We start from the raw sequence: 115,343 nt of genomic DNA on the forward strand, positions 1-115,343 counted from the left end.
ATGCCGATAAACTGTTCGGCGGAAATATTGGAGGCGATCAGCGAGGCGCCGATGGCCCACCACGTCAAAGAACCTTCGGCCAAAAAATAGTCCTGCGTGGAAAGGCGGGCCGTTTTCTTTTTGCGGTACACCCACCACCCGTACAGGGCCACGATCAGGAAGTAAACAAGAAATACGACGTAGTCGCTGGTTTGCAGCATTTTCATAAGCAACAATCCTGGTTTAATCGGTTAGAAATTAGGAGCCCGCCAGGGGCCCCGGGATCAGGGGAATTCTAATGCAAACCTAGCCGGCCGCAGGAAGAAAGGAGTTCAAATATTGATGAAATAGGTTCAATTTTTCGGGGGCCTCACCCCCTGCCCCTCTCCGTGTGGAGAGGGGCAGGGGGTGAGGCCCCTACTTCGTCTTTAAATATTCCGAAGGCGACAAATGATATTTTTCCCGGAAGCAGGTACTGAAATATTTCGGGTTGCTGAAGCCCGCCAGGTAGGCCGCTTCGGAGATGTTGCTGCCGCCGGCATCGAGGTATTGCTTGGCACGCTGCAGGCGCATCTCCCGTACAAATTCCACCGGCGTCAGGTTGGTCAGGCTCTTGAACTTTTTGTAAAAGGTCGTACGGCTCATGCCCACCGTTTCCGCCACCGTCTCGATGTTGAATTCCGCGTCGGCCATTTTTTCCTCCACTACCCGGATCACGTCCTTCAAAAAAGCTTCATCCTTTGACGTCACCACGATGGGCTCGGGGCTCAGGGGCACGGTTTTCTTTTTCTCCACCAGCGCTTCAAAAAGGCTTTTCCGCTGGCGCAGCAGGTTGTCGATGCAGGCCAGCAGGAACTCGTTCTCAAAGGGCTTGGTGATGTAGTAGTCGGCCCCGTACTTCAGCCCCTCCACCTGGCTTTCCACGGCATACTTTGCCGACAGCAGCACCACGGGAATATGGCTGGTTTCCCGGTCGTTGCGCACCTTGTCGAGCAACTGGATGCCGTCCATCACGGGCATCATGATATCGCTGACGATCAGGTCGGGCATCAGCTCCCGGGCTTTCTGCCAGCCCTCGGCGCCGTTGGCGGCCGCCTCTACCCGGTAGACCTCGCCCAACTGCCCTTTTAAAAAGGAGCGCAGTTCGTCATTGTCTTCCACCAGCAGCACCATCGGGGTTTCCGCTCCTTTGGGCGCCTCGGCGTACCGGGGCTGCGGCAGCAGCTGCTCGCCGATGGTTTTGCCCGGGACGGGAGCGGCCGGCACCGGCGCCTCCACGAACGTCACCTGGGCAGGGTCGAAATGGTCGCGGCCCAGCGGCAGCTGCACGGATACGGCCAGGCCACCCTGTTCATTATTGGCGGCTTTTATGGTGCCGCCGTGCAGCGCCACCAGCTCCCGGGCCAGCGCCAGGCCGATGCCGGTGCCTTTGAGGTCGGTGCCGGCCCGCTGCTCGCCTTCGTAATAAAGCTCGAAGATCGCCTGCAGCTTGTCCGGCGCCACGCCCGGCCCCTGGTCGCTCACCTCGATCGTGAAATAGTTTTCGCCCGGAACGGGCCGAATGTTTATCGTAATGGTTTTGCCGTCGGGGGTGAACTTAAAGGCATTGCCCAGCAGGTTGTAGAGTACCGTTTCCAGCTTTTCGGCGTCTACCCAGGCCATCAGGCTTTTTTGCTCCGCGCTGATCTGCAGGCGGATCCGCTTGGTGCGGGCCGCCTCGGCAAAGTAGTCGGAGGTCATGCGCACCAGGGTCAGAACGTCCGTATAAGCCACCAGCAGGCGGGCCTTGTCGCTCTGCACCTTGCGCAGGTCGAGCAGCTGGTTGATGAAGCGCACCATGCGGTGGGCGTTCTTGCGCACCACCTCCACCAGGGCCGTTCCTTCGGGCGAGAACTTTTCCTTTCGCGCCAGTTGCTCCAGCGGGTTCAGGATAAGGGTGAGCGGGGTACGCAGCTCGTGGGAGACGTTGGTAAAAAAGCTCATTTTCAGGGCCGCCAGCTTTTGCTCCACGGCGATCTTCTGACGCAGCCCCAGCAGGGTCAGGGTGGTGCGGCGGATGGCGGCGATGAGCAGGCCCGCCACCACCAGGTACAGCAGGTAGGCCCACCAGGTGCGCCAGGGCGGCGGCTCGATGGTGATGGTCAGCCGCCGGTAGGGCGCCTGGCCGTAGAGGTCGGAGCTGAGGCTTTTGACCTCGAATACGTAGTGGCCCGGCGGCAGGTTGGTGTAGGTGGTGCGGCGCTGCTGCTTGTTGTGGTACCAGGTGGTGTCGAAGCCGATCAGGCGGTAGGCCATGGCCTGGCGGTCGCCGGAGCGCTGGTCCAGCAGGGCGTAGTCGATGGTAAGGATATCCTGGTCGTAGCGCAGGGTCAGCTCGGGCAGGTAGTTGATGTTGCCCGTCAAGACGGCCTCCTCCCCTGCCGGGCCGGCCTCTTCGTTGTTGATCTGCAGGGCGGTCAGGGCTATTTTGGCCGGCGGGCGGTGGGTGCCGATGCGGCCGGGATGGAAGGCCAGGTAGCCGCGGCTGGTGCCGAAAACAATGCGGCCGTCGGGACTGCGGCTGCAGGCGGCCTCGGAAAAGCCCACCCGGGGCAGGCCGTCGTAGGCGTCGTAATTCCGAAAAATGGTTTGTTCGGGCTGGAAGCGCGACAGGCCGTTCTCGGTGGCGATCCACAAATGACCGCGGTCGTCCTCGGTGCAGCTGAGCACGTAGTCGTTGGGCAGGCCGTCGCGGGTGGTGTAATTGCGGAAAACCAGCTCTTTCAGGGGCGCGCTGCCCAGGGCCCGGGCCAGGCCGCCGCCCGAAGTGGCCAGCCACATCCGGTTCTTCGCATCGCGGTAAATAAACTGGATATCGCTGTTGCCCAGGCTTTGGCGGTCGCCGGGGACCTTGCTGTAAGGCGCCAGGCGGAGGCCGGCGGGGGAACTGTTGCCGTCCACCACCAGCAGGCCGTCGGTGGTGCCGATCCAGATATTTCCCGAGCCGTCCAGGGCCATGTGGCGGATCTTGCGGAAAGCGTTTTGGGGATAATTTGCAAAAGCGGGGCCCGAATGGACAAACGTAAGGGAGTCGCCCGTGCCGGCAACCAGGTGCAGCCCTTCGTCGAAGGTGCCGACCCAGATGCGCCCCTGCCGGTCTTCCAGCAGGGCATAAATTTCATTGCCCTGCAGGCTGCGGGGATTTTTTTTATCTACTTCAAAATGCGCCAGGCGGTATTTTGTTGCTTCCGCATTGAGGGGCGTGGCCTTGTACAGGCCATGGGCCTTGGTGCCCAGCCAGAGGTTCCCCTGGCGATCCTGCAGGATCGAATACACTTGTCCCGGGCCGCCCTTGGGTTCGTTTACGAACAGGCCGCTGAGGGGCCGGCCGTCCTGGTACACGTAGAGCTTCCCGCTTTTGGCGCCCAGCCACAGGCGTCCCTTGCGGTCATAAGCCAGGCCCCGGATCTCGTTGTCTGCCTTCAGGGCGCCCCGCGCCTCCACCAGCTGCTGGTGGAATGCATCGCCCGGGAAGATCACTTTTACCAGCCCCCGTTCGTCGGTGGTGAGCCAAAGCACACCGGTGGTGTCGTAATACAGGCCGTGGATAACGTTGGAAAACGAGGCGCCGCCGGTAGCCGGCGGCCCGTGAAAGAGGGAGGCCATCGAAGCGGTACCCGTATTATAATACATCAGGCCGCCGCCTTTCATTTTCACCCAAACCAGGCCGTTGTTGTCTTCGAACACCCAGTAGCGGTTGCCGGCGAAATTGTCGGGATTGGTCCATTCGGACACAAATTGCCGGAAGGAGGCAGTGGCGGGATCGTAGCGGACAACGCCCTGGGTTTCGGGCTCCAGCCACAGGGTGCCGGAGCGGTCCTCGTAAATGGAGCGGAGGAGGCCGCCGGAGCGGTAGGCGGCGGTGGTCACCGCCTGGGTGGCCCCATCCACGGTCACCACCTCGCCGGCCATGGTGGTGGCGTACAGGCGGTTGCTTATCCGCGAACGGAACAGGGCGTTGAGGCGGCCCGTGGCAATGGGGCGGCGGGAAAATTTCCCCGAGCGCTTCTCCAGCGTCAGCAGCTGGCCGTCGGCCGTACCGAAATACAGGTAGGCTGCATCGCCAGCCACCACCGTTATTTCGATGCCCGCCGTGAGCTGGGGCTGCGGCTGGCTGCTGGCATAAACGCCGGAAGCCGACCGCACCAGGCAGCAAAGGCCGGCGGAAGTACCTATCCAGATGCGTGTTTCGGATTCCTTATAAAACAGGTTGATGGTATTGGAAGGAAGTCCATAGCCGCCCGGCAGGCCTTTTTTATAATGGGCAAAACGGCCCGGCTTCAGGTCGTCCTGGGGTACGGCATAGAGGCCATCGTCGACCGACTCGAGCCACACCAGGCCATCGCCCGCCGACACGACGCGGCGGAAGGCCACCGGGGTTTTGCCCGGGTTGATGACGGTAGAAAGGGGAATGAATTGTTCGGTTTGCTTGTCGAACCGGTAGATGGCCCGGTCGTAGGCCCGCAGCCAGAGGTGGTTCGACTGGTCCTCCACGATCTGGTCGATCCGGTCGTTGCGCAGCTGCGAGCGGTCGCCGGGAGAAGATTTGTAGGCAACGAAGGAGTGGCCGTCGAAGCGGTTGATGCCGTTCCAGGTGCCGAACCACATAAAGCCTTCCCGGTCCTTGAGCATGGAGGTCACGGCCTCATGCGACAGGCCGTCCTCGGCCGTATAATGCTCGATAATGCATTTGGGCTGGGCCTTCAAAGAAGCCACGGCCAGGAAAAAAGCGGCAAGCAAAAGCAAAAAGCGAAACATAATCGTAGGATATGCGGAAACGGGAAAAACCCGTTCCCGCAAGCAAGTTTAAGAAATTTCGGATTTCAGATTTCGGATTTCGGATCCCCTTGAGCGCAGAAGGAGTCTTTCTCCTTTGAAGGGTTCCGACATCCGAAATCCGACATCCGAAATCTATTGAGCTTTCTCTACCCGGAACCAGTCGAAGTCGGCATAGCCGGCATCGTTGATCTGGCGGTCCCGGGTGCAGAACAGGCCTACCTTGGCGCCGATCCAGCGGCCCACTTCGGCGGTGAACTCCTCCCCTGCCGCGGTAAAGTTATTGCCGTCGGTGCTGTAGCTGAAGCGGCATTTGCCGCCCTTGGTCACCGTCACCCGCAGGTAAACCGTGGCCGTGGCATCGCCTACCTTGGTCAGCAGCTGCTCCGCTTCGGGCTTGCCCTTGTCGGCATCCTTGCCCAGGCCGTAGGCCAGGAAAATGCCGTCCTTCGTCCGCTTCAGCGCCAGGTTGGCATAGCTGAGCCCCATAACGGCCAGGCCCGCTTTTTCGTTTTCGATCTTCGCATTGGGCGTAAAGGTCATCTTCGTAGTGGCCGTAAACTCGGGAGCCATGAACTTCTGCAGCAGCACGTTGGGGGCGTCCCAGAGGTTTTTGGTCTCGCCTGAGGCGAGATCGGGCAGCTTGTCGGAAAACAGGCGCAGGCTGCCTTTGGCGGTGTTCATAAACGACCAGGTGGCTTTGGGGTTGGCCATCCACTGCCATTGCAGGCCCAGGGAGGTGCCGTTGAACTCGTCGCTTTCCGCCGGGGTAGCGATGGGATACACCTTACCGCCCACGTTGGGCTTTTTATAAACCGTCACGGGCTCGCCCTTGCCGTCGCCGTCCTTGTCCACACCGATCACCGGCCAGTCCCCCACCCATTTCATGGGGTTGAGGTGCACGACGCGGCCGTAGGCTTCCTTATCCTGGAAGTGCAGGAACCAGTCCTCGCCGGTGGGGGTGTTTACCCAGGCGCCCTGGTGCGGACCGTTGACGGGCGAAGCGCCCTGGTCCATCACCACCTTGCGCTCGTAGGGACCATAGATATTTTTGGAACGCAGCACCAGCTGCCAGCCCGTGGGCACGCCGCCCGCCGGGGCGAAGATGTAGTAGTAGCCGTTGCGCTTGTAGAACTTGGGGCCCTCCAGGGTGGGATCCAGCTCATGGCCGTCGTAAACGAGTTTGCCTTCATCAATGGTTTTGGTGCCTTCGGCATTCATCTTTTTCACCACCACCACGCTTTTGATGCCGGCGCGGCTGCCCGCATAGGCGTGCACCAGGTAGGCCTGTCCATCGTCATCCCAGAGGGGGCAGGGATCGATCAGGCCCTTGCCGCCTTCCACCAGGATGGGGTCGCTCCACGGACCGGCGGGGTTTTTCGCTTTTACCAGGTAGATGCCGAAATCCGGGTCCGGGTAATAGATCAAAAACTCGCCGTTGCGGTAGCGGATGGAAGGCGCCCACACGCCCTCGCCGTGGCGGGGAAGGGAAAAATGCTCAAAAGGGGGCTGGCGCTTCAGGGCATGGCCGATTAGGGTCCAGTTCACCAGGTCCTTGGAGTGCAGGATCGGCAGGCCGGGTACGTCCTCGAAGGAAGAGGAGGTCAGGTAAAAATCGTCGCCGACGCGGACGGCATCGGGATCGGAATAATCGGCGTCGAGCACCGGGTTTTTATAGGTACCGTTCCCCTGGTCCGACACCCACACTTTGGAGATGTAGGGAGCGGCCGTACGGTTCGGTGTAAAATTTTTGGCGTTGCCGGATTGCGCCCCGGCGGCCCAGCCGATAAAGGCAGACAATGTTAGTAAGGAGATTCGTTTCATGCGCGGTTCAAACCTGTTTGAATAAGTTGATAAAAAAAGGAAGGGGTAGACACCCCTTCCGTGCCCGGTTATGGCCGGGCAATTGCTTGCTATATGAGTGTTTAACGAAAATAAACCGGTGATATCGGGGCACAAACGTAGCCAGAAGCCCGCAGGAAGGGGTTCAAAAATTGATGAAATAGGTTCAATTTCCGTGCGCCCAAATTTTCACCACTGAAAAATCATACTTTATACATTAAATTAATAACCACTTTTATAATCCGCTACTTAACCGCTTCCAGTTGCACCTTCCCCTCCTTCAGCCCTTTGCCGGTGACCGCCAGCTCGATGCTGCCCGGATCGGTGGTGGACTGCACCAGCACCACCAGCTTGCCGCTGAACAGCTTCATGGTGGGCAGGTGGAATGGTTCCAGGGAGGTGGCGTCGCCGTTGCAGGCCGCCCGGTAACTGCCCTTTCCTTTAACGCGGAACTGCAGCTGGTGCGTCGCCGTGGGACAAGGCACTCCATTCTTATCCACCACCGAAACGGTGACGAACGAAAGGTCCTCCCCGTCGGCGCTGATTTTCTGGCGGTCGGGCTGGAGCACAATTTTATAGGGTTGGCCGGCAGTGGTCACCTGTTGCTCCCCGGCCGGCTTGCCGTCCTTGCCGTAGGCTACCACCTTGAGGGTGCCGGGCTGGTACGCTACGTCCATCCACATCAGGCGGTAGCGGTTCTGGTGGGTAGTGGTGTCCTTGCGCTGCACGCCCAGGCTTTTGCCGTTGAGGAACAGCTCGGCGCTGTCGTAGCTGGTGTACACGAAAACCGGCGTGGTCTGTCCTTCCCGGCCGGGCCAGGTCCAGTGGGGCAGCAGGTGCAGGGTGGCGTCCTGCCGGTTCCAGCGGCTGCGGTACAGGTAGAAGCGGTCCTTGGGCAGGCCCGCCAGGTCGCTGATGCCGAAGTACGAGCTGCGCGACGGCCACTGATCATCATAAGGCGTCGGCTCGCCCAGGTAGTCGAAACCCGTCCACACGAACTCCCCGATCACCCAGGGCTTGTCGTCCTGCAGTACAAAGTCGTCATCGGGCAGGTTCGACCAGTTGCAGCACTCCATATCATAGGAGGAACACTGGCCGTCGGGGTACACCTTGTCCTTGGCCTTGACCACGGGGAACTTGTACACCCCGCGGGAGCTGACGGTGGAAGCCGTTTCGGACCCCAGGATAAAGCCCTGGGGAAAGGCCTTGTAGGCTTCTTCGTACAGGTGCACCCGGTAGTTCAGGCCCGGGATGTCGAGCAAGGCGCCGAATCCCGACTGCATGGTGGCTTTCACCTGGTCCATGCCCACGGTCACCGGGCGGGTGGGGTCTTCGCGGTGAAAGAGCTCCTGCAGCCACTTGGCCCGTTTCACGCCTTCCGCTCCCCACTGGTCCGGCACCTCATTGCCCGAGCTCCACATCACGATGCAGGGGTGGTTGCGGGTGGCGTGCACCAGGTTCACCACGTCCTTTTCGGCGTCGGTATTAAAAAAGCGGTTGTAGCCGTTCTTCACTTTGGGACGGGCCCATTCGTCAAAGCTTTCGGCCAGGAACATAAAGCCCATTTCATCGCACAATTCCAGCTGTTCGCGGGAGGGCATGTTGTGCGAGCTGCGGATGGCATCGCAGCCCATATCTTTTAAAATCCGCAGCTGGCGGCGCAGGGCGGCTATGTTGATGGCGGCACCCAGCGGACCGAGGTCGTGGTGCAGGCAGACGCCCTTGAACTTGCGCACCTGGCCGTTCAGGCGAAAGCCTTCGTTGGGCAGGTAGCTGATGGAGCGGATGCCGAAGCGGGTGCGCACCTCGTCGCGGAGGGCGCCACCGGCATACACTTTCGTCACGGCCACGTACAGGTTGGGCGTTTCGGGGCTCCACAGCTGGGGGCGGGCCACCGGCAGGTTCTGCTCGAACTCGCCGGCATAGGCCGTGCGGGCCGTATCGGCGGCCACGGTTTTCCCTTGTGCATCCACGATCTCCGTCACCAGCCGCAGGTGGGCGCCCGACACCTTCGTGCGCACCTTCACCTTGGCCAGCCCGGGGGTCACCAGGGGCGTGGTGATGTAGGTACCCCACTGCTCCACGCTTTCGGGGTTCTTCACCACCAGCCGCACCTTGCGGTACAGGCCGGCGCCGGGGTACCAGCGCGACGACAGCTCGCGGTTGGAAAGGTGCACCGCCAGCAGGTTCTCGCCTTCCGGCACCAGGGCATCCGTCACATCGAAATAGAAATAGTTGTAGCCGTAGTTCCACTCCCCCACTTTCTTCCCGTTCACAAACACTTTCGGTTCGCTCATGGCGCCCTCGAAAACGAGCAGCACTTTCTGTCCCGGCTTATAGTTGGGCAGGCGGAAGCGGTTGCGGTACCAGCCTTCGCCGGTAAAGGGCAGGGCGCCGGTACGGCCGGTTTTTTCAGAAGCCACTTTTTCGTTGTTCTGGACGATGGCTACTACCTGCTTGTCCACTTCCTTGTCAAAGGGGCCGTAGATGGCCCAGTCGTGGGGGATGGAAACCGTTTGCCAGTCCCTGTCGTTAAATTCTTTTTGATAGGCGTCCTCGCCGGGGCCCTTGCGAAACTTCCAGTTGGCCGTCAGTTCGGTTTCCGTGCGGTCCTGGGCGCCGGCAACGAAAACGGAAGCGCACAGCGCCAGGATAAAGCTGATGATCTTTCGGTTCGGCATGCAATTAATATATAGTCTGTAGTAAAATGGGTTTTCGGCGCACGAAGGTAACCGATCGGCCGGTGAAAATGATCCTGGCCGCCCTTGCTTTTCCCTCCGGCCTAGCGCACCAGCAGCACCGTTCCCTTGCGGCTTACGGGTCCGCAGCGGGTGGAGGCGGTGATCAGGTACACATAAACGCCATTCGAGGCTTCCCTGCCGTTGACCGTACCCGTCCAGCACTGGCGGTTGTCGGTGGTATAAAACACCCTTTGTCCCCAGCGGTTGAAGACCGAAAGCGAAAAGCCCGTGGTGGCGCCCCAGAAGGGCACGCCAAAGCAGTCGTTCTTCCCGTCGTTGTTGGGCGTAAAGGCCGTCGGTACCAGGTGACCGTTCGCCGCCTGTTCCGTTCCCACCTTTACCAGGATGCTGTCTTCCGAGGAACAGCCGTTGGCGGCGGTTACCCGTACCCGGTATAGGGTGGTAGCGGCGGGACGGGCCACGGGGTCGGGGACCAGGGCATTACTGAGCGAGGCTGCCGGCGTCCAGGCGTACCGTTGCCCGCCGGTGGCCCGCAGCCGGGCCGTACCCAGCAGGCAGTCGATGTCGTTGGAGCGGGAAAGGGTGACTGCCGGCGGCGCGTGCACCGTCAGCCGCAGCAGGGTCACCAGGGAGTCGCAGCCCGCCGCGCTGCGCACCGTATCGCGGTGCAGGCCGGGGGCATTTACAGCGGCTCCCGAGGGAAGGGTATACCACCCGCCGGCACAAATGGCGGCCGCCCGTTCCTGCACGGAAAGCACGATCAGCCGCAGGTCCACCTCCTGCACCAGGCTGTCGCAGCCGGAGGCATAGCGGACCGTGTCGCGGTACAGGCCCGGGTCCGCTACCACGGGTCCCCAGGGCAGGGTATAGCGCTGGTCCGGGCACATAAAGATGCGGGCGGCCGCAACGATCTTCGGCCGCACCGCCAGGTGCAGGGTGCGGAGGCTGTCGCAGCCGTTGGGCAGGGGAATCGCATCGGTATACGTGCCGCCGGCGGTATAGCCCATAAAGCTTTCTCCCTGGCAGATGGTGGCCGTGTAGGTGGAGAACCGGCGGGCGGAGCCCACTACCACACTGTCGCGGTACGAACAGTTGAACAGGCCCACCTGCAGCCAGTACAGGCCCGGCTGGGCAACCGTGAAATTATCTGCGGCGGAACCGTCCTGCCACTGGTAGGTGGCCGCTCCCCCGGGCTCCCGCAGTACTTGCTGCCGGCCCGGGCACAGCTCGAAATCGGGTCCCAGGAATCCTGCCGGCTGCTCCACCCGCACTTTTTTCAGGACCGTATCGTTCACGCAGGGCTTATAAACGATCAGCCGTACGTCGTAGGTGCCGTAGCCACTGAAGACATGCGTCACTTTTTCGCCCTTTACCACATTGAGGGCGCCGCTGGCCCGGTCGCCAAAATCCCATTTGAGGGAATCCACGTCAAAGGCGTCCGCCACCGCGAAGTCCGTTTCGGTAGTGGCGCAGTTGCGGACCACCGAAAAGTCCCGGATGTTGGTATAGCGGTACAGGCCCATGATCTCTTCGGGGCTGAGGGCGCGGTTGTATACCCGCACCTCGTCGAGGAACCCCTTGAAGTCGGGGTCGTTGGTGCACCAGGCCGACCGGCCGATAAAGTTGTTGCGCCGGGTAACGTTGGCGATGGGATTGCCCCTTTTCTCGGCCACCTTCACGCCGTTCACGTAAATGCGCATGATGTCGTCGTGGATGGTGGCGCAGTAGTATTCGATGCTGCCGTTGGTGATGACGTTGGGCGCCACCAGCCGGCCCACGCTGCGGTTCTGGCTGCCGTTGGCATCGATCCAGCTTTCGAGGGTGAGGTTGTTGCTGTTGCCTTCGCGGCCAAACCAGACCGGCTGCCCGCCGGCCTCGCCGGTTGCGTTGGAGAAGTCGAAAATGCGTTCGTAGTTCTTGATCTCATCGAAGCGGATCCAGGCGCAAACCGTAAAGCCTTCCGACCAGATGGGCCCCAGCTGCGGCAGCCGGATGTATTCGCCGCCGCGCTGGCCGCAGCCGTTGCTGCCCGGGTTCTGATTGAGCAGCAGGCCGTGGTCGCGCATGCCGCGGATGCATTGCGGGCTGCCGGAAACCGTTCCGTCGCGGCCGTTGCCGCTGAGGTCCCTGGCGGTGCAATCGCAGAAGGTGTAGTAGCCCACCAGGCCCTCGGTGGTGTTCTGTGCCCGGCCCGGAAGGCACAGCAGGCAACACAGGCAGAGGAAAAGTACCGTCAAAAAGCGGGAAACAGGCAGGCAGTTCGTTTGGGGCAGCATCGGGAGCAATCGGTTTTCAGGGGTGGCAGAAAACTGTAAAGATAAAAAAAGACCCTTGCAGGAATGCAGGGGTCGTTTGAAGCTGACGTTTGCGGTTAAAAACCAAAAGTAACAGAGGAATGAACAAGCCGAGCAAGGCTAAGGTTACGGTTATGTTACGAAATTATTTTTTCCGAATATATCCTGCCCTCGTTAGCGGGTGGCCAGCAGGGTGGTCACCTCGCCGATATCGATCCGTTGCAGGAACGGCTGCAGCTTCCGCGCCGACGTAAAGCAGCAGATCCTGACCACCTTCCCGCTCTGCCGGTCAAAATGCAGTTCGGCGTAATAGTCGTGCACCCCGTACAGGGCCACGAAGGCCGTCCGGCGCACCAGGAGCACATCGAGGTACACCCCCTGCCGCTCCAGGTACCGGCATTGAAACAGGAAGCTTTTGTTTTTGAGCTGGTGGATCTTTAGCATGTGGCGGCGGTTTTATTCCCGGTGCAGTCCCGGCCAAGGGCGGCGGATCAATAGGTGTCGGGGCGCGGAAAATACAGGTCGTAATTTTCTTCACAAGCCAGGGCAAACGCATCGTCTTCGTCCGAAGGAAGCTGCGGTTGTTCCCGCTCCAGTTGCCCCAGGGCGGCATAGAGTTCACGGATGGCGTCTTTCCCGGTGTAGCGTTTGGCTGGCAGGGGTTTCCTGATAAGGGTTTCCAGTCTGGGTTTCATGGTATTTATTAAATGAATCGTTGATAGCAGCAAAGGAAGCGGCGGCGTATTACCGCAACGTGAAGGGGTGGTTAAGGAATGTTTACGAAAAAGCCCCGTTCAGCCTGAGGCTGAACGGGGCTTTTTTTATAGCGCTGTCGATAAATATCCTATTGCATGCCCTGCATGGCGCCCTGCGTCCCTTCGGCTTCACCCTTGGTGTTCTTGCGCTTGAACAGCGACATGTCCATCTGGCCGAAACGGAAGGAGAAGTTCAGGCGGAACATCGGCACGTCGTTGAGGCGGTGGCGGTCCTGGATAAAGAACGCGCTCTGGCTGTACTGGTCGAACCGGCGGGTGCCGAAGATATCGCTCACGTTAAAGGTGACCGTGGCGGCATTGTTCTTCAAAAAGCTTTTGGACAAGGCCGCGTCCACGCCGTAGTTGGATTTGATATAGCCCTGGGCCGCACTCTGCGCGCCGCCGCCAAACGGACCGCCGCCACCCTGGCCGCCGCTATTCTGGTTCACCGGCAGGTTGGTTCGCGACTGGTAGGTGCCCGACAGCTGCGCCTTGAAGTTCCTGGGCAGCTTGAAGTTGTTGTTCATCTTGGCGAACCAGCTCCACATGGGATCCTGTGAAGCGCCGGCGATGTTGTCGGTATTGATCTTCGAGTTATACACATTGACGTTGGCGTTCATGTCCCACCACTTGGTCAGGGTGTTCTGCGAGGTCAGCTCCGCGCCCACCGAGCGGCTGGAGTTGGCGTTGATGTAGGTGCTCAGGGGCCGCTTGTCGCCCGACGCATCGGTCAGGGTATCGAGGTAGCGGGTGATGAGGTTGGTGGAATACTTGTAATAGACCGACGCCAGGAGGGTATTGCCCGGTTTGAGGGTCTTCGCATACGAGGCCTCCAGCGAGTTGGTGAATTCGGGCTTCAGGCCGGCATTGCCCTGGCTCCAGTTCAGCTGGTCGGTGGAGTCGATAAAGGGGATCACCTGCATGAAGAAGGGCCGGTTGATGCGCCGGGTATAGCTCAACTGCACCTCCTGCTGGTCCTGCAGCTTCTGGCTCAGGAAGATGGAGGGGAACAGGCTGATGGGATACTTGTTGGTAAAGGTCTGCTTCGTATCGGTCAGCTCGCCCTGGTAGTCCGAGCTTTCGGCCCGCAGCCCCACTTTATAGCCGAAGTTCTTGATGGTATTGCCAAAGGACAGGTAGGCGGCGTACACGTTGTCGGTGTTGCTATAATTGCTGGAAGCCGAGGCTTTGGGCTCGAACTGGCCGGTGGCCGCATTGTAAAAATAGTTGCCCTGGCTGTTTTCCTGGGTACGCAGCTGCGCCCGGGCGCCGGCCTCGAGCTTGGCGGACCCTTTCAGGGGGGTGACGTAATCGGTTTGCAGCGTCAGGAAGCTGTTGGTACCGTTGCCGAGGATCTGCTGGCGGATGTTGCCGGTCTGGGCGCCGCCCTTGCCGGCAAAGATGTCGGTCAGGTAGAGGGCGTTGCTTTCGTTGGTGCCGCTGAAGTAGTTCACGTCGGCGGTCAGCTCCTGCCCTTGTTTGGGAAAGAGGTATTTCATGCCGCCCTGGAAGCCGTAGGCGTTGAATTCGCGCTCGTTGCGGGCATTGCGTTCGCTGTAGCTGATATAAGGTCCGTTTTCATACGAGCTGTCGGTGTTCAGGTAGTCGGTAGGCTTGAAGCTGCCGTGCACCCGTACCGCGCCCAGCGAGATGGTGGTGCGGTTGGTGGCGAAATAGTCCACGCCCACGCGGCCGAAGATAAAGCCGCCGTTGTTGCGGGTGCGGCTGTCCTGGGCTACCAGCATGTTGGGGTTGGTCAGCAGGTTGCGGATGTCGGTGGAACCGGTGCTGCGGTTCCGCATCTGGTTGGCGAAAGAGTTCACGGTAAAGTTGAACTTGTTCTGCCGCAGGCTGAAGCTGCCACCGCCGTTGACGCCGCCGCGCTTGTCCACGCCGGCAGTGATATTGCCGTTGTAGCCGGTCTTTTTGTTCTTTTTCAGAATAATGTTCAGGATACCGGCATTGCCCCCGGAGGCGTCGTATTTGGCCGAGGGGTTGGTGATCACCTCCACGCTTTCGATGGCGTCGGCCGGGATCTGGTCGAGCGTCAGGGTAGTGGGGCGCCCGTCGATATAGAGCTGGGGCGAGGCGTTGCGCAGGGTGACGTTGCCGTCGATGTCCACGTTCACCGAGGGCACGTTCTTCATCACGTCCACGGCGGTACCGCCGGCGCTGACGATGTTCTGGTCCACGTTGAACACCTTTTTGTCAATATCCATGCGCATCCGGGTCGAGGAGGCGGTCACCACCACGCCGGCCAGCTGCTGCACATCGTTTTTAAGGGTGAGCTTGCCCAGGTCCTTTTCGAAGGAGGGCATGGCGCCTGCAGCGGGAGCGCCCGTTGTGGGAGCGCCGCCTGCCGGCCGCTGGGGCTGGAAGGAGACGGTCTGGTCGAGGGCCTGGTAGCCGGTGGCGGAGGCCTTTACTTTGAGGGCGCCGCGGATGGGCAGGTCTTCGATGTTGAAGTCGCCGTTGGACTGGGTGGTCACGCCTTTGAGCAGCACGTCCTTCATCTTGCGGGTGGCGGAGTCCAGCCGGCTCTGCAGCACCACGATGGAGGCGTCGCGGATGCCCTTGCCGGCGCTGTCCACGAGCTTGCCGTAGATGCGGCCGATGGAGGGCGCCGCCTGCATTTTGACGCCGGCGGGAGGGCCGCCGGGGGTTTGCGCCTGCAGGCCCTGTGCGGCGGTAAAAAGGGAGAGTACCAGTAAGAATTTCTTCATATAAGGGTGTTTGTACGTTCGAATAAGGCGCAAAACTAACCCGGCAGGGAATGAGGCCGGTGGTGAAGTAGACGAAGAACAAAAATGTGGCGACAAAAGGCGGAAGGAAAGGATTATAGGAAAGACCTCACCCCGGCCCCCGCAAGCGGGGGCCGGGGTGAGGTCTTTACCTCCTGTTGGCAAAAGCTTCCAGGGCTTCCTTGTAGTTCTCCCCTACCGGCAGCTCCATGTCGCCGACAAACACCCGGTTCTTTCGGATGGCGGTGATGGCCGCCTTGGAAACGATAAAGGATTTGTGGACGCGCAAAAAGGCCGAAGGCGGCAACAGCTCCTCCATGCCCTTCATGCTCATGCGGGTGAGCACCGGCCGCGTAGCGCTTTTGAGGTGGATCTTGATGTAATCCTTCAACCCCTCGATCCAAAGAATATCCGAAAGCACCAACTTCAGCAGGCTGTATTCGACATTGACGAAAATATAATCGGGGACAGCGCCCTCGCCGGCGGCCTTACTCCGGTCTTTCAGGTCAAACAGCTCTTTGGCCTTGTTGCAGGCCTGGATGAAACGGGCCAGGTCCACCGGCTTGACCAGGTAATCCACCACGCTCAGCTCGAAGCCTTCGAGGGCATACTTGCCATAAGCCGTCACCAGGATGAACATCGGTTTGTGCGGCAGGCTGCGGATGAACTGCAGGCCCGTCAGGCCGGGCATCTGGATGTCGAGGAATACGAGGTCCACCGGTTGCTCCTGCAAAAATCTCATGGCCTCGAGGGGATTGGAAAACCCTCCCAGCAGTTGCAAAAAAGGAACCTGGCGGATGTTGTCCTCCAGCAGCTCAAGCGCTAAAGGCTCGTCGTCAATGGCAATACAGCGGATCATGGCACCAATACGATTTGAAGTGAAACGATGAACCACATGCCCTGCCGCGTCAGCAGCAGGCTGTGGTTTTGTCCGTAGAGCAAAGCTAGCCTTCTTTGCACGTTGACCAGGCCGATACCGGAAGCGCTGTCCTTTATTTCCGTGGCGCCGGCCAGGAACTTGTTACGCACCGAAAACGTCAGCACGTTGTTTTCCGCTCGCAGCTCTATTTTGATCTCGGCATCCTCGATGAGGCCGGTGCCGTGCTTGAAGGCGTTCTCCACGAAGGGAATCAGCAGCATAGGCTCTATTTCGTACGAGCGGTCGATCTGGTCCATGGAGGTGCGTACCGTTACGTTCTGGCCAAAGCGCAGCTGCTGCAGGTCGATATAGCTTTGGAGGTATTCGATCTCTTTTTCCAGCGGCACCCTTTCGCCCGCCTCGTACAGCATGTAGCGCAGCAGGGCCGACAGCTGGATGAGCGAAGGCTCGAGGCGGTCCGACTTTTTGCGGGCCAGCGCCACCATGTTGTTGAGGATGTTGAAGAGGAAGTGCGGGCTTACCTGCGAACGCAGCAGCGACAGCTCGGTTTTGAGGGTCTCGGTTTCCCGCTCCTGCTCCCGTCGTTCGGCCTCCAGGCGGTCGCGGATCATGCGGTAGGCCGTGCTGGCCACAAGGATAAACAGGATAGATACAAAGTTGAAGGAAAAAAAGTTCCGCACCTGGAAGGGCATCCCCTCGGTAAACAGGGTAAACAGCCCCCAGTCGACCGTAAACAGCAGGGCGAACAGTGCCAGCAGGAAGAGCGCCAGGGCCCACCAGTTTTTCCGGTACACAAAGGCCGGCACCACCCGGTTCGCCGTGAGGTAAAACAAGCCGACCCACAAGAGGCGGTTGATGACGAATAAAGCGCCCAGTCCCCGGGAGTTCTGCTCGATCAGCTGGTGGGAAACCTGGAAGGTGGGCCGCAGGAAGAACGGCAGCGCAAACACCACTACCCAGAAGCAGGCATGCACCGCCACCAGGGCCCCTTTGCGGGTATATCCGGTCCATTTCATAACGGCAAATGTACCCGGGAAGCCACAACCCCAATGCCGGTTTGCGACCAACGCCACTTTTGTGTATAGGTAGCGGCCGGCAGCCTCCTGCCCTGCTCCTCCATTTTTTTGCCTTTATATTTTTTTTATTGACAAATATGCCGCTATATTTGTCCACATAATTAGTAGACTAATAACATCTACGGCTCCCGGGAAGTGCTGTTAACCGCCGGCAATGCTCCCGATCGAATCCCTAATAAAGTTGTAACCATGCACGCGAATACGCATTTTATTCCTGTAGACCAGGCGGTGGAATTTTCTTTTCGATCCTCCATCAATTTTTACTGTTAACGTTCCTGCCGATTGTTTGCCGGTACACAAAACTATTGTGGTGCGTTCGCCTGTCCCTAGGTGAAAAGCAACTGCAAAAGGCTCTGTTTTGGTCCTGTGTAACAGCCATCCCTAACTGCTCCCTGTACGTCGGCGGTTGACAAGCAGGTGCAGCAGTTAGCGGCTGTTGCCTTTTAAGGAATTCGTTAATTGGTTAATTAGGCCTTGCACTCAGGGTCTTCCCTCCTGATTCCCAATTAACTAATTAACCCATTCCAATCCCCCCTCCTCTTTTTTTTACCTGAATCATCATCTTCAAAATAGCTAGCAACCATGAACTGGTGGAAACCTTTTAGAATCCTTGTTCCGGCGCTTTGCCTGTCCGCGCTGGCCGTGGCCCCGGCTTATGGGCAGTACAGTCCGCTAAGACCCTTTACGGGAAAGATCGGCAAAACCCTGGAAGAGACCGAACAGGCCTGGCCCGAGCGGGTAAAAGCCCCGGCCGGCGCCCCCAACGTGGTATGGGTGCTGCTCGACGACGTGGGCTTCGGCGCCTCCTCGGCCTTCGGCGGGCTGGTACAAACCCCTGCCTTCGACGCCTTGGCAGCCGGGGGCCTGCGCTACAACAACTTCCATACGACCGGCATCTGCTCCCCCACCCGGGCCGCCCTGCTCACCGGCCGCAACCACCACAGCGTGGGCATGGGCCACCATGCCGAACTGGGCATCGGCACCCCCGGCTACAACGGCGACATCCCCTTCGAGGCGGGCACCATTGCCGAAATCTTTAAAGAGAACGGCTACAACACCTTCGCCCTGGGCAAATGGCACGGCAACGCCCCCAAGGACCTGACCGTAGCCGGCCCCTACAACCGCTGGCCCACCGGCCGCGGCTTCGAACACTTCTACGGCTTCCTGGGTGGCGCCACCGACCAGTGGCACCCCCAGCTGGTGGAAGAAACCAACCCCATAGACATCGAGCCCAACACCAAACACCTCAACGAGCTGCTGGCCGACAAGGCCATCTCCTATATCGCCAACCAGAAATCCGCGGACCCCGACAAACCGTTCTTCCTGTACCTGGCGCCCGGCGCCACCCATGCCCCCCACCACGTGGCCAAAGAATGGAGCGATAAGTACAAAGGCAAATTCGACGGCGGCTGGGAACAGTACCGCGAAGACGTCTTCAAGCGCCAGCAGGCCCTGGGGCTGGTGCCCAAAGGCACGCAGCTGCCGCCCCTGCAAAACGGGCTGAAGCCCTGGAACGCGCTGTCGGCGGACGAGAAAAAAGTGTTTGCCCGCTTCATGGAAGTGTATGCCGGCTTTTTGTCGTATACCGACTACCAGGTGGGCCGGGTATTCGACTACCTGCGCCAGATCGGCCAGTTCGACAATACCCTGGTGTTCGTGATCATCGGCGACAACGGCGGCAGCAAGGAAGGCTCCTATACCGGCAACGACGGCAACGGCGAACAGGTGCAGGGCCAGGACATCGCCCACCTGCTGAAGAACTACGACAAGATCGGCACCGAATACACCTCGCCCAACTATCCCCTGGGCTGGTCGCAGGCCATGAACACGCCCTTCCGTTATTGGAAAAGCGACGTGAATTCCGAAGGCGCCACCCACAACCCGCTGATCGTTTCTTACGGCAGTACGATAAAAGACAGGGGAACCCTGCGCAGCCAGTACCACCACGTGACCGACGTGCTGCCCACGACCATCGAGCTGACCGGCATTACCGTGCCGCAGCAGATCAACGGCTACCCGCAACTGCCGATCCACGGCACTTCCTTTGCCTATTCCATCGCCGACCCCAAGGCGCCTACCCGCCACAACCAGCAGTACTTCGAGCTGCACGGCGGCCGTGCCATCTACAAGGACGGCTGGAAGGCCGAGGTGTACCACCCCCGGAACATCTTTGGCGAGTCGGGCATCCGGGACGTGCATTTTACCGCCGACTTCAGCAAGGACAAATGGGAGCTGTACCACCTCGACGAGGACTGGACCGAGACCACCGACCTGGCGGCCCAAAACCCGCAAAAGCTGGAAGAACTGAAGGCCCTGTTCGACAGCGAGGCCAAAAAATACAACGTGTACCCGCTGAAGAACTACCGGGCAGGCGTACCCGCTCCCGTGCTGGTGCCGAAGCGCACGATTTATGCCGGCACCACCATTCCCACCAAGGTGGTCATCGGCAAAGGACCGGTTACTATAACCGCCGAAGTGGAAATAAAAGACCGTAAGGCCGGGGGCGTCGTCTTCGCCAACGGCGGCCTGGGCGGCGGCTCCAGCCTGTACGTGAAGGACGGCAAGCTGCACTACAGCCTGAACAGCGGTGAAGAAGAGACCACCCTGTCGGCCGCCGTCCACCTGGCGCCCGGCAAGCACAGCCTCCGGGTGGAATACGGCGCTTCCGGCACCGTCGGCCTGTTTGCCGACAACCGGAAACTGGTCGAAAAAGGGATAAAAGAGCGGAATCGCTACCTGGGCTCGGCTGCTTCCCAGGGCATCAGCGTGGGCAGGGACCTCAACTCGCCCGTCACCAAGGCGTATGCGGGCACCTTCCCCTTTACCGGCCTGGTAAACACGGTAGTGATCGATCAATAACCATCAAACGAAAAACAACATGAATACCAGCAAAAACAAATACCGGCTCACCGGCCTGCTCTTATCGGGCGGCCTGTGGGCTTCCGCACAGAACGTGGCGGACAAAGCGATCTTCAACGGCGACCAACTGTTTTCCACGGTAAAAACCTACGTGGCCAAAGGCGAACACCGCACCGGCACGCCGGGCGACTTTGCCACCTCGGCCTGGCTGGCCGATGAACTGAAGCAGGCCGGCTATACCGTCCGCTACCACGAATTCCCCCTGAAGCAGTTTTTTTTGGAAAAGGCCGCTGTCACCGAAGGAAGCCATGCCTATGACGCCTTTCCGCTTTGGTACGTCAGCGAAACCATTCCGTCCGAAGTAACCGGCGTCGTCACGACCGAAGGCGAAGACGTAAAGGGCAAGGTCGTGCTGCTGCGCTTTAGCGGGCAGGGCGGGCAGACCGAAAAAGAAACGGCGCAAAAGCTCCGGGAGCTGGTGGACAAAGGCGCCAAAGCCATCATCGGCTATTCGGAAAACAAGGTCGGCGAGATCGTGGCGTATAATGCGCCCAAGGTGCCCCAACCCTGGAAGGTGCCGGTGGTGGTGGTGGCGCCGGCCACCGCCAAAGCCCTGGCCGCCCGCAAGGGACAACAGGTGCGGGTATCGGTAAAGGGAACTTTTAAAGAAATCACGGCCCGCAACGTGTACGGCACCATCGGCAACGGAAAGGAATACGTGGTGGTGTCCACCCCTATCAGCGGCTGGTTTGGCTGCGGCGGGGAACGGGGACCGGGACTGGCCGCCTGGTTGGCGCTGGCGCAATGGGCCGCCGCCTCCAAACTGCCCTACACCTTCGTCTTTACCGGCAATTCCGGCCATGAGCTGGGCGGCCTCGGCGCCCATGCGTTCCTGGACCACGGGGCGCCGCCGGTGGAAAAGACGAAACTGTGGATCCACCTCGGTGCTGCCATCGCCACCCTATCGTACCACGCCACGCCCTCCGGGCTGGCAGCCGACAACAAGGTGGACGACCAGCGCAACTTTTATTACAGCAGCTCGGTACAAAAATCCTTTACTGCGGCCTTTGCCCCGGTGCCCGGCCTGAAGTTCGACACAAAGCAACGCGCCGGCGGGGAACTGGTGTACGTGATCGACAAGGGTTATCCCAACGTAGCCGGCGCCGCCTACTCCCATCCCTACTTCCATACGAAAGGAGACACCCCTGCCACCACCTCCCCTGCCCTGCTGCAGGAAGTGTCGCTGGCCTTTAAAACCTTTTTGGAAAACGAGCTGGCCCCGCGGCAGGTAGCGCAACACTAATGCTGTAATCTTTTCGGTATGACTTCCAGGAGAAATTTTATGAAAACATCGCTGGCCGCCCTGTCGCCGGTGGCGGCGGCGGTGCTGCCCGCCACGGTAGTGGCCGCGAAAAACAGGGAGGAGCTTTTTTCCCCGGGGAAGGGCGCCCCTGCGCTGAAGATCACCGGCATCGACGTGCACGTGGTGCAGGTGAACCAGCGCGGCAACTGGGTGCTCATTGAGCTGAAAACCAATAAAGGCCTTACCGGCCTGGGGGAAGCTTCCCAGGGATCGGCCGGCACTTCGGCAGAAGGGCAGGCCGCCATCCGCAGCGAGCTGGCGGCCTTTTTCGAACTGGTGCGGGACCAGTCGCCCTTCGACATCGAAAAATACCGGCAGAAAGGGTGGCACCGCGCCCGTGCCTCCCGGCTGGCGCATACCGCCTTCAGCGGCATCGAGCAGGCCCTGTGGGACCTGAAGGGCAAGGCCCTGGGCGTACCCGTGTACCAGCTTTTGGGCGGTAAGGTGCGGGACTCGATCCGCACATACGCCAACATCAACCGCGCCACCAACGTCAAAGACGCCAACGGCCGCCGCCCCGTAGCGGCCTTTCGGGAAAACGCCGAAAAGGCCGTGCAGCGCGGCTTCCGGGCCATCAAGATGGCGCCCTTCGACGAGATGAAGGCGCTGGACCAGTCGGAGGAAAGCCGGGTGCAGGCCGATATCGACCATGCCCTGAGCTGCATTGAAGGCGTGCGCCAAACTATCGGCGAGGGCGTGGAGCTGCTGGTGGACGTGCACAGCCACCTCGACCAGCCCCTGGGTATGGAAACCGCCCGGAGGGTGGCTCCCTACCGCCTGTTCTGGCTGGAAGAGCCGGTCAATCCCGAAAAGTTCGTGGCGGTGACCCGGGCCATTAAAGAGGTGGGCGGCCAGCCCCTGGCCGGCGGCGAATCCATTTTCGGACGCGAAGGGTTTGCGCCCCTGGTGCAGGCCGGCGCCCTGGACATCGTGATGCCCGACGTGAAGCATTGCGGCGGCATCCTGGAGCTGACCTACATCGCCGCCCTGGCGGGGACCGCCGGGCTGCAGGTGGCGCCCCACAATCCCAGCGGCCCCGTGGCCACGGCGGCCAGTGCGGCCGTCTGCGCCGGCCTTTCCAATTTTTCCATCCTGGAGTATGCCTTCGGGGAAGTGCCCTGGAGCCCCGAGCTGGTGCTGCCCTTCGAACAATTCGTCAACGGCGAGATCCCCGTCTCCGACCTCCCCGGTCTCGGCATTGAATTGAACCGCCAGGTTTTAAAAAAGCATGTGCTATAGAGATACAGAATGGATATCACAAACGGCTCCGTAGGAGCCCCCTGTTTATAGAATCACCCCGATAAAGGAACATCGCTCCGAAGGAGCGCCCTGTGCAACAAGGCGGCTTTTTTAACGATTAGGACATTGCTCCCCTTCACAGGGGGCTCCTACGGAGCCCGGTTGTTTCTGCAGCTAGTTCTATAAACAGGATGCTTCCCGCTGAGCAGGACAGGCTCTACGGAGCACATAAGCTTTACACCCTTATTCCCAAATTCAAAACATTATGCGCCTTCACATCATTCGAAAAACGATAGCTCCCTTTCTTTTTCTTTTCCTGTCCGGCGCAGCGGCCCGGGCGCAGGAAAAGGTTTCCTTTCAACGATTCAGTAACAATCCCATTATCAGCCCCGCCCTGGTGGGTGGCACCGAAGGCGAGAACATCAACGGACCGTCCCTGCTGAAGGTGCCCGACTGGGTGCCCAACCGCCTGGGTAAATATTATTTGTACTTCGCCCACCACAAAGGCAAATACATTCGCCTGGCTTATGCCGACGACCTTAAAGGCCCCTGGAAGATCTACCAGCCCGGCACCCTGCAACTGAAGGATTGCGCCCCCTGCGCCGACGGACTCCCCCGCTCGGGCAACAGCGTCAAACACGAGGGCGCCGAAACGGGCGACGACGGGGTGACGCACGTGGCCTCCCCCGACGTGCTCGTCGACAAGGCCAACAAACAGCTGGTGCTGTACTTCCACTGCCCGCTGGAAAAAGGAAGCTACAAAGGCCAGTATTCCTTCCGGGCCACTTCCAAAGACGGCCTGCACTTCACCGCCGACACCACCGTGCTGGGCTACTCCTACTTCCGCGTATTTCCCTACAAAGGCCAGTACTACTCCCTGTCCCGGGCCGGCCTGCTGGCACGCTCACCCGATGGCATAACCGCTTTTGAAGAAGGACACAACCCCTTTTCCAACATCCAGAACAAGAATAATTACCTGCGGCATGCCGCCGTGCACCTTTCCGGCGACACCCTCTACGTGTTTTACAGCCGCATCGGCGACGCCCCCGAACGCATCGTGGTCTCCAAAATCCCTCTGAACGGCGACTGGACCACCTGGACCGCCACCGCCCCCGTGGACGTAGTGCGCCCGGAAAAGGAATATGAAGGCGGCAACCTGCCGGTAGCCGCCTCCCAACCCGGTTTGTACTACGGCAACGTGCGCCAGCTGCGCGACCCCTACTTGTACGAAGAAAGCGGCAGACTGTACCTGCTGTATTCCGTGGCAGGCGAGGCGGGCATCGCCATCGGCGAGGTAAAACTGAAGTAAAACGGAAACAGCCACGTGACCGAATGGCAAGGCTGGGGTCTGTAAAACCCGCATACGAAGGTTCGACCCCTTCCGTGGCGTCATGCCCAAAAAAACAGGAAAAAAAATTTTCATTACGAAGTTTCACTTAAACCCCCTACTTTTGTCTACCAATTCAGTAGACTAATACCAACAGATCACACTAAAGCCTAAATTATGACCGCATTTTTACGCCGGACCCAACCCGGACATCCGACCGCCAAACAACCAAAACGCTCCAAAAAGAGCAAACTGACTGTCGCTATCCTTCCGGCCCTGCTGTGCGCCAACGCTGCTTTCGCCCAAAACATCGTAACGGGCGTGGTCAAAGACAGCCTGGGTGTACCGGTAGCCGGCGCCACCGTGCTGGTTAAAGGCGCCAACACCATTGCGCTGGCCGACGACAAAGGCCAGTTCCGCATCAACACCAAAAAACAACCTCCTTTTACTCTTTCTATTACCTCCGTCAGCTTCCAGCCCCGCGAGCTGTTCGTATCGGGTATATCGGATTCCACGCTGGCCGTTATCCTGCAGCACAGCAACGACCTGACCGAGGTGGTCATCACCTCCCGTCGCCGGGCCGAAACCGCACAGAATGTACCCATTCCCATTTCGGTAGTGGGCGGCGCCCAGGTAGCCGATGCCGGTGCCTTTAACGTGAACCGCCTGAAAGAGCTGGTGCCCACCGTGCAGCTCTACTCGTCGAACCCCCGCAACACCACCCTGAACATCCGCGGCCTCGGATCGACCTTCGGCCTGACCAACGACGGCATCGACCCCGGTGTGGGCTTCTACGTGGACGGCGTCTACTTTGCCCGCCCGGCAGCCACCACCCTCGACTTTATCGACGTGGAGCGCATCGAAGTGCTGCGCGGCCCCCAGGGAACGCTGTTTGGTAAAAACACCACCGCCGGCGCCTTTAACGTGACTACTCGCAAGCCGACCTTTACCCCCGGCGCCCAGTTCGAGCTGAGCTACGGCAACCTAGGCTACATCCAGGCAAAGACCTCCGTTACCGGTCCGCTGGTACGCAACAAGCTCGCCGGCCGCCTGTCGTTCTCCGGCACGCAGCGCGACGGGGTGCTGTACAACGTAGCCACCCAGAAGAAAGAAAACGACCTCAATAACCTGGGCGTGCGCGGACAGTTGCTGTTCACCCCCACCGACAGGATCAACATCACCCTGGCCGGCGATGCCACCCGCCAGCGTCCTACCGGTTATGCCCAGGTAGTGGCCGGCGTGGTCACCACCCAACGTGCCGCCTACCGCCAGTTCAACCAGATCATTTCCGACCTGAACTACAAGCTGCCCAGCACCAATCCTTTTGACCGCCTGATCGACCACAATACGCCCTGGAAGTCGGAAAACGACCTGAGCGGCGCTTCGCTGAACATCGACGCCAAGATCGGCCGCGGCACCCTTACCGCCACTTCGGCTTACCGTTACTGGTACTGGGGTCCCTCCAATGACCGCGACTTCACCGGCCTGCCCGTGCTGACCCTGTCGCAGGCAACCTCCAAGCACCGCCAGTGGAGCCAGGAAATCCGCTATGCCGGCGACTTTTCGTCCCGCCTGAGCGGCGTAATCGGTGTCTACGGCATCAGCCAGGACCTCTGGACCGCTCCCGAGCACATCGAGGAATCGGGCAGCGCCCAATGGCGTTTTTCGCAAAGCACCACCAGCACCAAATGGAAAACCCCGGGCCTGTTCGACGGCTACGGCATCAAAACCAAATCGCGCCTGAAAACCCAGGGTGCCGCCATATTCGGTCAACTGGACTGGGCCGTTACCCAAAAGCTGCACGTGCTGCCCGGCCTGCGCTTCAACTACGATAAGAAGGACGTGGACTACGACCGCAAGACCTACGGCGGCCTGCAGACCAACGACCCCGAACTCCTCGCGCTGAAGGCCCTCGTGTACACCAACCAGGCCTTCCAGGCCGAGGTGGACGAGAACAACTTCTCCGGCCAGCTGACCGCAGCCTACAAGCAGTCCGACCGCCTGAATGGCTACGCCACCTTTTCCACCAGCTACAAGCCCGTAGGCGTGAACCTGGGCGGCCTGCCCACCGCCTCCGGCAAGGTGCTGACCGAACTGGCCCGTATCAAGCCCGAATACACGACGCATTACGAAGCAGGCGTGAAAACACGGCCGACCCCCAACTCCACGCTGAACATCGCTGCCTACAGGAACGACATCAAGGACTACCAGACCAACGTACAGACCGCCGAAGTAGGCGTAAACCGGGGTTACCTGGCCAATGCGGAAAAAGTAAGGGTACAGGGTGTGGAAGCCGATGGAACCCTGCGCGTGGGCAACTTCCTGTCGCTGCAAGGCTCCGTGGCATATACCGATGGCAAATACATTTCCTTTAAGAACGCTCCCGTGCCCCTGGAAGAAACCGGCGGCGCCGCGGCCTTCAAGGATATTTCCGGCGGTGTGCTTCCGGGCATTTCCAAATGGGCCGGCTCTCTGGGCGGCGAGCTGAGCTCCCGTCAAAGCAAGGCCCTGGGCCAGGACGGTGTCTTCTTCATCGCGGCGGACGGCTACTACCGCAACTCCTTCTCCTCCAGCCCCTCTCCTTCAAAGTACCTGAATATCGAAGGCTACACGCTGGTGAACGGAAGGATCGGTTTCCGCGCCAACCAGGGACTTACCTTCTTTGTATGGGGTCGCAACCTGTTCGACAAGGACTACTTTGAACAACTGCTGCCGGCAGCCGGCAACGCAGGCCAATACGCCGGCGTACTGGGCGATCCCCGCACCTACGGCATCACCCTGCGGTACACGGTTCAGAAATAACGCTGCCGGATACCCGATTTTTAAAGCGCAAAGCCCTCCCGGCTTTGCGCTTTTTTTATTACCGGAAATCTTTTTTTTCCGGCACCGCCCCTCCCCTGCCATTTTATGCCTTACCCCAATTTTAAAAGTTGTCCAGTGAAGGTGTTTTTTGTGCCGTAGGCACAAGTGGTGGGTAGAAAAGCATCAACAGAAAACATCCGTTCCGCTAGGAACGGCTGGTAATTGCAGCCTACCAACCGTTCCTAGCGGAACGGAGGCTACCCACTAAACCTTTGCTACCCACCATACGCCCCTAGCGGGGCGTAAATCTTCTATGTTTCTGTCCTTTAAAATTTGGGTAAGGCATAGCCTGACATTAGGGCCCATTGGTAAAATTTGTCAGGCCGGTAAAAAAGAAGCCCGGAGGGCTTCACTGTGAATAGCCCCGGGTGCCAACCCCGGGAAAGCAGGTATAGAGAGGGTACAACCCCAACGGGGTTGATTGTGGGACCCTCAACCAACGGGAAGTACGGGATCCGGAAGGATTGCCGAAGGATCCTTTGAAGCCGAATACTGCTTTAAAACGAACAGGACACAGTCAACCCCGTTGGGGTTGTCGTAACCAATGATCGCCGTTCCCCGGGTTGGCACCCGGGGCTATTCACAGTGAAGCCCTCCGGGCTTCCATTTCTTTTCACAACAGTTCATTCTTCCCCATTATAGCTTTCCGTTAGATGCCTGCAATGCACAAAAAAATCTAAAATAATTTGTCTACTAAATTAGTAGACTAATAAAAATTCCCTAACTTAGTAGTCTTATAAAAACCGAGTAGTATGGCACTAAATTCAAAAAAGCAAAACCGGAATCGACCGGGAACCGCGGCGGCGCTGCCGGCCCGGATCCCCGCTTCTTCTGCTGCCCGCCTCGCTCCTTCCTGCTGTTGTTGCTAACATTCTCCCCCGCCTTCCTTCCCCACTTATCGAGTCCTCCGTTCTTCCGGCTCATCCGGCAGGACCCTCTATTTCCTCCATTTCAAAACCATTGAAACATGAATGCGTTCAAACAGCCCCGATTTTATTTGCACAACGTACTTTCCGCAGAACATTTAAACTTTTTCCGCAAGCACGGTTTTATCCACTTCAAAAATTTTATTTCCCAGGAAACCGTTCGGGATTTTCTGCGGGAGATCCGGCAGGTGCAGGAGCATTTGATCGGCAACAACATCGACAAGGTAAACGGCGTGCCCCTGAAGTTCGGCCAGGACGTGGACGGCAGCCTGTTCATCCAGCGCATCGCCTTTACCTCGCAATACAGCAGGACGCTGAGCGAATTTTTAAAGGACCCGCGGCTGCAATCGCTCCTGCACCTGCTGTGGCCCTTTGACGGCCGCATCGGCGAAAACGAAAAAGACGGCCTGGTGGTCAATCAATACGTCAATACCAAAACCAGCGCCCTGACCCAGCTGGGCTGGCATACCGACAGCCCCCGCGACCTGTTCCTGGGCGGCCGCATTCTGCCCATGCTGAACGTGGGCCTGCACCTGGACGACTGCCCCCGGGAAAATGGCGGCCTGCGCATCCTGCCCGGCACCCATACGCAAAACCTGTTTCAACTGCTGTTCCGCAAAAAATATTTCGTGGACAACAAGGCCGATAAGAACGAATGGGCCTTTGATATCGAGGCGGGCGACCTCACCATTCATGACGGCCGGCTGTGGCACCGCGTGCAGCAGTCGCCCTTTGAAGGGGAAAAGAGCCGCCGCCGGGTGATGTATATCCCGGTCATTACCGGCGCCTACCAGCCCAAAACCGCCGAAAGCGCCACACCCTTCTACCACAAGCTGGCCCGCCTGAAAAGCAATCCCAACGGCCATATCAGCTGGACGCTGGCCGAGGGCAAGACAGCGGTGGCTCAAAGGGGAGTCAGCGTGCAGTAAGACAATTTCGGATGTCGGATTTCGGATTTCGGAACCCTTCAAAGCAGAAGGACTCTTACTCCTTTCAAGGGGATCCGAAATCCAAAACCCTAAAATGGGGTCATCATTTAGCCATATCGTGGCCGGGGAACGGTTATTCGCAACCGGCCACACTTTTTTCAACTACTAATCTATTTCCATGAGCTATGCATTAGTCACCGGCGCCGCCAAGGGTATCGGCCGATCCATTGCCTTCGAACTGGCCAAACGCCACTACCACCTGCTGCTGGTGGATTTTGCCGAGCGGGAACTGCAACAAACCGCCCGGGAACTCCAGAACCGGAATGCCATACACGTTCATACCCTGACCCAGGACCTGAGCGAGCCGGACAGCGCTGCCAAAATCTTTTCCTGGACGGAACTTTTCCACAACCGGCTGACCGTGGTGGTCAACAACGCCGGCTATGGCCTGAACGGCGCCTTCGAGGAGTTGTCGCTGCAGGAGCAGTTCGGCATTATCGACGTCAACATCAAGGCGCAGCTGGCCCTGACGCATGTTTTTTTGCCCGTGCTGAAGCGGTTTCACCAGTCGTACCTGCTCAATGTGTGCAGCACCACGGCCTACCAGCCCGTGCCCTACCTGAACGTATATGCCGCCAGCAAGGCGTTTATCCTCTCGTTCAACCGCAGCCTGCAGCACGAGTTGCGGCACACGCCGGTTTCCCTCTGCATCCTGAGCCCGGGCGCCACCGATACGGATTTCGTCAAAAGGGCCCGTATGGGAGCGCATACGCAGCGCATCGCCGACCGCTTCAACATGACGGCCGACGAAGTGGCGAAGATCGCCGTAAAGGGCCTGTTTGCGGGCAAGGAGGAGATTGTTCCGGGTTTTTCCAACAAGCTGAATTCCTTTCTGCCGAAATTTTTCCCGGTTTCCTTTGTCCGGCGCATTGCCGCATCCATATATGAAAAGAAAAAGCCTGCTGCCGTGGTACAGGAAGCGGGTCGGCCTATTCCAACGTAGGGCGAAACCTCTCCCCCGCCACGCCGGGGGCGTGGCGACCCCTCCCCACATAGGGAGGGGTTTCGTAGCTTCGCGGGAGAAGTGCCTATAAATCAGAAACAAAATTGGGCTATCCAATGGATCATAAGGCCCGAAGGGCTGAAATATCTTAGCACAGGGCGCAGCCCTGTGGCACCAACGAAAAGGTTTCTAAGCCCTGAAGGGGCGTAATAGGCTGACCGGCCTAAGATATACGCCAGTTCTTTGAAGGAATTTCGCCCTTTCAGGACTTCCCGGAAAACACTCCCTGACACAAGGCTGCGCCCTGTGCTAAGATATTTCAGCCCTTCGGGCCTTAAAACCAACTATTCCCCCTGCGAAGCTACGCTGACTTCCCCCCTCCCTACATGGGGAGGGGTGGCCCCCGCTTGCGGGGGCCGGGGAGAGGTTTTACGCAGGGCTGCCGGCAGTTAGCACCGTTCCTTTTCTCCTTCGATACGGGTTTCCGCGTACCGCCTCCATTTACCGTGTTTTTCCCCTGGTCTGCTCCGGGGCAAACGCATTATTTTGAGTAAAAAACAGGAACATGAAAAAGCTGATCGCACTGCTGCTGGTGTCCATTGCCTTTATGGCGCCCCTCTTTGCTCAAAACGCGGATGCCGTGCTGGGCACCTGGCTGAGTGAGGAAAAAGACGCCAAGATCCTTATCTACAAAACCGGCGACAAATACTTCGGAAAGCTGGTGTGGCTGAAAACGCCCTACGAGGCCGACGGCAAAACACCCAAGACCGATAAAAAGAACGGCTCCGCGGCCTTACGCAGCCGGCCGCTCCAGAACTTGGTGATCCTGACGAATTTTTCCTACGACGACGGTGCCTGGGAAGATGGCAAGATCTACGATCCCGAAAGCGGCAAAACCTACAGTTCCACCATGAAAATAGAAGGGAATAATTTACGCCTTCGCGGGTATATCGGCATCTCCGCTTTCGGCAGAACAGCGGTGTGGACAAAAAGCAATTAAGTTAATTGATGCACCAGTCATAAAAAGAAAAAGGGCCCATCATCAAATGGACCCTTTTTCTTTTTTTATTTCCTTGATTCCTTGCGAACCTGCAGGTTACGGAAACTGCCGCCAGCGCCATCGCCCACCCACAGGCCGATGCGCTTTCCGGAAGAGGGATGCAGCAGCGGCACTTCCAGGGAAGGTGAGAGCGCATTATTTACAAAAACGGCTACCGTTTTTTCCTTGACTTCTATGCGGGCATGGAACCATTGATCCGGGTCGGGTTCCGGCCGCACGGCTTTTTCGTACTGCCCGTTGAATTCCTCGCGCAGGCGCTTCCAGGGAAACTGCGGATGGCTGATGTACTGCACCGCATGAATATGCCGTACCGAATCGGGCGTGCGGAAGTTGAAGGGCCGGAAATACACGGCCTCGTAGGTACTGTCGTTGCTGCCGTGAAAGGCGATCCCCAAAAAACTTTTCTGGTATTCGTCCTTTCCCTTCAGGTCGATTTCCAGGGTACCGGTAGTAAAGGATGCCCCTTTGATCCAGGCCAGCCCTTCCCCCGAAGCTTCGCTCAGGGTTACGGCTTCGGGCCCTTCATTGGTGGACGGCTGCAGGCTTCGGTTTACCGCTTGAAGGCGGCCTTTTTTGGCGGCCTCGCCCAGGTGCACCGACTGCTGGCCCCAGGCAAAGGAGGCACCCGCCAGCAGGAAAAAGAGCATTGCTGTTTGTTTCATATCCAATAGAAAAAAGCCTTCCCCGGGTAGCGGGGAAGGCTGTGAAGTAAATAGGTGAATTAATCGCGGATCCGCACCGGCAGGGCCGTTGCCGCCCGGGGCGCCAGCTTGCTGTATTCCACAACGCCGGTCCGGTCGGCCCACTGGGCATAAGCCGTGGACAGCTCGTTGACCACGCCGGGATTCCGGGCCGCCAGGTCGGTGGTTTCGCCCCGGTCGGCTTCGATATCGTACAGCTCCCACTTGTAGTTGGGATAAGAGGAAACGATCTTCCATTTGCCTTTACGCACGGCACGGTTGCCGGCCCGCTCCCAGAAGATGGGCTGCTCGCGTTCGAAGGCCGCATCGCGAAAAAGAGGCACCAGGCTCTGGCCGGGCAGGGGATTCACGTTCACCCCTTTGTTCTTGGCCGGGTAACGGGCACCTGCCAGCTCGTACAGGGTGGGTGCCAGGTCGATCAGGTGGGCGCTGCCCTGCCCGATGGAGCCCCCCTTGATCAGGGAAGGATACCAGGCAATGAAGGGGGCGCTGATGCCGCCTTCGTGCATATCGCCTTTATACGAACGGAGGGGCGTGTTCGATACGTATGCCCAGTTCTTGTACACATAGTCGAAGGAGCCGGCAGTGCCTATCGGGCCGGTGGTGCGGCTGGCCTGCTTGTGGTAGGGATCGTAGGATCCGCCCTGGCCGCCGTTGTCGGAAAAGAACACCACCAGGGTATTTTCGTCCTTTTGCAGCTCCTTCACCTTTTCCAGAATTTTGCCGATGCCCTGGTCCATGCGGTCCACCATGGCGGCGTATATTTCCATGCGCTTTTTCCAAAAATCCTTTTCGTCGTAGGTCATCACGTTCCAGGCGGGGATGGTCTCGTCCTTAGGGGCAATGGCGCTGCCCGGACGGAGGATGCCCAGCTCGCGCTGGCGGGCCAGGCGCTGGCTGCGCAGGCTGTCCCAGCCGATGTCGTATTTACCCTTGTATTTGGCAATGTCCTCGGGCAGGGCCTGCAGCGGCCAGTGGGGGGCATTGTAGGCTACGTACAGGAAAAAGGGCTTGCCGGTGCTGTTTTGCTCGTCGAGGTAGGAAACGGCATGCTTCGTGATCTCGTCGGTAAAATAATAGCTGCCCGGCTCGGGGTGCAGGCGTTTGTTGTTTTCCTGCAGCACCACGGGGTAAGCGCCGTTGCCGATGGGCATCGGGTCGGCATCGAAGTAGTTGGCGCCGCCGCCGATGACGCCGTAGGAGCGGTCGAAGCCGCGCTGGTTGGGCCAGCTCAGGCTGTCGTTGCCCACGTGCCACTTGCCCGAGAGCAGCGTGCTGTAGCCGGCGCCCTTCAGCACTTCGGCCAGCGTCAGCGACTCGTTGTTCAAAAAGCCCTGGTAAGCCGGCAGGCCCAGGTTCACGTCGAAATAGCCGATGCCGGCCTTGTGCGGGTACTGGCCGGTCAGCAGCGAGGCCCGCGTGGGAGCGCAGATGGCGTTGTTGTAAAATTCGCGCAGCCGCAGGCCGCCGGTGGCAAGGCGGTCGAGGTTAGGCGTCTTAATCTCAGAGCCGAAGGCCCCGAGGTCGGAATAGCCCATGTCATCGGCCACGATCACGATGATGTTGGGCCGCTTCGCCTTTTGTGCCCGAGTAGAAACAAGGGACAAGGCCAAAAGGGAAAACAATAAAACTTTCTTCATCTTGAATGATTCTGTTGTTGTTGTGATATATCCTTAAATGATATTTCGGATGTCGGATGTCGGATTTCGTCTCGCCTCAGGCGAGATTGATAGCAGTAGGAATCTTTCTCCTTTGAAGGGTTCCTCTCGCCTAGGGCGAGACGACATCCGACATCCGAAATACTTTTATCTGTCGGCTCCGGGAATATAGAAGCCGCCTTTGGGCTTGATCTTCTCGTAGTCTACAACGCCGGTCTTTTCGGCCCAGGCGAAGTAGGCGGCAGACAGCTCGTTCACCACGTCGGTGTACTGGCCGGCCACGTTGCGGGTCTCGCCGCGGTCGGCTTCGAGGTCGTAGAGCTCCCATTTGTAAGACGGATACGTGGACACCAGCTTCCATTTGCCTTTGCGTACGGCACGGTTGCCGGCCCGCTCCCAGAAAATGGGCTCGCCGCGGTCCACTTCGTTCAGCTTGCCGGTGAACACGGGTACCAGGCTTTTGCCGGCCAGCGGGTGGGGCGTTTGGCCGTTATACTTTTTCGGATAGGCAGCGCCGGCCAGCTCGTAAAAGGTCGGAGCCAGGTCGATCAGGTGGCCGGTGCCTTTGGCAATGCTGCCGCCTTTGATCTGCCTGGGGAACCAGGCAATAAAGGGAGCGCTGATGCCGCCTTCGTGCATGTTGTTCTTGTAATTGTCCAGCGGGGTGTTGGAGACATAGGCCCAGTTCTCCTCCTGGTAGCCGTACGAGCCGGCAGTGCCCAGGGGACCGGAATTGCGCTGAGGGCGGCGGCGGCCGGAAACTGCATAACCACCCTGTGCGCCGTTGTCGGACAGGAACACCACCAGGGTATTGTCGTCCTTTTTCAGCTCCTTCAGCTTGGCCAGCACACGGCCTACGTTCTGGTCCAGCCGGTCGATCATGGCGGCGTACACCTCCATCTTGGCTTTCCACAGTTGCTTTTCCTCAAAACTGAGGTTGTTCCATACGGGCACCAGCGAGTCGCGGACGTTGATGGTCTGCCCGGGGGTCAGGATGCCCAGCTCGCGCTGGCGGGCCAGGCGCTGGCTGCGCAGGGAGTCCCAGCCGATGTCGTACTTACCCTTGTACCTGGCAATGTCCTCGGGCAGGGCCTGCAGGGGCCAGTGCGGGGCATTGAAGGCCAGGTACAGGAAGAAGGGTTTGCCGGTTTTATCCTGTTCGGTCAGGAACTCCAGGGCGTTGTTGCCGATCTCGTCGGTCAGGTACTGGCCGGGCTGCAGCGTCAGGCGGCGGTTGTCCTTCACCAGGGGCACGGGCGGCACCTTTTCGGGGAAGGGACTGATGTCAAAGTAGTTGCTGGCGCCGCCGATAAAGCCGAAGAAGTGGTCGAAGCCGCGCTGGTTGGGCCAGGCGGCGCTGTCGTCGCCCACGTGCCATTTGCCCGACATCAGGGTGCTGTAGCCGCTGTTGCGCAGCACCTCGGCCAGCGTCAAAGACTGGCGGTTCAGATAACCCTGGTAGGCCGGCAGCCCCAGGTTCACGTTGAAATAGCCAACGCCGGCCTTGTGCTGGTACTGCCCGGTTAAGAGGGAAGCCCGGGTGGGGGCGCAGATGGAGTTGTTGTAAAACTCCCGGAAGCGCAGGCCTTCGCCGGCCAGCCGGTCGATATTCGGAGTCTTAATCTCAGAGCCGAAGGCTCCGAGATCGGAATAGCCCATGTCGTCGGCCATGATCAGGATGATGTTGGGCTTCTTGGCACTTTGTCCCTGGGCCCTGGCGCCTGCCAGCAGGCCCGCGATCGCGGAAAAAAGAAGGAAAAACTTTTTCATGAGAAAAGAAAGGTTGCGGTTGTATTAATTCACCCAGTCGGGGTGCTGTTTCAGTTTCGGGTTCAGGTTCAGCTCGCGCTGGGGCGTGGGAAAATGCAGGTGCTTGGGAGCGGCCAGGGTCTTGCCGGCGGCCTTCAGCGTTTTGACGTAATAGTCGGCTCCGCGGCGCACCAGGTCGAACCAGCGCTGGTACTCGTAGGTCAGCTCGCGGCGGCGCTCCTGGAAGACGGAGTCGCGGAACTGGTCCACCGTCAGGCCGGGGGCAATGTCCTTCAGCTGCGGGATGCCGGCCCGCTTGCGGACGGCGTCGATGGCTTCGAAGGCCTGGGTAGTGGGAGCACCGTTGAGCTCGTTCAGGGCTTCGGCCCGGATCAGCAGCACTTCGGAAAAACGGAGGATGGGCAGGTTCTTCGACGACTGGCCCTGGTTGCCCACCACGGAGGGATCGTAGTATTTGTGGAAATGCGGCTCAAAGGTGTAGGTTTTTTTATCGGTCGGCGACACCATTTCCGAAATAAAGGTCACGGCCTTGCGCTTGTCCTGGGCACTGAAGCTTTCGTACAGCTTGCCTTCCTTGTGCAGGGCGTCGGCATAGTCGCCGTTGATGCCGGGCACCTCGTTGGCCGCCGAGCGGCTGGCGAGGCTGTTGCCCTGGTAGTTGGCATTGCCCTGGAACTGGGCGGAGAAGAGGTGCTCCTTGCCGTTCTTGGTGGCCACGTTGAACACGTCGGCATAATCGTCGAACAGGCCGTAAACGGAGGAACTGATCACTTCGCCGCTGAGGGTGGCCGCCTGCTGCCATTCCTTGCGGGTCAGGTGCACCTTCGACAGCAGGGCCTTGGCGGCGCCGGAGGTGGCACGGCCTACGTCGCCGGAGCCGTAGCTGGCGGGCAGCGCGGAGGCATCGGCCAGGTCCTTTTTGATCAGGGCATACACCTCTTCCTCCGAAGATTTTTCCACGGCCAGTGTGCCGGCGTCGAGCGTGGTGGTCTCGTGCAGCACGATGGGCACGGCACCGAACCAGCGCACCAGGTTGAAGTAGTGCAGGGCCCGCAGGAACTTGGCTTCGTTGGTCAGCCGCAGGCGCAGGCTTTCGGTGATCTTGCCGGCATCGATGGCGGCAATGCGGTCGATGGCGATATTGGAAACGTTGATGGCGTCGTAGCTCTGCTTCCACAGCTGTTCCATCCGGTCGTTGGAGGCGTCGTGGGTGAGACCGGAGATGGCACGGACGTGGGCGTTACGGGCACGGGGACCGGCTTCGTAGTCGTCGGTGGCCATTTCCACGCCGATCTGCTGCAGGCTGTTGTAGAGCGACTGGCCGGTTTCGTACAGTTTGCGGTAGGCGCCGTTCACGGCGGCGGTGGCCTGTACCCCGTCCTGGTAAAATTCACCGGTGGTGAGGTAAGAGGCGGGTTTTTCGTCCAGCTTCGAGCAGCCGGTCAGGGCCAGGGCTGCCAGGGAACCAAAAAATATCTTTTTCATTACGGGTATAAAGAGTCGTTGATGCGTCATGGGATCGGGTTTTAGAAATTCACGGAAACACCGGCGTTGATGGTGCGGGAAACAGGATAGATGCCGGCATCGTTGCCCGGCGTTACGTTGTTACCCGACGTCACCTCGGGGTCGAAGCCGGAGTACTTCGTCCAGGTCAGCAGGTTCTGCCCCACCACGTACAGCCGCAGGCCGGACAGTTTCAGGGGTTTGAGCGCTTCCGCCGGCAGGCTGTAGCCGAGGCTGAGGGTCTTGAGCCGCACAAAGGAACCGTCCTCGATAAAGCGGTCGGAAAACACCGGCGCGGGATCGAGCTTGGCCCGGGGGATGGTGGTGCTGGGGTTGGTGGCGGTCCAGCGCTGCAGCGCCACGTCGGAGGCGTTCTGCTGGCCGGTGAACAGCTCCAGGGTCTGGCGGTTGCCGTTCAGGATGCTGTTGCCCTGCACGCCCTGGAAGAGCACCGACAGGTCGAATCCTTTCCACGAAAAATCGTTGGTCAGGCCGTAGGTGTATTTCGGAAGGGCGGTGCCGATGATGGTGCGGTCGGCAGCGGTGGTGAAGGTGCCGTCGCCGTTGATGTCGCGGTACAGGCGGTCGCCGGCCTTGGGAGCGGCGCTGCCGGTGAGGGCACCTTTTTTAGCCACTTCGTCGGTCTGCAGGATGCCGTCGGTAACGGTTCCGTAAAAAGCGCCGAGGGGCTGACCTACCTGGATGATGTAGTTGCCGCTGATGTAGCTGGAGGCGCCGTTGCCGATGCTCAGCACCTTGTTGCGGTTCACCGACAGGTTCAGGCCGGTGTTCCACTGGAAGGCGCCGGTAAGGTTTTTCGAATTCAGGGCGATCTCCACACCGCGGTTCTCTACCGAACCGAAGTTTTGCAGGGCGGAAGCCTGGCCGGTGGTCCAGGGAATTTCCACGTTCAGCAGCAGGTCGCGGGTCTTTTTATAATAACCGTCGACGGTCAGGGCCAGGCGGTTCTGCAGCAGGCCCAGATCGATGCCGGCGTCGTACTGCACGGTGGTTTCCCATCCCAGCTGCTCGTTGGCGATGCGGCTGGGCACAAAACCCGTCACCTGGGCATTACCGAACAGGTAGTTCAGGGGGTTGAGGGTGGCCAGCGACTTGTACTCGCCGATCTCCTGGTTGCCGGTGGTGCCGAAGCTGGTGCGCAGCTTCAGGTCGGAGATCTTGCCGCCCAGCGAGTGGAAGAAGGGTTCGCTGCTCACCTTCCACGACAGGGCCGCGGAGGGGAAGTAGCCCCATTTGTTGCCGGAGCCGAAGCGGGAAGAACCGTCGGTCCGCAGGCTGGCCGTCGCGAAATAGCGGCGCTTGTAGTTATAGTTTACCCGCCCCAGGTAGGAATGCAGCACCCAGCGGGTGTTGTCGGAATACGGCTTGGTGGTCACCGCGCCGCTTTGCAGGCTGTTCTCCTGCAGGTCGTCGGTCACGAACTGCTGGGCGCCGGTACGGACGATGTCGCGGCTGTACTCCTGCTGGGTAATGCCGGCCAGGACGTCGAAGGCGTGTTGTCCGAAGGTCTTGTTGTACGTCAGGGTGTTCTCGTTCAGCCAGGAGCTGGAGTTGAGAATGCCGATGGAGGAGCTGCCCTTGGTGGAAGAGCCCTCGTAGATGGTGGAGGGGATATAGCTGACCTCTTTGCCGTTGTTCAGGTCCACGCCCAGCAGCACTTTCAGCTCCAGGCCTTTCAGCAGGGTGTACTCGCCCGAGGTGGTTCCCAGCAGGCGGGTGGTGGCGGTTTGGTTCTTCTGCTCGTTCAGGACGGCAATGGGGTTGGAAAAAATGTTCTCGAAGGGGTTGCGCAGGGTGTATCCGCCATTGGGGTCGTAGATGGTGGCGGTGGACGGCATGGTCAGCAGGCCGGCCACGATACCGGTGGGCGCTACGTCGGCGTCGGATTGGCTGGCGGTCAGGCTGGCGGAGAATTTCAGCCGCTCGGTGGCATTCACATCCAGGTTGGCCCGGCCGCTGACCCGCTTAAAGCCGGTGTTGCGGATAATGCCGTCCTGGTCGAAATAGTTGCCCGAAACCGAATAGCGGGTCTTGGCGGTACCGCCGCTCAGCGACAGCTGGTGGGCCTGCTGGGACGCCTGCCTGAAGGCTGCATCCTGCCAGTCGGTGCCTTCACCCAGGCTGTCGATCCCGGCCTGGGAGAGGTATTGGTTCGGGCCTTTCGCCGGGGTCACGTCGTACAGCACCTCGTTGCGCAGTTGGGCAAATTCTTTGGCATTGAGCAGGCCGATCTTTTTGCGCAGCGACTGCACGCCATAGCTGCCGTTGTAGGAAATCTGGGTGCGGTCGGCCTTTCCTTTTTTGGTCGTCACGATGATCACCCCGTTGGCGCCGCGGGAGCCGTAGATGGCGGTAGCCGAGGCATCCTTGAGGATGTCGATGCTTTCGATATCGGCCGCGTTGATGGAGGCCAGGGGGTTGACGTTGGTACCCGACAGCGTACCGGCGGTGACGGCTTCATTATAAACAGGGAAACCGTCAATGACGTACAGGGGCTCGTTGCCGCCCTGGATGGAGGAGCCGCCGCGGATGCGGATGCTGACGCCGCCGCCCGGCTGGCCGGAGGTCTGGGTCACCTGCACGCCCGGGGCCGCCCCTTTCAGGGCCTGGTCCAGCGAGCTCACGGGCTGGTTCAGCGCCTTGGCCGACACGGAGGCTACCGAGCCGGTCACGTCGCTGCGCTTCTGGCGGCCGTAACCCACCACCACCACGTCGTTCAGCTGGTTTCCGGACAGTTCCAGCACGGCGATAAAGTTGCCGTCCTTGTCCTGCACCAGGTCGGCCGTCTGGTAGCCCACATAGCTGATGGTGTAGGTCACCGGCAGCTTCTGGCCGGTAACGAATTTGAATTCCCCTTTTTCGTTGGTCACCACTTCGTGGGTGGTACCCTTGATATGTACGGTGGAACCGGCCAGCGGCAGGCGGGTAGCCTTGTCCACGACGGTACCGGAAAGAACGATATTCGACTGTGCCTGGGCGGTAGTAACCGAACCGGTAAACAGGGCGAGCGCTATAAATTGCACCAAAGCAGAACGGCGTTTCGGCCGGCTGTTTCTACTATTTTTCATGTTGCTGTTGTTGGAAGGGATGGGCAATAAGGGCCCGATCCCCGTTGAAAGGAATACAAAAAGCTATTAGAATAAGGCAACAGGGGCCAAACATGCCTGCAAACCGCCTGCGGACATGCCTGAATACACCCCTGTTGCCCCGGAAAAAAGAAACGGGAAAATGATGGGAGGGCCTTAACGGCAAAAGGACTGCGTCAACAGGTACAAGCGACCGAAGGACAATAACAGGACTTTACCGCACGGGGAGATGCATGTTCACATAAATACATTGCTGTAAGTTTTAACAGTGATGCCCGGGAGTAGCGCTGGCGGTTAACAGTACTCTTCCGGAATGAATACTCTACTGATTTGGTAGACAAATATAGACCAGGTTGGAATATGCACAAACTTTTTTTGCATTTTTTCAAAAAAACGGCCATAGGCCGCCCACAGCCCCCGGTGGTAATACCGTGAACTGCGGGCAGCCGTTGCAAACAGCGTTTATGGATTACCGTGGCACTGTATAAAACAGGTTGCAGTAACGGTGGCCTAGGGTCCGGTTGAACAGCAGCAGCAGACCGAACAGGGCGGCGCAGGCCAGGCCGAAGTTCGGGCTAAGGGCATACTGGTTGATAAAGGCCAGGAGCAGGGCCACCCGGGCCAGCTCGAGGTAGAAGATCCAGCGGCGCTGCTCCAGCATGGCCGCCGTGGTGATCATGCTCACCAGGATAAAAGCGGCCGCCAGCACCAGCTGCACGGACGTCAGGTAGTATTCGAGCAGCACCAGCAGAAACAGCGCCACCAGGGTCAGCACCGTCTGCACCGCTACGTACTGGTTCAGGGCTTTGGTAGGCCGCACGTTCTCGCGGTGCAGCAGCCTCCGTTCGAGCAGGGGGCGGATCCGGGGGTCGATGGTCTCGGGCTTGCTGAACAGCAGCTCCAGCTTCGCTCCCAGCCCGCGGGTGCGCTGCACGGCTACAGCCAGCTCGAGGAAATTATGAAAGTGCTGCCAGAGGAAGCTGTAGCTTTTGAGCGGCTGGGTCAATCCATAGACCGGCGGTTCGGTTTCGGGTTGAAAGGTGCCGAACAGCTTGTCCCAAATGATGAGCATATCGCCATAATTCTTATCCAGGTACAATTCGTTGGAGGCATGGTGCACCCGGTGGTGCGAGGGGGTTACCAGCACGTACTCCAGCCAGCCCAGCCGCCCGACGGCCTGGGTATGGGTGAAGAACGGGTAGGCGCCGTGCACCAGCAGCAAGATGGCGATCATTTCCGGGGGAAAGCCCACCAGGGGCAAAACGGACCAGAACAGGCTGCGGGCCACCGCCTGCATCAGCGTGATGCGCACCGAAACGGTATAATTGAAATCCTCGCTCTGGTGGTGGACGATGTGCACCGCCCAGAACAGGTTGATCTCGTGGGCCGCCCGGTGGTACCAGTACCACACCAGGTCGGTACACAAAAACAGGAGTACCCAGGTAACGACCCCCGGCCTTATATCGAACAGGGCGTAGTGTTCGTGGATATAGCTGAAGAAAAAATAGAAAAAGCCGGTGGTGAACAGGTCGGACAGCCGCTCCCCTATTCCCACGTTGAGGTTGGCGATGGATTCGGCAAAGGAAAAAAGCTTTTTGTTTTTTTGAAGACTGTACACATACTCCCAGCCGATAAAGAACAAAAAAAACGGAATGGCAAAAGCCATAAGATTCAGGTGCTTCATGCGTCAATTTTTACCTTCCGGATAACACAAAACAAAGCGGCTTTTCCACAGGCGGCAAGCCTGCGGAAAAGCTGTTGGAGATTCATTAAGGAAACGGACAAAGACAACAGGGCCTTGCCGGCAGCCGGGCGTAAAACCTCTCCCCCGCCCCGCCTTCGGCGTGGCGACCCCTCCCCACATAGGGAGGGGTGAAGCAGCGTGGCTTCGCGGGAGTAGTTTATAAAGAAAGAAAAATGCAATAAAAACCGAAGCCATTTTGGGAGGCCAGCTTTAGCTGCTGCCTTCCATGAACTTCTCCCGCGGAGCTACGATCCCCCTCCCTATGTGGGGAGGGGGTGGTCTCGCCTCTGGCGAGACCGGGGGAGAGGTCTAACGTCCAGCCACAGCCGGATTTAAAAACCCGTAGGCGTGGTTGTAGGCCTGCCCCTTGGTGCGTACCCATTCCACGAAGGCTTTCACCTCGGGGCGCTCGCCTTTGTAAATGAGGGTCAGGTCGCCTACCGGCGGCAGGGAGGCGGGCTCTTTTTCCTTGCGCCGGATCAGCTGGTCCAGGTTGTCGTAAAAGTTTTCTTTGGGGTCGATGCGGCCGTTGCCGTCCAGGTCGATGGGCACTACCCGGATGCCCTGCTGCTGCTTGCGGGTCCGCAGGTCATAGACGAATCCCAGGTTGTTGTAGCCCAGGGCCAGGCTGTCGGACAATACTTTCTGCAACAGCACCTTGTCGTCGCTGATGCTGGCGTCCAGGTTATTGAGGTCCTTGATCTTTTTGCCGAAATGGTCCGAAAAGGTGGCCGAGGCGCAGGCGCCGCGGGCATACACTTTTACCGGCGCCCAGGGGTTGGCGGCGGCCTGGGGGCTGGCCGACTGGGCGCCACCGGAGGGGCTTTCCTTTCCGAAGTACAGGCGGTACAGGTCTTCTTTCGACAGGCCCTTTTGCTGCAGGCTGGCCAGTTGCGGGTTCTTTTCATTGATCACCGGCACCAGCACAAACCGGCTGACCACCGTGTACTGCCCCCGGGCAGAATCCTTTACCTTGACGGGAGCGGCCGAAGCCTCGATATCCGCCACCTTGCCGGTGCCGCGGCTCAGCGTAAAGTGAACACCGGGATGGGCTTTTGAAAATTCCTCAGCCCATTTTTCCACCAGCGGGTAGAGGAAGCGGGTGCCGGAATACGTGATGGTACCTTTCAGCTGGGGCTTCGGATCGGGCCGGGTAAAGGAAGCGGAAAGCAGGAGCAGGGAAAACAGTGCGGGCGCGGCCCCGTTGAATAGCTTTTTCATGTTCGGAAATGTTTAATTACGATTAAGAGGATATAAACCAGGGAATGAAAAAGGATGAAGGAACGAGCAGGGCCGGCGGTTAACAGCACTCATTCCGAGCAGGAAATATTAGTCTACAAACTTGGTAGACAAATATAAGCGCTTCGTATTGCAAAACAAAAAAATTTCATATAGGAAAAATAAAAAAACCCGCACCGCCGTCACCGGCAATACGGGTAATCAAGGGAGATCGTGTAGGGTAAGCCGAGAGTTCGGAACCCTCGAAGGTCGCTTGCAAGGGAAAGGTCTTTCCAGGGTTCCGAACTCTTTGCCCTCAATCACCACCCATGATGTCCATGGGAGCGGCGGTGCTTTTGGTCCGTTGCTTTAAGGCGGCCTTCAGGCCTTTGGCCAGCGTTTCGGCCTTGCCGGTACCCCAGTAATGCACCAGGTACAGGTCGGGGCGGCCGGGCACCACGGGGCTTTGCACGGTTAGCACCTCGATGCCGCTGTCGACCAGGGTTTTGACCACGGCGCTGACCCCGGGGCGCGGCAGGGCCAGGTCGCCGGCCACGGCGGCTTTTTCGGGCGTTCCCTGCCAGGCCGCCCAGGTCAGCGGCGGGGCGTTCCGCCCTTTGTTATCCTCACCGATCGCCACCCGGTAAACGCCGCCGTTCATGGTGCCGGTTTGGCCAAGTATCTTGTCGAGCTGTTGCGTATCCAGCCGGTTCTCCACGCTGTCGGCCACGGGCCCGCCGGCAGCCGGGGCGGCCACCTGGTCCAGCACGGCCTTCACTTTTTTCGCCAGCGAAGCAGTGGCGCCGCTGCCGCCCAGGTGCACGCACAGGATGCCGGGCGAATGGCGCACGAGGTAGTGGTGCACCGCGGTGATGGCCAACCCCTGGCGGCTGATCTCCTGCTGCAACCCTTTAAGGCGGTCCTCTCCTACCACCAGGTCGGCCGCCACCCGGGCGCCGCGGCCCGAAGGCGTAAACACCGCCCGCGAACGAAGGCCCATGGCGGGGGTAATGCGGAAGCCGTCCACCACCACGTCCAGGTCGGACCGGGGAATGGTGACGTTATATGCCCCTTTCTCCTTTATGCCTGCCAGGCCAGCATTTTCCAAAGCAGTTATATCTAAGGCCCTGGGGGCCTGGGCGGCGGCAGGGAGCAGGGTGGATGCGGAGAGGGCCAGGCTGAAAAAAACGGTTGCGGGCAAATGGTTCATGGCCGGAGGATTTATGATGTTTTTGAAAGAAGAACGGCAGCCCTGGGGCTGCCGTTCACCTGGAAGAGGTTTACTTTTTCAGCAGCCCGTCCACGGTAATGGAGGCATAGTACAGGGCGCCGATGGTGGGACCTGCAGCGAACTGGATGTAGCGTTTGTTGAGCAGGTTGCTGCCCCCCAGCTTCAGCGACGACTTCAGCTTTGGGGCACGGAAGGTCACCTGGGCATCGATGGTGGAATAAGCCGGCACCTGCCCGTTGGCCAGGGTGCTTTCCCAAAAAACTACGTCCTGCCAGCGCCATACCACGTTGAAGCCGATATTTTTTACGATCTCGCGGTTGCTCAGCGATACGTTGGTTACCCAGGCCGGGGTGTTGAAGCCGGTCTGGAAGATATCGGGGTTGGGGTTGGCCGACAGCTTGTTGTAGTTGGCATTGCCCGACAGGGTGAATTTTTTGTAGAAGTTGTAGGTTACGCCGGCCGAAGAACCATAGCTGTTGTAGGTGTTTTTGGCGTTGGTGTATACCCGGTAGCGCGATTGCTTGGCCCGCACGGTCATGTCCTGCACGGCGGCATCCGAGCCTACGGCGCCCGAGGTGGGCACGGCTACCTCTACCTGGCCCAGGAAGCCTTTGTAGCGGTTGTAATAGGCGTCGAAGTCCAGCACCAGGCGGTTGTTCAGCAGGGCGCTCTTGTAGCCCACTTCAAAGGAGTGGATGCTTTCCGGCGCCATCACCGGCAGGTTGGCTACCTGCAGCAGGGCGCGGTTCTTCAGGGCGGCATTGTTGGTGGTCATGCCCCCTCTTACGTCGTTGTTCACGGCGGCGGTAAAAGCATCCACCGAGGTCAGGGTATACGAATTCTCCAGGAAGCCGATGCCTTCGTTCACCCGGGCCAGGCCACCTACGCGGCGCACGCTGGCGTTGTTGAGGAACGACAGGGCCTCGAACAGGGCGGGGAAGCGGTAGCCGTTCTGGAAGGATGCCCGGAAGTTGTGTTTGCGGGCCACGGTATAAACGGCGGCTACGCGGGGGTTGAACTTGGGCGAGAACTCGGGGTTGTGGTCCAGGCGGCCGGAAGCGGTCAGTTTCAGCTTGTCGTCCAGCAGCAGCTTGGTGATCTGCACAAAGCCGCCGTATTTTTTATAATACTGGTTGGCGCCAAAGGAGCCGTCCTTGGAGATCGTGCGCTCGCTCAGGGGGCGCGACAGGTCCACGAAGGTGTTGCCGTCGGGGATCACTTCGTAGAGGCGGAAGTCGGCACCGGCCAGGATACTGGCCCACTTGATCTTGCTGAAGCTGTATTGCAGGTCGGCATGATAGGTGTTGGAGAACTGCCAGACCGCGGCACCGCCGTTGGGAGCGCCGTTGGGCAGCGAAGCGGACTTCACGTCCCAGTTGTTGGAATTGACGATGGTATTTTTCAGGGTTTCAAAAGCGGCGGTTCCCGGTTCGGCGCGGCCGGCATCGGCGGCGGCACGGGCGGCCTTCATGGCGGCGGCCAGCTCCACGTTGTTATTCAGTTGCGCCTGCAGCTCGGTCTTGAACTTAGTGGCCCAGTCGGCGTTGGAGGCGTGGCTCAGGTCGAGGCTGTAAGCCAGGGGGTTGAGGTTATAGGATTTGCCGGTATTTTCTTTCAGCACGTAGGCCCGGAACAGCAGGTCGGCGCCTTTCAGTTCGAACTTGTGGTTCTGTACGCTCACGTCCTTCAGCTGGATGCGGTTGCCGCGCTGGAACACGCCGTCCATGATACCGTAGCGGTAGCTGTAGGAAGCTTCCAGCTTGTCGTTCAATTTATAGAACAGGCCGCCGTCGAATTTCAGGTTGCGCACGTCGGGGTAGATCAGGTCTTTTTCCAAATAGCCGGTACGGGCCACGTTAAAAGTCTCGGTCTTGCCTTTGTAGTTCACCGAGATCGCCTGGCGGGCCTGGCGGTCGTCGCCGTAGCGGCTCCACTGGTCCTGGGCGGGGTTGTTGTCGCCCGACAGCTCCGGGAAGGCGGGGTTGGCGGTGCGGAGGCCCTGGGGATTCTGGTCCACCAGGCCGTTGGCCACCCAGTCGGTGCCCTTCATGTAGCTGGCGTTGATCTTGAAGGCAAAGCGGTTGTTAAAAACCTGGGCGTAGCGCACGGAGGTTTCCCGCAGCAGGCTGGGATTGCGGTCGGTGCCGTCCACATGGTTCACGCCCACTTTCTGGTATACGCTCAGGCCGGGGTATTTGAAGGGGCTTTTGGTTTGCAGGTTGGCGATGCCGTTGATGGCGTTCATGCCGTAGAGGGCCGAAGCGGCGCCAGGGGTGATCTCCACCGCTTCGATATCGAGCTCGGTGGCGCCGATGGCGTTGCCCAGGGGTACGCCCAGGGTGGCCGCCTGCATGTCCACGCCGTCGATCAGCTGGAGGAAGCGGAAGTTGTTGGGTACGTTGAAGCCGCGGGTGTTGGGCACTTTAAAGGTCAGGCTGGAGGTGAGCATCTGCACGCCTTTTACGTTTTCCAGGGCGTCGTAGAAGCCCGGGGCGGCCGCTTCCTTGATGGCGCGGATGTCGAGCTTTTCGATGGCCACCGGCGATTTCAGGCGGCTTTCCTCGGAGCGGGAGGCGGTCACCACCACTTCGTTGCCCAGCACGGTCTGGGTGGTAAGGGCAATGGAGAGTTTGGAAGCACTGTTTTTCACTTCGAACTCCTGCTGCTGGAAGCCGATGGAGGAGAACGTCAGGGTAAAGGGGAACTTCAGGCGGGTGCGGAGGGCGAAGTAGCCCGAGTCGTTGGTGGTGGTACCGGAAACGGCGCCGCGGATGCCTACGCTCACACCACCCAGGGGGGCGTGCGTCTGCTGGTCGGTTACCTGGCCGGTCACCTCGATGATGTTGCTTTCCTGGGCAAAAAGGGGTTGTATGGAAAAGAAGGCCAGGATCAGGAGGCTGGCTTTAATAAAATGGTTCATTTGTTTTGTTTGGGGCATAGAAAGGCGGTTGCCTGTTTTTTGCAAAAAAGGGGTCATCAAAAAAAGTTCATCTGGTGAAGTGCTGTTTCGGGGTCCGGGGTGGACCTATTCGCACCAACAGCAGGCGATGGAACTGGGGATGAAGCGGAACGGTTTGGCGGTTTTGCGTTGCATTAGTCTACCTTTTTGGTAGACAAATGTAGCGTTGAAAAATTCACTTCACCAAATCTTCTTTTGATTTTTTGGCAAAAAGGGGCTCCATGCCCCCTCTTACAGCAGCACAAAACATTGATTTACAATAACAAATTCTTATTGAATGGAAATAAAAAATATACAATCCACCCTATTCCCCAGAAAGAAATATGGCCCGATCAGACCGGACAGATTTTGAAAACCTGCCAGGTCTTCAGGAAAGCCAATGCCCATTGTCTATTGCCTATTGTCTATTGGTCCTTCACGCAGCGGAAGCCCAAATGCTCCATGCCGCTGTCCTCGGTGCTTTTCATGCGGCGGGCTACCCGGTAGCCCGAGCAGTAGGCGTCGTTGCAGAGGAAGGAACCGCCGCGGATCACCCGCTTGCGGGCAAAGGGTTCTTCGGGGTCGTAGCTGCTTTCGGGGCCATGGGGGTCGTTGACGGTTCCCTGGCCGGCCAGCTGGCTGTAGTACTGGTTGTGGTACAGGTCGCTGCACCATTCCCAGACGTTGCCGGCGATCTCATATAAGCCGTAGCCGTTGGCGGCGAAGGAGCGCACCGGCGCCAGGCCGGCAAAGCCGTCGGTAGCCTTGTTCCGGTCCGGGAAATGCCCCTGCCAGGTGTTGGCCTTTACCTTGCCCACGTCCAGGCCTTCGTTGCCCCAGGGGTATACCTGGTTGGACAGCCCGCCCCGGGCGGCCCACTCCCACTCCGCCTCGGTAGGCAGGCGCTTGCCCGCCCATTTGCAATAGGCCTGGGCGTCGAACCACGAAACATGCACCACCGGGAAGTGGTCCTTTCCTTCGATGGAGCTGCCCGGTCCCTGGGGGTGGCGCCAGTCGGCGCCGGACTGCCAGGTCCACCACTGGCTGTAATCGTTCAGGGCCACGGCCCGGGAAGGGGGCGTAAACACCAGCGAGGCCGCCACCAGCAGGCTGTCCGGCGGCTTGGGCGTGCCTTCGGGCAGTTGCTGTTTCAGCTCTTCCCAGTCGGGCTTGCGTTCGGCCGTGGTCATATAGCCCGTGGCCTTAACAAAGGCGGCGAACTGGGCGTTGGTTACTTCGGTGGCGTCCATCCAGAAGCTGCGGACCGTAACGCCATGTTTGGGGTATTCGTCGGCCCCGGCCTGGTCGTTGTCGCCACCCATCTGGTAGGTGCCGCCCCTGATCCATACCATCCCGGAGGGAGGGGCGGGAGAAGCATGGATGGAATCGGGGGCCGGCGTCGCCGGCTTGAAACGGGCAGGAATAGCCGAAGCGCAGCAAAGGGGCTGCACCTTCGTTATGGGCAATACGGAAGCGGCATTGGGACCTGCCTGCCCCCATGCCGGTGCTGCTGCCAGCAGCAGGGAATACAATAAGGGAACAACTTTCATATTAAGCGAAAACTTTCAAAAAAGCGATGATGGAAAAGGCAGGGGCCTCCAGGCCGCGCCCGGGCTCCTGCCCTCGTTTATGGGAACACAGAAATCTAACAGCAGGGACAACAACCTGCGGTTGCTGTACAAAGAGAAATGACCACCGCCCTGAAGGGTTTTATGAATGGCACCATGTAACTAGTTTTAAAAACGTCCGTATAATGGGGCGCACCAAATATACATCGGCGGTTAACGACATACCCGGTGCGGCCAATTAGTCTACAAATTCAGTAGACAAAGTTAACGGCATTCTTTTCATTCGACCAAACTTTTTCTTTTTCTTCGCCCCGGGCAGCCCCGTTTTTAAATTAAATTGGGACGAACCCATCAGTCTACTATTTTTGTGGACTTAAAAACCAACCGAAATATCGGGCTTCCCCGCGGCAGTCCGGAAACCTTTAACCAGCATTCATGAAGTCATTCTCTGCCACCGGCAACCCCCTTCGAAAACTCCCGGCCGTACTGCTCCCGGCCCTGCTGGCCACGACGGCCCAGGCCCAGAACGGCTCCCTGCACGGGCAGGTAACGGACCAGGCTACCGGCCAGCCGCTGCCCTACGCCACCGTATCGCTTTACAAAGCCACCGACTCGTCCCTGGCGGGCGGCGCCCTGGCCGGTACCGGCGGCTCCTTCAGCCTTGGGAAACTGGAACCCGGCAGCTACTACCTGGTGGCCGGCTTTGTTGGGTACCAGAAAAAGGTTTTTTCCGGCATCAACCTGACAGGTAACAATAAGATAAACATCGGCAACCTGGCCGTCGTGCCCGAAGCGGGCCTCCTGAATGCCATTACCGTCAGCGGGCGCAAAGCCTCCGCCTATAACAAGATTGACAAACAGGTATACGCGGCCGACCAGTTCGAGGCGGCCAAAGGCGGCACCGCCCTGGACGTGGTACGGAACATGCCTTCCGTTTCGGTCAATGGTCAGGGTGAGATCACCTTCCGGGGCTCGGGCGGCTTCAGCGTATTTCTCAACGGCAAGCCCGTACTAACCGATGCCCAAACGCTGCTGTCGCAGTTGCCGGCCAACGGCATCGAGAACATCGAGCTGATCACCGCGCCCTCGGCCAAATACGACCCCGACGGCAAGGCGGGCATCATCAACATCGTCACCAGGAAAGGAACCGGCGACGGCTTTTCCGCCGTACTGAACGCACAGGGCGGCCTTCCGGCCGTACATACCTACGACAACCAGCAGCGCCCGGTACGCTTCGGCGCGGACGCCACCCTCGGCTACAAAAAGGGTTCCTGGGACCTGTCGGCCGGCCTCAACTACCTGCGCAACGATGCCGGCGGCCGGCGCGAGGGCGACGTACGCACCAGCAGGGGCACCACCCAAACCTCCTTCCCTTCCGTCGGGGAACGCAGCTATAACCGCTACAACTACGCGGCCCGCCTGTCCGCCACCTACACCGCCGACAAGCAAAATGTAGTTTCCCTGGGCCTCTATACCGGCTATAAGTTCCAGGCCCGGATCGCCGACCTGTGGTACACCAACACCCAAACCGATCTCCAGACCAAGCAGGTAACGCGTCAAACATCCTATTATAACGACAACACGCAAACGAAAAAAGGAACCTTCGCCCTCGCCAACTTTGACTACACCCATACCTTCCGGAACCGCTCGGCGCTGACCGCCTCGCTGCTGTACGAATACGCCGGGCTGCGGGGGAATACCCAAAACCTGAACACGCCCTTCCGCGGCTCGGCCGACACCACCCAGTACACCTACAACACCTACACCAACCCGATCCGGGGCTACCGGGCCGGCCTGAACTATGCCCTCCCCATCGGCAAGGGCCAGTGGGAAAGCGGCTACCTGTACCGCCAGGACCACCAGGACGGCAACTTTCGGTACCGCACCCTCCTGCCCCATTCCGACCAATACGTGACGGACCCGGCCTTCTCCAGCGACCTGACCACCGAGAACCGCATCCACGCCGTCTACAGCCAGTACGCGGCCAAAACGGGCGCCCTGGAATACAATGGCGGCCTGCGCTACGAATACGCCCAACGGGACCTGTATTTTTCCCGCGACGCCCAAACCAACCAACTTGATCTGAAAAACCTGTTTCCTTCCGCCAGCCTGTTGTACACCTTTACACCGGGCTGGAAGGCCAAGGCCGCCTACAGCAGCCGGGTGAAAAGGGCCACCAACTCGGAGCTGAACCCGCTGCCCGAACGCGAGCACTCCGAAACCCTGGAACAGGGCGATCCCAACATCCTGCCCGAGCTGGCGCAGGTGAGCGAGCTGGGCATCATCCGCGAGGGCAAGAAAGGATCGGTCTTCACTACCCTGTACCACCAGCGGGTGAAAAACCCCATCCAGCGGGTAAACCAGGTGTACAACGACACCATCCTGCTGCGCCTCTTTACCAACGCGGGCAAGGCCGATGCCTGGGGCGCCGAAGCGGGGCTGACGCAAAAGCCCGCCTCCTGGCTGCAGTTTTACCTGGGCGCCAATGTCTACCGCTACACCATCAAAGGCAGCATTTTCAACGGCACCCTGCCGGTGCACAACAGCAGCTGGGTGTATTCGGTCAACAGCAACGCCAGCGTGCAGCTGACCAAAACCTTCAGCCTGGGCGCCTCGGTCAACTACCTGTCGGAACGGGCCACGGCCCAGGGAGAGGACTCCCGCTTCCTGACGCCCCACTCGTTTGTAAAGAAAACGTTCCTGAACGGCCGGCTGTCGGCGCAACTGCTCTGGCAGAACATGGACCTGGGCCTGCTCGGCGCCAACCAGCAGCGCATCAGCACCTGGGGCAAGGACTTTTATACCACCACCAACTATGTTTATGAAACCGACGTGTTCCTGCTGAACCTCAGCTTTAACCTGAACAAGCTGACCAAGAAGCTGAAGCTGCCGTCCAGTGAATTTGGAGAAAAAGAGTTTTAAAAATGGGCGGTCCCGGCCGCTGCCGGCCCCGGGACCGTCTTTATTAATGTTTTAACACTAATCCAGTAAATCGTTTAAGCTCAACCATTACCTTTGTGTCCTCAATCAGTAAGTAACGCCTCCAAAATATTGGGTCAGCGGCCCCGGCCGTGACCGCCACAAGATTGAAGATTTTCATATGGCAAGCAATCGTTAGTCGCCCCTTGTTTCTACTCGGGGCTTTTTTTATGCCCATAAAAGTCGTTTTAGAAAAAGACCGCAAAGCTCAGGCGGGGGAAGAACGGGGTGCCGGGGGTGAAGTGAATTTCCGATACGGCTGCCGGCTCGTGTTGCAGACGGCTTTCGGTATCGAACTGGGTTTCCTTCCATCGGGTATGGAGCACATTCTGGATGGACAGGCCCGCCTCCCAGCCGTTGCGGCTGTAGTTCAGGGCGGCATCCACCACGAGATAGCCTTTGGCCACCACCGAATTGTCCCCGTTGGCAGGCCGGTCGGCCATGTAGCGGTAGCGCAGGCTGCCGTTCCAGCCTTTATCCCTGCGGAAGGTGATACCGCCTACGCTGGTCAGCTTCGGCGCCAGGGGCAGCAGGCGCTCCTCCTTGGGCAGTCCGACGGCCCGCGGCCGGGCAAAGCTCAGGTCGGCATCGGCAAACAGGTTTTTCAGCACTTCATAGCGGGCCGACAGGTCGGCGCCCCAGCGGCGGGTGCTTCCGCCCGGCTCCACCACGCCTTCATCGCCCACGTACACGAACTCCTGGTCCAGCCACAGGTACCACAGGGCCGCCTGCTTACCCAGGGAAAATGGCATTGAATGCGTGCGGAAGCTGAAGGCCAACCCTCATTTTCAGGACATTCCGGTGGTGATGTGGGGCACGGGTAATGTGCGGGCCGTAGTGCGTTCGGCTTACCAGGCCGGCGTCCAGTTTTTTATCGAAAAGCCCTGGGATATCAATGTATGGGTGCACCAGGTGGAACAGGTCCTCCGTCGGAATTGCCGGCAGTTTTCGCTGGCGGCTTCCCAGGACCAGGCGTCCGTCCCGGTTTAAGAATTAAAGCTTGTATATATTGTTAAGCCCCCGGTTGTTGCCGGGGGCTTTATTATTATGTGTTGCCCTGCGCCTCAGGGCAGGGTGATGAAAATGGATTTTCTTTTGGCCGGCTGCAGGTTGCGGGTGCGGTGGCCCTTGCCTTCCGTATCTTCCATCAGCAGCACGTCTCCCGCCCGGAAGGTTCTTTTCTCGCCCAGCGAGGTCTCTATTTCAATGGCGCCGTCCAGCAGCACGATGTACTGCCGCTGCGGGGCGGTATGAAAGTCGTAGTCGTAGGTAGGCGCCACCTCGCGGAAGATCACTTCCCGGGCGGGGAAGGCATCGGACAGCGCCCCGATGTCGCCCGCTTCCTTCAGGGGAACAGCCAGGTCTTCGAAATGGCTGTCCCCCATCGCATCGCTGTACACTTTTACAATAGGGAACATAGTTACTGATTGACGGTTTTGGGGGCAAAGACCAGGCTGTTGGCCAGCTGGATCTCGTCCGGGTTGATCGTATGGCCCATGCCGTTATAGATCTTTTCGGTCACGGCGGCGTTCTTATCCCTGAGGATGTTGGCGGTGGCATACACCCGTTCCACCGGCACATGGGGGTCGGGGTTGCTGCTGCCGATGAATACCGGCGTGCCTGCGAAGTCGCCCTGATAGTTCCCGGGGTAGATGCGGTCGCCGATCAGGCCTCCGGTGAAGGCGGCCACACCGCCGTAGCGGGCTGCATGGCGGGTAACGAACTCCAGGGTAAGGCAGGCGCCCTGCGAAAAGCCGCAGAAGTAGATGTTTTCCGCAGGCACCCCTTTGCTTTGGACGTCTTCCACCACTTCCTCGAGCAGGCTCAGGGCGGAGGACAGCCAGGGTTCGTTCTGGGCCGGGGGCGCCAGGAAGGACAGGGGGTACCAGGTGTTGTTGGTGGCCTGCGGGGCCAGCAGGGTAAAGTCGTCCACTTTCAGGTACGAGGCCAGGGACAGGATGTCTTCGGCGCTGCCGCCCCTGCCGTGCAGCAGGATCAGCACCTTGCTGTTGCTGTCGAGGGCTTTGCCGGCGGTAATGATTTTTTTCTGATGCATGGTATCAATGCTCCTTTAAATGTTTTTCAAAAAATAAGGTGTTTTCCCTTCTCTCTTTCCCCTCTTTATCTCTTAGCTTATCGCGGGCAGGATGTTCTCGATTTCCCGGCGGTGCGCCTCGTAGCGGGCGGGCAGCTTCAGGCCCGAGCCCAGTTCGCCGACGGCCTCGTCGCGGGTAAAGCCCGGGTTGTCGGTAGCGATCTCGAACAGGACGCCGCCGGGTTCCCGGAAGTACAGGGAGTAAAAATAGTCACGGTCGATCTTGGGGGTGATGCCGTGTCCCTGGCGGGCGACCTTTTCACGAAACTCCATCAGCACGTTATCGTCCTTCACGCGGAAGGCCACGTGGTGGTTGGTGCCGCCGACCACATGGCCGGGTTGCTCATTGGGCGCCTCCACGATGTCTACGACCTGGGCGGTGGGCACGGCATCGGTCACAAAACGGTAGCGGTTGCCTTCCTGGGCCAGCAGGCGGTAGCCGAAAATGTCGGTCAGGATCCGGGCCGTCGCGTCCATCTTCCGCAGGGTCAGGGTAATGTTGTGAAAGCCCCGGGTGGCCACGTTGGCGGTCACCTCCCCGGTTTGCCAGGGCGTGCGGCCGTCGGCGGTTTTGGGCACGACCAGGTTGAGCTGCAGGCCGTCGGGGTCCTGAAAGGGCAGGATGTCTTCGCCGAAGCGCTGCACCCGCTCGCCCTGCACGGTGTTGGTCCGCAGGAAGCGGTCCTGCCAGAACTCCAGGCTGCCGGCGGGAACGGCATACCCGATTTCCGTGGCCATGCCCGTGCCGGTACGGCCGGGGGCGATGCCTACCCAGGGAAAGAAGGTCAGGATCGTGCCCGGCGTGCCTACTTCGTCGCCAAAGTAAAAGTGATACGTGCCGGGGTCGTCGAAGTTAACGGTCTTTTTCACCAGCCGCAGCCCCATCACCCGGGTATAGAAGTCGTAGTTGCGTTGGGCGTCGCCGGCAATGGCGGTAATGTGGTGCAGTCCTAATATGTTATTTTCCATTTGCTTTTATTTACTGATGATTTACTTCGGCAAATTTCGGTTGCCGGCGGCGCCCGGTAAATAGCCGGATAAAGGATATTGTTGTACAAATCCTCGAAGGGGGCGGCGCCTTGGGCGCTTTGTTATTTTTCTTCCTCCTTCTGGCGGAACCGGGAGGGCGAAAGGCCGGTATGCTTCCGGAAGAAGCGGGCAAAATAGTTCGGGTATTCAAACTGCAGCAGGTAGGCGATCTCCGAAACGGAGTAGGCTGTATGGGTGAGGTATTTGCGGGCCTCCTCCAGCAGGTGCTCCTGCAGCAGGCGGCCGGCCGGCTGGCCGGTCACTGCCCGGCAGACGCGGTTCAGGTGCACCGGGCTGATGCCCAGGCCGGCAGCCATCTGGGCGATGGTATCGGTAGCGCCTGCCTGGCGGAGGCGCTGCTGGAACTTTCGGAAGTAGCCCAGGGCGGCCGTTTCCGGACCCCTGGTGGCAGGGACAGTGTCGGGGAGGTGCCGCCACAGCCGGTAGAGCACCAGGAACAGCTGCTGCAGGCAGGCCCGTAGCAGCAGCGGCTTGCCGGCCCCATTTTGAAAAAGCTCTTCGTCCACCGCTTCCAGCAGTCCCTGCAGCCGTTGCGGCGGGTACCGGTCGGTAAAGACGGTCAGGCAGAAGGTCTGGGGCAGCATCGGCGCCAGCAGTTCCTCGCCGGGAAACAGGGTGTCCACCAGCGTATCGGAAAGCGTCAGGATGCGCCCGGTAGCGCCGGGCTGGTAGCTGAAGCCGTGCAGGGCTGCCGGGGGAATGAATACGAGGCAGGGCCCCTCCAGCTGCCGGCGGTCGCTGGAGGTAATAAAATCAAAAGGCCCCTGGGGAATAAAGAACAGCTGGTACAACTGGGGATGCAGGTGGGGACGGATGTCCCAGCCGAACTGATGGCTGCGGGTTTCCAGCAGTTCGGAAAACAGGTATTCCGTGCCCGTCCGGGCATGCCGTTCCCCGTACAGGCCGTCGTATTGGGTGATGCGCCGCTGCTCCTCCTTCATATGCTGGTGTTTGAAAATTATCCGTAATGTACGGTTGTTTGTTGGTTTTCAGGAAGAAGTCATCCGGGTTATGTTCTATTTGTATCCGTAAAAAGGGGAAAAGTAGCCGTACAGGGCGGTTGGCCGGGGCAATTTTGCAGTACCGGTTACCGAGCAAAAATCATTTATGCTATGCACCAGAAAAAACAAATGCGGCTGCTGCTGATCCTTGGAGGATTGATCGCTCTTAGTCCTTTTTCTATCGATATGTACCTGCCGGCCTTCCCGGCCATTGCCCATTCGCTGAAAACCGACCTGGCACACCTGGGCTATTCGCTGACCAGTTACTATGCGGGCCTTTGTGCCGGCCAGCTGGTGTACGGGGTGCTGATCGACCGCTTCGGTCGGAAGAAGCCCCTGGTGGCGGGCCTGTTGCTGTACCTGGCGGCAGCCGCCGGCTGCGCCCTGGCGCCGGACGTGAACGTGCTCATAGCAGTGCGCCTGTTGATGGCGCTGGGGGGCTGCGTAGGGATGGTGGCCAGCAGGGCCATTGTCCGCGACCTGTTCCCGCCCGGGGCTACCGCCCGGGTATTGTCGCAGCTGGTGCTGGTGATGGGGGTGGCGCCCATCATTGCCCCCACGATTGGCGGCTTTGTCAGCGCCTTGGCGGGCTGGCGCTGGGTGTTCGGCGTCATGGGGGCCATTGCGCTGGCGCTGATTGCCGCCGTGGCCGGGCTGCTGCCCGAGACCAAACAGCCCGACCGGGCCGTTTCGCTCCGGATCCCCCATATGGGGTCGGAATATGCGGCGGTGCTGAAAAATCCCTCCTTCCTGCTCAGTTCCCTGGCCGGCGGCATCAGCTATGCGGGCATGTATGCCTATATCGCCGGCTCGCCTTTTGTGTTTATGGAGCGGTTCGGCTTTTCGGACAGGGCCTATGGCTGGGCCTTTGCCTTCAATGCGGGCGGCCTGATCCTGGGCAGCCAGTTGAACCGCCTGGTCCTGAAAAGGTGGGAGAGTGGCCCCATCGCCCTGCGGGCGGCAGTGTTGCTGCTTGCGGCCGGCCTCGGCCTGCTGGTATCGGCCGCCGGCGGGGGCGGCCCGATAGTCCTGCTGGGTTTTACCTTTCTTTTTTTATTTTGCCTGGGCTTTATTAATCCCAATACCACGGCCCTGGCCTTAAAACCTTTTACGGCAGCTGCCGGCCGGGCTTCCGCCTTGCTGGGCAGCCTGCAAATGGTGGCCGGTGTGCTGGCTTCCTGGCTGGTGAGCTTTTTGCATAACGGTACGGTGGTCACCATGCCCGCCGTGATGTTCGGTTGTGCCGTATGTACGCTGGTATTGCTGCTGGTGCTCTTCCGGAAGGCGGGAGCCGATCGCTCCGCGAACCTTTCTTTCCGGTAATATTTTTGTTCGGTTCGCCTATGGCCGGAGAAGAACCCGCCTGCCGCCTGGACCTGCTGGAAGCAGATTGTTTATTGTGTGGTAATTTTATATTATATTAATTTGAATGGGGTTGTTGTGGTGTATTTGTAGTTATTGGTCGGGGTTTTGAATAAAATTAATAGTTTTGGCCGCGGCTTATCGAAATGTCCATCCCAAAATGAGAATGATGAAAAATTTTATTCATATGCTGGTTGCCGGGATTCCGGTCCTCATCCTTGGAACCTTCTTTGGCTTTTGTTCCCTGACGCCCCGTGACCGGGAATTACAGTCGCTGCTCAACGAGCAACTGCAGGAACAGGCTGCCTACCAGGCGATTAGCGCTACCGTAAATGACCAGGTGGTGACCCTGCAGGGAGAAGTCGTTTCCGACTCGGTCCGGGCAGGAGCGGAGCGGCTGGTCAAGCAGATGCAGGACGTAAAAAAAGTAAACAACATCATTTCCGTAGCGCAGCCCATCGCTCCCTGATCTTGTAGCACCGCTCCTTAAAATTCTTTTTCCAGCCCGTTTTTCAGGGCGTTGAAATAAGCTTCTTTATTAAACGAATACAGGAAGGGCGCCTTGTGGGCGGCCCCCGAAAAAAGCTTTTCCTTTTTTTCCAGGATGCCGTAGGAGAGGATCTTGCGGTTAAAATTGCTGCGTTCGAGCTTGCGGCCCAGGATGGTTTCATAGATCGTTTGCAGGCTTTTAAGGGGAAACTGCTCGGGCAGCAGGTTGTAGCCGATGGGCTGATGGTTGAGCTGCAGCCGCAGGGCCTGCAGCGCCTGTTCCACGATCTGCCGGTGGTCGTACAGCAGCCCCGGCAGGTGGCCGAGGTCGTGCCAGGTACACTGGGTGGAGAACATATCGGGCAGGGGCTGCACCTTGTCGTAAGGGGCCAGGGTATAAAAGCCGATGGTGATAAAGCGCTGCAGCAGCCAGTTTCGGTCGGTAGGAACCACACCCGCCGCCTCCAGGATATCGTGCAGCACCTGCTCGCGGTTGCGCTCCATGCTGCCGAAGACATGAAACTGCTGCAGGAACAACTGGTCCAGTCCCGTCCGGTTTTTCAGGATCCGGGCCGCCGCCGCTTCCATTTCCTCCTCTTTTAAAATAAACCCGCCGGGCAGCATCCATTTGTCCGTTCCCTTCGGCTGCAACAGCAGCACCTTCAGCTCATTGCCATGAAAGCCGAAGATGACGTTGTCAATGGACACCGACGCCAGGAAGTAGCGGCCGCCATTGGAATAAAGCTCGTCCGGGGTGAGTTCTCGCTCCATGCAAATGGGTTTCGTTAGCTCAAATTTATTCCATTCCCGCATCCAAATGACCCAATAGACCGGACCCGGTACCTGCTGCATAGCCGGCGTCCAAACGCCGCACCCCCCTTCCCGGATTACAGGCAGGCAATGCCCTTCATGTTGGCTGCTTCATTGAAAAAGGGTTGGAAATTTTCCTCCAATAACGTACAGCCAACCGTCATGGCGTTCGTGGTCACTTTTCCAAAGATGCTGGCCACAGCCGTATCGGCGGCGTCCCGTCCCGTGGCGATCTTGATCAGGCCGTTCAGGGGCGCCAAACGGGTGGCATCAAATAAGATCCATTCGCCCCCAAGATAGGCTTCAAAACAGGCGTGGAAGTCGGGCGGGTTCAACTGATAGGCATAGCCGGTAAAATAGCGGGCCGGGATGGACAGGGACCGGCAGAGGGCAATGCCCAGGTGGGCAAAGTCGCGGCACACGCCTGCCAGTTCGGTAACGGTGTCATAGGCCGAGGTCTGCCAGTTGGTGGAGCCGCTCAGGTATTCTACGTTCTCAAAGATCCAGTCGCTCAGGGCCACCACTTTTTCATAGGGGTCGCTGATGGCGCCGAATTTATTATAGGCAAACCGGTAGAGTTTGTCCGACTGGCAGTAGCGGCTGGGATACAGGTAGGGAAAAACGGAAGGGCCCAGTTGGGCAATGGGGACCGCCGGCTTTTCCTGCTGGTCCGTTATTCGGAAACAGTTGTCTACGGTGGCTTTGTACGAGATCCTGATATCCGTCGGTTCGGAGACTTCGATGCGGATAAACCGGTTTTCCCCGAAGGAGGACGTCAGCTCCTCTGCTTTTACATAGGGATCCAGGGTAAAGGATTCTTCCAGCACCGTCTGGTTAGGGGTGCGTAAGGCATGGATATTCAGCATGAGCGTGCTGGGCATCTGTACCGTATAGGACAGGTCTGCGGTTACTTCGAATTTCATTGGAAAAGAGACATTAGGTCGTTTGATCAAAGATAGGGGCCATCCAGTCTTCCGGGAGTTGCTGTAAGGCCTGTTTGAGCGCTTCCGCCCAAAGCGCCGAGATCCCCCCGAGCTCTGCTTGCTCAAACCGCCGCTCCACCAGCTGAAAACTGTCTTTCCGGTAAACGGCCACATCCAGGGGGAAGTCCACGTTGTTGGAACTGACCCGGGTGGAATCAAAGGAAAGAAATCCTGTTTGCAGGGCCAGTTGCAGGCTGGAATTTTCCTGGAGGGTGCGGTTGAGGATCGCCTTGCCATGCCCCGAGTTGCCGATAATGACATAAGGCGCCCCCTGTCCCAGTTCCACCCAGTTCCCTTCCGGGTACAGCAGGAACAGCTTTGGCTCTTCGTCGTCCCTCAGCTGGCCGCCGATGATGGTGTTCAGGTCGAATTTAAACCCCGCTTTTACCAGGGCTTCCTTGTCTTCTTCGGCCACCCGTTTTACCTGCGCGCCAAAGGCATTGACGGCCTTGTACAGCTTGTTGTGTTCCTCCACTTCCAGCAGTTCCTTAAAATAAACGACGGCCTTGTCCCTGACCGATCGCAGGCCGCTGGTCATGATAAACAGGGAATGCTGGTCGCGTTGAACCGTCAGTATTTTCTTTTTTACCGTGGTATCGGTGCCGGACGTGATCCGGGTGTCGGCCAGCGCTACCAGCCCTTCTTTTACTTTAATGCCCAGACAGTAGGTCATGAAATAGGTTTGTGGTGGCGAAAACGGAAAAATCCCAATTCCCGAAACAGGGATGCCCCCTGATGATGAGCCTTTAAATTCCATGCCAGGGACGCTCCGCCGGTATCGCTACCCCGCCGGAAGGTGCAGGGACGAAAAAAATGGCATTTGCCGTCATCAAAATTTGTTTGTTTGAACAGAATGCTTTTATATTTGTCTACCAAATCAGTGGACTAATTTTCAGACCAGGGGATAGCGCTGTTAACCGCCAGCACTGCTTCTTCCCGCAACCCTTAATTTTTCACACATGTATCCATCATACCTGCAGGCAATGCCCTGCATGGCGGTAACGTATATTTTTCGTTCCTCCTTATCTTATTTCAATAGCTGCTGCTGATCGTTTTTCGGCAGTACCCTAAGGCACCGCTGCGCGGAGCAGCTAACGGTATCCCTTATGCGCTGTTTTTTCCGGAAGGCAGCCCGGCAGGCGGAAGGACATAAGCCGGCGGTTGGTTTTATGTCTTTTGCCGGCTGTCCTTCCGGGAACGGCAGTAAACCTCCTTATCCTTGGAGCCGCTCATTTTTTACTCATAGGTGTTGCAACCTTTCCCATCCCGGTGCTTCGGCACCGGGTCCGGGAGAGGATTGTCCTTCCCTGTAATTCTTATCTGCATTCATGAAGCTCGTTCCTTATTCGTTTCTTTTTCTCGCCTGCTCCTTACAGGTAGGCGGGGCATTGGCCAGCCCGGCATACCGGTCCCTGGCCACTTCCCGTTTTTTTACCGGCCGGGAGATCGGCGGCCGCGTGATCGACGAAGCCACCGGCAGCCCGCTTGCCGGCGCCAGTGTACAGGTAAAAGACGGGGGCGGCGGTGTCTCCACCGACGAACAGGGGCGCTTTTCCCTTTCCCTTCCGCCCGGCGCCACCACCCTGGTGATCAGCTCGGTAGGCTATACGCCCCAGGAAGTAAAGGTGGGCGCTACCTCCAGCCTGGTAATCGCCTTGCGGGCCGAGGGCGGCAACCTGCAATCGGTAGTGGTCGTAGGCTACGGCAAACAGAAAAAGGCCACCCTCACCGGCTCGGTAGCCACGGTGGACCAGAAAGCACTGGCCAACCGCCCCATCACCAACGCCACCCAGGCGCTGCAGGGCGTACCCGGCCTGTACGTGGGCCAGGCCAAAGGCCGCCCGGGAGCCGAGAACGCTACCATCCGCGTCCGCGGCGTGGGTACGCTGAACAACAGCGATCCCCTGGTGCTGGTGGACGGCGTGGAATTCCCTTTGGGCGACATCAACCCCAACGACATTGAAAGCATCACCATATTGAAGGATGCGGCCTCCTCGGCCATCTACGGCAACCGCGCCGCCAACGGCGTGGTGCTGGTCAAGACCAAGTCGGGCGCCAGGGGCCGCTTCCGGCTCGATTATAACTTCTATGCCGGCTCCCAGCAGGTGACCGGCCTGCCCGCTATGGTCACCAATTCGGTGCAGTACATGGAAGGCAAGAACCGGGCGCTGGCCAACGAAGGCAAGCCGGCCGAATACAGCCAGGCCCTGATCGACGAATACAAAGGGGGCACGGACCCTTACATCTATCCCAATACCAACTGGTTCGACGTGCTATTCCGCAAGGCCCCCATCAGCGAGCACAACCTGCGCCTGTCGGGCGGCACCGATAAGACCACGTTCTCGGTTTCGCTGGGCTACCTCAACCAGGACGGCATCATGATCAACACCGGCGCGAAAAAATATACCCTGAACGCCTCCGTTACCTCCGACCTCACGCAAGGCATCCGCATCGGCGCCAACCTGCTGGGCACCTGGTGGAACAGCCGCGAAAGCGCCTACACCGCCGACGAGGGCAACGGCGAAGGCGGCCTGATGGGGCTTACCTACCGCGGCCTGCCCATGCAGGTACCCTATGCCCAGGACGGCACCTATGCCGACCAGTGGGTACGCGTGCCGGGCCATAACTTTTTCCGCAACCCCCTGGCCCTTTCCTACGAGGGGTTCCGCAAAAACGACGCGTACCGCACCCTGGCCAACCTGTTTGCCGAAGTGCAGCTGCCCGCCGGTATCAGGTACAAAATCACCGGGGCGGCCAACCTGCTGGCCTCCTGGGAAAAATTCAACTATCCCCAGATCAACCTGACCCATCCCAAAACCGGTGCGGTCGCCCCTATGGGCAACATCCCGGCCCGGGGCGTGGCGCAAAGCAACCAGCAGGCGGTAAACCTGACCAACTTCCATACCCTCAGCTGGGAAAAGCGCCTGGCCCGCCACCAGTTGTCGGCCCTGGGCGGCTTCAGCGTCGAGGCATTTCGCAACAGCAACTTCAATGCGGCCAACCAGGGATACCTGGGCAACGACCTGACCGAGCTGAATGCGGGCACCAACACGCCCCAGGTGGGCGGCACCTCCAGCCAGTCGCGGCTGCAGTCGTACTTCGGCCGGCTGAACTACGACTTTTCGGGCAAATACCTGTTTGAAGCCTCCTTCCGCTACGACGGTTCGTCGCGCTTTGCCCAAGGGCACCGCTGGGGCTTCTTCCCCTCGCTTTCCGGCGGCTGGCGCCTCAGCGAGGAAGCTTTCCTGAAAGGCAACCCCACGCTCTCCAACCTGAAGCTGCGGGCCTCCTGGGGACGACTGGGCAACCAGTCCATCGGCCTGTACAGCTACGTGGACGGCGTGTCCATCGGCCAGGACTACGGCTATAGCTTCAACGGCACCGTGGTCAGCGGGGCCGCCATCACCCAGCTCAGCGACCCGGGCATTACCTGGGAAACCACCGCCATGACCGACGCCGGCCTGGACGTGGGCCTGTTCCGCAACAAGCTCACCGCCGAACTGGACTTTTTTTCCAAAAACACCACCAACATCCTCCGCCAGATCACCGTACCGGCCCAGGTAGGCAACCTGCGGGGACCTTATCAGAACATCGGCGCCGTGGTGAACCGGGGGGTGGATGCCACCCTGCAGTATAAGGACCGCTTCGGTCCCGTAGGGGTGCAGGCCGCTGCGGGCCTCACCTACGTGAAAAACAAGGTGACGAACCTCAACGGGCAGATCTATTACGACGGGCAGACCATCACCCGCGAAGGGTATCCCATCGCCTCTTTCTTCGGGCTGCAGGCCGAGGGTATTTTCCAAAGCACCGACGAAATTGCCAAACACGCCTTCCAGAACGCCGTGACCAAACCCGGCGACCTGAAATACCGCGATACCGACGGCAACGGCCTGATCGACAACAACGACCGGGTGGTGATCGGCAACAGCATTCCGGGCTACACCTACTCCTTTAACGTGGGCGCTTCCTGGCGCGGCTTCGAGCTCACCGCCTTTTTGCAGGGCGTCCAGGAGGCCGATACCTACCTGAACGGCAACCTGGCACAGCCCTACCGCAACGGCGCCGGCATTACCCCCGACTGGCTGACCGGGTCGTGGACGCCGGAAAACCCGGGCGCCCGCCTGCCGCGGCTGACTACCGGCAACGGCTACCCGCAAAACTTCCAGACTTCCAGCTTCTGGATCCAGGACGCTTCGTACCTGCGGCTGAAGAACCTTCAGCTCAGCTACTCGGTCCCCGAAACCTGGACGAAGAAGGTGCGGATCAGCGGTCTGAAACTGTTTGCCAACGCCCAGAACTACGTCACGTTCACCAAGTTCAAGCTGAGCGATCCCGAACGGAACCTCACCAAAACCAACCCGATCGATTACCCGAACTACAAAAGCGTAACCGCCGGTTTCAACTTATCCCTGTAAAGAAAACCCTTCATGAAAAAGATATTCATCTACCTGTTCGTGCTGGCGGCCGGCGCTTCGTGCAAAAAATCCTTCCTGGATACGGAGCCTACCGACCGGTTTACACAGGACAATTTCTGGAAGACCCGCGAAGAGGCCGAGGCGGCCCTGAACAGCACCTATGCCGCCCTGCTGCACAACGGCCTGTTCGGCAGCAACATACCCGTGCTGTACGAAGTGGCCACGCCCAATGCCTACAACAGCAACAACACCAACGGCTTCAACAACATCGCCCAGGGCATTCACGATGCCGCCAATTCGGCAATTATCAACAACGCCTGGAACGGCGCCTATGCCGGCATCGGGCGGGCCAACAACCTGCTGGCCAACCTCGACAACGTGCCCCTGGACTCCACGCTAAAGAAGCGGTTCCGGGCCGAGGCGCAGTTTCTGCGGGCCGTGTTTTATTTTCACCTGTGGAACCGCTACGGCGGCGCCCCCCTGATCACCGAAGCCACCAACTACGAAACCCAGTCCACCCTGCCGCGCGACTCCGCCGGCCGGCTCCTGCAGCAGGTAGTGGCCGACCTGGACGCGGCGGCTGCCGGCCTGCCCGCCACTTACACCAGCGCCGATAAAGGCCGCGCCACCAAAGGTGCCGCCCTGGCCCTGAAGGCCCGGGCCCTGCTGTATGCCGGGCGCTGGGCTGAGGCCGCCGCCGCCGCCAAAGCGGTGATCGACAGCAAAACCTACAGCCTGTTCCCCGACTACCGGGCCCTGTTTTACCTGGAGAACGAAGGCAATGCGGAAGTGATCTTCGACATCCAGTTCCGGTTCCCCGAGTTCACCCACGGCCTCGACATTGCCCTCGACCAGTTCAATACCGTGGCACCGCTGCCCGACCTGGTGAACGACTACTATGCAAAGGACGGCCTGCCCATCCAGGGCTCGCCCCTATACAATGCCCAAAAGCCCTACGACAACCGCGACCCCCGCCTGCAGCAGACGATCATCGTGCCGGGCAGCCAGTTCAAGGGCGCCCCTGTCGTCGAAGGGCAGTACCCGCAGACCGGCTACGGCCAGAAAAAATACAGCGTGTACAAGGATAACGAAAAGCCCTCCCTGGTGCGGGCCGACGGCCAGTCGGAGCTGAACATCATCTGGATACGGTATGCCGACGTGCTGCTCACTTATGCCGAGGCGCAGAACGAGGCCGCCGGCCCCGACGAGTCGGTCTATGCCGCCGTCAATGCCGTCCGCAAGCGGGCCGGCATGCCCGATTTCCCTACCGGCCTCAACCAGGAGCAGCTGCGCCGCGAGATCCGCCACGAGCGCCGGATCGAACTGGCAGGGGAGGGGGCTTATTATTTCGACCTGCGCCGCTGGCGCACCGCCGAAACCGCCCTGCCCGGGAACCTCTACAATGTCAAAGGCGCCAAGATCGGCGCCCGCACCTTCAATGCCGGCCGCGACTACCTCTGGCCCGTGCCTTCGGTAGCCATCCAGAACAACCCGGCCCTGACCCAAAACCCCAATTACGGAAAATAACCCTGAACGCTCAACGATGAAATTTTTGAAAAAGCCTTTTTGGCAACTCCTGGCGGTGGCGGCCCCCCTGCTGGCCGCGGCGCCGGTGCAGGCGCAGCAAAAGTCCGCTGCCCGTCCGCCCAACATCATCTTTATCATTGCCGACGACCTGGGGTATGGCAACCTCACCAGCTTTAACCCCGGCAGCAAAATTCCCACGCCCAATATCGACCGGCTGGCCAAAGAAGGCACCCGCTTTACGAGGTTCTATGCCGGCAACACGGTTTGCGCTCCTTCGCGCTGCGCCCTGATGACGGGCCGGCATATGGGCCATGCCTATGTGCGGGGCAACAACAACGTGCCCCTGCGCCCGCAGGATACTACGCTGGCGCAGCGCCTGCAGGCCGCCGGCTATGTTACCGGCATGTTCGGCAAATGGGGCCTGGGCGAGGAAAGCCAGACCGGCGCGCCCCACCTCAAAGGGTTCGACGCTTTTTACGGTTATCTCAATCAAACCCATGCCCACGACTATTTTACCGACCACCTCTTCGAGCTCAAAGGCGGCAAGCTGGCCCGCGTGGAGGTGGACACCACCCGGTATGCGCACGACCTGATCGCCGGCCATGCCCTGGACTTTTTACAGGAAAACAGGAACAAGCCGTTCTTCCTGTACCTGCCCTTTACCATTCCGCATGCCGAGCTGCGGCTGCCCGACAGCCTGATCCGGCCGTTCCTGAATGCCGACGGCAGCAGCAAGTTCGCTCCCGACCGCCCGTTCCCCGGCCGGAACACGTACAGCGCCCAGGCGCACCCCCATGCGGCCTTTGCCGCCATGATCACCAAGCTGGACAGCGATGTCGGCCGCCTGCTGCAACAGGTCAAAGCCCTGGGCCTGGACGACAATACCTATATTTTCTTTACCAGCGATAACGGTCCGCACAAGGAAGGCGGCGCCGATCCGGACTACTTCCAGAGCGCCGGCCCGCTGCGGGGCATCAAGCGCGACCTGTACGAAGGCGGCATCCGCGTGCCCCTGCTGGTGCGGGCGCCCAAAAAGGTGCCGGCCAACCGCACCAGCGATGTGCCCTGGGCGTTCTGGGACGTGGTGCCCACCCTGGCCCAGCTGAGCGGCGCCCCGGTGCCCGGCGGGGGGGACGGCCTTTCCTTTGCCCCGGCCGTGCTGGGACAGGCGCAGCCACGCCGCCACGACTACCTGTACTGGCAGTTCCGCGAGGGCCTGCTGAAGGAAGCCGTGCTCCAGGGCGACTGGAAGCTGATCCGCTTTAAGTCCAAAGGCAGCGCCGAGCGGCTGGAATTATACCACCTGAAGGAGGATGTAGGGGAGCAGAACAACCTGGCGGCCCGTTATCCCGACCGGGTGCGGGCCCTGCAGGCCCTGCTGAAAGGCGCCAAAACCCCTTCCGAGCATCCCGCCTTCGACTGGTCGGAGGAAGAGCTGTAAGCCGGGTCTTTACACAATTCCATCAAGAACCCTTTTCCGCTTTCTCCCTGCTTGGTGCAGGGAGAAAGCGGAAAAGGGTTTTGTATTTCAGAGTGAGCAACCCGGGCATGTGGCGAAAAAAAATAGTGATGACATGGAGGTGGCTTCCAGCAGCGGATACCTTGTGCCGCTAGGCACAAGTGGTGGGTAGAAAAGGTTCAGTTGGTAGCTTTCGTTCCGTTAGTAACGACTGGTAGGTTGCAATTACCAGCCGTTCCTAACGGAACGGAAATCCTCTGATTGAACTTTTTCTACCCACCAATCGTCCCTGACGGGACGGGCAGTCTTTTAGCCGCTTTTCACTGCTTGTCATGGGCCACTCAATACACCGTGATCTTGCCGAACTGGGCCCAGGTATTGGTATAATCCATATCCGGGGTCTGGCAGGCGGCCCAGACCTTGTAGGAGCCGGCCGTAATGGAGGTAGGCACATAAAAGCTCATGTTCCCTTCCCATTGCGTAAAGCCGCCGCCGTTATAGACAAAACTCCCGATCTCGGTCAGCCCATAGGTGGAGAGGTTCTGCAGGTACACCTTGTAGGGAATATTCGTGGCCGCGATGCCGACGCTCAAATTTTGGATGGTAAAGTCGCGCACCGAAATGTAGTTGCCCTTGTACAGGGCGTTGGGGTAGATGGTCGAATAGGTTTTCTGGTTGCCGGTGTTGCGCAGCGGGTAGATGCCCATGTCGCGCTTGTCGGTGGGGGCGAACCGGTTTTTGGCCGAATAATACCACCCTATTTTATCCGAGGCATAGAGCACATCGCTGACCGCGCCGGCAGCGGTCATCACCGCCAGGATGCGGTCCTCGTGGTCCTGGGCGCACACATGTCCCAGCTCGTGCAGGGCGATCTCCTGGTAGCCCTTGCGGTAGGGTACCTCCGTTTGCTGGGTGAACAGGGTAATGGCGGGGTTGAAGAAGACGTCCGCTTCCAGCACCCGGCCGCAGGTAACGTCCTTCCAGGTGACGGCCCATCCCACGATGTTATTGGCCCAGGAAAGGCCGTAGTTATTTTTCAGGTCCGTTTCGTTCAGCCAGCCGACGACGTTGTTGTTGTCGCGCCGCAGCGGGATGGTGGCGCTCTTGGTGCGGTTGATAGTCAGCACCGGGTAGATGGCATTCCATTTATAGGCTTCCGACACCAGCATATTCACCCAGAACTCCGAATTCCAGTAATAGGCGGTCAGCGCAATGCCGGTAGTATGGTAACCGCAGTACACGTACGAGTTGACCCTTGCCGGCACCAGGGCCAGCAGGCATCCCAACAGGGGAATCAATAGCTTCTTCATATGGAGGCGTTTAAAGGTTAGTGGATCTGGGCGGTCAGCTTGCTCAGGGGATAGTATTCGTTTTCGGTGTCCGCCGCCCGTTGCGTTTTCACGCCGACTTCGTTGGATATGTTACCCTGCCCGGGTTCGCGGCCCATCTCCCTGCCGGCCCGCGGATAACTTTGGTTTCCGTAAAGGATCTTGCCGTCGGCTACATCCCGGATGATGCTGCCGGCATAGCTGAATACTTTTTCTCCCTGTACCAGGAACACGCCTTTATCGTGGTTCAGTACGGGGGCATAACGGGCAGGGGCAGACGAAATGAACACCAGGTATTTGACGCCGGGTTCAAATACGGGCATGTGCGAGACGTCCATCGTTTCGGTGCCGGAGGTGCCGCCCAGGGTGGTGTAAGTGGCCGTGGCGCCGTCATGGGCGCCCTTCACCACCTTTTCGATCCGGAAGGTGTTGCTGGTGATGATCATGCCGTTGGGGTCTTTGGAGGATTCTTTCTTCTCCAGGCTGCCGATAAAGACCAGGGCCGCGTTGCCGGAAAGCCAGTGGAGGTCGTCTTCGTGCAGGTTCATCGGCCGGTTGCTCTGGGCCGCGGCGGCCGGGGGATCGGCCGGGGGATTGTCGGCGCGGGTGGCGCTTTCCTGCCGTTTGGTGCGGCAGCACAGGCACAGGACTGCACAGATGAAAAGGGAGGTCATTTTCATAACTGAATAGTTTTTCCGTGTGATGCAATAGTGGTTGGTACAGATGGGGTAGAAGCCCCTTCCGGATACCACGGACCTGTTTTTCAACGAGCAGATTGGTACAAAGATAGCCTATGTGTTAACTTATTTATAATTTATATTTTTAATAAGTTGTTGAGATTGCTGGCCCGTCTATCCTGTTTTCGGGGCAGGACAAGCGGCGCTGCCGCGGGAATTATCTTTGAAAGGCAGCCGACGAAAGAAAACCGTACCGGGGCTTTCTTCGTACATGATTGCACCAGCAAACCCTATTGGTTGACCCAACAGCAACTCCTTATGCGCCGATTCTTTGCAAAAGCCATATGCCTCAGCCTGGCCGGGCTCCTGGCCACTCCTTTTCTTCACGCCCAGGCGGGCCGCAAAGGCCTTTACGTGGCCAATGCCCTGTCGAAAGTGCCGGTGGCGGAGGCCCTGGTGCAAAGTGTGGACGGGCGCTTTTCCGCCACCGCCGACGAAAGCGGCTTTGTGCCGCTGCACCGGCTGCCGGCGGGCGTGGGTCAGCTGTACCTGACGCGGATCGGCTTTGAGCCCGACACCCTGGAGGTCGCTTCCCTTTCGTTTGCGGGTACGCCCCCGGTAGTGTTCCTGCAGGCCCGGGTGGCTTCCCTGGCAGAGGTGAGGGTGCGGTCCGCCGCCGGCGCCGGTATTTTTAAAACCATCAGCGACCTGGACATTCACCTGCGCCCCATCAATAATTCCCAGGAGGTGCTGCGGATGGTGCCGGGCCTGTTCATCGGCCAGCATGCCGGCGGTGGCAAGGCCGAGCAGATCTTTTTGCGGGGTTTTGACATTGACCACGGCACGGATATCCACATCACGGTGGACGGCCTGCCGGTGAACATGGTCAGCCATGCCCACGGCCAGGGCTATGCGGACCTGCACTTCGTCATTCCCGAGCTGATCGAGAAAGTGGCTTTTAATAAAGGACCCTACTTTGCCGACAAGGGCAACTTCACCACGGCCGGTTTCGTGGAATTCAAAACCAAAGATTTTCTCGAAAAGAATTTTCTGAAGGCGGAAGGCGGTCCATACGGTACCTTTCGCGGCATCGCCGGCCTTAACCTGCTGCAACCCCGGGGCGACCGCCGCAGCCGGAGCCTGTATGCCGCCGGGGAAGGTTCCTTTACCCGGGGCTATTTCGACAGTCCCCAGGATTTCAGCCGCTTCAACGGCCTGCTGAAATACCAGGGCGACCTGGGTGCCTTCGGTACGTTGACCGCTTCTCTCAGCAGCTTTACCAGCCGGTGGGACGCCTCGGGCCAGGTGCCCGACCGGGCGGTGGAAAGCGGCCTGATCGGCTTTTACGGCGCCATCGACAATACCGAAGGCGGAAAAACCTCCCGCCACAACGCCAGCCTGGAGCTGCTGCAGCACCGGGGCGACGGCAGCGCCCTGCGCCACCAGCTGTACTACAGCCGCTACCGGTTCGAGCTGTATTCCAACTTTACCTTTTTCAAAGAAGACCCGGTCAACGGCGACCAGATAAGGCAGAAGGAAGACCGGCATATTTACGGCTATAACGGCGCGTACCGCAAAGCGTTTTCCCTGGCCGGCCTGCCCACCGAAACCCGGGCCGGCGTACAGCTGCGCCTCGACGACATCCGGGGCATCGAGCTGACCCGTACCCGCAACCGCAAGACCAATACGCAGGACATCATGCGGGGCGATGTGGGCGAAGGCAATGCAGGGGCGTACTGGTCGCAACGCCTGTCCCTTTCCAAAGACCTGGACCTGACCGCCGCCCTGCGGGGCGACGTTTTTTCCAACCGCTATCGTGACCGGCTGCAAGCCGCGGAACGCTCGTCGCGTTCCGCTCTCCTCAGTCCGAAGCTGAATCTCGACTACCGCCTCAGCGACCGGGTGCAGCTGTACCTGTACAACGGCCGGGGCTTTCATTCCAATGATACGCGGGTAGCGGTACAACAGGAAGGCCGCAAGGTGTTGCCCCCGGCCTATGGGTCCGACCTGGGCGGCGTTTTCAAGCCGGGCAAAAAGCTGGTGAAGCGATACTCGATAAAGATCAGTGAAGGACGGACCTCTGCCACCACCTCCAGGAGGCGGCCGGTGTCCCTGCTGCAGTGGACCGGGATGCGGGAAGAAACTTCGGCGATGGCTTCCCGGAAAAAGCGAAAATCATCCTCATCCTTATCAATGATCAGGATGCGGGGAAGGTTGTGCAATTCTGATTTCATGGCAAAAGCATTGACGTGTTTTCCGTACCAGCAATAACAGAAGTAATGCGGTTCCCGGGCGCCGGTAGCGGAGGCCCGGAAACCAACATAACTAAAGGGAATATACAAGCATAGCCGAAAAGCAGGACAAGGCGGCCGAAAGAAGCCCCTGTTGCACACATCACGTAACACTGTACCCCCGCCGGCGCTCTCCGTATTTTTCGGAGAGCAAATTAGCCATTCCTAAAGTAAGCCCTTAGCCCATGCGTCTCAATTGTTCATCAAATTGTCTCGCACGTCTCCTGCCTTCCCCCCGCCCCTGCCGGGGGAAACAGGAAGCCGGCAAACAAGCCGCTGATGCTTAGGCCGAAAGCCCCGGAATGGGCATCGGGAACAAAAAATCCTGGAAAACACTGAAGGAGGCCATCTTCACATGATGGGCATAATTCTCCAGGCTATGGTGCAGTTTCTTGGCATAGAAGGGATCCAGCTTGCTGATCACCTGGTTCACCCGGTGTATTTCGTCGATCAGGGCCTGCCGATGGGCCTCATCGAAGGGAGCGTTCTGTTGCACCAGGGTTTCAAACTGCTCTTTAAAATGTTTCTCCACCTCCTTGTAATACGGCTGCAACAAGGGGTCGGCGGTATACGTCTTCAGGTGGGCCAGGCGGATGGCATCGGCCTGCTTTTGCCTGTCGACTTCGTTGCGGGAACAGGAGGCCAGCACAGATACCAGGGCGGGGGCTTTGAATAACAGCGCCTGGTCTTCAGGAGTCAATTTTTCGATCTGTTTCATCATAGCTCAAAAATTTAAAAATGTAGGGCCGGACGGTTCGCGGATTCGTCAAATTGCACCCGGTAATTTACTATAAGTTTACGAGTTTACGCGTTTACGAGTTTACGAGTTCCTGACGGGCGCCAGCAACTCGTAAACTCGTAAACTTGTAAACTCAGTAAACTAATCTTTCTTGATACTCCTGTATTGGGTCGGAGACATCCCCATGACCTTGGTGAAGCGGCGGGAAAAGTAGCAGGGGTCCTCGAAGCCCAGGTCGAAGGCGATCTCCTTGCTGGGGCGGTCGCTGAAGTCGAGCTCCCGGCAGGCCTTCTGCATTTTCATCTGGATAAAATAATCGATGGGGGCATAGCCGGTCTTCTGCTTGAACAGGCTGGAAAACCGCGAGGGGGAATAATTATAGATACGGCTCAGCTCTATGAGGGAAAGGTTCTCATTGATGTGCTCGTGCATGTAATGGATGGCGCTGTCCACCGTGTCCATTTTGGGCGGGGCGGCCTGCACCTCCGCGTGGCGGGAGTTGTAGAGGAAGAGGGAGAGAAAGTGCGACAGGCACATGTTGGCAAACAGGAGGTTGTCGGTGCTGTAGCCCAACTCCAGGGTCTGGTACATCTTCGAAAACAGGGCCACCACCTCGCCGCCGCCTTTGACAAAGGAAGGCTGAAAGTAGGCCTGCACGGCCTGCAGGGAGTTGAAATGCGCCAGCTGCTCGCCGCCGAAATGCATCCAGTAAATGCTCCAGGGATCCTCGTCGGACCCGCCGTAGGCATGCTCGGTATGCTGCGGCAGGATGAACATCTCATTGGGTCCTACCCGGTATTTGCGGTCGCCCGACTTGAACCAGCCGTGGCCGTCCACGCAAAAAAAGAGGATGTTCTCGTCCAGCCCCTTTTTGCGGTAGGTATAATGGCCCGAGGCCTTGGGATAATACCCCAGGCTGGAGATGTGCAGTTGCTTTAGCCAGGAGTCGTTCTGCACACGATCCTTCATGACGGGCCGGGGGATCTCGATATGGCGGCGCCCCAGGCCGTGCCAGCGGTTCCGGCGCGCGGCGCCGGTAGTTACCACATCGGTGGTCATCCGTTGTTCTGTCACCAACATATTGCTGAACTTTTAGCGTTCCGAGGGTTCTCCCCTTCCCGCCCCCGGCAGAGGAACAGGAAGGGAAAGGAACCGGTAACGGTTTATTTGGTTTTTGCCGAAGCGGCGCCGGGTTTTACCTGCTGCAGGGGCACGACGCTGTTGAGGTATTCTTCAATATTGGTATAGCCGTCCTTATTGCGGTCGAGGGAGGCGTCGGCAGCGCTGTTGGGGTTCAGGCCCACCTTCTTTTCCCAGGCATCCGGCATGCCATCGTTGTCGGCGTCTTTATAAGGCGTGCCCTTGTATTCGGGATACCCGCCCACCTGGCTGATGTCGTAGATAATGCCTTTCTTGTACGAATCCTCGGGCAGGCGGCGCTTTACGTACTCGGGGGTGAAGACGCGGCCGCCCGAGCGGGGCTCGATCTTTCCGGAGCGCACTTCCTCCACGATGCGGCGGTCCACCGGGTCGCGCTGGGGCAGGGAGGCGCCCACGTTCTGCAGTACGTACTGGTAGGCGGCCTGGGGGGACAGGGTCACTACAGGGGCCATAGGGAAGGGCTTATCCACGCGGATCTGGCTGGTGAACGCGCCGGCGTTGGGCTTGTCGCCGATCTGCACGCCGCCGTCCCAGTTGTCTTTGGTCACGCGCGCATTGCCGTCCATGATGTTGCCGGCCACGTAGGCCTTACCGTACTGTTCGGGGGCCGACTGGTCGCGGTTGCCTTCGGGCTTGAGGATGCGGTAGCCTTCGGGTTTGTCCACGGGGGTCATGGGACCGGGCTTGTAGTAGTTGTTGATAAAGTTGAACAGCGATTTATGGTCGCCGCCGTCGGCGGAGCGGTTCCACCAGTTGAACACGACGTTGTTCACGAAGCCGAAGTCGCCGTACATGCCGATGGAAGGGTTGCGGGAGATGTTGTTCGCCCAGAGGTTGCGCATGAAGGTGCTGTTCAGCCCGCCGATGGTGCTGCCGAAGGAGTGGTTGTAGGTATCCAGGGCCTCGGAAAAGATGGAGTTCTGGATGGTCACGTTCACGGTCGGCAGCTTTTCGCCCTTGGAGCCGTCCTTGCGGTCGTACACGTGGCGGTACATCGACATGTTCTCGTCGAGGCCCCAGGAGGCCGATACGTGGTCGATGATGATGTTGCCCACGCCGTTGCCACCCAGGGCGTCGTCGCGGCGGCCTACGTTGGTCTCTCCACGGCGGAAGCGCATGTAGCGGATCACCACGTCGTGGGTATCGATCCAAACGGATTCGCCGGCCACGCACACGCCGTCGCCGGGCGCCGTCTGGCCGGCAATGGTGATATAGGGAGCGCGGATGTCGATGGGGCTTTTCAGGCGGATGATGCCGGCCACGTTGAACACCACGATGCGGGCGCCGCCCTGCTCGCAGGCTTCCCGAAGGGTGCCGGGACCGCTGTCTTCGAGGCTGGTGACCACGAACACTTTACCGCCGCGGCCGCCAAAGGAGTAGGCGCCGCCGCCTTCCGCGCCGGGGAAGGCGGGAATTTTTGCCTGCGGCAGGTCGGAGGGCTTGGAGGCCCAGGGAATAAACGGTTTGCCGGCTTTGGCTTCCTGTTCAATGATGGGCAGGGCCTTGGCCCAGGCCGCGTCGGCGCGGCGGTCGGCTTCGGCCATAAAGGCGTCGGACTTGGCCTGCACGTCGGGGGGGATGGTGGGGTACTGAGCCCTGGCGGCGGGGGCCGCGCCCAGGGCGGCCGCGAACAGGGCGATCGGGAGGAGGTTCTTTTTCATTATGCGCTTATCGTAAGGGTTTAAATGCTTTTAAGTTAAAAAGAAGGGGGGAAAGGAAAACCGATCCCCCGTCACTTGCTTGCTTGTATCTGACAGCGTTTTCCGGAGCGCGGGCTTAATACCCGTCGTTCTGGATGAATTCTTTTTTATTGGTGACGGCATCCAGCTGGGCCTGCGGAATGGGCCGCAGTACGTGGAAGGCCTTGATGTTCGGCTTCGCGTCGGGGTTGTAAGCGGTTACCCGCTCCACCAGCTTGCCGGTCCGTTTCAGGTCGTACCAGCGCACCTGCTCGCCCGCCAGTTCCCTGGCCCGCTCGTCGAGGATAAAATCAAGGGAGACATCGGTGGGCGCGATCTGCATGGCGGCTTCCCTGCCGGGTAGGGCGGCGCGCTTGCGCACCTCGTTGATAAAGTAGGCGGCCGAGTCCGTCTTTCCCAGACGGAACTGCGCTTCGGCGGCTACCAGGTATAGCTCCGCCAGGCGGATGACGAACACATCGCGCGAGCTCTGGGGCTCCGTGGCCGAGGCCCGGGTGGGATCGTCGAACTTTTTGAGGGATACATAATGGAAGCGATCCTTAGGCGTGCCGTTGGCGCCATACACGTCGTTGACGTCATAGATGGTGTACTTCTTGCCGGCACGATCCGCTGCGGGAATCGCTTTTTTGGAAACCAGCACGGCCGTATCGCCCAGGTTCATCCCGGGAGGGCGCTTGGAGGCATCCGGCTGGTTGGCATACCAGACCGTTTTGAAGGAGGCGTTATAACGGGCGTCGTTCTGCTCGTTAAACGCCTGCAGCAGGTGCAGCGTCGGCATGTAGCGGACGTTGGGGAAGCCGTTTTCCACGTCGCGCAGCATACCCGGCAGGGTGTTGTACTCCATGAGGAACAGGCTGTGCCCCAGGTTGCTGCCCGCGTTGAAAGCCAGGTTGGTGGAGTAGTTCACCGCCCAGATCACTTCCGCGTTCTTCTGGTTGTTCATTTTCCAGAGGTCGGCATAATTGGGCAGCAGCCGGAAACCGTAGTCGGTGATCACTTTCTTCGCATAGTTGCTGGCCTCCTGGTGGCGTCCGCGGGTCAGCAGGGCTTTAGCCAGGAAGGCTTCGGCTACGGGTTTGGTGGCCCTGCCATAGTCGGCGGTGGTGTTGGGCAGGTTAGCAACGGCAAAATCGAGGTCGGCAAAGATCTGGTTGTACACGGTTTCGGCCCCGGTGCGGTTGGCAGTGGTCACCATCGATTCGGTGGGCTCCAGGGTAAAATGGATGTTGCCGAAGGTTTCCACCAGGTGATAGTAATACCAGGCCCGCAGGAAGCGCAGCTCGCCTTCCAGCACAGGCTTGCGGGTAGCGCTCAAGCCGGCCTCGTTGATCGACTTCAGCGCGGTGTTGACCAGGTTTATGGCCGCGTAACAGGGCTGCCACATTTTGGTATTCACCCACAGGTTGTCGGAAATCAGGCCCTGGTAGGTGGTCAGCGGCGTCTGGGGGAAGATCCCGTTGACACCGGTGCTGCCGTTAAAGGCCGCGTTGGTCCAGATATCGGTACCCATTTCCAGCAGGGCGTAGCCTTCTTCTTTTCCGTACAGGTTGCGGTTATAGGTATAGGCGGCATTTACACCCGACTCAAAACCCTCGGGGGTCTTAAACAGGCTTTCGGCCGTTGCCCCGCTGGGGTTGAATTCTTCCAGGGATTTTTTACAGGATACGGAGGCGGAAACCACCAGCAGGAAGGGGACGATCTTTTTTATAGAGAATTTCTTGATGTTCATGATGTGCTTACATTAATCGTTAGAAAGAGACATTTAAACCGGCAACAAACAATTTGGACAGGGGTTGGTCGATGATCCCCTCGCTCTCGGGATCGAAGTCCTTTTTGTTGGAGATCCAGCCCAGGTTTTTGCCGGATACATACACCCGCAGGTTGTCCATTTTGAAGCGGTCGCTCAGGGCCTTGGGCAGCGTATAGCCCAGGGTCACGTTGCGCAGCTTCACGTAGGAGTTTTCAAACTCGGTCAGCGTGGTCACATACGAGGAGCTGCGGGTGGCATGCGGACGGGGATAGGCATTGGTGGGGTTTTCCGGCGTCCAGTAATCCACACGCGAGCCGTTCTGGCTGCCGTTGCGCACGAATTTGGCATAGTAATCCGAACTCATCCACTGGCCGACACGGGCAAAGAAGAAGACGTTCAGGTCGAAGCCTTTGTACTTGAAGTCATTGCTGAAGCCGCCGGTCCATTTGGGCACCCGGGTGCCGATAAAGGTACGGTCGTGGGCGGTGATGGCGCCGTCGGGCTTGCCATCGGGACCGGAGAGGTCGGCGATCCTGATATCGCCGGGGAGCGCATTGTATTTGGCGGCTTCGGCCTCTTCACCCAGTTGCCAGATGCCGATCTTTTTATAATCGTAGTAAATGGTCGGGGAATAGCCCAGGATCAGCGACTGCCGGTAATCGTTAGCGATGACATTTCCGTTGGGCAGGGAGGTGATCTTCTCGCGGTTCCGGGTAAAGGTGATATTGCTCGACCAGGTAAACGCCTTGCCTACGATGTTCTGGGTGGTAAGCCCCAGCTCGACACCGCGGTTCTTCATTTCCCCTACGTTGCGGTTGATGGTGGACACACCGGTGGAGCCGGGCAGTGTATACGGGAAGATCAGGTTATAGGTGCGGGCATCGTAATATTCGATCGTACCGCTGATCCGGTTTTTCAGGATGCCGAAATCCAGGCCGACGTTCTTGGTAGCGGTCATCTCCCACTCCAGGGCGTCGTTGCTGATGGTGGGGTTGATGCCGTAAGCGATAGCGGCATTGGCATCGTCGTAGGAGAAGGGGATCTGGGTCAGGGAGTTTTGCGTGCCGTAGGGGTTGATCACGTCATTGCCCGAAACACCATAGCTGGTTCTCAGTTTCAGTTCGCTGAAGAGGTTCGTATTTTTCATAAAATCCTCGTCGGCGATCCTCCAGGCCAGGGCGGCCGAGGGGAAGAACGCCCACTTGTTGCCGGGTCCCAGTTTGGAAGAACCATCGCTACGGCCGGTCAGGGTCAGCAGGTATTTGCCCAGGTAGCCATAGTTGACCCGGCCCGTAAAGGACACCAGGTTCTGCTTGTTGTAGCCGCTGCCCCAGAAAGGCTGCTGGGAAGCGCTACCGATATTGTAGAACGACTGGTGCGGGAACAGTTGGTTGCGGCCGCCGGCAAAGCTGTTGGTGTTCACCTGCTGCTGGTAGCTGGTCACGCCGGTAAAGGCCAGGGAGTGGTCACCGATCTCCTTTTTATAATTCAGCAGGTTTTCCCAGATGAAAAAGCTGCTTTGGCTGTTGGTGATCTGCGACTGCGAGTTGGCGCCTTTGCCGTCGATGGTATTTTTTCCATAATACCAGCCGTGCACCTGGCCGGACTGGGTGGTGGAGAAATTGGAGCGGAGGCTCAGGTCTTTAAGGGGTGTCAGCTCCAGGTAGGCGGTGGCGGAAAAGCGGTTGGTCTTTACGTTCCGGTCCCATTGGCCGGGCTGCTGGTCGGCCAGCGGGTTGATATCGCTGCCGCCGTTGGGCCACAGGATAAAGTTGCCGGCGGAATCATAGGCCGAACCGATGGGCGGTGTTTTGGAAGCCTGGTTGAAGGGATCGCGGCGTACGTCGTTGTCGATATGGGCCAGTTGCGAGCTGATCCCGGCTTTCATCCAGCTGTTGATGGTCTGGTCGATATTGAACCGGCCGGTATAGCGCTTGTATTCGTCCTGCTTCAGCAGGCCTTTTTCGTGGTAGTAACCGGCGGAAAAATACACCTTGGTCTTGTCGGTGCCCCCGGAAACGCCGACCTGGTAGTCCTGCTGGGCACCATTGTTCAGCAACTGGTCCTGCCAGTCCACGTATTGCCCCTTTTGGATGGCGGCCAGCTGGGCCGGATTGAACACCTTGGCGTCGTCGGCAGGGCTGTTCCACACACCGGCTGCCCGGAAAGCTTCCCGTTTGAACGCTACGTATTCGGGACCGCTCTGGAACTCGCCATAACCGGCTACCCTGGAAATACCGGAATAGGTATTGAAGGATAACTTCGGCTTGCCGCTGGTGCCCCTTTTGGTGGTGATGAGCACAACGCCGTTAGCGCCTCGGGAGCCGTAAATGGACGTGGAAGAAGCATCCTTCAGCACTTCGATCGACTGGATGTCGTTGGGGTTGATATCGGTGGGGTTTACGCCCTGCACGCCATCCACGATGTACAATACATTGTTGGAGCTGCCAGGATTACCAATGGAACGGGTACCCCGGATCCGGATGTTGGGGCTGGCGCCGGCATAGCCGTTATCGCGGTACATATCCATGCCGGGCACCTTGCCCTGGATGGCTTCCATGGGGGTGGTAACCGGCACCTTGGTCAGCTCGGCTCCTTTTACGGAAACCACCGAACCGGTGAGGTCGCGCTTTTTCACCGTGCCGTACCCCACAACCACCACTTCGTCCATGGACCGCACCGAAGTCTTCATGTCTACCGACAACGAAAAGGTGGTACCGGCCTTCAGGGTATAGCCCGACAGGGTCTGGGCCTCGTAGCCCGCAATGGATAAGGAAATGCTGTAGGGGCCTCCGGCAGGCACGCTGGGAAAGAAGAAGATACCGGACGTATCGGAAACAGTGCCCGACATAAAGTTGGCGACGCGGTTGCGGAGCACTACGGAAACGTTGGAGAGGGGTTCGTTATTGGCGCCCTTTACGATGCCTTTTACCTGGCTGGAGCGCTCCTGCGCCCGGGCAGCGAATGGCTGGAGAAAGGGAAGAAGAAAGAGGAGGGCCAATAGAACGGGCCCGGAGGAAAACGGTTTAAACTTCATATAGCTTGCAATTTTTAAAAAACAATAAAAGTCCTTCCGCCAGCAGGGCTGGCCGTTCCACCCGCTATGAGGCAGGAGGCGTTAGTTGATGAATCCGGATATTATTTGCTGATGATATAGGCAGAATCCTTTTTCTTGACCGTCAGGTGGTGCATGGCGGCGATATCACTTAATATAATTTCCAAAGAATCCGAACGCTCGTATTTGCCTGTGAAGTAAATGTCCCGGACGTCTTTGGGCCGGTACACGATCTTCACGTTGAACAGCATTTCCAGCTGGTCAAAGGTTTTGCCCAGCGACTGGTTGGTAAACATATACCACGAGCCTTTGTTGTTTTCCGGCACCGAAGGATCGTCGAAGGACAGGCTTTCCGCGGCGGCTCCCGGCTTGGCGGCGTCCCGGGCAAAGCCGTGCACCCGGGCGGTGGTGGTTTTCGTGTCGTACTCCAGCTCCTGGCCGGGGGCCAGGAAATAGTCCTGCCGCAGCTGCCGCCTGGCGTCCGGCACCGACCGCACCACTACCCTACCCTCAAACAGGCGTACGCTGATGCGGGGCGCCTTTTTAAAAGCGGTCACGGTGAATTCCGTTCCCAGGGCGGTAGTCGACAGGTCGCCGCTGTAGACCGTAAACGGCCGGGCTGCATTTTTGGCTACCCGGAAGCGGGCTTCCCCTTCCAGGGTGATGTCGCGCCGGCCCGGGGCAAAGGGTTCGGAAAAATCCACCCCGCTGGCGGGGGCCAGGATGATCACCGAGCCGTCCTGCAAGCGGATTTGTTTTTCCGTGCCCGTGGCATTCCATTCGTGCCGCACGTTTGCCAGCGGCGCCTCTTTCGTCACGGTATCTTCTTTGGCTACCGGTCCTCCGGCCGGCTGTTCGGGATACAGCAGGCGGTAGCCCAGTCCCAGCACCAGCAGCACGGAGGCCGCCACCGAAACGGACACCACGATTTTATACAGCCGGCTGCGGCCCCCTCGGGGCGCTTCATCGGCATAGGCGTACCCGGATTCGGTCATCGGCACCACTTTGGAGCCCGAAATGGTTTGCTCAAACCGGCTCCACTCCTCTTCCACGTTGATCCGGTTGACCGTCTCCCGCACTTTGGCCAGGCGCCAGGCTTTTTCCAGCTCTCCGAAGTACTGCAGGTTTTGCTCGTCGGCCTCCAGCCAGGCTGTTACCAACCCTTCTTCCACCGCATCGGCTTCCCCTGACAAATACTTTGTCAGTAACTCATCATATTCTTGTCTGTTTTCCATGCGCTGTATGGTAATTACGAGTAAGGGAAAGGTTACCCCTACACGGGAATGAAAAAATTTTTACTTTTTTAGAAAAAGGCAAAAAGCCAGGACCAGCAGGAAGGTCAGGAGGTAGCCGGACAGGGCGGTGCGGAGCTTTGCCAGGGCCCGGCTCATCTGGGTTTCGACGGTCTTGACCGAGATGCCGAGCTGTTGGGCGATCTGGGCGTATTTCAGTTCTTCGTAGCGGCTGAGGATAAAAATGCGGCGCATTTGTTCGGGCAGGGCAGCAATGGCGGCCTCAACGGCGGCTTCCAGTCCCTGCAGGCCGGCCGCGTCAAAGCTGTCCGCCGTCACGGCGTCGCCCATTTGCTGCACGTAGCGCTCATGTTTTTGTTTTACTTTCTGGTGTTTGAGCAGGTCCAGGCTGCTGTTGGTTACTACCCGGTAGAGGAAGGCTTTTACGGGTTGGCTGTCGGGCTGCTCCTGGCGGGCGCCCCATACTTTGATAAAGCCGGTATGGACGATCTCCTTGGCATCGTCGAGGTCGAAGCCGAATTTATACTGGCACCAGGCGCAGACGGCCGTGAATTCCTGTTTAAAAAACCGTTCGAAGGGGGCATCACCGGTCCGGATATCGCGAAAGCAAACTTCATCCCCATTATGGTCCCTTATGTATCCGGAATTCATATGCCTATATCCTTAAAATGGAGGATGAAAGTACATAGGAACCAGCATTCAGCCAAAGGACCCAAAAGCAAGGGGGATACCGGATGCCGGATTTCGTCCTGCCTGAGGCAAGACGAAATCCGGCATCCGGTATTACTTAGCCCATTTTTTCTGCCAAGCGGCATAGCGGTCCAGCACCTGCTGGGGGGCATAGGAGTACCAGGCGTAGCCGTCGCGGCGCTCCCGGTCCACCTCGGCCAGGGAATACACCACCTTGCTGTCGCGGTTGCAGAAGAGGGGACGATGGGTCTTCAGCTCATAGTAGCGGGTCCAGATGGGCGGGGCCGTCGAATCCACCACCACTACCCGGTCCGCTACGGACCGCCGGAAGGGCGTTTGCAGGGGCGGGGCGCTGATGGTTTTCACCTTGGTGTTGTAGATCTTCGAGGCTTCAAACCAGGTCACGGCGCTTTGCACGGCCTTAATAATGTCTTTACCGGGCTTGTCAATGCTCATCAGGAACAAGACGATGCCGGAGCTTTCGGCATTGCAGATGCCGGGCGGTTCAAAGGCGCGGGCCCAGGCCGGCGCCAGCGACTTTTCGTCGTGCTGCTGGCACCAGGCGGTCAGCGTCTCCCCTTCCCGGATCTGGGACTTCAGCACGCAATCCAGGCCGGAGCGGTAGGCGGCTACCAGCTGCTGGCGGCGCCGGCCCTCCACGAAAGCATACTTCGGATCACCGTCATGAATGGCCCGCAACAATTTGAGGATGCCCAGCATGCCGCCGTCGTTGTAGGTGATGCGACGGCTGTAGTTGTTTTCCAGCGGGTAATACTGCGGCCAGCCGCCGTTTTTGTACTGGGCTTCCAGGATAAAGTCCAGGCCGCGGAGGGCAGCCTCTTTGTATTTATCCGCATGGGTGGCGGCATATACGTCGGCCAGGGCATCCACATGGGTGTAGGTGGTGCCGTTGTCGAAGGTGGTATGCAGCTGGTTTTTGGCCGCCTTCAGGCTGTCCTTCTGGTCTTCGGTCAGGATGGCGAAGACGTCGTAGTTCTTCGGCCAGCCGCCGTTGCTGCGCTGGTACAACAGGATGTTGTCGCCTACCGCGGCCAGGTCGGAAGGCTTGTAGCGGGGCTGACCGGGGCGGGGATTGATGATATTGCTTTTATCGGCTATGCCGTACCAGTGGCGGGAGTTGTCGCCAAAGGCCTCGGCATCGATGGTGGTCTGGGCATGCCCTGCAGCTTGCAGCAGGAGCAGACCGGCCAGGAAAGAAAGTTTGGAAACCGGCAGCCGAAGGCGGGGCCGGGAGGAAGCATCGTTAAAAATTTGCATAGGTTATTTTTCCCAGGAGGGTTCAGGATGAAAAAGCAGAAGCCTGGAAACGGGTCAAAATTAGCACGCCCTGCCCGAACTGATAGCGCCGGCTGCCGCCATTTGCCGTTCTTTTAACCATTTTTAACGGCGGCAGCCGGAGCCAGGGGGCGGTTATTGAAGCGCCAGGATCTTGTCGGTGCATGGGGCGGCTGCTTTATTGGGGAAGGGCGGATATTTAATGGTCAGGTAGTCCGAAGCAGTGCCGGCGCCCGTGCTGGCGCCGGTGACAAATACGTTGCCGTTGCCATCCACGGCCAGGGCCACGGCCGCATCGCCTTCATTGGCGGTGCCGTTGAAGCGCTCCACCCATAGCTGGTTGCCGTTCCGGTCGTATTTGACGGTGGCATAGTCGTTCTCCGAGCCCGTATTGTAGCTATAGCCCGTCACATACACATTGCCGCTGCCGTCCAGGGCCAGGGCCTGGGCATCATTCCGGTGGACGCCCGGTTCCCGGCTGTACTGCTTTGCCCACTGCTGCACCCCGGAAGCGTTGTATTTTACGGTGGAATAGGCACTGGTAAAATCCGCTTCATTCTGGCTGAAGCCCGTCACATACACATTGCCCTCCCGGTCCACTGCCAGGGCGTTGGCGTAGTCATAATCATCCGCATGGTAAGCAACCAGCCACTGGCGCCCCCCCCTGTTGGAGTATTTAATGGTGGTATAGTTGCCGGCATCCTCAAAACCGCTGCTTCCCGTTACATACACATTGCCGGCCTCGTCCAGCACCAGGGCGTTGCCGATGTCGAAGCCGTCATCGTCGTACTGGTCGATCCATTGCTGCACGCCGGCCGTATTGTACTTGATGGTCGTCAGGTCGTACGGGTCCGAACCGTCGCTGTCCACCTTGGCGCCTCCGGTGACATATACGTTTCCGCTGGCATCCACGGCCAGGGCATTGGCGCGGTCATAGCCGTTCAGGGGGCCGTTGTAGCGCTTTACCCACAGTTGTTTCCCGTTTTTATCGTACTTGATGGTGGCAAAATCCAGCTTGGTCGTGCTGCCGGTGCTCCGGCCGGTTACATACACGTTGCCCGAGCCGTCCACTGCCAGGGCCGCCGGTTCGTCCTGGTCGTTTGCCGGTCCGTTGTAGCGGGCCGCCCACAACTGTTTGCCGGCCCCGTCGTACTTGATGGTGACATAGTCGGTGCCGGTACCCTTACCCTCGCTGCTACCGGTGACATATACGTTTCCCGCGCCGTCCACCACGATGGCCATGGCTTCGTCCCTGCCGCCGGCCGGGCCGTTGTAGCGCGCCAGCCATTTACGGCTGCCGTCGTCGTTGTGCCGGATGGTGACGAAGTCGCCGCCGCTGATGCCGGTGACGTGGACCTGGCCGGCCGTATTCAGGGCCAGGGCGGCTGCCCCATCTGCCGAAGTACCGCCGTTGCCGGCGTACCGTTTGATCCAATGGGGCGTTAGCTGGGCAGTTCCCCGGGCGGCCAGCAGGAGCAACAGGACCAGCAGCAGGGACCCCTCTGGGAAAAAGTAGAGCTTTTTCATATATGCAGTATTTAAAAAAGCGCCGTAAAAAAGGAAATCTAAAGAAGGGCTTGGGATGGTTGCAGGCTATTCAGCAGGAACGAAGGGGTAGCAAATCGTCCCGTTAAGGTATGCAGAAAATTTAAAATACGAAAAAACTTATGGGGCCATTTTGGATCATCCTCGCTACCAGCCAGTTGGTAAAAGGGGCAAGGGGAGGCGCCGGAAAACCACCCCGCCCCTGCCTGAATTTTCGTAATTTAAAGCTTTATTGACCGCTAAAACTTTTGCTATGCCCAAGTATGTAATTGAACGCGGAATCCCGAACGTAGGCGGTTCTTCCGCCTCGGACCTCAAGAGCGTTGCTCAAAAATCCTGTGACGTACTGCGGAATTTAGGGCCGGAGATCCAATGGATCGAAAGCTATGTTACAGGCGACAAAATTTATTGCGTCTATATCGCCCCCAATGAGGAATTGGTGCGGGAACATGCCCGTCAGGGCGGCTTCCCGGCGGACAGCGTCAGTGAAGTGAAAGCCATTATCGACCCCACCACTTCGGAATAAGCTATGAACCTGCCGCAACAATGATGAAGCTAAAAAGGGATTATCACAAAAATTGCTTTTGCGATAATCTCTTTTATTTTTCCAAAAATCTTAAAATTCGCTTTTTGTTTGAAATACTTTTTGAGTAATGGATTCGAGAAAAGCTGATTTAGCTTGATCCTGAACATAGAAAACTATATAATATCAAAACCATACCCCTAATCTAATTTAATGATTTTGACATCTCTAATAGAGCGATACGTGTTGCTCTATTTAGAATAAATCATTCTAAGGTTGAATAAATCAGCGCCTTATTAGCAGGCTAAAAAAAAGCCGCCTAATAAGGCGGCCAAAGAGGTGAGCTCAGGAATTGAACCCGAGGCAGACTTAAAGATATATTGAAACTTACATCTCGTTAAAGTAACCGTTGGTACTCACCGTTCAATCCAACGCCCCCTATAACATCAAAAATAAATGACATATGAGTTAAAGAAATACCTATAATCAAGTGAAGAATTACAGCTTTTATCAGATCCATAAAATTTGTTTTTTTATAGTGAAGAATAAAATGGCTGATTATCACAATGATAACCTCATTAAGATGCAAGATTTCAAAGAGCGCTTTAAGTCCTTCCCTAAGAAGTTAATCATGCAAGTAAAACTCCTCACATGAAACTAAAGAAGAAAAATGTGGAGAATACCGGAGTCGAACCGGTGACCTTCCCGCCTGCAGCGGGACGCTCCAGCCAGCTAAAGCTAATTCCCAAAGGCACTAAGGCCAAGGCATAAAACGAAAAAGGCCCACCGAAGTGAGCCTTTAAAGCGTGGAGAATACCGGAGTCGAACCGGTGACCTCTTGCATGCCATGCAAGCGCTCTAGCCAGCTGAGCTAATTCCCCAAAAGGTATAAGAACGTTGATCTTGAAGTTGAAATAAAAAAGCGCCTGGAGGATTAAAGCCAGGCGCTTTCTTTTGTGGAGAATACCGGAGTCGAACCGGTGACCTCTTGCATGCCATGCAAGCGCTCTAGCCAGCTGAGCTAATTCCCCATAATAATTCAAGAACTTTTGTTTTTCGCAACCGATTTACCCGTTTTACTGAGCCATTTTCCGATTGAGGATGCAAAAATAAGGGTCCAGCTGATATAAACAATAGCTGGCCCAAAAATTTCTATAAAACCTGAAAAAAATTTTATGCAGAAAGGAAATGAGCCGAAAGAAGTACGCCCGCCCCAAGAGCAGGCCAAGCCGGGCATAGAAGAGAAAATGACGCCGAAACCCCAGTCCGAACGCCCCCAACCCGCCCTGAAGCTGGAAGGCAAGACCGCCCTGATCACCGGCGGCGACAGCGGCATTGGCAAAGCCGTCGCGATCCTGTTCGCCAAGGAAGGCGCCAACGTAGCCATCGTGTACCTGAACGAACACGAGGACGCCAACGAAGTCAAAAAATCCGTGGAAGAAGAAGGACGTCAGTGCCTGCTGCTGCCCGGCAATATCCGTGAAGACCAATTCTGTAAAAAAGCGGTGGAGGCAACCGTGTCCGCTTTTGGCGGCATCGACATCCTGGTCAATAACGCCGCCACCCAAACCGAACAAAAATCCGTGGAAGACATCAGCACCGAACAGCTGTACGAAACCTTCGAAACCAACATCTTCCCCTACTTCTACTTCTGCCGCTATGCGCTGCCCCACATGAAAAAGGGCTCCTCCATCATCAACACCACCTCGGTAACCGCCTACCGCGGCAGCCCCTCCCTGATGGACTACGCCGCCACCAAGGGCGCCATCGTCACCTTTACCCGCAGCCTGAGCGCCAACCTGGCCGAAAAAGGCATCCGCGTCAATGGCGTTGCCCCCGGCCCGGTGTGGACCCCGCTGATCGTTTCCAGCTTTGAAGGGGAAAAAGTTGCCTCATTCGGTACCGACGTACCGCTGAAGCGGGCGGGCGAACCGGCAGAAATCGCCACCTCCTACCTGTTCCTCGCCAGCGAAGACGCTTCCTATATCAGCGGACAGGTGTTGCATCCCAATGGAGGGGAAATCGTAAACGGATAATCCCGATTGGGGCACCGCGTTATCGCCTTTCCGGCACGATTTCTGAATCATATTTTACAGATTCTCTCAAGGGGTGGTTTGAAAACCTGAGATTATACCCGCATTACCTGATCTGGATAATGCCAGCGAAGGGAAGAGAGAAAAAGAGGTTCTGGTCACTGACTAGCACCTCTTTTCATTTATAGCCTTTTCAATTCTTCACGCCCGCTCCATAGCCGCCTTTCTACTTTTGCAGGTCCCGGATATGGAATATGTTCTTCCGGGCTGTAATGAACAGGTCGTTACCATCCTTCCCGCCCCAGCAAAGATTAGCCGGTTCCGAAGGCAGGGAAAGCACGCCCAGCCGCTCCCCTTCCCGGTTGACGACCAGCACCCCTTCCTTATTGCTGATATAGAGATTGCCGTGGCGGTCGCATTTTAGGCCGTCGCCCGTTTCCCGGCACACTACCCGCCGCAGGCGCAGGGTGGCGGCATCGAATTCCAGCACCCCCGCCTCAAAGGCCTTGCTGGTGCCGGCATACAGGAATTGCTGATCCGGCGACAGGCACACGCCGTTGGGAAACTGCAGCTGGTCCCAGAAACGGGTCAGCACCCCCTCCTGCCAGCAATACAGTCCGGCCTTCTGCTGGTATTTTTCCGGGTTGGCCTGCTGGTCCTTCAGCCCGTAGGGCGGATCGCTGAAGAAGATCCGCCCCTTCGCATCGGCAATAATATCGTTGGGACTGTTCAGCAACCGGCCTTCATATTCCGTGATCAACGGCTCGACGGCGCCGCCTGCATACTTTGCCACCCTGTGGTTGCCGTGCTGGCAGATCAGCAGGTGCTGCTGCGGGTCCAACGCCAGCCCGTTTGATCCCATCATCCAGGAAATCTCGGCATCTTCCGGCCGGGCACAACCGCTTTTTTCCAGGTAAACCGACTTGGGCTGCCCCGGGACTATTTTATAGATGACATTGGAAGGAATATCGCTGAACAGGTAATAACCCTCCGGGCTCCAGACCGGCCCCTCGGCAAACTGGCAGCTACCGTCCAGCACCTGCAGTTCGAAATCCGTACGCAAGGCCTCCTTTAATGCTTCTTTATACAACCTTACCATGAGCTTATTATTGTGATGATATTCCGGGTAACACGGAAGAAGTAAATAGCCAGGGGAAGCAAAGGCCCCGCCCAATTCCCAATGAACCAATGAACCAATACCCCCTCTTCTCAATACACCAGCGAACCAATCTTCTTCAACACCCGGTCCAGGTTGATGCCCCTGCCCAGGACGGGCCGGAACAGGTCGCCTTCGGTGCGCAGGCGGCCGGGAAGGTTGCGGATGGTGAACTTTTCGGGAGTAAGACTCCTTTTCAGCTCGCTCCAGTCGAGCGGGGTGGATACCGGGGCTCCCGGCCGCGGCCGCAGGGAATAAGGGGCTGCGGCGGTCTGCGTCTCGCTGTTTTGCAGGAAATCCAGGTAGATCCGGCCCTTCCGTTTGGCAGGGCTGCGCTCCAGGCTGGTGAGGTCGGGCATTTCCTTGTGTACCAGGCCCACCAGCAGTTCGGCCAGGTGCCGCGACTGCTCGTAAGCGTATTTTGCGCCCAGGGGAATGTAAATGTGCATGCCGGTAGCCCCCGAGGTCTTGCAATAAGCCGGCACTTTCAGGTCGTCCAGCAACTCTTTGAGCAAGAGGGCCGTTTCCATCACCTGCTTGAAGGTGTTGCCCTTATCGGGATCGAGGTCGATGAGGCAGTAGTCGGGCTTATCGGGATGCTGTACGCGGCTGTGCCAGGGATGCAGCTCAATGCAGCCCAGGTTGGCCATATACAACAGGGTTGCTTCGTTGGTGCATACCAGGTAGTGAACGGTTTCGCCGGTGGACTCGCTAAAATCAGCATGCGTCTTCATCCAGTCCGGCACCTTGCCCGCCACGTCCTTTTGAAAAAAATGCTGCCCGCTGATGCCGTTGGGATAGCGGTGCAGCGACTGCGGCCGGTTTTTCAGGTAAGGCAGCAGGAAGGGCGCCACTTCGGAATAGTACCGCAGCATCTGGCCCTTGGTGATGCCTTCGTTTTTCCAGTAAAGCTTGTCCAGGCTGGTAATGGTCAGTTCGTGGCGGTTGACCACCAATAGCTGGTCCCTGCCTTCAGCCGGGTCAAAATTTTTGTTGTGCACCACCACCCCTTTTTTGGGAGCCGTGGTTTTGGCCCGGGAAGCCTTCGGGGCAGCTTTGGCAGCGGCGGCCTTTTTGATCTTCCGCTTCGGCAGGGCTTCTTTTTCCTCCGGGTGGCGAAGTGTTTTTCCATGTTCCCGGGCTACTTCTTCCAGGGTCCTGCCGGATTTTACCGACCGGTCCTTCAGGGTAATGTCCTCGCTGCTGGAAAACTCGTCGGCGCTTTTGATCAGCAACCAGGAGCGCTCCACTCCCTTTTTCAGACGGATGAGGGTAAAGGAGCCCCCTACTTTCTGCCCCTGCAGGGTAAATTTCACCGTTCCTGAAAAAAACTGGCGCATCAGCATTTTCTCCTGCTCCTGCCGGCTCAACTCTTCGCCGCCGACCGGCACGTACACGCCTTCATCCCACACGATTACGGTACCCGCGCCATAGCTGCCTTCGGGAATCACCCCTTCGAAATCGCGGTAGTCAAAGGGGTGGTCTTCCACCTCCATTGCCAAGCGTTTATCGGAAGGGTTCAGCGAAGGGCCTTTGGGTACCGCCCAGCTTTTCAATAAGCCCATCATTTCCAGCCGGAAGTCGTAATGCAATTGCGAGGCATCGTGCTTCTGGATCACAAAACGCAACGGGCCGGTCGAGGAGCGCTGCTCCCCTTTCGGTTCGGGGGTCTTGGAAAAATTTCTTTTTTCCTGGTACAAGTTTAAACTCACGGTACTGTTTTCTGAAGAGGATACTACAAAAATTAATGCCATAAGAGCGGGTGCCGGGCATGCCCTCTTTTTTGGCATGGCTTTCTAACAGGTTAGGCGTTAACCTTTTTCCAAACCTAATTCTTGAACTATGACGACCAGGAACAGGAATAACCCATCCGGCCCCGAACCGGGCCGCGAGACCAGAAAGGACGAAGAGCTGACCGGTACGCCTTACCAGGCCAACACGCCCGCCAGCGGGGGCTTTAACGAAACCCAGCGGACCGGCTACGGTACCGGTATCGGCTCCTCACCCACACACCTGTCGCCGGCCTCTACCAGCAGAAGAGAGGAAGGCGATGAAGATTACGACGACGAAGATGCCGGAAAGGATTATGACGACTACAACCGGGAATACGAACGGGAAAACGAAGACATCTGACCGGACGACAGACCGTAAAAAAATCCCCGGTCTTGCCAGCGGCGAGACCGGGGATTTTTATGCATATGCTGCCGCATAAAGGGTAAAACCAGGGGGCTTCCAGGCGTTCAGGACGCCAGGTCGTACACAAAAGTGCCGGCCCGGTAGGCTCCTCCCGAATTGCGGAACCAGGTGCTTACCGTATTTACCGCCGACTGCCACCACGAGTGGCGGGCATGCAATTGCAATTCATGGCATTCCGCCTGCAGCATTTTTACTTTTACCAGCACCGCCTCCGTAGCCTCCGTAAAGGGGACACCTTCCTGGTTCTGCAGCATACCGGCCAACTGGTTCATCTCCTCCGGGTCCGATACCACCCAGGCCCTGCCGGTCACCTGCATAAAATAGTTGGTGCCCTTGCGGTAATAATCCAGCCGCACCGGGAAGCCCGCCTCGAATTCCGTGACCTCCTGCCGGGGCCTGCGGGCCAGGAACCATACATAGCCGTACTCGTCCACCTTGAGCGTGGAAACAAGCGAGGTAGGAAATTTCAGCACCGCATCACTCAGGTTAAAAAAGATGGCGCTTCGGATATCCTGTATTTTTTCCTGCAGGAAACTGAGCTGTTGTTGTAACGGCATACACGAACGTTTTATCAGTAACTCATTGATACTCATCTTCCAAATAAAATACCACAAAAAAACAAGGGAGCCGGTGCCGGTTGAGCCTCAGCCCGGTGTGCAAGTTTGTCCACATCCCCGCCCCCTAACCGGAAGCAGGCGCCCCCAACACGCTCTTCTATAACTGGTCGTAAACTGGCACCATTTTGTAACATGGATTAGTCAAAAATTTCAAAAACATCTTTATGGCAAAGACGACGAAAACCGCCACCGCTTCCCGGTCTGCCGCCACCGGGCGCAAGGCAGCCCAAGCCCCCAGCCGCAGCACTGCTGCCGCCGGAAAAACGGCCACCGCCAAAGCGGCTACCGAGGAAACAAAGCTGAGAGAATTGTTCGTGGATGAACTGAAAGACATTTACTGGGCTGAAAAGCACCTGGCCAAGGCCCTGCCGAAACTGGCCAAAGCCGCCACCTCGCAGGAACTGGCGGATGCCTTCAGGCTCCACCTCGAAGAAACGGAAAACCAGGTGCAGCGGCTGGAAGAAGTTTTCGGCCTGCTGGAAATGGCGGCCCGCGCCAAAAAGTGCGAAGCCATGGAAGGCCTGGTACGGGAAGCCGTGAGCTGCATCGAAGATACCGACCAGGGCACCGCCACCCGCGATGCCGCCCTGATCATTGCTGCTCAGAAAGCGGAACACTACGAAATCGCCTCCTACGGCAGCCTGGTACAACTGGCTAAAACCATGGGCATGGAAGCCATCGCCCGCCTGTTGCAGGAAACCCTGGACGAGGAAAAGAAAACCGATACCATCCTGACCGAACTGGCCGTCAGCAGCATCAACATCAATGCAGACAACGAGCCGGAAGAGGAATAGGCAATAAGCAATTGGCAAAGGAAATACTGCCGGAATAATCCCATTTACGGAAAAAGCCGGGCCGATTGGCCCGGCTTTTTCTTTGATTATAGCTAATACCCTGACTATGCGTACCGAGATCGATGACAATGTAACCCTGGCCGGAAGTAAAAAGCACGGCCTTTCTTCCCGGTTCCAGAAAATCGCTTCCGTAATCACCCGGCTGACCGGGTCGGCCACCGCCTTCATTTTTGCCGCCTCCGTCATCCTGCTGTGGGCCATTACCGGCCCCCTGTTCCACTTTTCCGATACCTGGCAACTGGTGATCAATACCGGCACCACCATCGTCACGTTCCTGATGGTGTTTATCATCCAGCAATCCCAGAATAAAGACTCCCTGGCCATGCAGCTGAAACTGAACGAGCTGATCGCTGCAGATAAAAAGGCCTCCAACCGCCTGATCGAAGTGGAAGACCTCAGCCAGGAGGAACTGGAAGTACTGAAAAAATTCTATATCCGGCTGTCGGAGCTGGCCAAAAAGGAAAATACCCTGCACCGTTCGCACTCCATTGATGAAGCCGGCGACCGCCATGCCGAAAAAGTGCAGGTGCTGAACCAACGCAGGCAAAAGCCCGAACCGGATCCTAAATAAACGCAGCTATGGAAGGGGTGCAGCTCTCGCATAAAGAATTTCTAAAGCTTGACCGCGACTATTTCAAAGCGGCCAAAGCCGCCGACCTTTTGTACGTATCCGACAAGGACCCCGGCATCCAGCGGGTAAAAAAAGGAAAGGGCTTCGTCTATACCTTCGACAGCAAGCCCCTGCCCCGCAACGACAAGGCACGGGAACGCATCCGCCGCCTGGCCATCCCGCCCGCCTGGACCAGCGTATGGATCTGCCCCAGCGAACACGGGCATATCCAGGCTACCGGCTTCGACGCCCGCCACCGCAAACAATACCGCTACCACCCGCTCTGGAGCACCATACGCAACGAAACCAAGTTCCATCGCCTCTACGAGTTCGGCAAGCTCCTCCCCTCCCTCCGCCTCAAACTGGAAGACGACCTGGCATGTAAGGACCTCTGCGAGGAAAAGGTGCTGGCAACCGTCATCAGCCTGATGGAGCGTACCTACATCCGCATTGGCAACGACGATTACGCAAAAGCCAACGGCTCCTACGGCCTCACCACCCTCAAAGACAAACATGTAAAGGTGGAGGGCCCTAAAATGATCTTCTCCTTCAAGGGCAAAAAGGGCATTTACCACAACATTACGGTCCACAACCACCGCCTGGCCCGCACGCTCAAAGCCTGCCGCGACCTCCCGGGCAAAGAGCTGTTTCAATATTTCGACGCCGAAGGCAACCGCAAATCCATCGACTCGGGCCGGGTGAACCGGTACATCAAGGACGCAGCGGGCGGCGAGTTCACCGCCAAGGATTTCCGCACCTGGGCCGGCACGCTGAACCTGTTGCGGGCCTTCCGCACGCTGGGAAAAGCCTGCACCCAGGAAGACTGCAAAAAAAACGTGATCACCGCTCTGGACGAGGTCAGCAAAAAACTGGGCAATACCCGGACGGTCTGCAAAAAATATTATGTCCATCCCGGCATCATCCGGCTGTACGAAGAACAACAGCTCGACCGTTACTTCGAAGAGCTCGATATCATCGAGCAGCCCGACGACCTCACGGGCCTTACCAGCGAAGAGAAGGTGCTGATGAAAATCCTCCACGAGCTGATCTGAATACTATCTTTTAATCATGGTGGACCGCGAAGAGGAAGCCCGCAGGGCTTCACTGTGAATAGCCCCGGGTGCAACCCGGGGTCAGCAGTAGTTCGTCACCACAACCCCGGATGGGGTTGAATGTGTCCTGTTCGATTTACAATAGTTTTCAACCCGGTAGAATTCTCGGGGAAGCCTTTCTGATCCCGAACGCTCCATTTGTTGTGGGTTCCACAATCAACCCCATCCGGGGTTGTCGTGACCAACCACGGCCATTCCCCGGGTTGCACCCGGGGCTATTCACAGTGAAGCCCTGCGGGCTTCCTCTTCTTCCCCGTCTATCCTGGTTAAAATAGTATTATTCAGGTAATGGGCAATACGCATAAAAAAAGCAACCAGAAGCTCAGGATGGCAGGTTACACACCTTTTCTCCTTTGCTGGTTGCTCCTTACTGATTGCCTATTGCTCTTTGCTTACAATCGATTACGCATTGCCCATTGCTGGTTGCTCATTGCCTATTTCTTTGCGGCTGCCCGGCTTTTGGTAGCAGTCCGGGAGGCAGTCTTCGTTGCCGTCTTCTTGGCGGCAGGCCGGGAGGTCTTTGCCTTGGAAGCCGTTTTTGTACCCGTCTTCCGGCTGGTGGCGGCGCTGCTGCGGCTGGAGGAAGTGGACGAAGACTTTTTAGCGGCCGTTCCTTTACCGGCGGCGCTACGGGTTTTGCTGGAAGCACTGCTGCGGGTCTTGCTCGCGGCACTACCGGATTTGCTGGCCGTACTGCGGGATTTGCCGGCGGTACTACCGGATTTGCTGGCAGCGCTACGGGTCTTGCTGGCGGCGCTACTGGTTTTGCTGGCAGCACTCCGGGTGCGGCTGGCGGCACTTTTGGTGCTGCTGGCTGCGCTCTTTGTTCTGCTGGCGGCGCTTTTCGTAGCCGTTTTTTTCGGAGCGGCGCTCTTCTTCGAAGCCGTAGCGGTGGCTGTTTTGGAGCCGGCAGCTTTTTTCGGCACCTTGGCCCCTTCTTTCCGGGCTTCCGACAGTCCAATGGCCACGGCCTGCTTGCGGGAAGTTACCTTTTTACCGCTGCGCCCGCTTTTTAAATCACCGGTTTTCATTTCGTGCATGGCCCGTTCCACCTTTTCACCAGCACGTTGAGAATACTTAGCCATCTGTTTGAATTTTAGGTTAGTAAATAGTGATCCTTTATAGTTCTCAAAATATCGTACCGCTTCTGCCCCAGGCACGCCCCATCCCGTATTCTTCTCCCCGCCGGCAAAGGCCCGGCAGCAGCGGACGTCCCAAATAGGTACGATTTTTTAACTGGCAAAGGCCATAAAAACGATCATCATGGAAAAGAATGAAAAAGTAATAGGCGTACTGAATGACCTGATCCGTATCAACAACGACCGCATGGTGGGATACGAAAAGGCAATAGACGAATTAAAAGGAGCAGAAGATGCCGACCTGGTTACTTTATTCCACCGGTATACCACGGAAAGCAGGCAATATGCAACGGAACTGACCCATGAAGTTACCCGTCTGGGCGGCAACCCGGCCGACGGCACCACCAATTCGGGTAAAATATACAGGGTATGGATGGACCTGAAGGCGGCCGTTTCCGGCAAGGACCGCAAAGCCATTCTGGAAAACTGCGAATTCGGCGAGGACGCCGCCCAGAAAGCGTATGATACGGCCCTGAATGCCGATGTGGACCTGGAAGCCCCGCTGCGCGAACTGATCATCCGCCAGAAAACCGCGCTGCGCGTGGGCCACGACGAAGTGAAGCGCCTGCGCGACCTGAGCCGGGCTACCAGTTAAGCCTGAAGATCAAGGGCATTTTTGATTCATTTTGAGGCTGGTTGCAATAACCAGCCTTTCTTTTGGGGAATTAAGTACTCAGCATCAAAGGGTTCCCGTCTTATTTTTTTGGCAAACTATTTTATTCTATTTCAAGCACAAAACCTCGTACTATGATAGTCAACGAACACAACTCGCAGCCGTACATGAAGAGCCTTTCCACCTGTCTCAATAAAATGATCATGGATGGTTACGAAGAAGATTTCAAGATCACCGAAAGAGGCATGGAATCCCTGCAAAAAGGCAAAGTGTACAAACCCGAAGAGGTGCAGGTCGTGAACTTTTTCCGCTTCGAAGGCATGTCCGACCCCGACGATAACGCCATCCTGTACGTCATCAAAACCGGCGACGGCGCCAAAGGCACCCTGATCGACGCGTATGGCATTTATACCGACGCCCGCATCGCCCAGTTCATGCAGGAGGTGGAAAACATTCAAAAGAAAGTGGTGAAGAACTCCTGACCCCACCCCTTCCCATCAAGCCCGACGACAAGCCAAGAGACTTCCGCCCCCTTCTTCTGCCCTGATACGTTTTTCGAAAAGTGTTCCTCCCCGGAGGAACACTTTTCTTTTTCGGCCAGGCCCTACCGGTAACCAGCGGCCTCTTCTGCCCTTTGAAGGCGGCCCAGCGCCCTGGGCACCAAATTCCCCAAGGCCCGGCCCGCCTCCTTTTTCGGGCGGATGCTGGCACATGATTGTCTGCAATTGCAGCAGAATAACGGGTTATGAAGAAATTGAAAAAATTCTGGAAAGTACTGAAGAGCGCTGGATCTGGATTTGTCAACGACAACGCGTTCAAGCTGAGCGCCGCCCTGAGTTATTATACCGTCTTTGCCCTGGCCCCCATGCTGGTGATTATCATTTCGCTGACCGGCATCTTCCTGGGCAAGGAAGCCATGCAGGGCAACATCTACAAAGAGATCAAGGACGTGGTCGGCAGCGAGGCCGCCCTGCAGCTGCAGCAAATCATCGTCAACATCGAAGCCGCCCATTCCGGCACCACCGGCGCCATCGTGGGCGCGGTGCTCCTGTTTGTCGGCGCTACCGGCGTATTTACCGAAATGCAGGACTCCATCAACTTTATCTGGTCGGTTAAAGCAAAGCCCAAAAAAAGCTGGCTCCGCTTCATCATCAACCGCCTGCTGTCCTTTTCGCTGATCATCAGCATCGGCTTCGTGCTGCTGGTATCGCTGGTGATCAACGCCGTGCTGAACCTGCTGAGCGATCGCCTGCTCAAGCTGCTGCCGCATTATACCGTGTACCTGTTCCACGTCCTGAACATGGCCATTATCGTGGTGGCCATCACCATCCTGTTCACCATTATTTTCAAGGTACTGCCCGATGCCGTCATTGCCTGGAAAGATGCCGTTATCGGGGCCTTCTTCACGGCTTTGCTGTTCCTGCTGGGCAAGTTCCTCATCACCTATTATATCGGCAGCTCCAATATGGGCGCTACCTACGGGGCAGCCGCCTCCATCGTCATTATCCTCACCTGGGTGTATTATTCCGCCATTATCCTGTATTTCGGGGCCGAATTCACCAAAATGTACGCCCTGCATACCGGCGAAGGCATCCGGCCCAAACCCACAGCCGTCTTCATCATTAAACGGGAAGCGCGAGAGGTGCCGCTCTCCACCCTGCAATCCTGATTTTTAAAAAAAGGCCGCCGCCCCAACGGGCTTCCCGGGCTGAATTCCAGATAATTACGCATGTATTTTGCGGCAGATAACCAGGCCGCCTTCCTGTTTTGCGTCTATTCATGAGGTTTGAAATGGCATAAATTTTACTACTACATACACTGCAGACAGAAAGGCATTAATAAATAACAGCGTTATGAAATACACAAGACATCCGAATTTTTTCCTGGGCATTTTTTCGATTATCGTGGTACTTGTAGGCATTGGCCTGAACAGCAATGGCTATGAAATCGGTAATACTATACTCATAGCCAGCGTGATACTGGCAGGGATCCACTGGATCTGGAGCATTATTGACGTGATCGGAAGGCACGATATGCGGCCGTTCCAGAAACGCTTCTGGCTGATTGCCGTGGTGGCTGTGCCCGCGCTGGGCAGCCTGCTGTTTTACCTGATGCACCAGGAACGCAACAAAATCATTACCTAGGCCTTAACCCTTTAGCGCAATACGTATGGACACAACCGAAAAGAAGTTACACGAACAGGAAGCAATTGAGAAGTTCCAGGACCTGGTCAGCAAAGTAACGATTTGCATGTTTACCACCCTGGACGATTTTGGCAAGGTGATGAGCCGGCCGATGTGGACCGTAAATGTGGACGATGAAGGGAACGCCTGGTTCTTCACCAACGAGTTCTCCGAAAAGATCCAGGAGGTTTCCAAGGACAACCTGGTCAACCTCATTTACGCCCACCCCGCCAAAAACATTTACGTCAATGTCCGGGGCACCTGCACGGTCATTCTCGACAAAAGCCGGATGGAAAGCCTGTGGAAGCCCTCCATGAAGGAGTGGTTCCCCAACGGCCTGGAGGATCCCAAGATCTGCCTGGTGAAGGTGAACACCGAAGAGGCCTTTTACTGGAATACGCATTCCAGTAAAATGGCACTGTTCTTCCAGATGGTCAAATCCCTGGGCAAAGGCGGCAAATACAAGGAGGACGAAACCGGTAAGCTCGACCTCCACCAGCCTTAGGTTGCCGGGAAGGTAATGACAAAGGCCGTCCCCTGTCCTACGGTGGACGACACATCGATATGGGCCTTGTGGGATTGGAGGATATTCAACGTAGCCGCCAGTCCCAGCCCCATACCGTTTCGCTTGGAGGTAAAATACGGCTCAAACAGGCGCGACAGGTTTTCTTCCGGGATCCCGACGCCGTTGTCGCGAATGCTCACCTTGTGCGAGGTTCCCATTGTTTCAATGTTGATATCCAGCTCTCCTTTCCCATCGGTCATGGCTTCCACGGAATTGATGATGATGTTCAAAAAAGCGATTTTGAGCTTTTCCTTGTTGGCCATGATATAGCACAGCTCGTTGCAATAACGGATTTGCATGTTGATGCGCTGCAGGGTGATGCGGTCGAGGGCATCGATGATGCTTTCGTCCATGATCGCCTGCAGGGTCAGCCGCTCGAATACCAGTTCGGACGGACGGGCCGAATCGAGCAGTTCGGTGATGAGGTCGCCGATGCGCTTGCTGTTGCGCTGGATGATGTTCAGAAACAGGTCGGTTTCTTCCGATACGGGGTTATGCACCAGTTGTTCCACCGACATGTTGATGTTGTTCAGGGGATTGCGCACCTCGTGGGCCAGGGTACGCACCAGGCGGCCAGCAGCGCCCAGCTTCTCCACCATCAGGTTGGCCTTTTCGGCCTTGCGCAGGTTGGTGATATCGTGGATCAGTCCCTGGTAATAGATGTGCCCGGTAGAATCGAGCGGGGCCGTCAGCGAAAAGATGCAGGTTTTGCGTTCGCCGCTTTTGGTCAGGAACTCCAGTTCCAGGTCGTTCACGTCCCCTTCCACATACAGCATCCGCTCCAGCAGCGAGCGCTGCGAGTCGTCGGGGATGAACTGGTACACGCTGCGGGTCAGCAGCTCGTCCTTGCTGTAGCCGAGGAGGTCCGAGGTCGCCAGGTTCATGTCCCGGAAGCCGAGGTTCTTATCGGAGATGAACACGGCATCCTTCGACAGCTCGAAGATGCTGCGGTACTTCCGCTCGTTGGCCTTCAGCGCCTTGATGTAGGCGGTGCGCTCCAATGAGTAACGGATGCAGCGCTCCAGCTTGTCTACCGTCAGCTCGGTTTTGACCAGGTAGTCGGTGGCGCCCATCTGCATGGCTTCCTTGTCCACTTCTTTGTTGCCCTTGCCGGTCAGCAGCACGATGGGTTCTTCCATGCCGAACTTGGAGGCTTCTTTCAAAAAGTCCAGGCCGGTTTTGCCGCCCAGCCGGTAGTCTACGAAGTACATGTCGTAGGCATGCTTGCTCAGGTGCTGTACCGCATCGTTGAACTTGTAGCACCAGTCGATGGTGAGCTTATAGTCTTCGATCTGCTTGAGGTATTCCGAGGTAATAAAAAAGTCATCTTCGTCGTCATCAATGATAAGGATCCGAACTTCGGGCCTGTTGGGAGTGGACATAATCTATTTAGGTTTTCCGGAAAAAGTTAGCGAAAATTACGATATACAAATGTACGGTGCCGGGGGAAAAAGCAACAGGTGAGGCTGCCGGTCGGCCCGCTTTTACGGGGGTAAAAACGGGCCGGGCGACAGGCCCCACCTGTAGGGTGCACCGGGGATTACTGGTTGTTGAACTCCTGGTACTGCTTCATTTTGTTATAGAGCGTTTTGCGGTCGATATTCAACAGTTTGGCCGCCTTGCTTTTGTTGAAGTTTACTTTTTTAAGCGCCTTCAGGATCATTTCGTACTCGGCATCGATGCTGGCGCCTTTCAGGGTGGTTTCGGAATGGCTGCGGGGCAGTTCCTGTACGTCCTCGATGGGGCCGGCCATCACGTGCATGCTGCTGGCGGGGGCTTCGGGCTGGCGGTCGAACTGCAGCTTGCTGTAGTGCGAGATCTCGAAGGGCAGCGAGCTGGCCTCGATGGTATCGCCGTCGGTGAGCAGGGTGGCCCGCTTGATCACGTTTTTCAGTTCGCGCAGGTTGCCGTACCAGATATAGCTTCTAAAGCTGCTTTCCACTTCGGGGCTGAAGCGCCGTACGTTCTTGCCCAGCTCGAGGTTGGTCATTGCCAGGAAGTGGTTGGCAAAGAGCATCACGTCGTCGGGACGCTGGCGCAGCGGCGGCACGTCAATGCTGAACTCGTTGAAGCGGTGGTAGAGGTCCTCGCGGAACTTGCCCTTGCGGGCGGCGTCCCACAGCTTTTCGTTACTGGCCACGATGATGCGCACGTCCAGGTCGATGTCCTTGGTACCGCCCACGCGGCGCATTTTGCGCTCCTGCACCACGCGCAGCAGCGACACCTGGATGTCGTAGGAAAGGTTGGCCACCTCGTCGAGGAAGACGGTGCCGCCGTTGGCGATTTCGAAGGAGCCGATCTTCTGGTTGAGGGCGCCGGTAAACGAACCTTTCTCGTGACCGAACAGCTCGCTACCTGCCAGTTCCTTGGACATGGCGCCGCAGTCGATGGCCACGAAGGGTTTGCCCTTGCGCTTGCTGCGTTTGTGGATCTCCTGGGCGATGGCTTCCTTGCCGCTGCCGCTTTCGCCGTAGATGATCACGGTATAATTGGTGGGGCCCACCAGGTCGATCTGCTGCAGGATGTTGCGAAAAACGGCAGAGTCGCCAAAAATGTAGTCGCCCGAATAGATGACGGGCACCTTGGGTTCCTTTACGGCGGCCGGCTGTTGCTCTACCGGGGTATGCACGGCCTTCACCTGGGGCGCGTCCTGGGTGGCGGCGGTTTCCAGGGCCTTGCGGATGGTCACCAGTATTTCGTCGGGGAAGAGGGGCTTGGTAATATAGTCGTAAGCGCCCATTTTCATCACCTCCACGGCGATCTTGATATCGCTGTAGCCGGTAATGATGATCACGGGCAGGTGGGGGTATTTCTCCTTGATTTTTCCCAGCAGTACGTTTCCTTCCATATCCTCCAGGCGGAAATCGCACATAACGAGCGAAGGCTCGGTTTCTTCCAGTGTTTCCAGCGCCTTTTTGCCGTTATATGCTTCTAAGACTTCAAAACCATGGCGGGATAGGAAACGTTTCAGCAGTAAACACATGTCCCTATCATCGTCAATAATCAGGATTTTTTGCATGATAAAATTTGTTTGTGGTTCGTAACTATTTGGTTCGTAGATATAAAGTTAAGAAAACTAGGCCCACAGGCTTCGTACATGAGATACTGGAATTTGTAACTGTTCACGGTATTTTGCCACCGTTCTGCGGGCTACCGAAAAGCCTTTCTGCGAAAGAATAGCTACCAACTGCTGGTCCGTATACGGATTATGCTTGTCTTCGTTTTCAATAACCTCTTCTATCGCCGACTGAATAACCTTATTGCTGATCACCTGGCCCTTTTCATTGGCGATGCCTTCGGTGAACAGGTCCTTTAGCAGCAGCAGGCCAAAGGGGGTTTCGGCATATTTATTACAGGTGATCCTTGAAACGGTGGAAATGTCCACGCCCACCATTTCGGCGATGTTTTTCAGGATCATGGGCTTGAGCAAATTTATGTCGCCTGTTTGAAAATACTCGAACTGAAGTTGAACAATCGCCTTCATTATTTTCAACATCGTGGCTTCACGCTGCTGCACGGCGTGAATAAACCACTGGGCCGACTGCAGCTTGTTCTTCAGGTACTGCACGGCCGATTTATCGGTAGTGACCGCGTTGTTGTTGTCGGCCATCTGCTTCCAGTTGCTATTAATGCTCAGGCTTTCCGACCGGTTGCGGTACAGCTGCACTTCAATCTCATCGCCGTTACGGTTGATGAGGAAATCGGGCAGGATGGTTTGAATGCCCGTGATGTTGTCCTGCACCTCGCAAACCGGCTTCATCTTTAACGTAGAGATCAGCTGCAGCACAATTTTCAGTTCCTCGTCATCGATCTTCAGTTGTGCCTTGATCTTGTCCATGTTCCGGTTGTGCAGGTCGTTAAAATGGTTCTCCAAAAGCTTTACCGCCATTTTCACGTCCGGCCGCTTCCCGTTCAGCCGCCTGAGTTGAATCAGCAGGCATTCCCGGATGGTGCGGGCCCCTACCCCAACGGGTTCCAGGGTCTGGATGTGACTGAGCACTTTGTCGACCTGCTCCGCCTCGATCCAGGTGTTCATTTTAAAGGAGATGTACTCGGCAATGTTTTCCGATTCCTGCTCCATCAGGCCATAGTCATTAAAGGAATCAATCAGATACTCTGCCAACTCTATTTCCCGCGGGTCGGAACAGGTGAGTTTGAACTGTTCTTTTAACAGTTTGCGGTAATCCGACTGGCTGATGATGGGCCGTTCGGGTATGGTATCGTTGTTCAGGTAGTTCCCGTATTCCAGCTTGTAGTCCGGAAAATCTTCATAGGCGTATTCCTCCCAATCCTGGTAGTCCTGTACGGAATCCTTGTTGTACTTATCGATCACCGGCTCATACTCGTTCTTCTGGTCATCCAGCAGGGGATTGTCCTCCAGTTCCTGCTGAATGCGTTGCTCCAGTTCAAGAGTATTCAGGTGGAAGAAGTTCAGCAACTGGATCTGCTGGGGCAGAATCTTTAATCGCTGCTTTTGGGCTAACCGCTGATTGATCATGGTGAAGAGTTTGGCTTAGGAATCATTGATCAAGTGTAGCACCAAAAATTGCTGAGTTAAAAAAAAATTAAATTTATTGATACTCAGCAACTTAACCCGCCAGATCCGGCCGCAGGAAACCAACACATTAACTATTCACGTAACCTATCTATCCTATTGTGGAGCTTATTCCCCAAAAGACCCCTGCTTCCCAAACGCTTCTGGCTACTGGAAAGGTAAGGGAAAAACAAAAGCACAACCTAAGGAGTTGTGCTTTTTTATGGTTAAGGGCAAAAGTTATGGTAACGTATAGGAGCAACCGTTTTTTTAGGGGCTAATGCCTTCCCCGGACGGCATAGCGGTCTTCCATGGAAACGGGCACCGGGTACCTTCCGGCGCCGGAGGCGGCGGAGGGATCTCGGTACATGGGGTCGGCAACAGGCGGCCTGCTCGAATGCGCGGCGACCGGTTTGCCGTTGCTCAGTTTTACCTTACTGTCGGAAGCAAGGGGCGTTAGTTGGGTACTATTCATGATTGGAAGGTTTTGAACGACTGGTAAAAAGGTGAAGGAGGGGCTCTGGGGAAAACACCGCTCTTCCGCCTCGTTAAAAACACTTAAAAACCATACCAAAGGAAAACTGCCCAGCTAGGTTATTTTCTGCTAGCTCAGCAGTAGAATATTCTCAACAAATTTTCTGCACAGCCCGATAAAAAAATTCCCAAAAGTGGCAAAATGGTACAATTCTTTAATTAAGTGACCTGAAAAATTTATTAACCACTAAATCATTTCTTATGTTACGCTGGACGTTGATTTTCTTAGTGATAGCTATTATAGCTGCCATTTTTGGTTTTGGAGGTATTGCCGCCGGCGCCGCTTCGATTGCCAAAATACTCTTCTATATTTTCCTGGTATTGTTTGTATTATCGCTGATCGCAGGTGGATTCAGGAGAGTGGATTAATGGGACCTATTCTTCACATCAATTTTTTATCATAAGGTGCAGGCAACTGCACCTTTTTTTTGCTGTGGCCGGTTCGAGCCGCCCATAAAAAACCTCCCGGACACCGCCGGAAGGTTGGGAACATAAAGCGTTCAGATCGCCCCGTCGGGCCGGGCTGCGGCGCCGGCTACAGCGCTTCTTCGTCGTTGGAGATACTGGTATTGGTATTCACGGCGGTCTGTGAGGGCGCATTGACCGTTTTACTTTCCCGCTGTTCGTTGACGATCACTTTTTCATCTGCCCGGTAATCGTCCGGACGGGCCTGGGCCAGGGAATCATCCCCGCCTTCCCTTTTGGGCGCATTGTCGGCCGGGGAAGGGTTGCGTTTGGGGTCGCTGTCCTGGGGCAGCCTGGGGCCTTGGGAGGTTGTCTTCATAACTGGTTGTTTTTAAGTTTACTGCCGATAAAGGTTCACCCCAAAGTAAGAAAAAACCGTACCTGCCCGACCCCATCTTTGCCGCCGCAGCCCCTGCAAGCCCTTCATTATGTGCATGTTGCTCCTCATATAGAAGCGCCCCGCCATACCCCTCCATGCAAGCCTTTCTTCTGCAGCAAAAAATATATCCTTAAAGTAGCCTGGATATCTTTTTGACAGAAAATAAAAAAGCCAGGCGGGTAAGGCCTGGCGAATTAGATAAAGGAAAAGGTCACGAAAGAACGTCGGGACCTACTGCCGGTTCGGAACCCGGCCCAGCGGCACCTGGTGCGTCACCGGCTTTCCGGCGGAAAAACCTCCGGATCCGGCGCATGACCACGAGACGCTGCTGGTCCATAATGATATGAGAAGAAAGGTTTTTAACGACGAAGGGAACGACCACCCGGGTAAGGTAACCGGCGCGGGCCAGCAACAGCTTGCGGAACAGCAGATCGATGCCCAGGTCGATACCCAGGTTCAGCAGCGGTCCCGAACGGTCGCGGGTGATGGCCCGGCCAACGGTAGAGAACACGAGGTTAAAAGGTTTCAGGCCGTGCTTGATGCCGGCGATATTATCCTGGAAGGAAGCCTTATGCGAATAAAGCAGGCCTTCCAACCGCTTTTGCTCGGCCTCGAGATCTTCGAATGTTTTTATTTTACTCATAAATTTTACTGATGATGGCATTACGAATCATGGGTACGATCACCTTTTTACGAAGCATAATAATCAACCCGATCAGAAGAAGATAAATACCGGCCACAATCAAAAATCCTAAGGCCATGCTATTCAGTAAAGAGCCGATCCACCACCCCAGGGCGAAGCTGGCGAAGAAGAGGGCGAAAAAGGCAAAGAGCAGGGTGGTTACCCCGATAGCGATACCGGCAACTGCATTGGAAGCTCCTTTTGTAGCTTTTGCTTTTGCTAACTCCAAATAGGTCTTAACGTACTGACGGACATGTGTATTGAGCTGGGATAGATTGGTCTTTAATTCTTCCATGAGCAAAAAGTTTCAAAAGAAGAAGCAGGCCCTTTGCAGGGCCTGCCGCCGTAATTTAGCTAAAGCTTTCGTTGTACTTGCCGGCAGCGTCGGATGCGACTTTCGCGCCTTTTGCCTTCAGGTTATCAATTTCACTTTTAGCCGAGGAAAGAAGGTCGGACAACTGGTCGGCCCAGTCACCGGCAGTGGAGGTGATCTTTTGCCGGAGGTCAGAACCTTTTTCAGGAGCCAGGATAAGTCCTACCACTACACCGGCGGCTGCAGCTCCGACCAGTCCAAGGATAACTTTCGATTTCGTAGTCATGACGATAGTATTTAAGTTTTACCAAATAAACTCTGGCATTTAAGATAAATAATCATACCAATATAGCATCAGTTTTTTTCATTTTACCACCTTTTTGGGTGTGTAAAAAAATCTACATCGTAAATAGATTAACTATTTGCACTTTTATTCTTTTTTTTGCATGATTTTTTTAGTGTCAAATGAACCACCACATAACGGCGACTCCGATATGAACCAAAGGAAAAAAGTTTTAATCATAGATGATGAAGTGGATTTATGCTTATTGATGAAAGCCTACTTTCTTCGTAAGAACTATGAAGTCTATATAGCCCATACCCTGTCGGACGGCATGAGCCGGCTGAACCAGGTCGTACCCGACTACCTCTTTATCGACTACAACCTGCCCGATGGGCTGGGATGGGACAAGCTGCCGGAAATGTTCCACAAGCACCCCAACATCCAGTTCCACCTGATCAGCGCTTTCCGCCCCATTATGACCTCCGAACTGGACGGGGCGAAGCTGACCATCTGGGAAAAGCCCATCAGCCTTAAGGCGCTGGATAACTTCTTTTAAGCCTCCCCCTGCCCCCTCCGGTGGAGGGGGTGTTGGCGAGCCCTCCGACTTTTTTGCGTAGGCTGCCCTTCGCCTATTCCCCTAATATTCCCCAAAAGAAAAAAGCACCCAACTTTCGTTGCGTGCTTTTTTCTTTTATAGTATTTCGGCCATAAAGTAGGCGCGGAAAGCTTCAGGCGGTGCCCCATCTCCTCCCCCACCGGGGGAGGCCGGGAGGGGCTAGTCGCCCCAGATCTCGCCTTCGCCTTTCAGCCAGGATTTCACCAGGTCGGTAGTAACCGACTTGGGACGCTCCAGGGGCAGTCCCAGGGCACGATCCCAGCACAGGCTGGCCAGTACGCCCAGGGCGCGGCTTACGCCGAACAATACGGTGTAAAATTCATATTCCACCATGCCATAGTGCACCAACAGGGCGCCGCTGTGCGCATCTACGTTGGGCCAGGGGTTCTTGATCTTTCCAAGCGACTGCAGGATCGGGGGCACCGCCTCGTAGATATTCCACACGGTCTGCACCAGCGGGTCTTCGGGCATGTGGTTTTTGCCAAACTCCATCTGGGCGGAAAAGCGGGGGTCGGTCTTGCGCAGGACGGCATGGCCGTAACCCGGCACCACCTTACCCTGGCTCAGGGTCTTCTTCACGTATTCGGCGATCTGCTCCTTGGTGGGCAGCTCGGTGTTCAGTTCTTCCCGCATTTCAAAGATCCACTTGATCACTTCCTGGTTGGCCAGGCCGTGCAGGGGACCTGCCAGGCCGTTCATGCCGGCAGCAAAGCTCAGGTAAGGATCGCTCAGGGCCGAGCCTACCAGGTGGGTGGTATGGGCCGAAACGTTGCCGCCTTCGTGGTCGGCATGGATGGTCATGTACAGGCGCATCAGCTCCTGGAAACCGGGGCTTTCGTATCCCAGCATGTGGGCGAAGTTGCCGGCCCAGTCGAGCAGGCCGTTGGGCTGGATGTGCTCGCCGTTCTTGTACTTGCGGCGGTAGATATAGGCCGCCACGCGGGGCAGGCGGGCAATCAGGTCCATGGAATCATCGAACACGGCATCCCAGTAGTCTTTTTTGCTCATGCCGGCAGCATAGCGGCGGGCAAAATTGCTTTCGGTCTGCAGCGCCATGATGGCCACTACAAACTGGGTCATGGGGTGGGTGGTTGCCGGCAGGGATTCGATCGCAGCAAACACGTGGTTGGGCACGTGGCTCCTGCGCTGCCACAGGCTGGTGAGGTGCTGTACATCCTCGGCCGTGGGCAGTTCGCCTACCAGCATCAGGTAAAACAAGCCTTCCGGCAAAGGTTCGGTACCGCCTTCCGCCTTGGGTAACTTGTCCTGCAGTTCAGGGATGGAGTAGCCGCGGAAACGGATACCTTCCTGCGCATCCAGGAGCGATGTTTCGGAAACAAGCCCGGTCATGCCGCGCATACCCTGGTATACCTGCGACAACTGGACTTCCCCGATTTTCTTGCTACCATGCTCTTTCAGGAGATCTTTAATTTCGACTGAAAGCTCATCGGCTTTTGTTTTAAACCTTTCCTTTATATAATCCATGTTAAAATTTTTATCAATACGATGAAAGGGGTTTTTGGAGGCGCTAATGTATTGAATGACGGCCGGGTTTCAAAAAATATGATACATATATCCATTTTTAATTCACCCTATTTGGCCGCTTTCCGGTACAAGCGGTAGGCCACCAGCCCGAAGACCACGTTCGGGATCCAGGCCGCCAGCAGCGGCGGCAGGTTGCCCTTGATGGAAAACACGGTAGAGAAGCGGTCCGACAGGATGAACACGGCGGCGATAATGATGCCGATGGCCAGATGCAGCCCGCTGCCGCCCCGGGTTTTGCGGCCGGCGACGATGGCCCCGATCAGGGTCAGCAGCAGCACGCTGGCCGGCGTGGCCGAGCGGCGGTGCATCTCCACTTTCAGCGTGTTCAAGCCCTCCGTCCCCCGGATTTCTTCCATGCGGATAAACGATGCCAGCTCGGGAGTCGTCAGCTTATCTTTTAAATATTCATCTTTTCTTAAATCTTTCGGCAGAAAGTTCAGGTTCATGTTCATTTGCGGCAGTTGCCGAACGGTTTCGTGCATGCTGTCGATCTTCCGCTCCAACACATTGATCAGGGCCCAGTTCTTTTTGGCGGTGTCCCACTGCATCCGCTCCGCCCGCAGGTTGTATACCATCCGGTTGTTTTTGACCCGTTCCAGGAAAAAACTGCTGGCCGACTTTGAACTGGTGTCATAGTATTTTATTCCCACATACGTGTTGGCATCTACCCGCATATAAAACGAAGAGCTGCTGCCGCCATAGGTCCCGGGGCTGCCCTTGTCGAAATAGGTAGCCTGGAAGGTTCCCCGGATCTCGTTTGCCTTCGGGATCCAGTACCGGTTGGCCAGCCACAGCCCCAGGGCAAACACCAGCCCGCCGATGACATACGGCCGCAGCCACCGGTTGTAGGTGGTGCCGCTGGCCAGGATGGCAATGACCTCCGAGCGCAGGGCCATCTTGCTGGTAAAAAAGATCACGGCGATAAACACAAAAAGCGGGTACAGCAACCCCCAGATATAAGGAATAAAACCCATGTAGTACTGGGTGAAGATCTGGTAGCTGCTCAGGCCCGTTTTTACGAAATCATCCGTTTTCTCACTGCTGTCCACCGCCACGGCAATGGCCGTAAACAGGAGCATGCAAAATATAAAAGTGGTAAAGAACTTTTTCAGTATATACCAATCAATCTTTTTGATCATCAACAGCGAAGTAACTATAATAATGGCAAAAGGCAAAGGGATGGGAAGGTGGGAATTGGTGAATTGGTTCATTGGGAATTAGGGACGGCACAACTATTAACGGTAAACGATAAACCCGGAACTTAGAACCACGTCCCAAAAACAATCCGTGAACTTATAAACAATTCAACTGAACCCAGGAACTCAGGAACCCAGGAACTCAGGAACTGAACTCCGGAACGTTAACTCGTAAACCCGTAAACTTGTAAACTCGTAAACTCTCAGCATGCAACGACTGTTCCTTCTCGTGCTTGTAAGCATCGGCTTTAAACCGGTTTTCGCGCAGCAATTCGGGGGCTTTCCCCCTTCCACCAACTGGCGGCAGATCCATACCGATACCGCCCGGCTGATCTTCGAAGGGGCCACCGAGCCCCAGGCCAGGCAGATCGCCACCCTGGTGCACCAAATGGCGGCCGAACAGCCCAACGCCCTGGGCAACCGCCTCCGCAAGATCAACATCGTGCTGCACCGCAATACCACCCTGGCCAACGGCTACGTAGGCCTGGCCCCTTTCCGGAGCGAATATTACCTGGTCCCGCCCACCAATACCTTCGAGTCGGGCCTGCTCCCCTGGTACCAGCACCTGGCCGTACACGAATACCGCCATGTGCAGCAATACAACAACTTTAACCGCGGCCTGTCGAAGGTCTTCCGCCTGGCGCTGGGACAGGAAGGACAGGCCCTGGCCAACGCCCTGACCGTTCCCGACTGGTTCTTCGAAGGCGATGCCGTGCATTCCGAAACGGCGCTGACCCCCCAGGGCCGCGGACGGCAGCCCTACTTCCTGAGCGGCTACCGCAGCCTGTGGCGCGACGACCGCCACTACCCCCTGATGAAGCTGCTGAACGGCTCGCTGAAGGATTACGTGCCCAACCACTACCAATTTGGTTACCTGCTGGCCAATTACGGCTACCGCACCCAGGGCCCGGACTTCTGGGGCAAGGTCACCCGCGACGCCAGCGCCTTCCGGGGACTGGTGTACCCCTTCCGCCAGGCCATCCGCCGGCATTCCGGCCAGTCGTACCGCCAGTTTGCAGCCGCCGCCCTGCAGAGCGACCAACAAGGGATCAAACCCCAGCCCGCCGGCAAGGCCGCCACCGTTACCAATTACCATTTTCCAAAACCGGCCGGCACCGACTCGCTGGTGTATGTAAAGGAAGGCTACAACCGCCTGGCGGCCTTTTACCTGAAAGACAAAACCGGCGAACACCGCATCCGGCTGCGCAACCTCAGCCGCGATGACTGGTTCACCTACCGCCGCGGCACCATCGCCTACACCGCCCTCGACGTCAACGTTCGCTGGGGCCTGACCGACTTCAGCGACATTTACCTGCTGGATATCGCCACCAAAAAAGAAAGAAGGCTGACGCATAAAAAACGCTATTTCACGCCCGACCTCTCCCCTTCCGGCAAAAGCCTGGCGGCGGTTGCCATCAACGACTCCACCCAAACCGAGCTCCATATCCTGGACAGCGAAACCGGCAACGTGGCCCACAACATTGCCGGCGGTGCCGCTTCCTATTATCTCCATCCCCGGTTCCTGGACGAAGACCACCTGGTGTTGGGCATCCGCCGGCCCGACGGCACCGTGGCCCTTGCCCGGATGGGCATTACGGACGGGCGCACCGAACTGCTGACGCCCTACTCCTATTATACGGTAGGTTACCCCTCGGTGGAGGACAACACGGTTTATTTTACCGCCTCCTTCGACGGCAACGACGACCTGTACGCCCTGCGCCTGGAGGACAAAAAGGTGTTCCGGCTGACCCGGGGCCAGACCGGCAATTATTATGGAAACGTGGAGGGGAATAAAGCGGCCTGGTCGGAATTCACCGCCGACGGCCTGCAGCTGCGCACCGCCGCCACCGACCGGCTGCTGTGGCAGGAAGTGACCCTGGACCGCCTGGCGGAACAGCCCCCCGCCTACCCCGTGGCCGATGCCCGCAGCATCCTGGCCACGCCGGCCCGGGAATTCCCGGTAACCGCTTATAAAAAGGGAACCGGCCTGGTGAACATCCACAGCTGGCGGCCGTATTACGAAGACCCCGAGTTCACCTTCAGCCTGTACAGCAACAACGTGCTGAACACCTTTACCAACACCCTGTTTTACCGCTACAATCAGAACGAGCGGTCGAGCGGGGTGGGTTTCAGCACCGCTTATTCGGGCTTTTTCCCGGTGCTGACCGCCGGGGTAGAACATACCTTCAACCGGCATACGAACCTGCGGGTACGCAACGCCAGCACGAACGCCATCAGCAACATCCCCGTGCAACTGCGGCAATCTGAGCTGAGGGGCGGCTATTACCTGCCGCTGAACTTTACCGAAGGCAAAACCTACAAGCTGCTGACCGTTGGCCAGAATGGGATCTTCGGCCAGCAGGCGCCCCTGCAGGAAACGCAAAAGGCGCTGCCGCCGGCTTTATCCGATTTCCTGAGCCAGTCGTACACCTACCTGCACCATTCGGTCAACTTTACCCAGCAGCTGCCCCGGGCGGTGCAGCATATTTTTCCCAAACTGGGCTACCGCCTTACGGCCGATTACCGGCACCGCCTGGACCAGCAGGGCTACCAGCTGATCGGCAACGCCCAGGTGTTCCTGCCCTCCTTCGGCAACCACAGCCTGGTGCTGACGGGCTCGGTGCAGCAGTCCGATACGGCCAACACCCTGTTCTCCAACCGTTTTGCCCATTCCCGCGGGTATGCCAACTTCGATTCTTCGCTGATGTGGCGGGCTTCGGCCAACTACCACCTGCCCCTGTTTTACCCCGACTGGGGCTTTGGCGGCATCCTGTATTTCCAGCGGGTGCGGGCCAACCTCTTTTTCGATTACACCCGGGCCTACAACAACGCCAAAACCCGGAGTTTTAACCTGCTCAGTACCGGCTCCGAGCTGTTCTTCGATACCAAATGGTGGAACCAGCTGCCCCTGACCATCGGCCTGCGCTACAGCCGCCTGCTGGACACCGACCGGGCCCGCCCCAGCCGGCAGGGACTATGGGAGGTAGTGCTGCCGGTGAGCATTATTCCCAACTAGGGGATTTCGGATGTCGGATTTCGAATCCCTTGATAACAGATAACGCACTACAATGCAGAAAGCCCCCGAAACCCGGGGGCCATTTTATTTAATTATTTTGCGATTTAGGACAACTTCTCTAATAGAAGACTAATACGCCTATCAAGGGGATCCGAAATCCGAAATCCGACATCCTACGCCTGGCACAGGCTCTTGAACAGCTGCACCGTTTCGATGGATTCTCTGTACAGGACCGGCTTGGTCATATAGGAATGGGCGCCCAGGTCCAGGCAGGCCTCCTTCTCGATGGGATTGATGGAGGTGGAATAAATGACCACGGTAATATGCTTGTACCGCTCGTCCATTTTGAGGTAGCGGAGGGTCTGGGTGCCATTCATTTTCGGCATGTTCAGGTCCAGGATGATCAGGTTCGGAAGGCTTTCGGCCTGGCAGTTCTCCAGGTACTTGATCACGCCTTCGCCATCCTCCGCGCACGCAATGGTATTGGTCACGCCGATCTCGCCAAAGGCATCCACGATCATGTCCCGGTCCTCGCAGTCATCGTCTGCCAGGAGAATTTGTTTGTACGCGTTCATGGTATTATGAAAAGGCTTGTTTTAAAGGTAAAGAAATGGTGAAGGAGGCGCCTTTATCGGGCGCACCCTCTGCCGTTATAGTGCCATGGTGCAGCTCCACGATCTTGCGGCAGATGGCCAGGCCCAGCCCGGTACCTTCGTAGCGGTCACGGGAGTGCAGGCGCTGGAACAGGTTGAACATGTTGACGGCATACTTGCCGTCGAAGCCGATGCCGTTGTCGTTGACCGTGATCAGGGCGTTGTTGCCCGAAATTTCGGAGGTGATCGAGATCTGGGGCGGCTCCCCTTCCTTGCCGTACTTGAGCGAATTACTGATGAGGTTTCCAAACACCTGCGCCATCATGGCCTTGTCGGCCTCCACTTTCGGCAGGGCTTCCACGCGGATGTCGGCGCCTTTTTCCGCTACGGACAGCTCGAAGTCGGTCACCACCTGGCTCACCACCTCGCGGAGGTTGACCGGCTCAAAATTGAGGGAATCGCGGCTCACCTGCGAAAAGGACAGCACATCGTTGATGAGGGTACGCATCCGGAAGGACGCCAGCTGCAGGCTTTGCAGGTAGCCGCGTCCTTTGTCGTCCAGGGCGTCGCCGTACTTACTGCCCAGCATGTCGCTGTAATAGGCCACTTTGCGCACCGGCTCCTGCAGGTCGTGCGAGGCGATAAAGGCAAACTGCTGCAGGTCGAAATTGCTGCGGTTCAGCTCGCGCACGTGCTGCTCCAGCTGCCATTTGCTTTCCTCGAGCTGCAGCTTCAGCCGTTTCAGCTCGCGGTTGTCCTGCAAGGTCTCCTCGTACACCTTCTGGGCGTGGATGTCCACTGCGTAGCCGATCCACTGGTAGGGAGCGCCATTTTCGTCCCGCAAGGGGGTAATGGACACCAGGTGCCAGAGGTACTCCTGGGTGTCGGCCTGCCGCAGCCGGCATTGGGTCTTGACACTGAAAGTGCCGCCGGTTACCTGGTCGTTGAGCAACAAGGCAAAGGCGGCGCGGTCCGCCTCGTGCAGCACCTCCCTCCAGTCCTCCTTTTGCGCCTCTTCGAACTTAACGCCGGTATACTGGGAAGTCCATTCATTGACAAAAGCGATCTTTCCTTCCTTGTCGAGGGTAAAGATGATCAGGGGCAGCGAATTGGTGAGGGTCTTGTACTTGCTTTCGCTTTCCTGCAGCTTCTGGGCGAGGTCGCGGAGCTGTTCGTTCTTGCGCTTGATCTCGTCGTAGGGCGAAACCGGCCGGTCGTCCCCGAACTGCTCTTTCCAGACCTCGATCGTTGCCGCATCGATGCGTTGCTGCGCGGGCAGGGCGAAATACAGCTCGATAAAGGTGACCGTTTCGGTTTTGGAGATATTGAATTTATTCGCCAGCTTTTTGGCATAGTCCAGTCCCACGTTAGCCTTATTGACCCCGCCGCCTTCGTCTTTGAGGGCGGCCACGAGGTACTTTTCCTGTTTGCGGTTGCTGCTGATGCCCAGCACCAGGCAGCCGTTCTTCCCGTTTTCTATGGTGATCCGCGACACTTCCGAGACTGCGGTGGCAAAAGTTGTTTGTGCCGACAGGGACATGCCGGTCAGCTCGGCCAGCTTCATCGACCTTCGGTGCGCGAGCACCAGGTCCATCTCATTTTCTAAGGTGACACGTACAATTTCCTGCATCTTTAAGGATTTACTTTACATACTGCTACGGATAGGTCGTCGGTACCCCGGGCAAAATCTTTAAATACAGCGGCGGTCAGCACAGAAAGGTCGCACCGGAAGATCCCGGGCCATTTGGTCACGTCCCATTTCGACTTGATGCCGTCGCTGCACATTACCAGGTACTGGTTTCTTTCATAGGGAATGGTCTGGTCATTCATGGTCTTTGGAATGTTCAGGCCGATGATGCCGTTGTAGGCCAGGTGGTTTTTCACCCGGATGCCTTCGTGCATCCTTACCGATATATTGCCCACGCCGCACAGGCGCCACAGCTGCTCCTTGAAATCGAACACCCCCACGGAGGCCACCAGGCCCCTTGTTTTCTTGACCGCCCGGTCCATGAACCGGATCATTTCCACCGGGCTGTTCTCGGGACAGATTTTGAAGGCATTGATGGCCGCCTCTACGGCGATTTCGGCCTCGGGCCCATGTCCCAGGCCGTCCCCCAGCATCACTTTGAGGTAGTCCTTGGTGACCTTATAATAAAAGCCGTCGCCGCAATGCGTTTCGCCCGGTTTGGGACAAACGGTGGAATGGATATCGTAGAGCTGCGGCCCGGAAACAGCGGGCAGGTGCTCCTTAAAGATCCGCGACAGCAGGATAGTGCCCCAGCCGTTCTGGGAATAGATATGGAACTGGTCGGACAGGCGCTTGATGGATCCCAGGCCGTGCCCCAGCGTATTTTTGGAGGAATAGCCGTCGGACTGCATTTTAGGCACATCGCTCATGCCCGGTCCCTGGTCCACGCTGATGATCTCCAGGCCCGGCAGCGCGTCCTTTTCCACCAGCTTTACCAGCAACTGTCCGCCCCTGGTATATTTTCCCAGGTTCGACAGTATTTCCGCCACGACCAGGTCCACTTCCGCCAGCCGCTGGCCGGCAAATCCCGCCCCTGCTGCCAGTGCATGGATCTCTTTTTTTATCAGCGAATAATAACTCCTGTCCAGTGCATCAAAACAATACTGTTTGTTATTAACCATTCTTCCACTTGATTATGGTAACGGTGGTGCCTTTTCCTACGGTACTTTTGATATCGAACTCACTCACCAGCCGCTTGGCCCCCGGCAGGCCCAGGCCCAGGCTTTTGCCGGTGGAAAAGCCGTCCTTCATGGCCAGGGCCAGGTCGGGGATGCCGGGTCCTTTGTCCTGGAACACCAGGCGGATACCGTTTTCCCGGCCCTTGCTCACCACCTCGATGACGGTGGCGCCGCCACTGGCATAGCGGAGCATGTTGCGCACCAGTTCGCTGGCCGCCGTGATCAGCTTGGTCTGGTTGACCAGTCCCATGCCGATACGGGTGGCGTACTCCTTGATGCGGTTGCGAAAGACAACGACGTCCTGCTCCTTTAGAATAGCCATGGTATCTTTATTCAGTACTATAATCATCCTCGGTGGTTTCAGCCTCGGGGCCAATGATATCCTTGAGCAGTTGCATGCCCCTTTCTACGTTCAGGGCGGTATATACTCCTTTCAGCTCCAGGCCCAGCTCTACCAGGGTAATGGCAATGGCGGGCTGCATGCCCACCACCACGGTTTCCGCATCCATGATGCGGGCCATGCTGCCGATGTTGCCCAGGATGCGGCCCATGAAAGAGTCTACGATGGACAAAGCGGAGATATCGATCAAAACGCCCCGGGCGCCGGAATTGCTGATAGCCTGTACCAGGTCCGATTCTAAATTCAGGGCAAGGCGGTCATACATGTCTACCTGTATGGTTACCAGCAAAAACTTGCCCATTTTCAATATGGGAATACGATCCATTTCCTATAAACTCGATTTTTCTTTTTGAACCTTTTTTACCTCCAGTTGCAGCATGGAGTACGCATGGCGCAGGGCGCTGGCCAGGGTAGCCTTGGTAACGATCCGGGAAAGGTCGATACCCAGGTGCACGACGGTCTGGGCAATTTCAGGGCGGATGCCGCTGATGATGCATTCGGCGCCCATCAGGCGGGTGGCGCTGACGGTTTTAATGAGGTGCTGGGCCACCAGCGAATCCACGGCCGGCACGCCCGAGATATCGAGGATGGCGATGCTGCTGCCGGTATCCACGATCTGCTGCAGCAGGTTTTCCATCACCACCTGGGTGCGGGCGCTGTCCAGCGTGCCGATGATGGGCAGGGCCACGATGCCGTCCCATACGCGGATCACGGGGGTGGAGATCTCGCTGATCT

General features: G+C 57.8%; 89 protein-coding genes, 4 tRNA genes and 1 riboswitch (1 of these 94 running past the window's edge). Of the genes, 31 read left to right on the plus strand and 62 right to left on the minus strand.

Annotation, left to right across the window (positions count from 1 at the left end; genetic code table 11):
* The 10 genes from V9K67_RS14350 to V9K67_RS14395 all read right to left on the minus strand — a co-directional run.
* Nucleotides 1-206, minus strand: a 206-nt coding sequence (locus V9K67_RS14350) for a sodium:solute symporter family transporter (RefSeq protein ID WP_414696772.1), incomplete at its 3' end; no start/stop codon positions are given.
* A 190-nt stretch (nucleotides 207-396) separates the two neighbouring features.
* Complete coding sequence (locus tag V9K67_RS14355; RefSeq protein ID WP_336723570.1) at nucleotides 397-4,776, minus strand: two-component regulator propeller domain-containing protein; 4,380 nt, start codon at nucleotides 4,774-4,776, stop codon at nucleotides 397-399.
* Nucleotides 4,777-4,929: 153 nt separating this feature from the next.
* Complete coding sequence (locus tag V9K67_RS14360; RefSeq protein WP_336723572.1) at nucleotides 4,930-6,618, minus strand: glycoside hydrolase family 43 protein; 1,689 nt, start codon at nucleotides 6,616-6,618, stop codon at nucleotides 4,930-4,932.
* Between the two features lie 263 nt (nucleotides 6,619-6,881).
* A complete protein-coding gene (locus V9K67_RS14365) occupies nucleotides 6,882-9,317 on the minus strand; it encodes a DUF4982 domain-containing protein (protein WP_336723573.1) in 2,436 nt (811 codons plus the stop codon).
* Nucleotides 9,318-9,418: 101 nt separating this feature from the next.
* Nucleotides 9,419-11,614: a LamG-like jellyroll fold domain-containing protein gene (locus tag V9K67_RS14370; protein ID WP_336723575.1), complete on the minus strand. Its 2,196-nt coding sequence runs from the start codon at nucleotides 11,612-11,614 to the stop codon at nucleotides 9,419-9,421.
* A 192-nt stretch (nucleotides 11,615-11,806) separates the two neighbouring features.
* The gene (locus V9K67_RS14375; RefSeq protein WP_336723577.1) at nucleotides 11,807-12,076 is read right to left on the minus strand and encodes a hypothetical protein; all 270 of its coding nucleotides are present in this window, start codon (nucleotides 12,074-12,076) and stop codon (nucleotides 11,807-11,809) included.
* Nucleotides 12,077-12,123: 47 nt separating this feature from the next.
* A complete protein-coding gene (locus V9K67_RS14380; protein WP_336723578.1) occupies nucleotides 12,124-12,327 on the minus strand; it encodes a hypothetical protein in 204 nt (67 codons plus the stop codon).
* 149 nt (nucleotides 12,328-12,476) lie between these two features.
* The gene (locus V9K67_RS14385) at nucleotides 12,477-15,110 is read right to left on the minus strand and encodes an outer membrane beta-barrel protein (RefSeq protein WP_336723579.1); all 2,634 of its coding nucleotides are present in this window, start codon (nucleotides 15,108-15,110) and stop codon (nucleotides 12,477-12,479) included.
* Nucleotides 15,111-15,276: 166 nt separating this feature from the next.
* Entirely contained in the window at nucleotides 15,277-15,987 is a 711-nt protein-coding gene (locus tag V9K67_RS14390; RefSeq protein WP_336723581.1) for a LytR/AlgR family response regulator transcription factor, read from the minus strand.
* Nucleotides 15,984-17,024 carry a sensor histidine kinase gene (locus tag V9K67_RS14395; RefSeq protein ID WP_336723583.1) on the minus strand — a complete coding sequence of 347 codons (1,041 nt, stop codon included), beginning with the start codon at nucleotides 17,022-17,024 and terminating at the stop codon, nucleotides 15,984-15,986. Before V9K67_RS14395 ends, V9K67_RS14390 begins: the two co-directional genes overlap by 4 nt.
* A gap of 642 nt (nucleotides 17,025-17,666) precedes the next feature.
* On the opposite strand from V9K67_RS14395, the gene V9K67_RS14400 reads away from it, so the two are divergent.
* The 9 genes from V9K67_RS14400 to V9K67_RS14440 all read left to right on the plus strand — a co-directional run bounded on the left by V9K67_RS14400 (nucleotide 17,667) and on the right by V9K67_RS14440 (nucleotide 30,592).
* Entirely contained in the window at nucleotides 17,667-19,943 is a 2,277-nt protein-coding gene (locus tag V9K67_RS14400) for an arylsulfatase (RefSeq protein WP_336723585.1), read from the plus strand.
* A 19-nt stretch (nucleotides 19,944-19,962) separates the two neighbouring features.
* The gene (locus V9K67_RS14405; RefSeq protein ID WP_336723587.1) at nucleotides 19,963-21,246 is read left to right on the plus strand and encodes a PA domain-containing protein; all 1,284 of its coding nucleotides are present in this window, start codon (nucleotides 19,963-19,965) and stop codon (nucleotides 21,244-21,246) included.
* 39 nt (nucleotides 21,247-21,285) lie between these two features.
* Nucleotides 21,286-22,545, plus strand: coding sequence for a mandelate racemase/muconate lactonizing enzyme family protein (locus V9K67_RS14410; protein ID WP_336723588.1), 1,260 nt, complete (start codon nucleotides 21,286-21,288; stop codon nucleotides 22,543-22,545).
* A gap of 265 nt (nucleotides 22,546-22,810) precedes the next feature.
* Complete coding sequence (locus V9K67_RS14415; RefSeq protein WP_336723590.1) at nucleotides 22,811-23,854, plus strand: glycoside hydrolase family protein; 1,044 nt, start codon at nucleotides 22,811-22,813, stop codon at nucleotides 23,852-23,854.
* A gap of 9 nt (nucleotides 23,855-23,863) precedes the next feature.
* A tRNA-Tyr gene (locus V9K67_RS14420) sits at nucleotides 23,864-23,935 on the plus strand.
* Between the two features lie 114 nt (nucleotides 23,936-24,049).
* Nucleotides 24,050-26,674: a TonB-dependent receptor gene (locus tag V9K67_RS14425; protein WP_336723592.1), complete on the plus strand. Its 2,625-nt coding sequence runs from the start codon at nucleotides 24,050-24,052 to the stop codon at nucleotides 26,672-26,674.
* Between the two features lie 1,027 nt (nucleotides 26,675-27,701).
* On the plus strand, nucleotides 27,702-28,589 hold the full coding sequence (locus V9K67_RS14430; RefSeq protein WP_336723593.1) for a phytanoyl-CoA dioxygenase family protein: 888 nt from the start codon (nucleotides 27,702-27,704) through the stop codon (nucleotides 28,587-28,589).
* A 178-nt stretch (nucleotides 28,590-28,767) separates the two neighbouring features.
* Nucleotides 28,768-29,592, plus strand: coding sequence for an SDR family NAD(P)-dependent oxidoreductase (locus V9K67_RS14435; RefSeq protein ID WP_336723594.1), 825 nt, complete (start codon nucleotides 28,768-28,770; stop codon nucleotides 29,590-29,592).
* A 565-nt stretch (nucleotides 29,593-30,157) separates the two neighbouring features.
* Entirely contained in the window at nucleotides 30,158-30,592 is a 435-nt protein-coding gene (locus V9K67_RS14440) for a DUF2147 domain-containing protein (protein ID WP_336723596.1), read from the plus strand.
* Nucleotides 30,593-30,657: 65 nt separating this feature from the next.
* Here V9K67_RS14440 and V9K67_RS14445 read toward each other — a convergent pair whose 3' ends face one another.
* The 10 genes from V9K67_RS14445 to V9K67_RS14490 form a co-directional block, all read right to left on the minus strand.
* Nucleotides 30,658-31,314: a 3-keto-alpha-glucoside-1,2-lyase-like domain-containing protein gene (locus V9K67_RS14445; RefSeq protein WP_336723597.1), complete on the minus strand. Its 657-nt coding sequence runs from the start codon at nucleotides 31,312-31,314 to the stop codon at nucleotides 30,658-30,660.
* A 59-nt stretch (nucleotides 31,315-31,373) separates the two neighbouring features.
* On the minus strand, nucleotides 31,374-32,993 hold the full coding sequence (locus V9K67_RS14450; protein WP_336723598.1) for an arylsulfatase: 1,620 nt from the start codon (nucleotides 32,991-32,993) through the stop codon (nucleotides 31,374-31,376).
* Between the two features lie 165 nt (nucleotides 32,994-33,158).
* Nucleotides 33,159-34,781 (minus strand): arylsulfatase, encoded by a 1,623-nt coding sequence (locus V9K67_RS14455; protein ID WP_336723599.1) that lies wholly within the window; start codon nucleotides 34,779-34,781, stop codon nucleotides 33,159-33,161.
* 24 nt (nucleotides 34,782-34,805) lie between these two features.
* A complete protein-coding gene (locus V9K67_RS14460) occupies nucleotides 34,806-36,266 on the minus strand; it encodes a RagB/SusD family nutrient uptake outer membrane protein (RefSeq protein ID WP_336723600.1) in 1,461 nt (486 codons plus the stop codon).
* Between the two features lie 41 nt (nucleotides 36,267-36,307).
* Nucleotides 36,308-39,328 (minus strand): SusC/RagA family TonB-linked outer membrane protein, encoded by a 3,021-nt coding sequence (locus V9K67_RS14465; protein WP_336723841.1) that lies wholly within the window; start codon nucleotides 39,326-39,328, stop codon nucleotides 36,308-36,310.
* 532 nt (nucleotides 39,329-39,860) lie between these two features.
* Nucleotides 39,861-41,075: a sterol desaturase family protein gene (locus V9K67_RS14470; RefSeq protein WP_336723601.1), complete on the minus strand. Its 1,215-nt coding sequence runs from the start codon at nucleotides 41,073-41,075 to the stop codon at nucleotides 39,861-39,863.
* 369 nt (nucleotides 41,076-41,444) lie between these two features.
* Nucleotides 41,445-42,356 (minus strand): PstS family phosphate ABC transporter substrate-binding protein, encoded by a 912-nt coding sequence (locus tag V9K67_RS14475; protein ID WP_336723602.1) that lies wholly within the window; start codon nucleotides 42,354-42,356, stop codon nucleotides 41,445-41,447.
* Between the two features lie 313 nt (nucleotides 42,357-42,669).
* Nucleotides 42,670-43,563 (minus strand): DUF1259 domain-containing protein, encoded by an 894-nt coding sequence (locus V9K67_RS14480; protein ID WP_336723603.1) that lies wholly within the window; start codon nucleotides 43,561-43,563, stop codon nucleotides 42,670-42,672.
* Nucleotides 43,564-43,633: 70 nt separating this feature from the next.
* On the minus strand, nucleotides 43,634-46,504 hold the full coding sequence (locus V9K67_RS14485; protein WP_336723604.1) for a TonB-dependent receptor: 2,871 nt from the start codon (nucleotides 46,502-46,504) through the stop codon (nucleotides 43,634-43,636).
* Between the two features lie 443 nt (nucleotides 46,505-46,947).
* Complete coding sequence (locus V9K67_RS14490) at nucleotides 46,948-48,072, minus strand: formylglycine-generating enzyme family protein (RefSeq protein ID WP_336723605.1); 1,125 nt, start codon at nucleotides 48,070-48,072, stop codon at nucleotides 46,948-46,950.
* Nucleotides 48,073-48,525: 453 nt separating this feature from the next.
* Between V9K67_RS14490 and V9K67_RS14495 the strand changes: the two genes are divergently transcribed.
* Nucleotides 48,526-51,012 (plus strand): TonB-dependent receptor, encoded by a 2,487-nt coding sequence (locus V9K67_RS14495; RefSeq protein ID WP_336723606.1) that lies wholly within the window; start codon nucleotides 48,526-48,528, stop codon nucleotides 51,010-51,012.
* A 245-nt stretch (nucleotides 51,013-51,257) separates the two neighbouring features.
* On the opposite strand, the gene V9K67_RS14500 is transcribed toward V9K67_RS14495, so the two are convergent.
* Entirely contained in the window at nucleotides 51,258-51,821 is a 564-nt protein-coding gene (locus V9K67_RS14500) for a TonB-dependent receptor domain-containing protein (protein ID WP_336723608.1), read from the minus strand.
* A 7-nt stretch (nucleotides 51,822-51,828) separates the two neighbouring features.
* Between V9K67_RS14500 and V9K67_RS14505 the strand changes: the two genes are divergently transcribed.
* A complete protein-coding gene (locus tag V9K67_RS14505) occupies nucleotides 51,829-52,059 on the plus strand; it encodes a hypothetical protein (protein ID WP_336723610.1) in 231 nt (76 codons plus the stop codon).
* Between the two features lie 74 nt (nucleotides 52,060-52,133).
* Here V9K67_RS14505 and V9K67_RS14510 read toward each other — a convergent pair whose 3' ends face one another.
* The 4 genes from V9K67_RS14510 to V9K67_RS14525 form a co-directional block, all read right to left on the minus strand.
* Nucleotides 52,134-52,487, minus strand: a complete 354-nt coding sequence (locus V9K67_RS14510) for a cupin domain-containing protein (RefSeq protein WP_336723612.1) — start codon at nucleotides 52,485-52,487, stop codon at nucleotides 52,134-52,136.
* 2 nt (nucleotides 52,488-52,489) lie between these two features.
* Nucleotides 52,490-53,125: an alpha/beta hydrolase gene (locus V9K67_RS14515; protein WP_336723614.1), complete on the minus strand. Its 636-nt coding sequence runs from the start codon at nucleotides 53,123-53,125 to the stop codon at nucleotides 52,490-52,492.
* A gap of 72 nt (nucleotides 53,126-53,197) precedes the next feature.
* The gene (locus V9K67_RS14520; RefSeq protein WP_336723616.1) at nucleotides 53,198-54,133 is read right to left on the minus strand and encodes a ring-cleaving dioxygenase; all 936 of its coding nucleotides are present in this window, start codon (nucleotides 54,131-54,133) and stop codon (nucleotides 53,198-53,200) included.
* A gap of 122 nt (nucleotides 54,134-54,255) precedes the next feature.
* Complete coding sequence (locus V9K67_RS14525; protein WP_336723618.1) at nucleotides 54,256-55,155, minus strand: helix-turn-helix domain-containing protein; 900 nt, start codon at nucleotides 55,153-55,155, stop codon at nucleotides 54,256-54,258.
* 171 nt (nucleotides 55,156-55,326) lie between these two features.
* Between V9K67_RS14525 and V9K67_RS14530 the strand changes: the two genes are divergently transcribed.
* Nucleotides 55,327-56,538, plus strand: a complete 1,212-nt coding sequence (locus V9K67_RS14530; RefSeq protein ID WP_336723620.1) for a multidrug effflux MFS transporter — start codon at nucleotides 55,327-55,329, stop codon at nucleotides 56,536-56,538.
* Between the two features lie 208 nt (nucleotides 56,539-56,746).
* Entirely contained in the window at nucleotides 56,747-57,046 is a 300-nt protein-coding gene (locus tag V9K67_RS14535; protein WP_336723622.1) for a BON domain-containing protein, read from the plus strand.
* Nucleotides 57,047-57,063: 17 nt separating this feature from the next.
* Here V9K67_RS14535 and V9K67_RS14540 read toward each other — a convergent pair whose 3' ends face one another.
* The 3 genes from V9K67_RS14540 to V9K67_RS14550 form a co-directional block, all read right to left on the minus strand.
* Entirely contained in the window at nucleotides 57,064-57,837 is a 774-nt protein-coding gene (locus tag V9K67_RS14540; protein ID WP_336723624.1) for an NUDIX hydrolase, read from the minus strand.
* A 116-nt stretch (nucleotides 57,838-57,953) separates the two neighbouring features.
* On the minus strand, nucleotides 57,954-58,799 hold the full coding sequence (locus V9K67_RS14545; protein WP_336723626.1) for a transglutaminase-like domain-containing protein: 846 nt from the start codon (nucleotides 58,797-58,799) through the stop codon (nucleotides 57,954-57,956).
* 13 nt (nucleotides 58,800-58,812) lie between these two features.
* Nucleotides 58,813-59,532, minus strand: a complete 720-nt coding sequence (locus V9K67_RS14550; protein ID WP_336723628.1) for a proteasome-type protease — start codon at nucleotides 59,530-59,532, stop codon at nucleotides 58,813-58,815.
* Nucleotides 59,533-60,187: 655 nt separating this feature from the next.
* On the opposite strand from V9K67_RS14550, the gene V9K67_RS14555 reads away from it, so the two are divergent.
* Genes V9K67_RS14555 through V9K67_RS14565 form a run of 3 tightly spaced genes read left to right on the plus strand, consistent with a single transcriptional unit; the run spans nucleotide 60,188 to nucleotide 66,242 of the window.
* Entirely contained in the window at nucleotides 60,188-63,274 is a 3,087-nt protein-coding gene (locus tag V9K67_RS14555; RefSeq protein ID WP_336723630.1) for a SusC/RagA family TonB-linked outer membrane protein, read from the plus strand.
* Between the two features lie 12 nt (nucleotides 63,275-63,286).
* Entirely contained in the window at nucleotides 63,287-64,801 is a 1,515-nt protein-coding gene (locus tag V9K67_RS14560) for a RagB/SusD family nutrient uptake outer membrane protein (protein WP_336723632.1), read from the plus strand.
* A 25-nt stretch (nucleotides 64,802-64,826) separates the two neighbouring features.
* Nucleotides 64,827-66,242: an arylsulfatase gene (locus tag V9K67_RS14565; protein ID WP_336723634.1), complete on the plus strand. Its 1,416-nt coding sequence runs from the start codon at nucleotides 64,827-64,829 to the stop codon at nucleotides 66,240-66,242.
* Nucleotides 66,243-66,601: 359 nt separating this feature from the next.
* Here V9K67_RS14565 and V9K67_RS14570 read toward each other — a convergent pair whose 3' ends face one another.
* Together V9K67_RS14570 and V9K67_RS14575 are read right to left on the minus strand one after the other, a co-directional pair.
* Nucleotides 66,602-67,570, minus strand: coding sequence for a hypothetical protein (locus V9K67_RS14570; protein ID WP_336723636.1), 969 nt, complete (start codon nucleotides 67,568-67,570; stop codon nucleotides 66,602-66,604).
* Between the two features lie 17 nt (nucleotides 67,571-67,587).
* On the minus strand, nucleotides 67,588-68,268 hold the full coding sequence (locus V9K67_RS14575; RefSeq protein ID WP_336723638.1) for a hypothetical protein: 681 nt from the start codon (nucleotides 68,266-68,268) through the stop codon (nucleotides 67,588-67,590).
* Between the two features lie 315 nt (nucleotides 68,269-68,583).
* Between V9K67_RS14575 and V9K67_RS14580 the strand changes: the two genes are divergently transcribed.
* Entirely contained in the window at nucleotides 68,584-70,536 is a 1,953-nt protein-coding gene (locus tag V9K67_RS14580; protein ID WP_336723640.1) for a TonB-dependent receptor, read from the plus strand.
* Nucleotides 70,537-70,839: 303 nt separating this feature from the next.
* Here V9K67_RS14580 and V9K67_RS14585 read toward each other — a convergent pair whose 3' ends face one another.
* The 9 genes from V9K67_RS14585 to V9K67_RS14625 all read right to left on the minus strand — a co-directional run bounded on the left by V9K67_RS14585 (nucleotide 70,840) and on the right by V9K67_RS14625 (nucleotide 83,727).
* Nucleotides 70,840-71,277, minus strand: coding sequence for a hypothetical protein (locus tag V9K67_RS14585; protein WP_336723642.1), 438 nt, complete (start codon nucleotides 71,275-71,277; stop codon nucleotides 70,840-70,842).
* Between the two features lie 159 nt (nucleotides 71,278-71,436).
* Nucleotides 71,437-72,375, minus strand: a complete 939-nt coding sequence (locus V9K67_RS14590; protein WP_336723644.1) for an AraC family transcriptional regulator — start codon at nucleotides 72,373-72,375, stop codon at nucleotides 71,437-71,439.
* An 83-nt stretch (nucleotides 72,376-72,458) separates the two neighbouring features.
* Entirely contained in the window at nucleotides 72,459-74,117 is a 1,659-nt protein-coding gene (locus tag V9K67_RS14595) for a pectate lyase family protein (protein WP_336723646.1), read from the minus strand.
* A 115-nt stretch (nucleotides 74,118-74,232) separates the two neighbouring features.
* Nucleotides 74,233-75,885, minus strand: coding sequence for a RagB/SusD family nutrient uptake outer membrane protein (locus tag V9K67_RS14600; protein ID WP_336723648.1), 1,653 nt, complete (start codon nucleotides 75,883-75,885; stop codon nucleotides 74,233-74,235).
* A gap of 19 nt (nucleotides 75,886-75,904) precedes the next feature.
* The gene (locus tag V9K67_RS14605; RefSeq protein WP_336723650.1) at nucleotides 75,905-78,943 is read right to left on the minus strand and encodes a SusC/RagA family TonB-linked outer membrane protein; all 3,039 of its coding nucleotides are present in this window, start codon (nucleotides 78,941-78,943) and stop codon (nucleotides 75,905-75,907) included.
* Between the two features lie 101 nt (nucleotides 78,944-79,044).
* Complete coding sequence (locus V9K67_RS14610) at nucleotides 79,045-80,196, minus strand: FecR family protein (protein WP_336723652.1); 1,152 nt, start codon at nucleotides 80,194-80,196, stop codon at nucleotides 79,045-79,047.
* A gap of 60 nt (nucleotides 80,197-80,256) precedes the next feature.
* Nucleotides 80,257-80,865, minus strand: a complete 609-nt coding sequence (locus V9K67_RS14615; RefSeq protein ID WP_336723654.1) for an RNA polymerase sigma-70 factor — start codon at nucleotides 80,863-80,865, stop codon at nucleotides 80,257-80,259.
* 132 nt (nucleotides 80,866-80,997) lie between these two features.
* The gene (pelA, locus tag V9K67_RS14620; RefSeq protein WP_336723656.1) at nucleotides 80,998-82,182 is read right to left on the minus strand and encodes a pectate lyase; all 1,185 of its coding nucleotides are present in this window, start codon (nucleotides 82,180-82,182) and stop codon (nucleotides 80,998-81,000) included.
* 153 nt (nucleotides 82,183-82,335) lie between these two features.
* Nucleotides 82,336-83,727, minus strand: coding sequence for an SBBP repeat-containing protein (locus tag V9K67_RS14625; protein WP_336723658.1), 1,392 nt, complete (start codon nucleotides 83,725-83,727; stop codon nucleotides 82,336-82,338).
* 271 nt (nucleotides 83,728-83,998) lie between these two features.
* Here V9K67_RS14625 and V9K67_RS14630 point away from each other — a divergent pair, with 271 nt between their 5' ends.
* Nucleotides 83,999-84,271, plus strand: coding sequence for a DUF4242 domain-containing protein (locus V9K67_RS14630; protein WP_336723660.1), 273 nt, complete (start codon nucleotides 83,999-84,001; stop codon nucleotides 84,269-84,271).
* A gap of 670 nt (nucleotides 84,272-84,941) precedes the next feature.
* On the opposite strand, the gene V9K67_RS14635 is transcribed toward V9K67_RS14630, so the two are convergent.
* The 3 genes from V9K67_RS14635 to V9K67_RS14645 all read right to left on the minus strand — a co-directional run bounded on the left by V9K67_RS14635 (nucleotide 84,942) and on the right by V9K67_RS14645 (nucleotide 85,299).
* Nucleotides 84,942-85,015: transfer RNA gene (locus tag V9K67_RS14635), tRNA-Cys, on the minus strand.
* 60 nt (nucleotides 85,016-85,075) lie between these two features.
* Nucleotides 85,076-85,149 (minus strand) — tRNA-Ala (locus tag V9K67_RS14640).
* 76 nt (nucleotides 85,150-85,225) lie between these two features.
* Nucleotides 85,226-85,299: transfer RNA gene (locus V9K67_RS14645), tRNA-Ala, on the minus strand.
* Nucleotides 85,300-85,443: 144 nt separating this feature from the next.
* On the opposite strand from V9K67_RS14645, the gene V9K67_RS14650 reads away from it, so the two are divergent.
* Nucleotides 85,444-86,304 (plus strand): SDR family oxidoreductase, encoded by an 861-nt coding sequence (locus V9K67_RS14650; RefSeq protein WP_336723662.1) that lies wholly within the window; start codon nucleotides 85,444-85,446, stop codon nucleotides 86,302-86,304.
* Between the two features lie 59 nt (nucleotides 86,305-86,363).
* Nucleotides 86,364-86,455, plus strand: a riboswitch (TPP riboswitch).
* Nucleotides 86,456-86,527: 72 nt separating this feature from the next.
* On the opposite strand, the gene V9K67_RS14655 is transcribed toward V9K67_RS14650, so the two are convergent.
* A complete protein-coding gene (locus V9K67_RS14655; RefSeq protein ID WP_336723664.1) occupies nucleotides 86,528-87,400 on the minus strand; it encodes an SMP-30/gluconolactonase/LRE family protein in 873 nt (290 codons plus the stop codon).
* Between the two features lie 110 nt (nucleotides 87,401-87,510).
* Nucleotides 87,511-89,169 (minus strand): non-homologous end-joining DNA ligase, encoded by a 1,659-nt coding sequence (gene ligD, locus V9K67_RS14660; protein ID WP_336723667.1) that lies wholly within the window; start codon nucleotides 89,167-89,169, stop codon nucleotides 87,511-87,513.
* Between the two features lie 130 nt (nucleotides 89,170-89,299).
* Here ligD and V9K67_RS14665 point away from each other — a divergent pair, with 130 nt between their 5' ends.
* Complete coding sequence (locus tag V9K67_RS14665) at nucleotides 89,300-89,590, plus strand: hypothetical protein (RefSeq protein WP_336723669.1); 291 nt, start codon at nucleotides 89,300-89,302, stop codon at nucleotides 89,588-89,590.
* A 107-nt stretch (nucleotides 89,591-89,697) separates the two neighbouring features.
* Here the strand turns inward: V9K67_RS14665 and V9K67_RS14670 are convergent, their stop codons facing one another.
* On the minus strand, nucleotides 89,698-90,210 hold the full coding sequence (locus V9K67_RS14670; protein ID WP_336723670.1) for a pyridoxamine 5'-phosphate oxidase family protein: 513 nt from the start codon (nucleotides 90,208-90,210) through the stop codon (nucleotides 89,698-89,700).
* A gap of 224 nt (nucleotides 90,211-90,434) precedes the next feature.
* On the opposite strand from V9K67_RS14670, the gene V9K67_RS14675 reads away from it, so the two are divergent.
* The 3 genes from V9K67_RS14675 (at nucleotide 90,435) to V9K67_RS14685 (ending at nucleotide 92,786) form a co-directional block, all read left to right on the plus strand.
* Nucleotides 90,435-91,064, plus strand: coding sequence for a ferritin-like domain-containing protein (locus V9K67_RS14675; protein WP_336723672.1), 630 nt, complete (start codon nucleotides 90,435-90,437; stop codon nucleotides 91,062-91,064).
* Nucleotides 91,065-91,170: 106 nt separating this feature from the next.
* Nucleotides 91,171-91,695, plus strand: a complete 525-nt coding sequence (locus tag V9K67_RS14680; protein ID WP_336723674.1) for a low affinity iron permease family protein — start codon at nucleotides 91,171-91,173, stop codon at nucleotides 91,693-91,695.
* Nucleotides 91,696-91,703: 8 nt separating this feature from the next.
* On the plus strand, nucleotides 91,704-92,786 hold the full coding sequence (locus V9K67_RS14685) for a DNA topoisomerase IB (protein ID WP_336723677.1): 1,083 nt from the start codon (nucleotides 91,704-91,706) through the stop codon (nucleotides 92,784-92,786).
* A 494-nt stretch (nucleotides 92,787-93,280) separates the two neighbouring features.
* On the opposite strand, the gene V9K67_RS14690 is transcribed toward V9K67_RS14685, so the two are convergent.
* Nucleotides 93,281-93,931, minus strand: coding sequence for a DUF6496 domain-containing protein (locus tag V9K67_RS14690; protein WP_336723679.1), 651 nt, complete (start codon nucleotides 93,929-93,931; stop codon nucleotides 93,281-93,283).
* A 178-nt stretch (nucleotides 93,932-94,109) separates the two neighbouring features.
* Here V9K67_RS14690 and V9K67_RS14695 point away from each other — a divergent pair, with 178 nt between their 5' ends.
* The 5 genes from V9K67_RS14695 (at nucleotide 94,110) to V9K67_RS14715 (ending at nucleotide 97,286) form a co-directional block, all read left to right on the plus strand.
* Nucleotides 94,110-94,580, plus strand: a complete 471-nt coding sequence (locus tag V9K67_RS14695) for a ferritin-like domain-containing protein (RefSeq protein WP_336723681.1) — start codon at nucleotides 94,110-94,112, stop codon at nucleotides 94,578-94,580.
* Between the two features lie 152 nt (nucleotides 94,581-94,732).
* Nucleotides 94,733-95,080, plus strand: a complete 348-nt coding sequence (locus tag V9K67_RS14700; RefSeq protein ID WP_336723683.1) for a hypothetical protein — start codon at nucleotides 94,733-94,735, stop codon at nucleotides 95,078-95,080.
* 263 nt (nucleotides 95,081-95,343) lie between these two features.
* Nucleotides 95,344-96,267, plus strand: a complete 924-nt coding sequence (locus V9K67_RS14705; protein WP_336723685.1) for a YihY/virulence factor BrkB family protein — start codon at nucleotides 95,344-95,346, stop codon at nucleotides 96,265-96,267.
* A 184-nt stretch (nucleotides 96,268-96,451) separates the two neighbouring features.
* Complete coding sequence (locus V9K67_RS14710; RefSeq protein WP_336723687.1) at nucleotides 96,452-96,742, plus strand: PLDc N-terminal domain-containing protein; 291 nt, start codon at nucleotides 96,452-96,454, stop codon at nucleotides 96,740-96,742.
* A gap of 25 nt (nucleotides 96,743-96,767) precedes the next feature.
* Nucleotides 96,768-97,286: a pyridoxamine 5'-phosphate oxidase family protein gene (locus V9K67_RS14715; RefSeq protein ID WP_336723689.1), complete on the plus strand. Its 519-nt coding sequence runs from the start codon at nucleotides 96,768-96,770 to the stop codon at nucleotides 97,284-97,286.
* Here V9K67_RS14715 and V9K67_RS14720 read toward each other — a convergent pair.
* From V9K67_RS14720 to V9K67_RS14735, 4 genes are all read right to left on the minus strand, one after another.
* Entirely contained in the window at nucleotides 97,283-98,728 is a 1,446-nt protein-coding gene (locus V9K67_RS14720; protein ID WP_336723691.1) for a hybrid sensor histidine kinase/response regulator, read from the minus strand. The genes V9K67_RS14715 and V9K67_RS14720 overlap by 4 nt on opposite strands.
* 158 nt (nucleotides 98,729-98,886) lie before the next feature.
* The gene (locus V9K67_RS14725; protein WP_336723693.1) at nucleotides 98,887-100,365 is read right to left on the minus strand and encodes a sigma-54-dependent transcriptional regulator; all 1,479 of its coding nucleotides are present in this window, start codon (nucleotides 100,363-100,365) and stop codon (nucleotides 98,887-98,889) included.
* Between the two features lie 57 nt (nucleotides 100,366-100,422).
* A complete protein-coding gene (rpoN, locus tag V9K67_RS14730; RefSeq protein ID WP_336723694.1) occupies nucleotides 100,423-101,844 on the minus strand; it encodes an RNA polymerase factor sigma-54 in 1,422 nt (473 codons plus the stop codon).
* Between the two features lie 313 nt (nucleotides 101,845-102,157).
* Entirely contained in the window at nucleotides 102,158-102,355 is a 198-nt protein-coding gene (locus V9K67_RS14735; protein ID WP_336723695.1) for a hypothetical protein, read from the minus strand.
* 260 nt (nucleotides 102,356-102,615) lie between these two features.
* Between V9K67_RS14735 and V9K67_RS14740 the strand changes: the two genes are divergently transcribed.
* Nucleotides 102,616-102,783, plus strand: coding sequence for a DUF1328 family protein (locus V9K67_RS14740; RefSeq protein WP_336723697.1), 168 nt, complete (start codon nucleotides 102,616-102,618; stop codon nucleotides 102,781-102,783).
* Nucleotides 102,784-102,949: 166 nt separating this feature from the next.
* On the opposite strand, the gene V9K67_RS14745 is transcribed toward V9K67_RS14740, so the two are convergent.
* The 4 genes from V9K67_RS14745 to V9K67_RS14760 all read right to left on the minus strand — a co-directional run bounded on the left by V9K67_RS14745 (nucleotide 102,950) and on the right by V9K67_RS14760 (nucleotide 104,539).
* Entirely contained in the window at nucleotides 102,950-103,198 is a 249-nt protein-coding gene (locus tag V9K67_RS14745) for a hypothetical protein (RefSeq protein WP_336723698.1), read from the minus strand.
* A 271-nt stretch (nucleotides 103,199-103,469) separates the two neighbouring features.
* A complete protein-coding gene (locus V9K67_RS14750) occupies nucleotides 103,470-103,901 on the minus strand; it encodes a hypothetical protein (protein ID WP_336723700.1) in 432 nt (143 codons plus the stop codon).
* Entirely contained in the window at nucleotides 103,894-104,235 is a 342-nt protein-coding gene (locus V9K67_RS14755; protein ID WP_336723702.1) for a phage holin family protein, read from the minus strand. Before V9K67_RS14755 ends, V9K67_RS14750 begins: the two co-directional genes overlap by 8 nt.
* A gap of 55 nt (nucleotides 104,236-104,290) precedes the next feature.
* On the minus strand, nucleotides 104,291-104,539 hold the full coding sequence (locus V9K67_RS14760) for a YtxH domain-containing protein (RefSeq protein WP_336723704.1): 249 nt from the start codon (nucleotides 104,537-104,539) through the stop codon (nucleotides 104,291-104,293).
* Nucleotides 104,540-104,747: 208 nt separating this feature from the next.
* Between V9K67_RS14760 and V9K67_RS14765 the strand changes: the two genes are divergently transcribed.
* Nucleotides 104,748-105,092 carry a response regulator gene (locus tag V9K67_RS14765; RefSeq protein ID WP_336723705.1) on the plus strand — a complete coding sequence of 115 codons (345 nt, stop codon included), beginning with the start codon at nucleotides 104,748-104,750 and terminating at the stop codon, nucleotides 105,090-105,092.
* Between the two features lie 219 nt (nucleotides 105,093-105,311).
* Here the strand turns inward: V9K67_RS14765 and V9K67_RS14770 are convergent, their stop codons facing one another.
* The gene (locus V9K67_RS14770) at nucleotides 105,312-106,637 is read right to left on the minus strand and encodes a citrate (Si)-synthase, eukaryotic (RefSeq protein ID WP_336723706.1); all 1,326 of its coding nucleotides are present in this window, start codon (nucleotides 106,635-106,637) and stop codon (nucleotides 105,312-105,314) included.
* 107 nt (nucleotides 106,638-106,744) lie between these two features.
* Nucleotides 106,745-107,836, minus strand: a complete 1,092-nt coding sequence (locus V9K67_RS14775; protein ID WP_336723707.1) for an LptF/LptG family permease — start codon at nucleotides 107,834-107,836, stop codon at nucleotides 106,745-106,747.
* A gap of 265 nt (nucleotides 107,837-108,101) precedes the next feature.
* Between V9K67_RS14775 and V9K67_RS14780 the strand changes: the two genes are divergently transcribed.
* Nucleotides 108,102-110,909: a TolB family protein gene (locus tag V9K67_RS14780; protein ID WP_336723709.1), complete on the plus strand. Its 2,808-nt coding sequence runs from the start codon at nucleotides 108,102-108,104 to the stop codon at nucleotides 110,907-110,909.
* Between the two features lie 173 nt (nucleotides 110,910-111,082).
* On the opposite strand, the gene V9K67_RS14785 is transcribed toward V9K67_RS14780, so the two are convergent.
* The 6 genes in view from V9K67_RS14785 to V9K67_RS14810 are tightly spaced (at most 4 nt apart) and all read right to left on the minus strand, a layout consistent with a single transcriptional unit that may run on beyond the window.
* On the minus strand, nucleotides 111,083-111,484 hold the full coding sequence (locus tag V9K67_RS14785) for a response regulator (protein ID WP_336723711.1): 402 nt from the start codon (nucleotides 111,482-111,484) through the stop codon (nucleotides 111,083-111,085).
* 4 nt (nucleotides 111,485-111,488) lie between these two features.
* Entirely contained in the window at nucleotides 111,489-113,132 is a 1,644-nt protein-coding gene (locus V9K67_RS14790) for an ATP-binding protein (RefSeq protein ID WP_336723713.1), read from the minus strand.
* Nucleotides 113,133-113,134: 2 nt separating this feature from the next.
* Nucleotides 113,135-114,151: an ATP-binding protein gene (locus V9K67_RS14795; RefSeq protein ID WP_336723715.1), complete on the minus strand. Its 1,017-nt coding sequence runs from the start codon at nucleotides 114,149-114,151 to the stop codon at nucleotides 113,135-113,137.
* The gene (locus tag V9K67_RS14800) at nucleotides 114,144-114,557 is read right to left on the minus strand and encodes an anti-sigma regulatory factor (RefSeq protein WP_336723717.1); all 414 of its coding nucleotides are present in this window, start codon (nucleotides 114,555-114,557) and stop codon (nucleotides 114,144-114,146) included. The genes V9K67_RS14795 and V9K67_RS14800 overlap by 8 nt, the downstream gene beginning before the upstream one ends.
* Nucleotides 114,538-114,933 carry an STAS domain-containing protein gene (locus V9K67_RS14805; RefSeq protein ID WP_336723718.1) on the minus strand — a complete coding sequence of 132 codons (396 nt, stop codon included), beginning with the start codon at nucleotides 114,931-114,933 and terminating at the stop codon, nucleotides 114,538-114,540. Before V9K67_RS14805 ends, V9K67_RS14800 begins: the two co-directional genes overlap by 20 nt.
* A 3-nt stretch (nucleotides 114,934-114,936) precedes the next feature.
* On the minus strand, nucleotides 114,937-115,343 hold the 3' portion of the coding sequence (locus V9K67_RS14810; protein ID WP_336723719.1) for an STAS domain-containing protein. The gene runs 460 nt beyond the window's last position; 407 of the gene's 867 nt are visible here — the last part of the coding sequence; its start codon lies beyond the right edge, outside the window; its stop codon occupies nucleotides 114,937-114,939.

It is taken from the genome of Huijunlia imazamoxiresistens (genome assembly GCF_037132455.1).
Taxonomy (GTDB): Bacteria; Bacteroidota; Bacteroidia; order Chitinophagales; family Chitinophagaceae; genus Flavisolibacter; species Flavisolibacter imazamoxiresistens.

Bases quoted from the DNA above. Each gene is read 5' to 3' on its own strand.
- V9K67_RS14355 (WP_336723570.1), bottom strand. From the start codon at position 4,776: ATGTTTCGCTTTTTGCTTTTGCTTGCCGCTTTTTTCCTGGCCGTGGCT.
- V9K67_RS14360 (WP_336723572.1), bottom strand. From the start codon at position 6,618: ATGAAACGAATCTCCTTACTAACATTGTCTGCCTTTATCGGCTGGGCC.
- V9K67_RS14365 (WP_336723573.1), bottom strand. From the start codon at position 9,317: ATGCCGAACCGAAAGATCATCAGCTTTATCCTGGCGCTGTGCGCTTCC.
- V9K67_RS14370 (WP_336723575.1), bottom strand. From the start codon at position 11,614: ATGCTGCCCCAAACGAACTGCCTGCCTGTTTCCCGCTTTTTGACGGTA.
- V9K67_RS14375 (WP_336723577.1), bottom strand. From the start codon at position 12,076: ATGCTAAAGATCCACCAGCTCAAAAACAAAAGCTTCCTGTTTCAATGC.
- V9K67_RS14380 (WP_336723578.1), bottom strand. From the start codon at position 12,327: ATGAAACCCAGACTGGAAACCCTTATCAGGAAACCCCTGCCAGCCAAA.
- V9K67_RS14385 (WP_336723579.1), bottom strand. From the start codon at position 15,110: ATGAAGAAATTCTTACTGGTACTCTCCCTTTTTACCGCCGCACAGGGC.
- V9K67_RS14390 (WP_336723581.1), bottom strand. From the start codon at position 15,987: ATGATCCGCTGTATTGCCATTGACGACGAGCCTTTAGCGCTTGAGCTG.
- V9K67_RS14395 (WP_336723583.1), bottom strand. From the start codon at position 17,024: ATGAAATGGACCGGATATACCCGCAAAGGGGCCCTGGTGGCGGTGCAT.
- V9K67_RS14400 (WP_336723585.1), top strand. From the start codon at position 17,667: ATGAACTGGTGGAAACCTTTTAGAATCCTTGTTCCGGCGCTTTGCCTG.
- V9K67_RS14405 (WP_336723587.1), top strand. From the start codon at position 19,963: ATGAATACCAGCAAAAACAAATACCGGCTCACCGGCCTGCTCTTATCG.
- V9K67_RS14410 (WP_336723588.1), top strand. From the start codon at position 21,286: ATGAAAACATCGCTGGCCGCCCTGTCGCCGGTGGCGGCGGCGGTGCTG.
- V9K67_RS14415 (WP_336723590.1), top strand. From the start codon at position 22,811: ATGCGCCTTCACATCATTCGAAAAACGATAGCTCCCTTTCTTTTTCTT.
- V9K67_RS14425 (WP_336723592.1), top strand. From the start codon at position 24,050: ATGACCGCATTTTTACGCCGGACCCAACCCGGACATCCGACCGCCAAA.
- V9K67_RS14430 (WP_336723593.1), top strand. From the start codon at position 27,702: ATGAATGCGTTCAAACAGCCCCGATTTTATTTGCACAACGTACTTTCC.
- V9K67_RS14435 (WP_336723594.1), top strand. From the start codon at position 28,768: ATGAGCTATGCATTAGTCACCGGCGCCGCCAAGGGTATCGGCCGATCC.
- V9K67_RS14440 (WP_336723596.1), top strand. From the start codon at position 30,158: ATGAAAAAGCTGATCGCACTGCTGCTGGTGTCCATTGCCTTTATGGCG.
- V9K67_RS14445 (WP_336723597.1), bottom strand. From the start codon at position 31,314: ATGAAACAAACAGCAATGCTCTTTTTCCTGCTGGCGGGTGCCTCCTTT.
- V9K67_RS14450 (WP_336723598.1), bottom strand. From the start codon at position 32,993: ATGAAGAAAGTTTTATTGTTTTCCCTTTTGGCCTTGTCCCTTGTTTCT.
- V9K67_RS14455 (WP_336723599.1), bottom strand. From the start codon at position 34,781: ATGAAAAAGTTTTTCCTTCTTTTTTCCGCGATCGCGGGCCTGCTGGCA.
- V9K67_RS14460 (WP_336723600.1), bottom strand. From the start codon at position 36,266: ATGAAAAAGATATTTTTTGGTTCCCTGGCAGCCCTGGCCCTGACCGGC.
- V9K67_RS14470 (WP_336723601.1), bottom strand. From the start codon at position 41,075: ATGAAGCACCTGAATCTTATGGCTTTTGCCATTCCGTTTTTTTTGTTC.
- V9K67_RS14475 (WP_336723602.1), bottom strand. From the start codon at position 42,356: ATGAAAAAGCTATTCAACGGGGCCGCGCCCGCACTGTTTTCCCTGCTC.
- V9K67_RS14480 (WP_336723603.1), bottom strand. From the start codon at position 43,563: ATGAACCATTTGCCCGCAACCGTTTTTTTCAGCCTGGCCCTCTCCGCA.
- V9K67_RS14485 (WP_336723604.1), bottom strand. From the start codon at position 46,504: ATGAACCATTTTATTAAAGCCAGCCTCCTGATCCTGGCCTTCTTTTCC.
- V9K67_RS14490 (WP_336723605.1), bottom strand. From the start codon at position 48,072: ATGAAAGTTGTTCCCTTATTGTATTCCCTGCTGCTGGCAGCAGCACCG.
- V9K67_RS14495 (WP_336723606.1), top strand. From the start codon at position 48,526: ATGAAGTCATTCTCTGCCACCGGCAACCCCCTTCGAAAACTCCCGGCC.
- V9K67_RS14500 (WP_336723608.1), bottom strand. From the start codon at position 51,821: ATGCCATTTTCCCTGGGTAAGCAGGCGGCCCTGTGGTACCTGTGGCTG.
- V9K67_RS14510 (WP_336723612.1), bottom strand. From the start codon at position 52,487: ATGTTCCCTATTGTAAAAGTGTACAGCGATGCGATGGGGGACAGCCAT.
- V9K67_RS14515 (WP_336723614.1), bottom strand. From the start codon at position 53,125: ATGCATCAGAAAAAAATCATTACCGCCGGCAAAGCCCTCGACAGCAAC.
- V9K67_RS14520 (WP_336723616.1), bottom strand. From the start codon at position 54,133: ATGGAAAATAACATATTAGGACTGCACCACATTACCGCCATTGCCGGC.
- V9K67_RS14525 (WP_336723618.1), bottom strand. From the start codon at position 55,155: ATGAAGGAGGAGCAGCGGCGCATCACCCAATACGACGGCCTGTACGGG.
- V9K67_RS14530 (WP_336723620.1), top strand. From the start codon at position 55,327: ATGCACCAGAAAAAACAAATGCGGCTGCTGCTGATCCTTGGAGGATTG.
- V9K67_RS14535 (WP_336723622.1), top strand. From the start codon at position 56,747: ATGAAAAATTTTATTCATATGCTGGTTGCCGGGATTCCGGTCCTCATC.
- V9K67_RS14540 (WP_336723624.1), bottom strand. From the start codon at position 57,837: ATGGAGCGAGAACTCACCCCGGACGAGCTTTATTCCAATGGCGGCCGC.
- V9K67_RS14545 (WP_336723626.1), bottom strand. From the start codon at position 58,799: ATGAAATTCGAAGTAACCGCAGACCTGTCCTATACGGTACAGATGCCC.
- V9K67_RS14550 (WP_336723628.1), bottom strand. From the start codon at position 59,532: ATGACCTACTGTCTGGGCATTAAAGTAAAAGAAGGGCTGGTAGCGCTG.
- V9K67_RS14555 (WP_336723630.1), top strand. From the start codon at position 60,188: ATGAAGCTCGTTCCTTATTCGTTTCTTTTTCTCGCCTGCTCCTTACAG.
- V9K67_RS14560 (WP_336723632.1), top strand. From the start codon at position 63,287: ATGAAAAAGATATTCATCTACCTGTTCGTGCTGGCGGCCGGCGCTTCG.
- V9K67_RS14570 (WP_336723636.1), bottom strand. From the start codon at position 67,570: ATGAAGAAGCTATTGATTCCCCTGTTGGGATGCCTGCTGGCCCTGGTG.
- V9K67_RS14575 (WP_336723638.1), bottom strand. From the start codon at position 68,268: ATGAAAATGACCTCCCTTTTCATCTGTGCAGTCCTGTGCCTGTGCTGC.
- V9K67_RS14580 (WP_336723640.1), top strand. From the start codon at position 68,584: ATGCGCCGATTCTTTGCAAAAGCCATATGCCTCAGCCTGGCCGGGCTC.
- V9K67_RS14585 (WP_336723642.1), bottom strand. From the start codon at position 71,277: ATGATGAAACAGATCGAAAAATTGACTCCTGAAGACCAGGCGCTGTTA.
- V9K67_RS14590 (WP_336723644.1), bottom strand. From the start codon at position 72,375: ATGTTGGTGACAGAACAACGGATGACCACCGATGTGGTAACTACCGGC.
- V9K67_RS14595 (WP_336723646.1), bottom strand. From the start codon at position 74,117: ATGAAAAAGAACCTCCTCCCGATCGCCCTGTTCGCGGCCGCCCTGGGC.
- V9K67_RS14600 (WP_336723648.1), bottom strand. From the start codon at position 75,885: ATGAACATCAAGAAATTCTCTATAAAAAAGATCGTCCCCTTCCTGCTG.
- V9K67_RS14605 (WP_336723650.1), bottom strand. From the start codon at position 78,943: ATGAAGTTTAAACCGTTTTCCTCCGGGCCCGTTCTATTGGCCCTCCTC.
- V9K67_RS14610 (WP_336723652.1), bottom strand. From the start codon at position 80,196: ATGGAAAACAGACAAGAATATGATGAGTTACTGACAAAGTATTTGTCA.
- V9K67_RS14615 (WP_336723654.1), bottom strand. From the start codon at position 80,865: ATGAATTCCGGATACATAAGGGACCATAATGGGGATGAAGTTTGCTTT.
- pelA (WP_336723656.1), bottom strand. From the start codon at position 82,182: ATGCAAATTTTTAACGATGCTTCCTCCCGGCCCCGCCTTCGGCTGCCG.
- V9K67_RS14625 (WP_336723658.1), bottom strand. From the start codon at position 83,727: ATGAAAAAGCTCTACTTTTTCCCAGAGGGGTCCCTGCTGCTGGTCCTG.
- V9K67_RS14630 (WP_336723660.1), top strand. From the start codon at position 83,999: ATGCCCAAGTATGTAATTGAACGCGGAATCCCGAACGTAGGCGGTTCT.
- V9K67_RS14650 (WP_336723662.1), top strand. From the start codon at position 85,444: ATGCAGAAAGGAAATGAGCCGAAAGAAGTACGCCCGCCCCAAGAGCAG.
- V9K67_RS14655 (WP_336723664.1), bottom strand. From the start codon at position 87,400: ATGGTAAGGTTGTATAAAGAAGCATTAAAGGAGGCCTTGCGTACGGAT.
- V9K67_RS14665 (WP_336723669.1), top strand. From the start codon at position 89,300: ATGACGACCAGGAACAGGAATAACCCATCCGGCCCCGAACCGGGCCGC.
- V9K67_RS14670 (WP_336723670.1), bottom strand. From the start codon at position 90,210: ATGCCGTTACAACAACAGCTCAGTTTCCTGCAGGAAAAAATACAGGAT.
- V9K67_RS14675 (WP_336723672.1), top strand. From the start codon at position 90,435: ATGGCAAAGACGACGAAAACCGCCACCGCTTCCCGGTCTGCCGCCACC.
- V9K67_RS14680 (WP_336723674.1), top strand. From the start codon at position 91,171: ATGCGTACCGAGATCGATGACAATGTAACCCTGGCCGGAAGTAAAAAG.
- V9K67_RS14685 (WP_336723677.1), top strand. From the start codon at position 91,704: ATGGAAGGGGTGCAGCTCTCGCATAAAGAATTTCTAAAGCTTGACCGC.
- V9K67_RS14690 (WP_336723679.1), bottom strand. From the start codon at position 93,931: ATGGCTAAGTATTCTCAACGTGCTGGTGAAAAGGTGGAACGGGCCATG.
- V9K67_RS14695 (WP_336723681.1), top strand. From the start codon at position 94,110: ATGGAAAAGAATGAAAAAGTAATAGGCGTACTGAATGACCTGATCCGT.
- V9K67_RS14700 (WP_336723683.1), top strand. From the start codon at position 94,733: ATGATAGTCAACGAACACAACTCGCAGCCGTACATGAAGAGCCTTTCC.
- V9K67_RS14705 (WP_336723685.1), top strand. From the start codon at position 95,344: ATGAAGAAATTGAAAAAATTCTGGAAAGTACTGAAGAGCGCTGGATCT.
- V9K67_RS14710 (WP_336723687.1), top strand. From the start codon at position 96,452: ATGAAATACACAAGACATCCGAATTTTTTCCTGGGCATTTTTTCGATT.
- V9K67_RS14715 (WP_336723689.1), top strand. From the start codon at position 96,768: ATGGACACAACCGAAAAGAAGTTACACGAACAGGAAGCAATTGAGAAG.
- V9K67_RS14720 (WP_336723691.1), bottom strand. From the start codon at position 98,728: ATGTCCACTCCCAACAGGCCCGAAGTTCGGATCCTTATCATTGATGAC.
- V9K67_RS14725 (WP_336723693.1), bottom strand. From the start codon at position 100,365: ATGCAAAAAATCCTGATTATTGACGATGATAGGGACATGTGTTTACTG.
- rpoN (WP_336723694.1), bottom strand. From the start codon at position 101,844: ATGATCAATCAGCGGTTAGCCCAAAAGCAGCGATTAAAGATTCTGCCC.
- V9K67_RS14735 (WP_336723695.1), bottom strand. From the start codon at position 102,355: ATGAATAGTACCCAACTAACGCCCCTTGCTTCCGACAGTAAGGTAAAA.
- V9K67_RS14740 (WP_336723697.1), top strand. From the start codon at position 102,616: ATGTTACGCTGGACGTTGATTTTCTTAGTGATAGCTATTATAGCTGCC.
- V9K67_RS14745 (WP_336723698.1), bottom strand. From the start codon at position 103,198: ATGAAGACAACCTCCCAAGGCCCCAGGCTGCCCCAGGACAGCGACCCC.
- V9K67_RS14750 (WP_336723700.1), bottom strand. From the start codon at position 103,901: ATGAGTAAAATAAAAACATTCGAAGATCTCGAGGCCGAGCAAAAGCGG.
- V9K67_RS14755 (WP_336723702.1), bottom strand. From the start codon at position 104,235: ATGGAAGAATTAAAGACCAATCTATCCCAGCTCAATACACATGTCCGT.
- V9K67_RS14760 (WP_336723704.1), bottom strand. From the start codon at position 104,539: ATGACTACGAAATCGAAAGTTATCCTTGGACTGGTCGGAGCTGCAGCC.
- V9K67_RS14765 (WP_336723705.1), top strand. From the start codon at position 104,748: ATGAACCAAAGGAAAAAAGTTTTAATCATAGATGATGAAGTGGATTTA.
- V9K67_RS14770 (WP_336723706.1), bottom strand. From the start codon at position 106,637: ATGGATTATATAAAGGAAAGGTTTAAAACAAAAGCCGATGAGCTTTCA.
- V9K67_RS14775 (WP_336723707.1), bottom strand. From the start codon at position 107,836: ATGATCAAAAAGATTGATTGGTATATACTGAAAAAGTTCTTTACCACT.
- V9K67_RS14780 (WP_336723709.1), top strand. From the start codon at position 108,102: ATGCAACGACTGTTCCTTCTCGTGCTTGTAAGCATCGGCTTTAAACCG.
- V9K67_RS14785 (WP_336723711.1), bottom strand. From the start codon at position 111,484: ATGAACGCGTACAAACAAATTCTCCTGGCAGACGATGACTGCGAGGAC.
- V9K67_RS14790 (WP_336723713.1), bottom strand. From the start codon at position 113,132: ATGCAGGAAATTGTACGTGTCACCTTAGAAAATGAGATGGACCTGGTG.
- V9K67_RS14795 (WP_336723715.1), bottom strand. From the start codon at position 114,151: ATGGTTAATAACAAACAGTATTGTTTTGATGCACTGGACAGGAGTTAT.
- V9K67_RS14800 (WP_336723717.1), bottom strand. From the start codon at position 114,557: ATGATTATAGTACTGAATAAAGATACCATGGCTATTCTAAAGGAGCAG.
- V9K67_RS14805 (WP_336723718.1), bottom strand. From the start codon at position 114,933: ATGGATCGTATTCCCATATTGAAAATGGGCAAGTTTTTGCTGGTAACC.